110 protein-coding genes, 1 pseudogene and 4 riboswitches (1 of these 115 running past the window's edge) are annotated in these 115,343 nt (G+C 52.5%); of the genes and pseudogenes, 84 read left to right on the top strand and 27 right to left on the bottom strand.

Features of this window, described 5'->3' with window-relative positions; translation table 11 throughout:
- Positions 1-48: 48 nt before the first annotated feature.
- Entirely contained in the window at positions 49-1,674 is a 1,626-nt protein-coding gene (locus C6I21_RS05860) for an alpha-keto acid decarboxylase family protein (protein ID WP_105958521.1), read from the top strand.
- Positions 1,675-1,732: 58 nt separating this feature from the next.
- On the opposite strand, the gene C6I21_RS05855 is transcribed toward C6I21_RS05860, so the two are convergent.
- The 4 genes and pseudogenes from C6I21_RS05855 to C6I21_RS05840 form a co-directional block, all read right to left on the bottom strand.
- Entirely contained in the window at positions 1,733-2,359 is a 627-nt protein-coding gene (locus C6I21_RS05855; RefSeq protein ID WP_105958520.1) for a class I SAM-dependent methyltransferase, read from the bottom strand.
- 15 nt (positions 2,360-2,374) lie between these two features.
- Positions 2,375-2,614 carry a hypothetical protein gene (locus C6I21_RS05850; protein ID WP_105958519.1) on the bottom strand — a complete coding sequence of 80 codons (240 nt, stop codon included), beginning with the start codon at positions 2,612-2,614 and terminating at the stop codon, positions 2,375-2,377.
- 14 nt (positions 2,615-2,628) lie between these two features.
- Positions 2,629-2,898, bottom strand: a complete 270-nt coding sequence (gene rpsN / locus C6I21_RS05845) for a 30S ribosomal protein S14 (protein WP_105958518.1) — start codon at positions 2,896-2,898, stop codon at positions 2,629-2,631.
- Positions 2,873-4,039: pseudogene (locus C6I21_RS05840) on the bottom strand (GTP-binding protein). The gene rpsN and the pseudogene C6I21_RS05840 overlap by 26 nt, the downstream one beginning before the upstream one ends.
- A 228-nt stretch (positions 4,040-4,267) precedes the next feature.
- On the opposite strand from C6I21_RS05840, the gene C6I21_RS16415 reads away from it, so the two are divergent.
- On the top strand, positions 4,268-4,435 hold the full coding sequence (locus C6I21_RS16415) for a hypothetical protein (protein WP_181186122.1): 168 nt from the start codon (positions 4,268-4,270) through the stop codon (positions 4,433-4,435).
- On the opposite strand, the gene C6I21_RS05835 is transcribed toward C6I21_RS16415, so the two are convergent.
- Positions 4,417-5,364: a DMT family transporter gene (locus C6I21_RS05835; RefSeq protein WP_245411548.1), complete on the bottom strand. Its 948-nt coding sequence runs from the start codon at positions 5,362-5,364 to the stop codon at positions 4,417-4,419. The genes C6I21_RS16415 and C6I21_RS05835 overlap by 19 nt on opposite strands.
- Positions 5,365-5,574: 210 nt before the next feature.
- Here C6I21_RS05835 and C6I21_RS16410 point away from each other — a divergent pair, with 210 nt between their 5' ends.
- Entirely contained in the window at positions 5,575-5,751 is a 177-nt protein-coding gene (locus C6I21_RS16410; protein WP_181186121.1) for a hypothetical protein, read from the top strand.
- Between the two features lie 44 nt (positions 5,752-5,795).
- Here the strand turns inward: C6I21_RS16410 and C6I21_RS05825 are convergent, their stop codons facing one another.
- Together C6I21_RS05825 and C6I21_RS05820 are read right to left on the bottom strand one after the other, a co-directional pair.
- On the bottom strand, positions 5,796-6,305 hold the full coding sequence (locus C6I21_RS05825; RefSeq protein WP_105958515.1) for a tetratricopeptide repeat protein: 510 nt from the start codon (positions 6,303-6,305) through the stop codon (positions 5,796-5,798).
- A 12-nt stretch (positions 6,306-6,317) separates the two neighbouring features.
- Positions 6,318-7,064, bottom strand: a complete 747-nt coding sequence (locus C6I21_RS05820; RefSeq protein WP_105958514.1) for a sugar phosphate isomerase/epimerase family protein — start codon at positions 7,062-7,064, stop codon at positions 6,318-6,320.
- A 143-nt stretch (positions 7,065-7,207) separates the two neighbouring features.
- Here C6I21_RS05820 and C6I21_RS05815 point away from each other — a divergent pair, with 143 nt between their 5' ends.
- Complete coding sequence (locus C6I21_RS05815; protein ID WP_105958513.1) at positions 7,208-7,762, top strand: RNA polymerase sigma factor; 555 nt, start codon at positions 7,208-7,210, stop codon at positions 7,760-7,762.
- Entirely contained in the window at positions 7,759-9,108 is a 1,350-nt protein-coding gene (locus C6I21_RS05810) for a hypothetical protein (protein WP_105958512.1), read from the top strand. Before C6I21_RS05815 ends, C6I21_RS05810 begins: the two co-directional genes overlap by 4 nt.
- Positions 9,109-9,391: 283 nt before the next feature.
- On the opposite strand, the gene C6I21_RS05805 is transcribed toward C6I21_RS05810, so the two are convergent.
- The 4 genes from C6I21_RS05805 to C6I21_RS05790 all read right to left on the bottom strand — a co-directional run bounded on the left by C6I21_RS05805 (position 9,392) and on the right by C6I21_RS05790 (position 13,477).
- A complete protein-coding gene (locus C6I21_RS05805) occupies positions 9,392-9,991 on the bottom strand; it encodes a response regulator transcription factor (protein ID WP_105958511.1) in 600 nt (199 codons plus the stop codon).
- Positions 9,988-11,127 carry a sensor histidine kinase gene (locus C6I21_RS05800; protein WP_105958510.1) on the bottom strand — a complete coding sequence of 380 codons (1,140 nt, stop codon included), beginning with the start codon at positions 11,125-11,127 and terminating at the stop codon, positions 9,988-9,990. The genes C6I21_RS05805 and C6I21_RS05800 overlap by 4 nt, the downstream gene beginning before the upstream one ends.
- Positions 11,128-11,234: 107 nt before the next feature.
- Positions 11,235-12,266, bottom strand: coding sequence for a Delta(5) desaturase DesA (gene desA, locus C6I21_RS05795; protein WP_105958509.1), 1,032 nt, complete (start codon positions 12,264-12,266; stop codon positions 11,235-11,237).
- Between the two features lie 335 nt (positions 12,267-12,601).
- Positions 12,602-13,477: an SMP-30/gluconolactonase/LRE family protein gene (locus C6I21_RS05790; protein WP_105958508.1), complete on the bottom strand. Its 876-nt coding sequence runs from the start codon at positions 13,475-13,477 to the stop codon at positions 12,602-12,604.
- A 107-nt stretch (positions 13,478-13,584) separates the two neighbouring features.
- Here C6I21_RS05790 and C6I21_RS05785 point away from each other — a divergent pair, with 107 nt between their 5' ends.
- The 12 genes from C6I21_RS05785 (at position 13,585) to C6I21_RS16405 (ending at position 24,980) form a co-directional block, all read left to right on the top strand.
- Positions 13,585-14,376 carry an SDR family oxidoreductase gene (locus C6I21_RS05785; RefSeq protein WP_105958507.1) on the top strand — a complete coding sequence of 264 codons (792 nt, stop codon included), beginning with the start codon at positions 13,585-13,587 and terminating at the stop codon, positions 14,374-14,376.
- A 182-nt stretch (positions 14,377-14,558) separates the two neighbouring features.
- Entirely contained in the window at positions 14,559-16,166 is a 1,608-nt protein-coding gene (locus C6I21_RS05780; RefSeq protein WP_245411547.1) for a glutathione ABC transporter substrate-binding protein, read from the top strand.
- A gap of 66 nt (positions 16,167-16,232) precedes the next feature.
- Complete coding sequence (locus tag C6I21_RS05775; protein ID WP_105958505.1) at positions 16,233-16,781, top strand: flavin reductase family protein; 549 nt, start codon at positions 16,233-16,235, stop codon at positions 16,779-16,781.
- A gap of 157 nt (positions 16,782-16,938) precedes the next feature.
- Positions 16,939-18,552 carry a long-chain fatty acid--CoA ligase gene (locus tag C6I21_RS05770; RefSeq protein ID WP_105958504.1) on the top strand — a complete coding sequence of 538 codons (1,614 nt, stop codon included), beginning with the start codon at positions 16,939-16,941 and terminating at the stop codon, positions 18,550-18,552.
- Between the two features lie 473 nt (positions 18,553-19,025).
- Positions 19,026-19,724, top strand: a complete 699-nt coding sequence (locus C6I21_RS05765; RefSeq protein WP_210200632.1) for an ABC transporter ATP-binding protein — start codon at positions 19,026-19,028, stop codon at positions 19,722-19,724.
- Positions 19,721-20,932 (top strand): ABC transporter permease, encoded by a 1,212-nt coding sequence (locus tag C6I21_RS05760; RefSeq protein WP_105958502.1) that lies wholly within the window; start codon positions 19,721-19,723, stop codon positions 20,930-20,932. The genes C6I21_RS05765 and C6I21_RS05760 overlap by 4 nt, the downstream gene beginning before the upstream one ends.
- Positions 20,933-20,973: 41 nt before the next feature.
- Positions 20,974-21,156 carry a hypothetical protein gene (locus tag C6I21_RS05755; protein WP_142393218.1) on the top strand — a complete coding sequence of 61 codons (183 nt, stop codon included), beginning with the start codon at positions 20,974-20,976 and terminating at the stop codon, positions 21,154-21,156.
- A gap of 15 nt (positions 21,157-21,171) precedes the next feature.
- Positions 21,172-21,930: an IclR family transcriptional regulator gene (locus C6I21_RS05750; protein WP_105958500.1), complete on the top strand. Its 759-nt coding sequence runs from the start codon at positions 21,172-21,174 to the stop codon at positions 21,928-21,930.
- A gap of 111 nt (positions 21,931-22,041) precedes the next feature.
- Entirely contained in the window at positions 22,042-22,977 is a 936-nt protein-coding gene (locus tag C6I21_RS05745; protein WP_105958499.1) for a sugar kinase, read from the top strand.
- 1 nt (position 22,978) lies between these two features.
- A complete protein-coding gene (locus tag C6I21_RS05740) occupies positions 22,979-23,632 on the top strand; it encodes a bifunctional 4-hydroxy-2-oxoglutarate aldolase/2-dehydro-3-deoxy-phosphogluconate aldolase (protein ID WP_105958498.1) in 654 nt (217 codons plus the stop codon).
- Positions 23,629-24,777: a galactonate dehydratase gene (gene dgoD / locus C6I21_RS05735; RefSeq protein WP_105958497.1), complete on the top strand. Its 1,149-nt coding sequence runs from the start codon at positions 23,629-23,631 to the stop codon at positions 24,775-24,777. The genes C6I21_RS05740 and dgoD overlap by 4 nt, the downstream gene beginning before the upstream one ends.
- Positions 24,778-24,830: 53 nt before the next feature.
- Complete coding sequence (locus C6I21_RS16405; RefSeq protein WP_181186120.1) at positions 24,831-24,980, top strand: hypothetical protein; 150 nt, start codon at positions 24,831-24,833, stop codon at positions 24,978-24,980.
- A gap of 245 nt (positions 24,981-25,225) precedes the next feature.
- Here the strand turns inward: C6I21_RS16405 and C6I21_RS05730 are convergent, their stop codons facing one another.
- Entirely contained in the window at positions 25,226-26,731 is a 1,506-nt protein-coding gene (locus C6I21_RS05730) for a gluconokinase (protein ID WP_105958496.1), read from the bottom strand.
- 16 nt (positions 26,732-26,747) lie between these two features.
- A complete protein-coding gene (locus C6I21_RS05725; RefSeq protein ID WP_105958495.1) occupies positions 26,748-27,605 on the bottom strand; it encodes a MurR/RpiR family transcriptional regulator in 858 nt (285 codons plus the stop codon).
- Positions 27,606-27,780: 175 nt separating this feature from the next.
- Here C6I21_RS05725 and gnd point away from each other — a divergent pair, with 175 nt between their 5' ends.
- The 7 genes from gnd (at position 27,781) to C6I21_RS05690 (ending at position 34,106) form a co-directional block, all read left to right on the top strand.
- Positions 27,781-28,677 (top strand): phosphogluconate dehydrogenase (NAD(+)-dependent, decarboxylating), encoded by an 897-nt coding sequence (gnd, locus tag C6I21_RS05720; RefSeq protein ID WP_105958494.1) that lies wholly within the window; start codon positions 27,781-27,783, stop codon positions 28,675-28,677.
- Positions 28,678-28,710: 33 nt separating this feature from the next.
- Positions 28,711-29,904, top strand: a complete 1,194-nt coding sequence (locus C6I21_RS05715) for a TRAP transporter substrate-binding protein (RefSeq protein ID WP_105958493.1) — start codon at positions 28,711-28,713, stop codon at positions 29,902-29,904.
- Positions 29,905-30,009: 105 nt separating this feature from the next.
- Positions 30,010-30,579 (top strand): TRAP transporter small permease, encoded by a 570-nt coding sequence (locus tag C6I21_RS05710; protein ID WP_105958492.1) that lies wholly within the window; start codon positions 30,010-30,012, stop codon positions 30,577-30,579.
- Positions 30,580-30,597: 18 nt separating this feature from the next.
- Positions 30,598-31,872: a TRAP transporter large permease gene (locus tag C6I21_RS05705; RefSeq protein ID WP_105958491.1), complete on the top strand. Its 1,275-nt coding sequence runs from the start codon at positions 30,598-30,600 to the stop codon at positions 31,870-31,872.
- Positions 31,873-31,953: 81 nt separating this feature from the next.
- Complete coding sequence (locus C6I21_RS05700; protein ID WP_105958490.1) at positions 31,954-32,214, top strand: HPr family phosphocarrier protein; 261 nt, start codon at positions 31,954-31,956, stop codon at positions 32,212-32,214.
- A 94-nt stretch (positions 32,215-32,308) separates the two neighbouring features.
- The gene (locus C6I21_RS05695) at positions 32,309-33,409 is read left to right on the top strand and encodes a molybdopterin-dependent oxidoreductase (RefSeq protein WP_105958489.1); all 1,101 of its coding nucleotides are present in this window, start codon (positions 32,309-32,311) and stop codon (positions 33,407-33,409) included.
- Entirely contained in the window at positions 33,396-34,106 is a 711-nt protein-coding gene (locus C6I21_RS05690) for a hypothetical protein (RefSeq protein WP_105958488.1), read from the top strand. Before C6I21_RS05695 ends, C6I21_RS05690 begins: the two co-directional genes overlap by 14 nt.
- A gap of 81 nt (positions 34,107-34,187) precedes the next feature.
- On the opposite strand, the gene C6I21_RS16760 is transcribed toward C6I21_RS05690, so the two are convergent.
- From C6I21_RS16760 to C6I21_RS05675, 4 genes are read right to left on the bottom strand one after another with little or no spacing between them, the layout of a single operon-like run.
- Positions 34,188-34,322 (bottom strand): hypothetical protein, encoded by a 135-nt coding sequence (locus C6I21_RS16760; RefSeq protein ID WP_280953441.1) that lies wholly within the window; start codon positions 34,320-34,322, stop codon positions 34,188-34,190.
- On the bottom strand, positions 34,303-35,325 hold the full coding sequence (locus C6I21_RS05685; protein WP_105958487.1) for an aliphatic sulfonate ABC transporter substrate-binding protein: 1,023 nt from the start codon (positions 35,323-35,325) through the stop codon (positions 34,303-34,305). Before C6I21_RS05685 ends, C6I21_RS16760 begins: the two co-directional genes overlap by 20 nt.
- A 19-nt stretch (positions 35,326-35,344) precedes the next feature.
- Positions 35,345-36,103 (bottom strand): ABC transporter permease, encoded by a 759-nt coding sequence (locus tag C6I21_RS05680; protein ID WP_105958486.1) that lies wholly within the window; start codon positions 36,101-36,103, stop codon positions 35,345-35,347.
- Complete coding sequence (locus C6I21_RS05675) at positions 36,036-36,881, bottom strand: ABC transporter ATP-binding protein (protein WP_105958485.1); 846 nt, start codon at positions 36,879-36,881, stop codon at positions 36,036-36,038. The genes C6I21_RS05680 and C6I21_RS05675 overlap by 68 nt, the downstream gene beginning before the upstream one ends.
- Positions 36,882-37,172: 291 nt before the next feature.
- On the opposite strand from C6I21_RS05675, the gene ppdK reads away from it, so the two are divergent.
- The 6 genes from ppdK (at position 37,173) to C6I21_RS05640 (ending at position 45,759) form a co-directional block, all read left to right on the top strand.
- Positions 37,173-39,821, top strand: coding sequence for a pyruvate, phosphate dikinase (gene ppdK, locus C6I21_RS05670; RefSeq protein WP_105958484.1), 2,649 nt, complete (start codon positions 37,173-37,175; stop codon positions 39,819-39,821).
- Positions 39,822-40,004: 183 nt separating this feature from the next.
- Positions 40,005-40,871: a DegV family protein gene (locus tag C6I21_RS05665; protein ID WP_105958483.1), complete on the top strand. Its 867-nt coding sequence runs from the start codon at positions 40,005-40,007 to the stop codon at positions 40,869-40,871.
- A gap of 513 nt (positions 40,872-41,384) precedes the next feature.
- Entirely contained in the window at positions 41,385-42,227 is an 843-nt protein-coding gene (locus C6I21_RS05660; RefSeq protein ID WP_105958482.1) for an NlpC/P60 family protein, read from the top strand.
- A 1,141-nt stretch (positions 42,228-43,368) separates the two neighbouring features.
- Positions 43,369-44,229 (top strand): NlpC/P60 family protein, encoded by an 861-nt coding sequence (locus C6I21_RS05650; protein WP_105958480.1) that lies wholly within the window; start codon positions 43,369-43,371, stop codon positions 44,227-44,229.
- Positions 44,230-44,434: 205 nt separating this feature from the next.
- Complete coding sequence (locus C6I21_RS05645; protein ID WP_105958479.1) at positions 44,435-45,076, top strand: MOSC domain-containing protein; 642 nt, start codon at positions 44,435-44,437, stop codon at positions 45,074-45,076.
- The gene (locus tag C6I21_RS05640; protein WP_105958478.1) at positions 45,073-45,759 is read left to right on the top strand and encodes an RluA family pseudouridine synthase; all 687 of its coding nucleotides are present in this window, start codon (positions 45,073-45,075) and stop codon (positions 45,757-45,759) included. The genes C6I21_RS05645 and C6I21_RS05640 overlap by 4 nt, the downstream gene beginning before the upstream one ends.
- Positions 45,760-45,811: 52 nt before the next feature.
- On the opposite strand, the gene C6I21_RS05635 is transcribed toward C6I21_RS05640, so the two are convergent.
- Positions 45,812-46,642 carry a squalene/phytoene synthase family protein gene (locus C6I21_RS05635; RefSeq protein WP_425352475.1) on the bottom strand — a complete coding sequence of 277 codons (831 nt, stop codon included), beginning with the start codon at positions 46,640-46,642 and terminating at the stop codon, positions 45,812-45,814.
- 134 nt (positions 46,643-46,776) lie between these two features.
- Positions 46,777-47,088, bottom strand: coding sequence for a thioredoxin family protein (locus tag C6I21_RS05630; RefSeq protein WP_105958476.1), 312 nt, complete (start codon positions 47,086-47,088; stop codon positions 46,777-46,779).
- 133 nt (positions 47,089-47,221) lie between these two features.
- Here C6I21_RS05630 and C6I21_RS05625 point away from each other — a divergent pair, with 133 nt between their 5' ends.
- On the top strand, positions 47,222-47,461 hold the full coding sequence (locus tag C6I21_RS05625) for a ferredoxin family protein (protein WP_105958475.1): 240 nt from the start codon (positions 47,222-47,224) through the stop codon (positions 47,459-47,461).
- A gap of 27 nt (positions 47,462-47,488) precedes the next feature.
- Positions 47,489-47,797, top strand: a complete 309-nt coding sequence (locus C6I21_RS05620; RefSeq protein WP_105958474.1) for a HesB/YadR/YfhF family protein — start codon at positions 47,489-47,491, stop codon at positions 47,795-47,797.
- Positions 47,798-47,918: 121 nt separating this feature from the next.
- Here the strand turns inward: C6I21_RS05620 and C6I21_RS05615 are convergent, their stop codons facing one another.
- On the bottom strand, positions 47,919-48,800 hold the full coding sequence (locus C6I21_RS05615) for an SDR family oxidoreductase (RefSeq protein WP_105958473.1): 882 nt from the start codon (positions 48,798-48,800) through the stop codon (positions 47,919-47,921).
- Positions 48,801-48,993: 193 nt separating this feature from the next.
- Between C6I21_RS05615 and C6I21_RS05610 the strand changes: the two genes are divergently transcribed.
- Together C6I21_RS05610 and C6I21_RS05605 are read left to right on the top strand one after the other, a co-directional pair.
- Positions 48,994-49,194 (top strand): DUF2188 domain-containing protein, encoded by a 201-nt coding sequence (locus C6I21_RS05610; protein WP_105958472.1) that lies wholly within the window; start codon positions 48,994-48,996, stop codon positions 49,192-49,194.
- A gap of 119 nt (positions 49,195-49,313) precedes the next feature.
- Positions 49,314-49,973, top strand: coding sequence for an adenine nucleotide alpha hydrolase family protein (locus C6I21_RS05605; RefSeq protein WP_105958471.1), 660 nt, complete (start codon positions 49,314-49,316; stop codon positions 49,971-49,973).
- On the opposite strand, the gene nei is transcribed toward C6I21_RS05605, so the two are convergent.
- Positions 49,961-50,782 (bottom strand): endonuclease VIII, encoded by an 822-nt coding sequence (gene nei, locus C6I21_RS05600; RefSeq protein ID WP_105958470.1) that lies wholly within the window; start codon positions 50,780-50,782, stop codon positions 49,961-49,963. The two genes, C6I21_RS05605 and nei, sit on opposite strands and share 13 nt — an antisense overlap.
- Positions 50,783-50,815: 33 nt before the next feature.
- A complete protein-coding gene (locus C6I21_RS05595) occupies positions 50,816-51,559 on the bottom strand; it encodes a sulfite exporter TauE/SafE family protein (RefSeq protein ID WP_105958469.1) in 744 nt (247 codons plus the stop codon).
- 172 nt (positions 51,560-51,731) lie between these two features.
- Between C6I21_RS05595 and C6I21_RS05590 the strand changes: the two genes are divergently transcribed.
- Positions 51,732-52,550 (top strand): alpha/beta fold hydrolase, encoded by an 819-nt coding sequence (locus tag C6I21_RS05590; protein ID WP_105958468.1) that lies wholly within the window; start codon positions 51,732-51,734, stop codon positions 52,548-52,550.
- Positions 52,551-52,560: 10 nt separating this feature from the next.
- Complete coding sequence (locus tag C6I21_RS05585; protein WP_105958467.1) at positions 52,561-53,517, top strand: sensor domain-containing diguanylate cyclase; 957 nt, start codon at positions 52,561-52,563, stop codon at positions 53,515-53,517.
- Positions 53,518-53,614: 97 nt separating this feature from the next.
- Here the strand turns inward: C6I21_RS05585 and C6I21_RS05580 are convergent, their stop codons facing one another.
- Positions 53,615-54,175 carry a sugar O-acetyltransferase gene (locus C6I21_RS05580; RefSeq protein WP_105958466.1) on the bottom strand — a complete coding sequence of 187 codons (561 nt, stop codon included), beginning with the start codon at positions 54,173-54,175 and terminating at the stop codon, positions 53,615-53,617.
- Between the two features lie 83 nt (positions 54,176-54,258).
- On the opposite strand from C6I21_RS05580, the gene C6I21_RS05575 reads away from it, so the two are divergent.
- Together C6I21_RS05575 and C6I21_RS05570 are read left to right on the top strand one after the other, a co-directional pair.
- Positions 54,259-55,413, top strand: a complete 1,155-nt coding sequence (locus C6I21_RS05575; protein ID WP_105958465.1) for an acyl-CoA dehydrogenase family protein — start codon at positions 54,259-54,261, stop codon at positions 55,411-55,413.
- Positions 55,410-56,051 (top strand): hypothetical protein, encoded by a 642-nt coding sequence (locus C6I21_RS05570; protein WP_181186118.1) that lies wholly within the window; start codon positions 55,410-55,412, stop codon positions 56,049-56,051. Before C6I21_RS05575 ends, C6I21_RS05570 begins: the two co-directional genes overlap by 4 nt.
- A gap of 55 nt (positions 56,052-56,106) precedes the next feature.
- Here C6I21_RS05570 and C6I21_RS05565 read toward each other — a convergent pair whose 3' ends face one another.
- Positions 56,107-57,273, bottom strand: a complete 1,167-nt coding sequence (locus C6I21_RS05565; protein WP_105958463.1) for a TraB/GumN family protein — start codon at positions 57,271-57,273, stop codon at positions 56,107-56,109.
- Positions 57,274-57,471: 198 nt separating this feature from the next.
- On the opposite strand from C6I21_RS05565, the gene C6I21_RS05560 reads away from it, so the two are divergent.
- The 6 genes from C6I21_RS05560 to C6I21_RS16400 all read left to right on the top strand — a co-directional run bounded on the left by C6I21_RS05560 (position 57,472) and on the right by C6I21_RS16400 (position 64,324).
- Positions 57,472-58,068, top strand: coding sequence for a YpjP family protein (locus C6I21_RS05560; RefSeq protein ID WP_105958462.1), 597 nt, complete (start codon positions 57,472-57,474; stop codon positions 58,066-58,068).
- 167 nt (positions 58,069-58,235) lie between these two features.
- Positions 58,236-59,951, top strand: coding sequence for a thiol reductant ABC exporter subunit CydD (gene cydD, locus C6I21_RS05555; RefSeq protein ID WP_105958569.1), 1,716 nt, complete (start codon positions 58,236-58,238; stop codon positions 59,949-59,951).
- Positions 59,948-61,657 carry a thiol reductant ABC exporter subunit CydC gene (gene cydC, locus C6I21_RS05550; protein ID WP_105958461.1) on the top strand — a complete coding sequence of 570 codons (1,710 nt, stop codon included), beginning with the start codon at positions 59,948-59,950 and terminating at the stop codon, positions 61,655-61,657. Before cydD ends, cydC begins: the two co-directional genes overlap by 4 nt.
- Positions 61,658-61,731: 74 nt before the next feature.
- Entirely contained in the window at positions 61,732-62,292 is a 561-nt protein-coding gene (locus C6I21_RS05545; RefSeq protein ID WP_105958460.1) for an RNA polymerase sigma factor, read from the top strand.
- Complete coding sequence (locus C6I21_RS05540) at positions 62,289-63,152, top strand: anti-sigma factor (protein WP_142393216.1); 864 nt, start codon at positions 62,289-62,291, stop codon at positions 63,150-63,152. Before C6I21_RS05545 ends, C6I21_RS05540 begins: the two co-directional genes overlap by 4 nt.
- Before the next feature lie 707 nt (positions 63,153-63,859).
- On the top strand, positions 63,860-64,324 hold the full coding sequence (locus C6I21_RS16400; protein WP_181186117.1) for a hypothetical protein: 465 nt from the start codon (positions 63,860-63,862) through the stop codon (positions 64,322-64,324).
- Positions 64,325-64,487: 163 nt separating this feature from the next.
- On the opposite strand, the gene C6I21_RS05530 is transcribed toward C6I21_RS16400, so the two are convergent.
- Positions 64,488-65,744, bottom strand: coding sequence for a YeeE/YedE family protein (locus C6I21_RS05530; RefSeq protein WP_105958457.1), 1,257 nt, complete (start codon positions 65,742-65,744; stop codon positions 64,488-64,490).
- A 306-nt stretch (positions 65,745-66,050) separates the two neighbouring features.
- Between C6I21_RS05530 and C6I21_RS05525 the strand changes: the two genes are divergently transcribed.
- From C6I21_RS05525 to C6I21_RS05410, 24 genes are all read left to right on the top strand, one after another.
- Entirely contained in the window at positions 66,051-66,491 is a 441-nt protein-coding gene (locus C6I21_RS05525) for an AhpC/TSA family protein (RefSeq protein ID WP_181186116.1), read from the top strand.
- A gap of 14 nt (positions 66,492-66,505) precedes the next feature.
- Positions 66,506-66,796, top strand: a complete 291-nt coding sequence (locus C6I21_RS05520) for a hypothetical protein (RefSeq protein ID WP_105958455.1) — start codon at positions 66,506-66,508, stop codon at positions 66,794-66,796.
- A gap of 167 nt (positions 66,797-66,963) precedes the next feature.
- A complete protein-coding gene (locus C6I21_RS05515) occupies positions 66,964-67,941 on the top strand; it encodes an AAA family ATPase (RefSeq protein WP_105958454.1) in 978 nt (325 codons plus the stop codon).
- Entirely contained in the window at positions 67,938-69,173 is a 1,236-nt protein-coding gene (locus C6I21_RS05510; protein WP_105958453.1) for a DUF58 domain-containing protein, read from the top strand. Before C6I21_RS05515 ends, C6I21_RS05510 begins: the two co-directional genes overlap by 4 nt.
- On the top strand, positions 69,174-71,444 hold the full coding sequence (locus C6I21_RS05505) for a transglutaminase TgpA family protein (protein WP_105958452.1): 2,271 nt from the start codon (positions 69,174-69,176) through the stop codon (positions 71,442-71,444).
- A gap of 32 nt (positions 71,445-71,476) precedes the next feature.
- A riboswitch (purine riboswitch) is annotated at positions 71,477-71,578 on the top strand.
- 121 nt (positions 71,579-71,699) lie between these two features.
- Entirely contained in the window at positions 71,700-73,238 is a 1,539-nt protein-coding gene (gene guaA, locus C6I21_RS05500; RefSeq protein ID WP_105958568.1) for a glutamine-hydrolyzing GMP synthase, read from the top strand.
- Positions 73,239-73,319: 81 nt separating this feature from the next.
- Positions 73,320-73,421: riboswitch (purine riboswitch) on the top strand.
- Between the two features lie 181 nt (positions 73,422-73,602).
- Positions 73,603-74,916, top strand: a complete 1,314-nt coding sequence (locus C6I21_RS05495; protein ID WP_105958451.1) for an NCS2 family permease — start codon at positions 73,603-73,605, stop codon at positions 74,914-74,916.
- Positions 74,917-76,486: 1,570 nt separating this feature from the next.
- Positions 76,487-76,660 (top strand): NETI motif-containing protein, encoded by a 174-nt coding sequence (locus tag C6I21_RS05490; protein ID WP_105958450.1) that lies wholly within the window; start codon positions 76,487-76,489, stop codon positions 76,658-76,660.
- 106 nt (positions 76,661-76,766) lie between these two features.
- Positions 76,767-76,868, top strand: a riboswitch (purine riboswitch).
- A gap of 143 nt (positions 76,869-77,011) precedes the next feature.
- Positions 77,012-77,497, top strand: a complete 486-nt coding sequence (purE, locus tag C6I21_RS05485) for a 5-(carboxyamino)imidazole ribonucleotide mutase (protein WP_105958449.1) — start codon at positions 77,012-77,014, stop codon at positions 77,495-77,497.
- A complete protein-coding gene (gene purK / locus C6I21_RS05480; RefSeq protein WP_105958448.1) occupies positions 77,494-78,639 on the top strand; it encodes a 5-(carboxyamino)imidazole ribonucleotide synthase in 1,146 nt (381 codons plus the stop codon). The genes purE and purK overlap by 4 nt, the downstream gene beginning before the upstream one ends.
- On the top strand, positions 78,636-79,937 hold the full coding sequence (gene purB / locus C6I21_RS05475) for an adenylosuccinate lyase (RefSeq protein ID WP_105958447.1): 1,302 nt from the start codon (positions 78,636-78,638) through the stop codon (positions 79,935-79,937). The genes purK and purB overlap by 4 nt, the downstream gene beginning before the upstream one ends.
- 143 nt (positions 79,938-80,080) lie before the next feature.
- Complete coding sequence (gene purC, locus C6I21_RS05470; protein WP_425352476.1) at positions 80,081-80,785, top strand: phosphoribosylaminoimidazolesuccinocarboxamide synthase; 705 nt, start codon at positions 80,081-80,083, stop codon at positions 80,783-80,785.
- 69 nt (positions 80,786-80,854) lie between these two features.
- On the top strand, positions 80,855-81,115 hold the full coding sequence (gene purS / locus C6I21_RS05465) for a phosphoribosylformylglycinamidine synthase subunit PurS (RefSeq protein ID WP_105958445.1): 261 nt from the start codon (positions 80,855-80,857) through the stop codon (positions 81,113-81,115).
- Positions 81,112-81,795, top strand: a complete 684-nt coding sequence (gene purQ / locus C6I21_RS05460; RefSeq protein WP_105958444.1) for a phosphoribosylformylglycinamidine synthase subunit PurQ — start codon at positions 81,112-81,114, stop codon at positions 81,793-81,795. The genes purS and purQ overlap by 4 nt, the downstream gene beginning before the upstream one ends.
- On the top strand, positions 81,779-84,007 hold the full coding sequence (purL, locus tag C6I21_RS05455) for a phosphoribosylformylglycinamidine synthase subunit PurL (RefSeq protein WP_105958443.1): 2,229 nt from the start codon (positions 81,779-81,781) through the stop codon (positions 84,005-84,007). The genes purQ and purL overlap by 17 nt, the downstream gene beginning before the upstream one ends.
- Positions 83,983-85,407: an amidophosphoribosyltransferase gene (purF, locus tag C6I21_RS05450; RefSeq protein WP_105958442.1), complete on the top strand. Its 1,425-nt coding sequence runs from the start codon at positions 83,983-83,985 to the stop codon at positions 85,405-85,407. The genes purL and purF overlap by 25 nt, the downstream gene beginning before the upstream one ends.
- 1 nt (position 85,408) lies before the next feature.
- The gene (purM, locus tag C6I21_RS05445) at positions 85,409-86,446 is read left to right on the top strand and encodes a phosphoribosylformylglycinamidine cyclo-ligase (RefSeq protein WP_105958441.1); all 1,038 of its coding nucleotides are present in this window, start codon (positions 85,409-85,411) and stop codon (positions 86,444-86,446) included.
- Positions 86,443-87,039: a phosphoribosylglycinamide formyltransferase gene (purN, locus tag C6I21_RS05440; protein WP_105958440.1), complete on the top strand. Its 597-nt coding sequence runs from the start codon at positions 86,443-86,445 to the stop codon at positions 87,037-87,039. The genes purM and purN overlap by 4 nt, the downstream gene beginning before the upstream one ends.
- A complete protein-coding gene (gene purH / locus C6I21_RS05435) occupies positions 87,021-88,556 on the top strand; it encodes a bifunctional phosphoribosylaminoimidazolecarboxamide formyltransferase/IMP cyclohydrolase (protein WP_105958439.1) in 1,536 nt (511 codons plus the stop codon). Before purN ends, purH begins: the two co-directional genes overlap by 19 nt.
- Positions 88,557-88,639: 83 nt before the next feature.
- On the top strand, positions 88,640-89,917 hold the full coding sequence (gene purD / locus C6I21_RS05430) for a phosphoribosylamine--glycine ligase (protein WP_105958438.1): 1,278 nt from the start codon (positions 88,640-88,642) through the stop codon (positions 89,915-89,917).
- A gap of 581 nt (positions 89,918-90,498) precedes the next feature.
- Complete coding sequence (locus C6I21_RS05425) at positions 90,499-90,924, top strand: DMT family transporter (protein WP_105958437.1); 426 nt, start codon at positions 90,499-90,501, stop codon at positions 90,922-90,924.
- Positions 90,925-90,937: 13 nt separating this feature from the next.
- Positions 90,938-91,612: a Crp/Fnr family transcriptional regulator gene (locus tag C6I21_RS05420; RefSeq protein WP_105958436.1), complete on the top strand. Its 675-nt coding sequence runs from the start codon at positions 90,938-90,940 to the stop codon at positions 91,610-91,612.
- Positions 91,612-92,127, top strand: a complete 516-nt coding sequence (locus C6I21_RS05415) for a DMT family transporter (RefSeq protein ID WP_105958435.1) — start codon at positions 91,612-91,614, stop codon at positions 92,125-92,127. The genes C6I21_RS05420 and C6I21_RS05415 overlap by 1 nt, the downstream gene beginning before the upstream one ends.
- Positions 92,124-92,336: a hypothetical protein gene (locus tag C6I21_RS05410; RefSeq protein ID WP_105958434.1), complete on the top strand. Its 213-nt coding sequence runs from the start codon at positions 92,124-92,126 to the stop codon at positions 92,334-92,336. The genes C6I21_RS05415 and C6I21_RS05410 overlap by 4 nt, the downstream gene beginning before the upstream one ends.
- A 114-nt stretch (positions 92,337-92,450) precedes the next feature.
- Here C6I21_RS05410 and fdhA read toward each other — a convergent pair whose 3' ends face one another.
- Entirely contained in the window at positions 92,451-93,668 is a 1,218-nt protein-coding gene (fdhA, locus tag C6I21_RS05405; RefSeq protein WP_105958433.1) for a formaldehyde dehydrogenase, glutathione-independent, read from the bottom strand.
- 217 nt (positions 93,669-93,885) lie between these two features.
- On the opposite strand from fdhA, the gene C6I21_RS05400 reads away from it, so the two are divergent.
- From C6I21_RS05400 to C6I21_RS05365, 8 genes are all read left to right on the top strand, one after another.
- The gene (locus C6I21_RS05400) at positions 93,886-95,550 is read left to right on the top strand and encodes a sigma-54-dependent Fis family transcriptional regulator (protein WP_105958432.1); all 1,665 of its coding nucleotides are present in this window, start codon (positions 93,886-93,888) and stop codon (positions 95,548-95,550) included.
- A gap of 218 nt (positions 95,551-95,768) precedes the next feature.
- The gene (locus C6I21_RS05395; protein ID WP_245411546.1) at positions 95,769-97,382 is read left to right on the top strand and encodes a gamma-glutamyltransferase family protein; all 1,614 of its coding nucleotides are present in this window, start codon (positions 95,769-95,771) and stop codon (positions 97,380-97,382) included.
- Positions 97,383-97,397: 15 nt separating this feature from the next.
- Positions 97,398-99,551: a M20/M25/M40 family metallo-hydrolase gene (locus C6I21_RS05390; protein WP_105958431.1), complete on the top strand. Its 2,154-nt coding sequence runs from the start codon at positions 97,398-97,400 to the stop codon at positions 99,549-99,551.
- On the top strand, positions 99,548-100,384 hold the full coding sequence (locus tag C6I21_RS05385; protein WP_245411545.1) for an N-formylglutamate amidohydrolase: 837 nt from the start codon (positions 99,548-99,550) through the stop codon (positions 100,382-100,384). Before C6I21_RS05390 ends, C6I21_RS05385 begins: the two co-directional genes overlap by 4 nt.
- Before the next feature lie 65 nt (positions 100,385-100,449).
- Positions 100,450-100,556: riboswitch (TPP riboswitch) on the top strand.
- Between the two features lie 134 nt (positions 100,557-100,690).
- On the top strand, positions 100,691-101,296 hold the full coding sequence (locus C6I21_RS05380; protein WP_105958430.1) for a YkoF family thiamine/hydroxymethylpyrimidine-binding protein: 606 nt from the start codon (positions 100,691-100,693) through the stop codon (positions 101,294-101,296).
- Positions 101,293-101,895 (top strand): ECF transporter S component, encoded by a 603-nt coding sequence (locus C6I21_RS05375; RefSeq protein ID WP_105958429.1) that lies wholly within the window; start codon positions 101,293-101,295, stop codon positions 101,893-101,895. The genes C6I21_RS05380 and C6I21_RS05375 overlap by 4 nt, the downstream gene beginning before the upstream one ends.
- On the top strand, positions 101,885-103,393 hold the full coding sequence (locus C6I21_RS05370; protein WP_181186115.1) for an ABC transporter ATP-binding protein: 1,509 nt from the start codon (positions 101,885-101,887) through the stop codon (positions 103,391-103,393). Before C6I21_RS05375 ends, C6I21_RS05370 begins: the two co-directional genes overlap by 11 nt.
- The gene (locus C6I21_RS05365; protein ID WP_105958427.1) at positions 103,378-104,169 is read left to right on the top strand and encodes an energy-coupling factor transporter transmembrane component T family protein; all 792 of its coding nucleotides are present in this window, start codon (positions 103,378-103,380) and stop codon (positions 104,167-104,169) included. The genes C6I21_RS05370 and C6I21_RS05365 overlap by 16 nt, the downstream gene beginning before the upstream one ends.
- A 133-nt stretch (positions 104,170-104,302) precedes the next feature.
- Here C6I21_RS05365 and C6I21_RS05360 read toward each other — a convergent pair whose 3' ends face one another.
- Complete coding sequence (locus tag C6I21_RS05360; RefSeq protein ID WP_105958426.1) at positions 104,303-104,884, bottom strand: LOG family protein; 582 nt, start codon at positions 104,882-104,884, stop codon at positions 104,303-104,305.
- A gap of 288 nt (positions 104,885-105,172) precedes the next feature.
- Here C6I21_RS05360 and C6I21_RS05355 point away from each other — a divergent pair, with 288 nt between their 5' ends.
- The 8 genes from C6I21_RS05355 to C6I21_RS05320 form a co-directional block, all read left to right on the top strand.
- On the top strand, positions 105,173-106,921 hold the full coding sequence (locus C6I21_RS05355) for an adenine deaminase C-terminal domain-containing protein (protein ID WP_105958425.1): 1,749 nt from the start codon (positions 105,173-105,175) through the stop codon (positions 106,919-106,921).
- A 35-nt stretch (positions 106,922-106,956) separates the two neighbouring features.
- Complete coding sequence (locus C6I21_RS05350; protein ID WP_105958424.1) at positions 106,957-108,003, top strand: DUF3048 domain-containing protein; 1,047 nt, start codon at positions 106,957-106,959, stop codon at positions 108,001-108,003.
- A 45-nt stretch (positions 108,004-108,048) separates the two neighbouring features.
- Positions 108,049-108,360, top strand: a complete 312-nt coding sequence (locus C6I21_RS05345; protein WP_105958423.1) for a YerC/YecD family TrpR-related protein — start codon at positions 108,049-108,051, stop codon at positions 108,358-108,360.
- Between the two features lie 161 nt (positions 108,361-108,521).
- On the top strand, positions 108,522-108,929 hold the full coding sequence (locus C6I21_RS05340; protein WP_181186114.1) for a hypothetical protein: 408 nt from the start codon (positions 108,522-108,524) through the stop codon (positions 108,927-108,929).
- 186 nt (positions 108,930-109,115) lie between these two features.
- Entirely contained in the window at positions 109,116-109,820 is a 705-nt protein-coding gene (pcrB, locus tag C6I21_RS05335; RefSeq protein ID WP_105958421.1) for a heptaprenylglyceryl phosphate synthase, read from the top strand.
- Between the two features lie 33 nt (positions 109,821-109,853).
- Positions 109,854-112,067, top strand: a complete 2,214-nt coding sequence (gene pcrA / locus C6I21_RS05330) for a DNA helicase PcrA (RefSeq protein ID WP_105958420.1) — start codon at positions 109,854-109,856, stop codon at positions 112,065-112,067.
- Positions 112,068-112,077: 10 nt separating this feature from the next.
- Positions 112,078-114,078, top strand: coding sequence for an NAD-dependent DNA ligase LigA (ligA, locus tag C6I21_RS05325; protein ID WP_105958419.1), 2,001 nt, complete (start codon positions 112,078-112,080; stop codon positions 114,076-114,078).
- A 157-nt stretch (positions 114,079-114,235) separates the two neighbouring features.
- Positions 114,236-115,343: the 5' portion of a CamS family sex pheromone protein gene (locus C6I21_RS05320; protein WP_105958418.1), read on the top strand. The gene runs 95 nt beyond the window's last position; the window shows 1,108 of its 1,203 coding nt (coding positions 1-1,108); it begins with the start codon at positions 114,236-114,238; the stop codon falls past the right edge of the window.

Genomic DNA, 115,343 nt, shown 5'->3' with positions numbered 1-115,343 from the left:
TTCAGGAAGAAAGAGGGAAAGGGGAATGCAAAGAAAGGTGTGTTCAGCATGAAAACGACAACTGTTAAAGCGTGGCTGTTTGACTGTATCCGGGATGCCGGTATTAAGATCGTCTTCGGTCTTCCGGGAGACTATAATTTCGGTTTGTGTGATGAAATTGAAACGCGGGAAGACCTGCGCATGATGCATATGAGAAATGAATTAAATGCAGGCTACGCAGCGGATGGGTATGCGAGGGCCACCGGCGCAGCAGCGATGATTACGACGTATGGTGTCGGCGATTTAAGTGCGGTGAATGCGACCGCCGGTGCCTTCAGCGAATCCGTGCCGCTGATTCATGTGGTTGGATCGCCGGACAGTGACGTGCTGGAGGATGGAAAACTCGTCCACCACTCTTTAATGAACGGGGACACAGACGCCTACCTGCGTATGCACGAACCGATTACAGCGGCTGCTGAGCGGATCACCGCAGAGACGGCTGCGGAAACGATTCCCCGTCTCATTGATCTCGCACTCACAGAGCGGAAGCCGGTATACATCGAAGTGCCGCAGGATACGGCTGATGCGGAGATCACCCTGACCGGACCGGAAGAGAAGCAGGAAGTGGAAAATGTGGACAGCTGGTGGGCAGCGGACGCTGTACATAAAGCGGTGGAGGAGGCGGAGCGCCCCGTCCTGCTCGTCGATGTCGGCGTTTCCCGCTTTCTGCAGGAAGAGGCAGTGCTTCAGTTCAGCCGCGTATATCAGCTCCCCACCTACCAGACCATGCAGGGGAAAAGTGCCTTTCCGGAGGACGAACCACAGTATGGCGGAGTCTACGGAGCCGCCTTCGGTCCGGAATATATCCGGAAGCAGGTGGAGGAAGCGGACGTTATTGTAACGGCCGGTCTTCTGCTGTCTGATTTCAATACGTCCAAGTTTCAGGCAGAGCTTGATGAGAACAAGCGGATCGATCTGCAGCCGGATCATACGATGCTTTTTGGCGAGCGGATTGATCAGGCGCTGATGACAGACGTGCTCCGTGAACTCGGGAAGCGGGAATCAGCCCGCGGGAAAGTAGAGCTGGAAACACCAAAGCTGGTGAAGCACAGCGCGAAAAACCAGCGCCTTTCCAGCACGGTGTATTACCCGATTTTAGAGGAGGCTCTTCCAAAAGGAGGCATCCTCACTGTCGATACCGGAAGCTTCTCCTATGGCATGCCGTACGTCAAGCTGCCGGAGGGATGCCGGATGTTTTCGCAGGGGTCGTGGCAGAGTATCGGCTATGCGCTTCCTGCCGCAGTCGGTGCAGCCGCTGCGGAGCCGGAGACGCCGGTCTGGTGCATGATCGGAGACGGGGCGCTGCAGCTGACCGTGCAGGAATTGAGTACGATGCACGTAGAGAAGATGGCGGTAAAAATATTCATCCTGAATAACCTCGGCTACGCCGTGGAGCGCCGTCTTCATCCGGGGCGGCCGCATGCTGATTATAACGACATTCCACTGTGGGATTACGCAGCGGTTACTGCAGCGTTTGCTCCGGGGGCTGTCGTGGACCGCGCGGAAACGGCCGGGGAACTGGAAGACGTGCTGGCAAAACAGGTGGACGGACTGCATGTGATTGAGCTTGTCGTCGATGATGAAATGGATGTTCCGTTTCATCTGCAGAACTTAAGTGAATCGATCGAAGAATAACGAACGAAATCCCTCCCGGCAGATGACGTCCGCCTGGAGGGATTTTTTTGCTGTTTATTCACGTTTTCCAGGCGGTGATGTGCCAGTAGGGAAATGGTGCTTTTTCCGGATGTTCTTTATTTGGCTCGAGCATCATGGAAATATCCAGCTGCGCAGCCTCAGAAAATAATGGGCGCAGTCGTTCTTCGGTGTAAAAATAAAGCGGTACACCGGGGGAGGCTTCGTAATAATGATCGGCGAGCTTTGTTCCTCTGCCGAACATCGGAGCTTCCGGTGTGATGGTTGTGTGTACCATGCAGCCGCCGGGATTCAGACGCTGGAAACAGTGGCGGACGAACGCTTCATGCGTTCCCGGCGGCAGTAAGTGCAGCAGCGCGTGGGAATAAATCCCGTCGAACGTGCCTGTCAGGCTGGGCAGTTCAGAAATATCCCCCTGCATCATCGTCATCGAAAACGGCTGCTTTCCTGCCAGATCGACGGCTGTTTCGGAGAGTTCCAGTCCGGTGACGTCCATGCCCCGGTCGACAAACGGCCGTGCGTTCCGGCCGTACCCTGCGCCGGGCACTAGAACTGTACGGAATCCATGACTGGAAAACAACGCTGCCGTTTGCACGGCAGAATCAGCGGGTGCGTGTCCCCACAGGTACGGAATTTTTTGGAACGTTTCTTCCCAGATCGATGTCATGACACCCAGCTCCTTTTACGAATTGGCCTGCACATACAGTATAGCAAGGCGGCAGAGATAGCTGTGCAGCAGTTCCGGATCGTCTTTCACCGGTTCCAGGAATAACAGCAGTTCTTCCTGATCTTCGGCCGGGCTGTCGATTAATTCCTGGATAAGAAAGGCGCTGTCCATCCAGTGAAGCACGCCGTCCAGATGAAAGGAGTAGCTGCGGTCATCTGCAATATGGTCGTTCAGAATGGTATGCAGCAGCGGCATCGTTGGTTCCTCCTTTACCAGCTGGCTTTTTTGACTCCGGGAATCTGGCCTTTGTGTGCAAGTTCCCGGAAGGCGATGCGGGACATGCGGAATTGATTCATATAGCCGCGCGGACGTCCGGTTAATTCACAGCGGCTTTTCAGTCGTGTCGGAGAAGAATCCCGCGGTAGTCTGCGGAGCGCTTCATAGTCTCCTTTTTCTTTCAGTTCTTTTCGTATTTCTGCGTAGCGGGCTACCATTTCCTCCCGCTGCTTCTGCTTAGCGACTTTTGATTTCTTTGCCATGTGGTCGGCTCCTTTCAATGGTTGTCAGACAGTCATCCAGGGAACGGCAGATCGCTTCTTCGTCCATGTCGACGCCGATAAAAACGATCTCCGTTTTCCGGTCGCCTTCAGGATGACGATCAAGCTCGCGTTGAAGATCAGGATCCTCCTGCATGAGCTCCTGCTGAGCGTCCTCCTCAAGGGAAGCGGCCCACTGGGCGACCGCGTTCAGCGAGCCGGAGGTTCCGGCCTGGGAAAGAAGAAACGCGAGGTCCGGATATTCCGACAGCCAAGTAATGCCTTTGGCACGGGCAATGGACTAAGGGATTTCTTCAAACCAGGCTTCCAGCTTCCGGCTGTCGAACGGAGCCCGGCGCCGGTAAACGAAGGATGAGATCCCGTACTCTTCGGTTTCCGGGATATGCTCTTCAGCTTCCAGCTCTTTGATCCAGCCGGCGGACATGCTCGCTTTATCAAAGGAGAATTTTCCGGTGTTGACCACCTTATCGAGCGGAACACGTGCATAGGCGGCATCGATAATTTCTGCTTCCGGCTGCAGCTTCTGCAGGAAGGATCGCAGCTTTTGACGCTCGGATTCCGGAACGAGGTCCGTTTTGTTTAGAATCAAAACATCACAGAATTCGATCTGATCAACGAGAAGATCGACGATGCTGCGCTCGTCTTCCTCGTCCAGTCCCTGGCGGCGGTCAAGCAGCGTATCGCCGGAGCCGTAATCGTTCCAGAACCTGTTTGCATCGACGACGGTGACCATCGTATCAAGGCGGCAGGAGCTGGTGACATCCACGCCGAGCTCTTCATCGATGTAACTGAACGTCTGCGCGACCGGCACGGGTTCACTGATGCCGGAGGATTCAATGACGATGCGGTCTATGCCGCCTTTCTCCGCCAGGTCCTGCACTTCCAGCAGCAGATCTTCCCGGAGCGTGCAGCAGATGCACCCGTTCGACAGCTCGACCAGCTTTTCCTCCCGCCGGCGGAATCCGCCCTGCTTCATGACTGCCGCATCGACATTCACCTCACTCATATCATTGACGATGACGGCCGTCCGTGACGGACCCTCTTCTAAAATGTGCTGCAACAGCGACGTTTTCCCCGCACCGAGGAAACCGCTGAGCACCGTTACTGGAATGCGTGTATCCACAACATGACCTCCCTGGCTCTGTCTCTTCTTTTTGTCGTAATCATTACGATTAACAATTTGCAGTATATCGTAATCATTACGATTTGTAAAGCTGGTCATGCTTTTTAAGAAGGGACCTTTTCGCAGGATGAAGGTTTTTACCGCAGAATAAGAGAGCAGCAGCTTCAGGCATTTCGTAACGTTTTAATCGGGAAATTAGCAGCGGCTCTGAAATGAAGTGAAACGTATATGTCATCTAAAGAGCTGATAGAGAGAGTTCGATCTGCCGAGGAGAAAGCAGGGGAGCACGTTTTTGAGGTGTACGGAGAGGAAGTGCCGGCACCTAAAGAGACGGATGACGCGCAGGATACCGGCCGCTTTCGATTCCTCTACTTTTTCTATCCTTCGTTCGTGTAGCTGTATTCCTTTCCCGGGTATTTGCGCTCGACGCGGCGGCGGAAGGAAACGACCGTCAGCATAATGGAAGTGATGACGAGAACGAAACCGACTGCCTGCCAGAATGTTACTATTTCATTCAGCACAAATACGCTGAGAAGCACGGAGACAACGAGCTCAGTGGAAGACAAAATGGCAGCCCGGCTCGATTCCACGTAGGCAAGACCGAGAGTAAACAGCAGGTAGGCAGCGATCGTGGCGATAAATGTAAGCGCAAGCATCGGCAGAAGCACATCGATCTGCAGGACGGTGCTTGTCTGCTGCCAGATGGCGCTTGTCGGTACGGAAATGACGCTGCCTGCAGTGAACCCGTAAAACGTAATCGTGAGCGGATGGTAGCGTCCGCTTACGTATTTACCGATCAGGCTGTAGGAGGCACAGAACAGTCCGGCCATCAGTCCAAGAAAGACGGTTAATAGATCAATCGGCTCGGATCCACCGAGCGGAATGAAGCCGATCGCCATCGCACAGCCGATAATGGTGAGAACGATGGCCATGTTTTTCTGGAGCGACAGCTGTTCACCGAATGCGAATTTTGCAATAAGAGAGGCAAATATCGGCGAAGTGTAGACGAACACGACAGCGATGGCGAGAGAGGCGCGGTCCATCACTGCAAAGTAGAAGCCGTTGAATAAGGACATGCCGCACAATCCTAAAAGGATGAGGTACGGCAGATCCCGGCGGTCGATGCGGAGGTGCTCCCGTTCAAACAAAATCAAGACGAGAAACAGGACGAAGGCAGAGGAGGACATCCGTGCAGCGACGACCTGCCACGGGGTGAAGCCCGCCTGATAGAGTTGATCGACGAACAGGCCTGTAAGTCCCCAACAGGCAGCGCCTGCAATGACAAGTATGTAGCCGAATGACTGGCGGAATAATTCCTTCATCATGAATCCCTCCTCTGCGGTTACGCTCAACGTATCGTAGTTACGCGGAGAAAACAAGCGGATATATCCTAATATATGGTAAAATTGAAAAACTTTTTTCATATAGTTTTATATTGGCTCCTTCCACTGTTTACACAGGTACTGTATTCTGTAAACCTCTATTTCCTGAAAGCACCCCGTGCTATACTGGCGGAAGAGGAAAGGAGCGGAATCATGAACTGGATACGGACGTTGTTATGGATTAACTTTCTCGGCAGTATCGGTGCCATTATCGTCTATGCGGTGACGAGAAACATGCTCAGCTACCGGGAGGATTTTCTTTTATTCGCCGGCCTGTTTGCTGCAGTGAGCGGTGTAGGTTTACTGCTGGAACGCAGCATAGAACGTTAAAAAACGCGCGTCCGCCATGGACACGCGTTTTTTCAGTCTTGCAGTTACCGGCTGCGCCGTTTTTCCATGAGCCGCTCTTTCCGTGCGGCAAAGCCGCCGGGAGTTCCGTCTCGGATCCCGAGCTTTTCCGCCTCCGCGGCGACGTCAATGGCGCCGTCGATGTTGCCTTCTTCTTCATAAATTTCAGCAAGCCGGTGGAAGGCAGGAATATCCGGCGGGATAAAATCAAGCAGGGACTCTTTGTGATACTCTTTTTTGAATGCCTCAATAATTTCCGGTGCCGCTTCAATGTGGGAGCGGCTGACGTTTTTTAGTTTCTCATGGGACGATGCATCTCTTCTTGATGCATAAAACTCCCCGGCAGCCATATGCCAGTCGTGTTTTTCAGGTACAGACGAAATAGCTTTGCCGGCGTCTGCAAGTGCAGCTTCCGCTTCCATCGGATTTTTTTTGCGCTCTTCATCAAACCTGCGGAGTGCTTCCTCAAACGCTTCTGAGCGCTTCGCGGAGGCGTGTTCTTTCTTTGAGGAATGGAAAAACGAAAATAAACGCATGGTCGATCCCTCCTAGCTGAGGTAGGTTTCTTTTAAATAGTTCATGCTTTTTTCCGCACTGTTCAAGGCGCCGATGCGGGAAACGTCCTGTTCAACGACGAGCCACTCCGTCCCGATCTCTTCGGCTTTTTGAATGACAGCCTGCACATCAATGCCGCCGCTGCCGAGCTCCGCAAAGTCCTCGGTGCCATCGTTCGTCATATCTTTCAGGTGAACGAGCGGCGTTTTGTCGTGGAACCGTTCCATCCATTCGACTGGATTTTCTCCGGCGCGCGTCAGCCAGTAGACGTCCAGTTCCGCATGAATCTGTGGATGATGAAGGAGCAGTGGAAGTGGAACGGTTCCTCCCTGCGGCTGCAGTTCAAAGTCGTGATTATGGTAGCTGAAGATGAAACCGGCACGGCTGCAAGCCTCTGCGATCGGCTTTAGTCTTGCGGCGACATCTTCATATGCTGCTCTGGAGCTGCGGTCGTTCTCCTCCAGAAATGGGCAGATGATGTGCCGGTTGCCGAGCACTTTGTGGTAATCAAGGACATTTTCCAGGTCGGATTCCAATTCGGCAAGCGGAACGTGGGCGCCGGAGACCCGGAGGCCGAGTTCATGAAGCAGCTCCCGCAGTTCTTCCGCTTTCATGCCGCCGTACCCCGCAAATTCCACACCGTCGTAGCCGAGCGATGCCACCTTCTCGAGTGTGCCTTTAAAATCGGCCGCGGTTTCCTCCCGCAGGCTGTATAACTGAATGGAGATCGGTAACGTCATGGAATCGCTCCTTTAACTGAAATGGGTTTCTTTCTCTTATACCCCATTCGACAGAAAGAAAAAAACTCCTTTTTAAAAAAAGGGAGCATCTTTTGGAAAAATTATGCTTCCTACGGACAGACAGGCAGAAAAGGAGGGATACGATGCAGGACGACGAACTGGTCGGGCGGATCCAGTCAGGTGATGATCGTGCCGTAGCAGAGCTTCACGGCCGATACGTGGATGCGGTGTTCCGCTACCTGCTTACCCAGACGAGCAGCTACCACGATGCAGAAGAACTGCTGCAGGATGTCTTTTTCCGCGCAGCATCAAAAATACATTCCTTCCGGGGAGAGGCGTCGGTGAAAACATGGCTCTTTTCCATAGCAAAAAACGCCGTGAAAGACTATTACCGCCGCCGTGCGAAGCACGACATGGTGAAAACAATGGAAGAAAAGGACCTGGAGCAATCGTCGTTTTCCAAGGATAACGCGGAAAAGCAGATGATGCGCCATATACATATGAATGAGCTGGAGCAGTGCATGAAGGAGCTCCCACTGGAGTACAGGCAGGTGCTGCATTTGAGGTTCCTGGAGGATATGAGCATTAAGGAAACGTCGCAGGTGCTGGAGAAGTCGCAGTTATCCGTGAAGGCGCTCCAGTGGCGGGCGCGGAAAAAGCTGAAGGAATGCATGGGAATGGAGGTGTTTGCGGAATGACCCATCGTGATGTCGAAGAAGCCAAGTCGCGCCGGCCATCCAGAGCAGCAGCCGACAGAAGTCTTGCTGCGTTTTATGACGGGCTCCAATCCGCCGAACCCCCTCCCAAGCGGAAGCCGCCGAAACTGTTTATCGGAGGAGCAGCCGCAGCCTGCGCTATTCTCGGAGCGCTGATCATCGTGCCCGGAGATTTCAACCTGCCGCAGCCGGGGGAAAATGACGAACCCGAAGACGTGGAAGAGATTGAAGAGGATGAAAATGACGTAGAGGAAAACGAGCAGGATCCGGAGATGGAGTATAGTGAGACGGAAGATATAGAATTAGACAGGGCGTATAACCCTCATAATAAATCCTTCGGTAATGTTGGCAGTAGCTTTCAAGAATGGCAGAATTATTTAATACCTTTAAGCTGGGATGACGCTGGATCAATGCAAAATGAATTTACGGTCATAAATAGATATGAGAACAATGATAATTGGATGGAAATTCAATTATTTAGTAAAGAAGCAGATCAAGAGGTATTTGATGAGTATTTATCCGAAGTGTTAGAAAGAGTAAATGGAAATGAAGAGCTTTTAGTGAATGGTGAACAGGTTTTAGATCAAATTATTACACACGAAGCCAATTTATTCGATAACAATTCAGAAATAGCGAAACAACATAAAGATAGACTAAAGAAAAGTGATATTCAAGGATTAGAGGTATATACTTTCAAAGATCCCGATAATAATAAGTTTTTAGAAGTTTATACTGGGTCCATTTATCACACGCCGTTTATCCTCAGTTCATCTTTTGAGCTGGATAGATCTGAAAACTGGCAGAACTCCTGGATTACTCTCTCCTCACTGGCTAAACATGAAGATTATGCTGCGGTACCATTAATCAATGATACTAACTACACTACGAACTTTGATAGATTAGAAGAAGCAGTGATAAATTTTAATGGGTATAACGCAGACTTCTCGCCGGAAGTTAAGTTGCATTACTTTGATGAACTGGATATGCACACATATATACCTGCTGATGCAAAAGTTCATAAAGAAGAGTATGATCATTCGATTATCTGGTATATCAACTATGTTTATAATGGTGAAGAAGAAGAGATATTTCATGGTACTTTTAAGAAGGGATCTACATTTGATGAGATTAAAGACGAATTAAATGAAGTGCTCCCTGATGTAAAAGGAAGTGAGGACAATTTTCAAACTGTAGGTAAGGGGGCTGTAAAAAGGGAGTACAGTCTCGTAAGAGAAGCTAAAGAGGAATTGAGCGAACCACGGTTTCTAAATATTCTGCTTCAGATGCGTGAATATGAGGAGATGAAAGCTGACGAGGTTCCTAAATAAAGCCATAGCTTTTTAGTGTAGTCTTATAATGACATGAATGTAAAACTACTTGTATACTCCTCAAAGTGAAAGATGGCGACTCCCGGAGGATCAGCGCAGTCTGAAGATCCACTTCTGCGGAAGTATTTCCGCAGAAGTTAGCTGAAGACAAGCCCTCGGGAAAGCGTCCATCTGAAACGGTGAGTGTACTGAAAAGTCATTATAAGCACTAATTCCCTTCAAACGAAAAATCGCCAAAACCACCCCTGCAGTTCTCAAAACGAGAGACTGGGGGTGGTTTTCATTATCGAATCCACCCGCGCTCCCGGCAGAGGGAAATGGCTTCGATCCGGTTTTTGACTTCGAGTTTATCGAGAAGCGTCGAGACATAGTTCCGGACAGTGCCGTTCGTCAGGAACAGCTCGCCGGCAATCTGTTTCGTCGTATGTCCGTCTGCGATCAGCTGCATGATCTCCATTTCCCGTGCTGTCAGAGGGTTCGGATTGTCGTAGAGCTGATCGATCAGCTCCGGAGCGTACACACGCCGGCCTTCCATGACCGTATACACCGCGTCCGCCAGCTCTTCACTCGGACTGTCTTTTAACAGGTAGCCGTCCACGCCGGCGCGGCGCGCATGTTCAAAGTAGCCTCCGCGCGCAAACGTCGTCAAAATAATAATGCGGCACGAATGATCTTTTAATTTCTCTGCAGCCTCCAGTCCCGTCAGACCGGGCATTTCAATATCCATAATGCAGATATCGGGATTCAGCCGCTCGACCATCTCCACGGCTTTTTCCCCGTCCGGTGCCATGCCGACGACCTCCATATCCTCCCGGAGGTCAAGAAGCGATCCGAGCGCCCCCAAAAGCATCTGCTGATCTTCTGCAAGTACAATCCGTATCACGTTCCAGCCTCCTCCGTATCGGAAGGACGGACATTTGTCGGCACGAACATCGTTAATGTCGTGCCTGCATTTCCATCCACCGTCAATGTTCCGTTCACAAACTCGAGACGTTCTTTCATTCCCTTCAATCCGCTTTTTTTCCGGGCAAATGGCACATCCGCTAGCCCTGCGCCGTCATCCGACACCCGGACCCGCACGCCCTGGTCTTCCTGCGTTACCGTAATTTCGCACACTTCCGCATAGCTGTGCTTCACCACGTTCGTCACCGCTTCCTTCAGACACATGCTGAGCGTGTTTTCGACAAGGAGCGGTACATCCCGGATCTCTTCCTCCCCGTGAAAACGACATTCGATCTGGGCTGCCTGAAGCAGTTCCCGTACATGAACCATCTCATCTCTCAGGCGGATGCCCCGCATGTCGGACACCATGTCCCGGACTTCTTTCAGTGCCAATCTCGCTGTCTGATGAATATCATCGACTTCTTTTTTCGCTTTCTCCGGTTTTTTATCGATCAGCTGGCCGGCGAGTTCACTTTTCAGACCGATCAGCGACAATTTCTGACCGAGCGTATCATGCAGGTCACGGGCGATACGCTGCCGCTCCTCGACGACAACCAGTTCAGAAATGCGCGCGTTTGCCAGTTCAAGCTGGGAGCGGAGCTGTTCCTGCCGGTTTCGTGAAGCGATCACCGGAGGCAGAAGAATCATGCCGATGACACTGATGAAAATAAAGGGAAGCTGCATCATGTACATTTCCTGCTGCAGGAAAAAACCGGCGGTCACGACGCCGAGGGACAGGACGAGATGGACAACATACAAAGAAATAAACCCCGGTCTGCTCCGGACGTTACCGATAAAGAAAGCAAGAAACAGGAAGAAGTAAACGTAGCCGAAGTACAGCGTCATCCCTGCGCTGATCACCATCTGCAGGCTGACAGACACATAGAGCGGCCAGCCGTGCCGTATAAACGTCAATGTATACACCGTGAAGAAAAGGACGATCATCACAATGCCGAGACCGACTTCCGCTACCGTGGAAAAGCGGATAATAAAATAGAAAGGCAGCAGGCAGAAAATCAACCAGGCGTACAGGCTGAGCCCCGTGCTTTTTGGAAATAAATGAAACCAGTTATGCATGGCCGACCATCCTCCGTTCGCTCGTTTCAGTGTAGCACAGAACGTGTGAAAAAAGGAGGCATCCCGACCGGCGGGAGTGCCTCCTTGATAGGTGCTGTTTCGTTCCATCAGCCGGTCATCCGCTTACGGTTATCCGGACGGACGGGCGTCTGTTTTTTCTCTGCTTCCTTGAACGTAACGAACTGTTTGGCGTCCTCATCGAACAGGCGGAACCGGATCGATTCGAAGCTCGACCAGAGCGTTACGGTGGTTACCTTTTGAAGCGGCGTCGTTTTCTCATGAGTTTCTTCCAGGTTGTAGTTCGGTACCTTCGGGCTCAGGTGGTGCACGTGATGGTAGCCGATGTTGCCGGAAAGCCACTGCAGTACTTTCGGAAGCTTGTAATAGGAGCTGCCGTCCACCGCTGCTTTGACGAAATCCCAGTTCTCTTCGTGCTCGAAGTAGGCATCTTCAAACTGGTGCTGCACGTAGAAGAGCCAGATGCCGAGTACACCGGAGACGAACAGAGTCGAAAGCTGAATAGCGAGAAATGCCCATCCGAGCGTTAAAATACCTGTCGTGTAAAGAACGACGAGACTTGCATTGATCAAGTGGGTGTTCCACCGTTCGCGGCCTTTTGCGCCTTTGCGGTTCAGGCGGTTGTCGTATAAAAAGAGCATCCACGGACCGAGCCCGAACATGACGAGCGGGTGACGGTACAGTCTGTACTGCAGGCGTTCCATTTTAGAAGCCTGCTTCCACTCTTCGACGGTCATAATCCAGATGTCGCCGATGCCGCGCTTGTCGAGGTTGCCGCTCGTAGCGTGGTGAATGGCGTGGCTCCGCTTCCACTTTTCAAATGCGAAGTGTGTGAATATGCCGGTGATTGTTCCCATGATGCGGTTCGCTTTCTGGTTTTTAAAGAAAGATCCGTGAGTGCAGTCATGGAAAATAATGAACATCCGCACGACGAAGCCTGCGGCAAGAACAATAAATGGAACGGCAAGCCATACAGAAACTTCCAGGCTCTGATAGGCAAGAAACCAAAGAAGGAAAAACGGTGGAATCGTATTTATAATCTGCCAGATACTTTTCTTTGTGTCCGAGGTGGTAAATGGCTGTACGCTTTTTTTCAGTTCGCGCTGCTGTTCTTTACTCATTGTGTCGCCCTCCGTTCTCTTTAACTATCTTCAGTATACTGGATCTGGCACCAGCTCATAAGACATAGCTGTCAGGAAAACGAAATGACAAATGTCATATTGTGTCGAGAACTGTCCGCACACAAAAAATCCCGGCAGAAAACCTGCCGGGAAATGCTGAAAAAGTTGTTATAAAAAGTAGGAAAGAAGCAGCGCGATGCCGTACATTGGAGCAGCGACGACGATCGTGCCGATGACGAGCTGCCAGAGCCCTTGAAAAAACCGTTTCATGGATGGTGCACCTCCGGAATTAATCTCTATGGAAAGTGTACCACAGGCAGGAACGGGCGGGAAGGCTACGTCTGTGGTGAGTCGAGGTAGCGGTGGGATTTCGCGCCGCTTACGGGAAGGTCTATGGCAAACAGGCCGCCGGACTTCGGTTCGTCCTCTTCTTTTCCGGTCGTAATGTACAGCGTCGACCAGTCACGGCCGCCGAAGCAGCACGATGTGACATTAGAAGCCTCGACCTCGATCGTTTCAAGAACCGTGCCGTTTTCCGGATCAAAGCGGCGCACACAGCCGCCGCCGAAAAATGCGACCCAGAGCTTTCCTTCATTATCGATCGTCATCCCGTCCGGATGGCCTTCAAGTTCTGTCGTCTGAAAGGCTGTCGTTTCATTGGTAATCGCCCCGGATTCGGGATCGAAGTCATAGCGGTAAATCGTCTCCGACGGGGTGTCGATGTAATACATCCACAGATTAGCTTCATCCCACGCCATACCGTTGGAAACAGTGACGCCGGTTTTCTGTACGGTGAGCGACTGATCGTGCTCCATCCGGTACAGGGAGGCACCGCCGTCGTTTCCTTCGAGTACCATCGTTCCCGCCCAGAAGCGCCCCTGAGGATCGCATTTGCCATCATTGAACCGGTTGCCGGGCTTGTCCGTTTCGGGATCGGTCAGCTGGGTCTGCTCCCCGGTTTCCAGGCTGTTTCGGTACAGACCGTGGTCCATGCCGGTGTAAAGCAGTCCGGATGTGCCGAGAACAGCGCATCCGACGCGCTGTCCCATGGCGTAGGAGCGGTTTTTACCGGTTTCCGGATCGTAAAAATGTACACGGCCGCCGTCAATATCGACCCAGAGAAGCTGATTGGATTTCTCATCCCAGAACGGGCCTTCAGCAAGTTTTGCTTTCGCATCATAAATAAATTCTGCTGCTGTCACATGAATCACCTCAGCGTACTATAACCTTTTTTGCGGTTCATTAACCTTCTCCTATGCGTTTCACTCTCTCTTTGACAGGGTAAAGAAGTTGGAAAATTCAAGTAGGAGGGACTGCGATGAATACGTACGATTCATTAAAAGGACGCCACGCTGTCATCACCGGAGGAGGCTCCGGAATGGGGGAGACAGCTGCCAAGCAGCTGGCTGCCCAGGGGACCCGCGTGACGCTGTTGGATATAGAAGCAGCCGAAGCCGAAAAAACGGCCCAGGCGATTAAAGAAGAGGGTGGAGAAGCCGAACCGTTTGCCTGTGATACATCCGATGCCCGGGCGGTGGAAGACGCGTTTCAGAAAGCCGTCGACCGGTTCGGTCCGGTGGATATTGTGTTTGCAAATGCCGGGATTAACGGCACCGTCTCCCCGATCGAAGATATGGAACCGGACGAGTGGGGGAAAACGACGAGCATTAACTTGAACGGTACATTTCACACCGTGAAATACGCCATTCCTCACATGAAAGAAAACGGCGGCAGTATTATTCTGACGAGTTCGGTTAACGGCACACGCGTGTTTTCCAACTTCGGTATGTCCGCCTACAGCAGTACAAAGGCAGGTCAGCTCGCATTCGGAAAGATGGCAGCGCTCGAGCTGAGCAATTACCGCATCCGCGTCAATGTCATCTGCCCGGGCTTTATCAAGACCGACATCGGCAGTAAAACGTACCCGAAAGAAGAGGAGCTGGAGAAAATCGAAATTCCGGTGGAGCACCCGGAAGGCGATCAGCCGCTGAAAGGAGACGGGGGAGATCCGGAGGAAGTCGCCGATCTCGTATCCTTCCTCGCCTCGGACGCCTCAAAACATATTACCGGGACAGAGCTCTTTATTGACGGAGGCTCCTCTCTATTGTAAAAAAAACGGTATGCAGAAGGACTGTCCGCTGTGATTTACAGCGGCAGTTTTTTTGCTGAATGGCGTCATTTTCCCCCGGAAATAGGTCGTAAGCGGATTCATTTATTAATCCCGATCAAACCGCTTGAATTAATCAGTAATCCGCGCTATTCTTTAGTCTGCAGATCAGACGAGGGGGAATAATGATGAAGAAACGAATCACGGTACTAAGCCTTCTGCCGCTGCTCGCAGCATGTGCCGCAGAGCCGGATAACAGCGGGGAAACCGAAGCACCGCAGAATAACGAAGAGAATAACAATGCAGAGGAAGCCGCCGACCCGGATGCGCTGAACGTGGCGATGCAGGCGGATGTTAATTCGCTCGATCCGCACTTTGGCAATGATCATCCGTCATTGAACGTCAAGCGGACGATTTTCGATACATTAGTGAAAACAGATGAGAATTTAGATCTCTCGATGAGTCTCGCAGAATCCTTTGAACAGGTGGAGCCTGAAGTGTGGGAAATTCAGCTGAAAGAAGGGATTCAGTTTCACGACGGGAATGAGCTGACAGCGGACGTCGTCAAAATGAACGTGGACCGGATGCTGAACCCGGACGTGGCGTCGACGATGGCGTTTATGTTCGACATGATTACAGATGTGGAAGTCGTTGATAACTACACGGTCCGGCTGACGACGGAATATCCTTTTGCACCGCTCCGGCAGCATTTTGCCCACCCGGCCGGTCAGATGGTCAGTCCGGATGTGCTGCAGGAGGATCTGGCGGCGATGGAAAACGGCGAACAGCCAGGCTCTGTGATTAATGAAAACCCAGTAGGCACCGGCCCGTATCAGTTCGTCTCCCAGGAACCGGGCGAGCGGATCGAGCTGGAAGCGAACCCGGATTACTTTGCCGACGGCCCCGGGGCAGAGACGCTGACGTTTACGATCGTGCCGGAGGATCTGACACGCGTCGGGGAGCTGGAGACAGAAAGTTCCCAGATTATCGGTCATTTAAATCCGGATGATATCGAACGGGTGGAAGAGAATGAGGAAACCGACGTGGCCCGCTATGACAGTGCGTCGCTTGCCTACTTCGGATTTAATACGGAGAAAGCGCCGTTCGATGATCCCGACGTCCGCCGTGCCGTTGCGATGGCGGTCAACAAAGAAGAAATTGTCGAGGGAGCAGCTGCCGGCGCAGCGATCCCGGCAGAAGGGCCGCTTGCGCCGCCGGTATTCGGCTCCGCAGAAGAGCTGGATCCGATTCCGTATGATCCGGAGGGAGCACAGGAACTGCTGCAGGAAGCGGGCTATGAAGATGGTTTTTCCGTTGAGCTCTGGAGCGATGACTCTAGAACTCGCCTCGATACAGCAGAGCTTCTCCAGGGCCAGCTGTCCGCCGTCGGAATCGACGTTGACATTGAATCGATGGAAGCGGGCGTGCACCGTGAACGCGTATCGGAAGGAGAGCATGAAATGTTTCTCGGCTCCTGGGGGACGGTCACCGGAGATGCGGATTATGGACTGTACCCGGTATTTCATTCCGACAGCTTCGGCATGACCGGCAACCGGACGTTCTTTGCCAATGATGAAGTGGATCAGCTGCTGGAGGCAGGCCGGCGTGAAATGGACGAAGCAGCTCGTCTCGAACTGTATGAAGAAGCGCAGCAGATCATTGTGGACGAAGCGCCGCTCGTGCCACTCTACCACACGGAGCATCTGGCCGGCCTCCGTTCGGATCTGCAGAACTTCTATATCCACCCGAGCAGCCTGTACGAACTGACGGAAACGACGCGCACGATGGACTGACGGTTTCAAATGACGCCGGCCGGGAAGTAGTAGAGGAGTACCACGGAACGATAAGGAGGATGCAGAATGGATTCGAAACAGGGAAAAGATCCGTACAGTACGATCTATGATCTCCGCTCCCGAGGCGTGTTTATGGTCTCGACTGCAGACGAAGAAAAAGCCCATTTTCATTTCGGATGCTGGACGACGCAGGCGTCACATAACCCGCCGCGGATGATTACGTGTTTTCCAAAAGAATTCGAAGGCACAGAGATTGTCCAGAAATCCGGCGTCTGGGCGCTCAGTATGGCTGCTGCGGACCAGGAGGAACTGCACGATCAGTTCTTTTCCGGCAGTCAGTCGGTCGATGCGCTCGGCGCAGAAAAATTTATGTACCGGGAAACCGGCTGCCCGATTTTGAAGGATGCCGTCGCCTACTTTGAATGCCGCGTCCATCAGATTATCGACAGCGGCGATTTCATCATCGCCATCGGAGATATCGTAGGCGGGGAGGCGCTTCATCCGGACAAAAAGACGCTCAACGTTGAGTACCTGTCGGCTGAACGGGATCACAACTACATGACCGGTCCGCTGACGCTTCCGTTTGAAGGGTTTGCCCATACGAAACCGGAATAGATGAAAAGCTGAGGATGCCCTGCATTCCTCGGCTTTTTTCTTTCAGACAGCTGTCCTGCTTCTGTTTTTGACGATGAAAGAAACAAAAAATGAACAACCATTCATTGTAAGCGGTTTCAATATATGCTACATTGAATGAAAAGGAGGCTGATTGGCTATGATGAAAGGGGATCTATTAATTCCGTCGATGCTCGAGCGGGCGGAGCGTTTTTTTCCAAAGAAAGAGGTTGTTTCGCGAACCGGCGGCGGGGTGCAGCGGCTCACGTACAAAGAGATCGGCAGGCGGACGAGACAGCTTGCGGACCGGCTGCAGCAGGCGGGGATCGGTCACGGGGATAAAATCGGGACGCTTGCCTGGAACCACCACCGCCATCTGGAGCTGTACTTTGGGGTGCCGGGGATCGGGGCGGTCGTACATACCATTAATATCCGTCTGTCGCCGGAACATGTAGTTTATATTATTAATCACGCCGAAGACCGGATTCTGTTCGTGGACGATGATGTTCTCCCGCTCGTCGAAGCAGTGTACGATCAGCTGACGACGGTGGAAGCGGTCGTCGTGATGACCGATAAGGACGTGCCGGAGACGAAAATGAAGCATGTGTACTCGTATGAGGAGTGGATTGCGTCCGGGGATCCGGCGTTCGTTTTCCCGGAGGACCTGACGGAGGAGATGCCGGCGGGAATGTGCTTTACGTCGGCGACGACAGGAAATCCGAAGGGCGTGGTGTATACGCACCGGTCGACGGTGCTGCACAGCATGAGTCTGTCGCTTGCGGATTCGGCGGCGGTGTCGGAGTCGGATACGGTGATGGCGGTCGTGCCGATGTTCCATGTGAATGCGTGGGGTATTCCGTATGCGTCGGTATGGATGGGCTCCACGCAGGTGATGCCGGGGCCTCGGTTTACGCCGGACCTTCTGGCGTCGCTTCTGTCGGAGGAGAAAGTGACGGTGACTGCAGGGGTGCCGACGATCTGGCTGGCGCTGCTCCGGGAATTGGAGCAGGGAGACTATGATCTGTCACGGCTGCGGGCGGTGATCTGCGGCGGTTCGGCTGCGCCGCGCGGAATGATTGAGACGTTTGAGGAGAAGTACGGCGTACCGTTTCTCCATGCATACGGCATGACGGAGACAAGTCCGCTTGCGACCGTGTCGCGGCTGAAGAGCTATCAGGAAAAACTTTCCAAGGAAGAAAAACTGGATATCCGGTCGAAGCAGGGACTGCTCGTGCCGGGGCTGGAAATGAAAGTCGTCGGCGGCAGCGGTGAAGTCGCCTGGGATGATGAAGAGATGGGTGAACTGCTTCTCCGCGGGCCGTGGATTGCAGATGAATACGACCGGGATGAGCGGACGGAGGATACGTTCCGGGATGGCTGGCTCCACACGGGAGACGTCTGTACGGTCGATGAAGAGGGCGTCATCAAGATCGTGGACCGGACGAAGGATCTGATTAAAAGCGGCGGCGAATGGATTTCGTCAGTGGATCTGGAAAATGCCCTTATGGCGCACGAAGCAGTGTTTGAGGCGTCCGTTGTTGCCGTGCCGGATCCGGAGTGGCAGGAGCGCCCGGTTGCCTGCGTCGTGCTTCATGAAGGAAAACAGGCGGATCAGCAGGAGCTGCTTGATTTTCTCGCACCACGCTTTGCCAAGTGGTGGCTTCCGGATGATGTTATTTTCATGGATGAAATTCCGAAAACATCTGTCGGGAAGTTTTTGAAGCGGGCACTCCGGGACCAGGTACAGGCGCATTATGAAAATCAGCAGAGCTGATAAGGTGTAAGTACAGACGCCGGCTGTTCGTGTGTCGAGGACCAGGAGCTATAATAGAAGGAACGGGTGCTGTCCTGAAGTGGAAGCACCCGTTTTTTTGTTTCGCCGCAGTGCAGCGGGAGTTTTCTAATCCGTTCGGTATCGTTGCGGTCTTCGTGCGGCGTGTGGCGGTGTGGAGGTAACGTGTGGCGATCTTCGACGCTGTTATGGCGGTCTGATGGCGTAGTGTGGCGATCCACTTGCGGTATGGCGGTCTTTCCGGCTCATGTGGCGGTCTGAAAAGATGGCGTTGCGGTCTCAACCTCTGCCATGGCGGTCCGTTCTGAATCCAGTCGGCTGATCATAACTGCAGCGGCATTGCAGCTGAACCTATTAACTAAACCCGAAGCCTCAAAAAGCCGCAGACGCGCTGGTTTCGACCGGTATATTCTGCTACACTGAATGTATACTGGGATAAAAAGGAAGTGGCAGAGGTGCTGAAACTGGAGAAGGTGAGCGGGGGCTATACGAAAAGCGAAACGATTATCCACGACGTTACTTTTTCCGTGGAGCCGGGTGAGTGGGTCGGGCTCCTCGGTCCGAATGGCGCCGGCAAGAGCACGATCATGAACGTGCTTCTCGGTCAGCTGGCGTACATAGAAGGGGAAGTCGTCCTGCCGGCTCCGGAGAAATTAGCGTTCATTCCGGAACATCCGCTGTTCTTCGACGATCTCACTCTCCATGAGCACATTGAATTTTTAAAAGCGGTCACCGGTTTGGAAGGAACAGCGGTCGACGTGGAGACGGACCGGCTGCTTTCCCTGTTCCGCCTTTCGGAAAAACGGCATCACTACCCGGCGTCGTTTTCCAAGGGGATGCAGCAGAAGCTTATGATCCTTCTTGCGCTGCTGATGAGGCCGGATCTGTACATTATTGATGAACCGTTTATCGGACTGGATCCGAAGGCGATGAAGGACCTTCTCCGTGAATTGGAAACGAGACGGCAGGAAGGGGCGGGCATTCTCATGTCCACGCACGTGCTGGATACAGCGGAGAAAATCTGCGGCCGCTTCCTGCTTCTGAATGAAGGGCGCCTGATTGCAGAGGGGCCGCTTGTGGACATTCAAAAGAAAAGCGGGCTGGACGGGAGCCTGCTGGACTGTTTTGAGCAGCTGATGGAGCACGGCCGGTGAAAACGGGTAAAAGGCGTATCGTGCAGGAATGGGCGTATCACCTGTCTGTGTGGCGGCTGGTGATTGACTGGACGGTGGCACTCTACCTCGTCGTGCCGGCTGCGGTCATCGGCGGCTGGCATTACTGGCAGTTTGTGGAGGGGCAGATGTCTCACTGGTTTTCGGTGCTTCCGCCGGAGCGGGCGGTGTTTTTATGGATAGCCGTCATTCATTCCGGTACGTTCCGCTGGCTGGTGATGGACGCAGATCTTCTGTTTCACCGGCGTTTTGATGAACCGTGGGAGGCGCTTCAGAAAACAGGCATCCGCTACAGTCTGTTTTTGTCCGTGACAGCCGTTCTTTCAGCGGCGGCAGTAATCGTACCGGCACTTACCGTATATGCGGGAGAGCCGCTGTATGCAGTGCTGCTATTTCTTCCGGCGGTTCTTGTTCTGCGGATGACAGGCCAGCTCGTCCAGCAGAAAATCGACATCCGCTTCGAACGCTGGCGGCGGACGGCTGTGGCCATATTCTGCCGTGCCGGATTAACCGTGCCAATTCTAGCTGCTGTTTTCTTCGGCAGTTACGGCGCGGCACTCCTTTTTCTCACGTTTCTACCGGTGTTATGGTGGCTTCTTAAAAGCCGGCGGAAGGAGGCATGGGCCTTCCCGCAGGACTGCCAGAGGGAGGCGGAACAGCGGATGAAATATTCCTCCTTTCTGCTGCAGCTTTCCGGCTTCCACACGAAGCAGAAAAAAGAGCCGCGCAGAAAGCCGCTGCTGCTGTTTACGCAGTCCGGCTCCCTTTTCCGGGACATGAATCAGGAACTGCGTCTGTTTGAATGGTTGTTGAAGCGGTGGCTGCGGAGCAGGGCCCATGTTTTCCTGTATCTGCAGCTGACCGTTGTGTTTTCCATTGCGCTCGCTGCTGCGCCGGGATGGGTCAAATGGGTGCTTCTGCCTGTCTGTTCACTCATCGTCGTCCATACGACGTATCAAGTGCTTGGAGAGGCAAAAAACCACCCGTTTTTCCAGCTGATCTGCCGGGATGCATCCTCGCTTCCAGTCCGTCCATTCCGCCGGGCGGTCGGTCTGATTACGACGCCTGCCGTGTTTTTATTCGGATTTATTACCGGAGCCGTCGTGTTTCAGCCGCTGGCAGGACTCCTTCTGGGAGCAGCTGCTGCGCTGCTGCTTTATCTGTTTTACACGTCCAGCCTGCTGGCTTAAAACAGTCACTTTTTTCTGTACATCTCGAATCGGGGAGGGGTATGATGGAGATAATGAATGCGTTGTTTCAACTGGCCTCCGTGTTCGTCCTTCTTTTCGTTATCGGCGGAACGGCGGGGTTGATTGTCATGATGCGCCGGATGAAGAAGCAGTCCAGCGACACGAAAGCGCAGCTTGCACGTATGGAGGAGAAAATCGAGCAGCTGCAGAAGTCCAGAAGATAAAGAGGAGGAACGGCCATGGTTCAGTCTGTCCATCGGGCACTGCAGCTGTTAAAGTGTCTCGAATTGTACCCGAAAGGCGCCGGGGTCACGGCGCTCTCGGAAGAGCTGGCGCTTCCGAAAAGTACGGTCCACCGTCTGCTCCGGTCGCTCGAGGAAGAAGGAATGGTCCGCCGCACCGCCGATCAGGAGCACTATCTCCTCGGTCTGCATCTGCTCCAGCTTGCCTCGGCGGTGCAGGAGTCGCTTGATCTTCGGAGTGCTGCGCAGGAGCATCTCGAAGCACTTGCGGAACAGACTGGGGAAGTTGTCCACCTGTGCGTGCAGGAAGGAACCGAAGTCGTCTACATCGATAAAGTGGAGAGCCGTCACACCCTCCGCATGTATTCCCGTATCGGAAAGCGTGCTCCGATGCACTGCACCGGTGTCGGAAAAGCGCTCCTCGCAGCGGGGGACGCGGAGGTCGTGGATCGAGTGATCAAGAACGGACTAACGTCGTTTACACCGGCTACGATCACGACAGGCGAAAGCTTCCGGCAGGAGCTTAAGCAAATTGCCGGCGAAGGTGTTTCTTTCGACCGGGAGGAACATGAAGAAGGCATTCAGTGCGCAGCAGCCGTCATTGAAGATGCCGAAGGCCGTCCGCTTGGAGCAGTCAGCGTTTCCGGTCCGGTTTCGCGCGTCACTACCGAACGGCTGGAAAATGAACTTGCTCCGCTGATACGACAGACGGCGGCCGGAATTAGTGCGTCTCTTGGAAAAACGACGTTTGGTTAAATGGACGCTTGATTCCGGAGACGTTTTCCGCTACGCTTTTTGTAATCGCTTTTATTTTTTGTTTCAATAATGAAACGACGTTCCACAATACGGAACAATGGAGGGTGACAGATGGATGTTGTAACGATGGGAGAGTCGATGGCGCTGTTCACACCGGAAAAGTCCGGGCAGCTCCGTTACGTACAGAATTACAGCCGGTCCTTCGGCGGAGCGGAATCGAATGTCGCTGCCGGGCTGGCCAAGCTTGGACATCAGGCACGCTGGATCAGCCGTGTTGGCGAGGACGAATTCGGTGAAGCACTGCTCCGCTTTCTGCGGGGAGAGGGTGTGGATACGTCTTTTGTGGAGCGGGATCCGGAGGCGCCGACAGGCATTTATTTTAAAGAATACCGGAAGGCCGGCTCCATGAGCGTCCAGTATTACCGCCACGGTTCCGCTGCAAGCAGGATGGCGCCGGGCATCGTTTCCGAAAAAGCGCTGAAAGGAGCGTCGTTTTTCCACATGACCGGGATAACGCCAGCCTTGAGTGTCTCCTGCAGGGAGGCGGTGCTGGACGCGGTGAAGACCGCTTCCCGGATGGGTGTCCGTGTAGTGATGGATCCGAACCTTCGTCTGAAGCTGTGGAAGAAGGAAGAGGCGGTGCCGGTGTTGAAGGAGCTGCTCGGCTATACGGATATCGCGCTTCCAGGCGTGGATGACGGCGAGGTGCTGTTCGGCACACGTGATCCCGAGGAAATCGGCAGGGCGTGTCTGGCGCTCGGCTGTCACCTGGCGGTAGTCAAGACCGGGGCGGGAGCGCTTCTCGTGACGGAAACAGATGTGGAGCAGGTGGAAGGCAGCGAAGTGGAGGTTGTGGATCCCGTCGGTGCAGGGGATGCGTTCTGTGCCGGCTTTCTGTCGGGGCTTCTCGATGGCATGACGCCGGCAGAAGCAGCAGCGCGCGGACATCAGACGGCCTCGTTTGTTGTGCAGGTAAAGGGTGATGTAGAAGGGCTTCCGGATCGACGGGAGCTTGCGGAGTCAGATTCTAGAGATGTGAGGCGATAACATGGATAAGCAGCAGGTTCTGGAGCATGTATTGGAGACGAAGCTCGTTGCGGTCATCCGCGGCCACCGTCCGGACACGATCGGCCGGGTCGTAGAGGCGCTTGCGGACGGCGGTGTCACGACGATGGAAATTACCGCTGATTCCCCGGATGCCGCGGGAATGGTACGGGAAGCTGTCGAACGTGTGGGAGACCGTGCCGTTGTCGGCGCCGGCACCGTTCTTGACGGAGCGCAGGCGGACGCGATGGTGGATGCCGGCGCACAGTTTATTTTTTCCCCGGATACGTGGGAGGAGACGATCAAAACGGCGGTGAGCCGCGGCGTTGTTTCGATCCCGGGTGCCATTACGCCGACAGAAATTACAACCGCGCTTCGTGCAGGGGCGGATATTATTAAAGTATTCCCGGCAGATCAGGTTGGCACGAGCTTTTTTAAAGCGATGCAGGGGCCGCTCCCGCATGTGAAGCTGATGCCGACCGGCGGCGTCAGGCTCTCCAATATGACAGAATTTCTTGATGCCGGCGCGTGTGCGGTCGGTCTTGGCACGAGCCTTATCCGCGGAGCGGACAAAGACGATCCGGAGACAATCCGTCAGGAAGCGGCACGGTACCGTCAGGCAGTAGATGACTGGATGAAAGCGGGGGAAATTAAATGAAAATAACCAATGTGGAATGTTTTCTCGTGCCGCCGCGGTGGTGCTTTGTCAAAATCGAAACGGATGAAGGCATTTCCGGCTGGGGTGAACCGGTGATCGAAGGACGTGCGGCAACGGTAAAAGCGGCGGTGGAGGAAATGGCGGAGTATTTGATCGGAAAAGATCCGCTTCCAATAGAAGATCACTGGAACGTTCTTTACCGCGGCGGTTTTTACCGGGGCGGACCGATTCTGATGAGTGCCATTTCCGGCATCGATCAGGCACTGTGGGATATTAAAGGAAAGTATTTCGACGCGCCTGTCTACGAGCTTCTCGGCGGTGCAGTCCGAGAAAATATCCGGGTCTACTCCTGGATCGGCGGTGACCGCCCGCAGGACGTCGGGAAACAGGCGGCCGCCCTTCAGGAAGAAGGATTTACCGCGGTGAAAATGAACGCCACCGAAGAAATGCAGTACCTCGATTCCTACGCTAAAATTGATGAAGCCGCTGCGAGAATTGCTTCGATACGGGAACATGCCGGCTGGGAGATCGGTGTCGGGATCGACTTTCACGGACGCGTGCATAAACCGATGGTGCCTGCGCTCATCAAGGAGCTGGAGCCATACCGGCCGATGTTTATCGAAGAACCGGTGCTTCCGGAACATAACGAAGCGATCCCCGGTATCGCCCAGGCAACGACCGTACCGATTGCAACAGGGGAGAGGATGTATTCGCGCTGGGATATGAAACCGCTCCTGGAGCGGGGTGGTGTGTCCGTGCTGCAGCCGGATGTGAGCCATGCCGGCGGCATTACAGAGTGCCGCAAGATTGCTACGATGGCGGAAGCGTATGACGTGTCGATTGCGCTGCACTGCCCGCTCGGGCCGATAGCCCTCGCCTCGTGCCTGCAGGTGGATGCCGTCTCCTACAATGCGTTTATTCAGGAGCAGAGTATGGGGATTCATTACAACAAAGGCAACGACGTGAAGGATTACCTGTTGAATCCCGACGTTTTCTCGTTTACCAATGGCCGGGCTTCGCTGCCGGATAAACCCGGGCTCGGCGTGGAAATCGACGAAGCAAAAGTGCGGGAGAAAGCTGCTTCGCCACATGCCTGGAAAAATCCAGTGTGGCGTCATGCAGACGGTACAGTGGCTGAATGGTAAGACTTCTATTAATGAGAAAAGTCTGTTCACCGCGGTGGACAGGCTTTTTTTGTATGGAAAGGGGAGCACAAAATACTTTTCCGGAGAAGGAGCAGGCAGGGAAAGACGGTTTTTCGCAGGGGGTGACGCTGTTTTATAAAAATGCGGACCAGGGTTGGAGGCTGCTGGACCAGGATGAAGCTGCCGCGGACCACGACAGCTGAGTATCGGAACAAGATCGGCTCTCACCGGACCAACCGCCTCCTAGCGGACCAACTTTAATGAAAATCGGAACAGGTTCTGCCCCAAACCGGAACACAAAACGGGCCTGCCGGACCACCGGCCGCAGCAGACCACAGCGGCCCCTCTGCTTCAGATGAAAGGACCAGGCGGAAACCGCCGGGGAGCAAAAGAGGAAAACAAAAGCGGGCACTCCATAGTCAGAGTGCCCGCACCGGTTCTGCGCTGTTTATTGATTTCGAAAGGCGTGCAGTTCATGGAAAGCTGGCTTTAACGCGTCATACAGATGTTTGTATGTATGAAACAGCTGCCGGTAGACCGCAGATGAAGCGGCATCCGGATGAACGGGGGTTCCCATCGGAATGGAGCCGGCCACCGCATCGAGGCCGTCGGTTTCACCAGAGGCGGTCAGGCTCGTCCATGCTGCGCCCCAGGCGGAACTCTGATGGGATTCGGGCAGATGCACCGTCTCCTCGAAAATATCGGCCAGCAGCTGCACCCAGAAAGGCGAGCGGGCAAAGCCGCCGCTTGCGTACAATACTGCATTTTCACCTGTCAGACGGGACAGTGCCTCCCCGACATGGTAGATGCTGAAAAGCGTTCCTTCGAGTCCGGCACGCAGCATGTGATGCCGCTCGTGATCTGCGGCGAGACCGACGTACGCTCCACGGGCGGCGGCGTCCCAGTGCGGGGCACGTTCGCCGTTCAGATGCGGCAGAAACAGCAGACCGTCGGAACCGGCAGGTGCTTTTTCTGCTTCCTTTAAAATACCGCTGACATCCGAATGGTTTCCGTAAATACCCTGGAGCCACTGGAGCACGTTGCCGCCGTTGTTTGTCGGGCCGCCGAGAATCCAGCGGTCCTCGCTGAAGGCGTAGCAGAATACTTCCTGCTTCTCGTCTGTCTGTGGTGCGGCGCTCATCTGCCGGATCGCACCGCTCGTGCCGATCGTAACCGCTGTGCTTCCGGGAGTGACTGCGCCGATGCCGAGGTTGGCAAGCGGTCCGTCGCTGCCGCCGGCGGTAAACGGGGTGTCCCGGGACAGACCGAGCTTTTCTGCGGCATCTGCATGGAGCGGTGAAAATTGATACAGCGGAGACACCGGAGGGGATAGCTGCTCTTCGGAAATGCCGCAGGCAGCCAGCGCAGGTGCATGCCATGTTTTCCGCCGTATATCAAACATGCCGGTTGCTGAAGCGATGGAATAATCCACTGCATGAATTCCGAACCAGCGGGCGGTCAAAAATTCCTTTACTGATAAGAAACGCTCCGCTTTCCGGTACGGTTCATAGCCGGTGTCTTTCATCCAGATCAGTTTCAACAGCGGGGACATTGGATGAATCGGTGTACCGGTTGCAAGATACATTGCCCGGCCTTCCGGAGACGCTTTCCACGATTCGGCCTGGCTCCGGCTCCGGCCGTCGGCCCAGATGATGACCGGCGACAGCGGTTCCGTCTTTTCGTCCACACAGATCAGCGCATGCATGGCAGCAGAAAGGCCGACCGAATGAACAGCCTCCGCGGGAATGCGTTTTTTCTCCAGTGATTCGCGGACGGCCCGGAAGGCTGCCTGCTCTATTTCAAGTGGGTCCTGCTCCGCCCAGCCGGGATGCGGGTGGGTGACGGGGTAGCCCGCCTCCGCTTCCGAGATGACTTCGCCGCTTTTTGTAAAAACGACGGATTTGGCGCTGGTGGTGCCGATATCCAGGCCGATTACATAGGATGCTTTCTTCACACGACATCTTCCTTTCCTACATTCGTTTTCTTGAGATCGCCCGCCGCATTTCCGTGAGCGACTGCTGCATTAATTCTTTTCTACCGATACTGACGTTGACGTAGAGCGCATCGATCAAGCTGAGCTGTGCGAGTCGGGAAGCGAGTGCCTCCGAGCGGTACTCCGTTTCTGTCGATACGGTATATAAAGGAACGTCGACCCGTTCACTTAACGGTGATTTCGCAAGCGTCGAGATGCCGATCGTTTTCACGCCGTGCTCGGCACAGACCTCCTGCGCCTGAAGAATATCCCGGTTGGCGCCGGAATGGGAGATGAGCACGACGACGTCTTCCGGTGTCAGCTGTGAAGCGGACATAACCTGAAAGTGCGAATCACTGTAGGCAATCGTCGGGATACCGGTCCGGATGAATTTATGGTGGGCATCCATTGCGATGACCCCTGAACCGCCGTTGCCGTAAAATTCGATGCGGCGCGCCGTCAGCAGCAGCTGCACGGCCTGCTGAAACGAATCGGTATCGAGTACGGCCAGCGTGTCTTCGAGCGTGCGGATGTTTGATTTGAATACTTTTTCGGCTACTTCCTTTTCGGTATCATCTTCCAGAATGGTTTCGTGAATATCCTTCATCCCAGTGACGATTTCCGAAGCAAGGGCTATTTTCATCGCCTGGTATCCTTTGAAACCGATCCGTTTACAGAAGCGGAACACCGTCGCTTCCGCCACTTCCAGATTCTCTGCCACCTGGCTGATCGTGGAGTGGACGATTTCCTGCGGATTCTCCAATATATAGTCAGCTATTTTTTTCTCTTTGACACGGAAGCTGTCGTAGGATGCACGGATCCGGTGCAGACAGTGTCCGGTTTCAGCTGGAGACATTACACATTCCTCCTTTATATACAGCGCCTGGTTTCTGCGGGCTGTAACTCCATTATACGTGGAAACGCTTAATAAAAAAATATTTTTTCTTAAATTAGGGGTTGTAAAAGAAATTTTTTATCATATAATAGGGTCATAGCGAAAATAAATTTCATTTTTTGAAGGGGGTGACGGAATGAAGCTGGGCATGATTGGCCTTGGAAAGATGGGCTACAATCTTACATTGAACCTATTGGATCATCAGCATGAAGTGGCAGCAGCAGACGTCAATCACGATACGGTCAAACAAATCGCAGAAGAAGGCGCAGAACCTGCGTATTCATTAAAGGAACTGGTTGAGAAGCTGGAATCACCACGAACGATCTGGCTGATGGTGCCGGCAGGTGAAGTAACAGAATCCGTGCTGGACGAGTTAACACCACTCCTCGGAGCAGGAGATGTCGTCATTGACGGCGGAAATTCCAATTACAAAGATTCCCTGCGGCGGGCAGAAAAGCTTGGGGAACAGCAGATTCATTTCGTAGATGCGGGAACGAGCGGCGGCGTAGAAGGCGCCCGCCACGGAGCGTGCATGATGGTCGGGGGAGACGATGATGTCATCGCACGGATCGAATCCATTTTTGAAGACACGACGGTGGAAAACGGCTACCTGCATACAGGACGCACCGGGAGCGGTCACTTTTTGAAAATGATCCACAACGGCATTGAGTACGGCATGATGCAGGCGATCGCAGAAGGCTTTGACATTCTTGAGAAAAGCCCGTTTGATTACGATTACGAGAAAGTATCGAACGTATTCAACCACGGCTCGGTCATCCGTTCATGGCTCATGGAACTGACGGAAAACGCGTTCAAAAAGGATGCGAAGCTCGACAACATCCGCGGTGTTATGAATTCCTCCGGGGAAGGCAAATGGACGGTGGAAACGGCGCTGGATCTGGAAACACCGGCACCGGTTATCGCACTGTCACTTATGATGCGCCATCGTTCACTGGAAGATGACACGTTTACCGGCAAAGTAGTAGCAGCACTCCGCAACGAGTTCGGCGGGCATGACGTAGTAAGAAAATAATTTTCATTACTTAACTTAAAGGGGAGAATACACATGAAAAAGAGCCTTTACCTGACAGCTGCACTGGCAGCAACAACATTCCTCGCTGCGTGCGGCGGGGGAGACAACGGGGGAAATGAAGCAGATCCGGCCAATAATGAAAGCGGTGCCAACAACGCGGAGAACACCGAAGAAACACCGGAAGAAAACGCAGGTAACGAAGGTGGAGAGAACGAAAACGCCGGAGAAGAAGAGAACGGCGGAAACGAAGCAGACGCTGATGGAGAAGACGGCGGCGGAGAATACGCGCAGGAAGATGCATCCCACACGATCCGCGGCGGTATCGGCCTGAACAGCGACCACCCACAGTATCAGGGGCTGCTTGAGTTTAAAGAAATCGTTGAATCCGAAACGGACGGCGATATTTTCGTCGAAACGTATCACAGCGGCCAGCTGGGTGACGACCGTTCCATGATGGAAGCGCTGCAGCTCGGCTCTCAGGAAGTAACGATTCCATCCACAGCACCGATCGCAAACTTTGTAAACGAATTCTCGGTATTTGACTTCCCGTTCCTGTTCCCGGACAGCGAAACAGCGGACCAGGTACTTGACGGTGAAGTCGGCCAGGAGCTTCTCGACATGCTCGATGATCAGAACATGGTCGGACTGGCATACTGGGAGAACGGTTTCCGTGATCTGACGAACAGTGAGCGTGAAGTTGCTTCAATGGAAGACTTTGATGGTCTCACCATCCGTACAATGGAAAACGACCTCCACCTGGACGCATTCCGTGAGCTTGGAGCGAACCCGACGCCGATGGCATTTACAGAACTGTTTACAGCGATGCAGCAGGGTACGGTGGATGGACAGGAAAATCCATACGCGACGATTTACCTCGAAGGCTTCTATGAAGTACAGGACTATGTGTCCGACACGCACCATATTTACAGCCCGTTCGTCTTCCTGGTGAGCAAGCAGTTCTATGACGGCCTGCCGGAAGACTACCAGCAGATCGTTTCGGATGCAGCTGTAGAAGCAGGGGAGTTCCAGCGTGAAGCGAACCGTGAAGCAAATGATCAGTACCTTCAGGATCTTCAGGATGAAGGCATGACATTTACTGAAATCTCCGACGAAGCCCGTCAGGAAATGCAGGATGCGGTCCAGCCGGTCATCGATGAATACTCCGGTGAAATCGGTCAGGATCTCGTAGACCGTGTGTATCAGGCAATCGAAGACGCGCAGCAGTAAAACTACCGGAAGGATGTCCCGCAGGACGGGGCATCTCTTCTTCCAAAGGGGCTGTCTCACTGACGGCCTTTCTGGAAGAAGAGTGCAGAAAAAGGGGGAAGGAACATGAAGCTGCTCCACTGGCTTGATGAACATTTTGAAGAAACGCTGTTAATTATCTTTTCCATGATTATGGTCACTGTCATTACGCTGCAGGTATTTATGCGCCACGTAATGGGAGCCTCGCTCTCCTGGTCGGAAGAGCTTGCGAGGTATTTGTTTATCTGGCTCGTCTATGTCGGCATCAGTTATGGTGTCAAAAAACAGCGTCACATTAAGGTGGACGTGCTGCTCGTACTATTAAAAGAGCGGGGGAAAATTATTTTAACGCTGATTGCCAACGTCTTTTTTCTGGCATTTGCGGTTTTTGTCATTATTTATGGTACGCGGATTACCGGTCAGCTGATGGGATTCGGACAGACTTCACCGGCTCTGAGTCTCCCGATGTGGATCGTATACGCCGCCACACCGGTCGGCATGGCGCTCACATCCATCCGCATTATTCAGCAGATGATCAAACAGGTTGCTGCACTGCGCGGCGGTGGCGACTTTACGGTGAAGTCCGAACAGGATGCCATACTGGAAAAAGAAGGCGATCAGCCGAACGTTCCCGACCCGGAACGCGGCCGGTCCTAGGAAGGGAGGTCTCGCAGGATGACTACTGCTGTCTTATTTATCAGTTTTGCTGTTTTTATGCTATTAAGTATTCCTATCGGTATCGCACTCGGCCTGGCTACGCTGGTGACCATCGTGTATTCCGGAGCGGTTCCGCTCGAATTTCTCGGACAGGGGCTTGTGACATCCGTTGATTCTTTCCCGCTCATGGCCGTGCCGTTCTTCATTCTGGCCGGTGAAATTATGAGTAAGGGCGGCGTCTCGGACCGCTTGTTTAATGTAGCAAATAAAATCGTCGGAAACCGGACAGGCGGATTTGCTATAGCGACGATCGTCACGTGTATGTTTTTTGCTGCCGTTTCCGGCTCTGCTCCGGCAACAGTGGCAGCTATCGGCGGTATCATGATCCCGGCGATGGTCCGCATGGGCTACGATAAACGGTTTGCTACAGCGACGGTCGCTGCTGCCGGTGCGCTCGGGGTTATTATTCCACCGAGTATTCCGATGGTTATTTATGGCGTGGTCGGTTCCGGCGCGAATATCGGAGACGTTTTCATTGCCGGTATTATTCCCGGCGTGCTCGTTGCGTTCGGTCTGATCGTGTATGCCTACTTATATTCGAGAAAACATGGATACAGCGGCAGTGGGGAGCCTTTCTCCTTCGTCGCATTAGGAAAAGCGATGTGGGATGCCAAATGGGCGCTCATGGTGCCATTTATCATCCTCGGTGGTATTTACGGCGGAATTTTCACGCCGACCGAAGCCTCTGTTGTGGCCGTCGTGTTCGGCCTGCTCGCCGGGCTCGTTCTCTACCGTGAACTTCGTATTAAAGACCTGCCGAAAGTATTCGGGGATGCGGCGCTCACAACGGCGACAGTACTTATCATCGTCGGTACAGCTACGGCATTCGGCCGTCTGTTAACAGTCGAGCAGATTCCAAACCAGGTCGCAGAAGCGATTCTTGGTATTTCGGAAAATCAGATTGTCATCATTTTACTGATTACACTGCTTCTCCTGCTCGTCGGCTGTTTTATGGATACGCTGGCAGCTATTATTATTCTGACGCCGATTCTGCTTCCGATTGCCGTGAATCTGGGCTACGATCCGGTTCACTTCGGTATTATCATGATCGTCAACCTGGCGATCGGCTTTATTACACCGCCGCTCGGCGTAAACTTATTTGTGGCATCGGGGATTTCGGGACTATCGATTGAAGCGATTGCCCGCGCCGTGCTGCCTTACTTTGTCGCCATGCTGATCACGCTGCTGATCATTGTCTTTATCCCGCAGGTCTCCATGGTTTTCATTCAGTAGCATTGCGGGACATACCAGCAGGACAGGAAGTCCCCCTTCTTTCTGTCCTGCTGATTTTGTATTCAAAGGAGCTGTTTATTGATGAAACGAGCTGCACAGGAAGTAACGGTAAACATCCGCGAAGATCAGACGATTACAGAGCTCAGCGCTTCGCTTCAGCCTTACAGGGCAGATGTCTACATTGAGAAGATGTCGAGAGGAAGCCACATGAAAGTGAACGTCAAAAGTTTTCTTGGACTTGTTACCATTCATTTGGAAAACGGCGATACAATTACCGTATCGGCAGAAGGTGAAGATGCTGATCAGGCACTTGAAGAAGCGGTCCGCTTTTTCGCATCGTAATGACAGCTGAGCTCCCGGCAGAGTCTGATTGATTCCCCGGGAGCTCTTCTTCTGATACGATGAAAGCGGATACAATAACGAGGGGGGGCAGACGATGATCCGACTCACGACACTGCACCATCTTCACGGCATTTTGTTTGTCTTTCTATTTTTATCGGGCATTGCCCTTTACACCGCACCGCTCCGCACCTGGTTTAACGAAATACAGTTTCCGCTCGTGTCTTTTCATATTGCCTCTGCGCTGGTGTATTTACTCCTCGTACTTCTTCAGCTGAAACGGCTGTACGTGTATACGAAAAGGAAACCGCCGAAAAAAACATTTAATCTGATGCTGAATCTGAGCGCCTTCTTTCTCTGGAGCACGACGGGGGCAGTTATGTATTTTCAGGCAGCGCTGCCGCAGATGCTGACAAATCCTTCTGTCTGGATTCACGGCATGCTGACGTTCGTTTACTTCCCGTGGGCGGTATTTCACAGCCTGACGCATGCGTTTCACATTCAGGTTCCGTGGCCGGTCTGGTGGAAAAGCAGGAAAGAACCGCCTGCTCATGTGAAGGAGAATATCCCTGGACGGAGAGACTTCATTAAATTGACAGCTCTCGGCACCGCGTTTCTTTTTGCCGGGGGATTAGTAAAGTGGTTTCAGCCGGTACTTACTGCGGCCGGAGATGAAACGAGGATGCGCGGGTACTTCCGGATTTACAACGTAACGAATGACTATCCGAGATACACAGAACGGGAATGGGAGCTGACAATCGATGGGCTCGTCAGCAGTCCTGTTACCATCAGCCGTCAGGAGCTGCGGGCGCTTCCGGAAACGGCCGTCGTCACTGATTTTTACTGCGTGACAGGCTGGAGCGTCCGCAACGTCGAAATGCGAGGTGTCCTCGTCCGCGACGTGCTCTCCAATTTTTCTATTACACCGGAAGGAACGAGCGTAACGGCGTATTCCGGAGACGGTCTGTACTACGATACATTTACGGTGTCCCAGCTCGTGGACGAAGATGCCATGCTCGTGTTTTCTCTCAATGATGATGAATTGATCCATGCACAGGGCTATCCGTGCCGTCTGTTCCACCCGGAGATGTACGGATACAAATCTGTTAAGTGGCTCGAACGGCTCGAGTTCACGGAAGAACGGCAGCAGGGGTACTGGCAGGTGAATGGAGATTATGATCTTAATGGCTACCTTTAAAAAACGACGCCCGGTTAAAGCATACTTAATTCCTATGATTGCAGCTTTTGCCGGAATTACCGCTGGATGGCTGCTGTTTCCCACGCAGCAGGATTACCGCTACGGGGAACTGCGCTCGATGCTGGAGGACATGGAAGAGGAATCGTTTGATGTGGAAGCCTCTTACGTCATGGAAGAAGAAACCGCACTGCAGGCTTCGGGAGCCTATGGGCCGGAGCGGAGCATGTACTCCATTTCCACCCCGGTATCCAATGATTCCACGTTTGAATTTACGATTCACGTGGAAGAAGAAGCATTTTTTGTGGAGAGCGGAGGAGACTGGAGCAGAGGACAGCGGCCGAACCCAATTATCCAGGAGATGAGTCCGCTGGATGATCCGTTTACCTGGATGAAGACAATTCTGCCGGAAGCGGATTCGCTGGAAACCGGGGACAATTGGACAAGGCTTCACTACGACGTACTGGATGATGTCGATTTTCAAGGCTATTCTCTTCAGGAGCAGGAAGAGACATCGCTTCTGGTGGAGCGTTCCGGAGAAGAAACGACCGTCACTTTTACCGTTCATCCGGTCCGGCCGGAAGATGTTCCGACGTTGAACCGCTATCCGGAATCGATGGAATATACGATCCGCTTCCTGCCGCGGGAACGTCCGGTGGAACCACCACCTCCGGAAGCGGAGGAAGGGGAACCGCTGTAACTGCTGTTTTCCCTATATGGATAATCAAAAAGCACCGCCCTGCAGGAACGTATCCTGAGGGGCGGTGCTTTCTGTATATGCTTAATGACAAAAATCAATAAACGCTTCGAGGTTCAATTCTTCCTCATACGTGGATCCGCTCTGCGGAGCGAGGAAGGCAGCGGCAATACATAGTGTCAAAATCAGCTTCATCGGATTACTCCGCTGTAATGTCATCGAGAATGGATGTATCAACAAATCCTTCCAGATCCGGCTCATTGTCCATAAACTGCAGCTCATAGGAAGCATCTGCCCATCCCTGCAGTGCATCCGCGTGCAGTTCGCTTGTGACTACCATACGCTGCCATGCGTTCTCAAGCACGGTTTCCGGCAGACGTGTCTGAGTCAGGTCATAGATCAGGTCATTCACTGTTTCAAGTGTTTCCGCTTCATTTTCAGCTGTGAAGTCGACAGCACGGTCATGCGCGCGCAGTGCTTCCTCCACGGTTTCTGGATTCTCTTCGAGGAATTCAGGCGTTGTAGCAATAACTACACTGGCAAGTTCTTCCCCGAGGAACACGTCGTCCCATTCCACAACGACATTTGCATCATGCTCTTCTACAAGAAGGGTTCCCCATGGCTCTGGAGCGGCAGCGGCATCAATCTGGCCCTGTTCAAACATGGCAACCATGCTGGCAGGGTTGACGCGGGACTGGTGCTCTACTTCACCGCCGAGGCGGTTCGATTCCAGGCCGAGGTCTTTCAGCATGATCTCCAGCTGTACATTGTGCGTGCAGCCATTACCCGGCGTGCAGAAAGAGGAGCCGGCCATGTCTTCCAGTGACGTAATCCCCGAGTCCTCCCGGGAGACGATCAGCGTCGCGCCGTTTGCAGCTGCACCGACAAGAACGATGTCACCGCTGGAAAGATAATAATTTATTGCAGGACCAGGCCCGACATATCCTAGGTCAATCACACCGGTATCGAGCGCCTCAATAAAATCATTTCCATTCGGAAAGTTCGTAAATTCCACCGGCTGCGAGACTTCCTCTTCGAAATAGCCCTTTTCTTTACCGACAATGGCAGCAGCGTGGTCCAGATTCGGGAAGTAGCCGATATCAAATGTTTCTTCGCTTCCTCCGTTATTTCCACTTGCCTGCGCTTCCTCGTTTTCTTCTTCTGCTGTACCGCATGCGCTCAAAAGCGCGGCAGATGCAGCCAGTGCGAACCATTTTTTCATGTTCCATTCCTCCATAAAGTTAGTTTGTATTCAGACCCCAGCGTGAGAGCACGCGGCGTTCGATTTTACTGAAGATAAAGTATTCAAAAATCAGGCCGATCGCGGCAATAATAACCATAATTGCTACAACCAAATCCATATTGAAAAAATCACGGGCGTCCATCAATGTTCGACCGAGGCCGCCGCGGCCGATTAATTCGGCTGCCATCAGGGCACGCCAGCCGAAGGCCCAGGCGAGCCGGGCGCCGGTAAGTAAGTTCGGTATCGCAGCGGGGATCATCACTTTCCAGACAAGCTCGCCGCCGCTGTACCCCATCGTTTTCGCTGCCCGGAGCAGTATGGGCTGGACGTTTTTCATTCCCATCCTCATGTTCATCGTCATCGGCCAGGTGGCACCCAATACGACGACAAACAATATGGCCAGCGGACTCCCTTGAAACAGGATCAGTGCGATCGGCAGCCAGACGATACTCGGTACCGACTGCAGGGCAATAACGAGAGAACCGAGCGTTTCATCCGCAAGTTTGGAGATACCTAGAAGGACGCCGAGAAAACCGCCGATCAGTAACGCAATAATAAAGCCGACCAGGATGCGCTGCATGCTTTCCATCAGCGCGACCCGGAGGATGCCGGTGTCGAATAACCCGATATAGAGCTGTTCCAGCGTTCCGGAAGGAGAGGGGAACAGTTCTGTCTGCTGTGAATAAATTCTATATATGATCTCCCATATTCCGATTACTAGAATAAAGAAGACCAGCCTTCTTATTGCGGAAGTCATCCCCCATCTCCTCTCTCATCACTTTTTCTATTTCTTTTTCCAGTACATTCATGATGTCTTTCTCCAGATCGGCGAACCCCTGTGATGCCGGGTCCCTCGGCCGCGGTAGATCGACGTCAAAGATCGTCCGTATCCCGCCGGGGCGTGTTCCCATTAAGACGATCCGGTCGGACAGTAGAATCGATTCGCGTATATTGTGGGTGACAAACAGAATCGTTTTATTCGTCTCCTCCCATATGTACTGCACTTCTTTATGAAGCATCGTCCGCGTCTGTTCATCGAGCGCACCGAACGGTTCATCCATCAGGAGAACTTCCGGGTCCATCGAGAGTGCTCTCGCAATCGACACCCGCTGCTTCATTCCGCCGGATAACTCATGCGGATAGGATTTCATAAATTTACTCAGATGCACGAGCTTTAAATAATATTCCGCTTTCTCTCTGGATTCTGCTTTTCCGTGCTGCTTGCGGAGAGCGAACTCGACGTTTTCCCTGACAGACATCCACGGCATTAATGCAGCCTCCTGGAAAACGACGCCGCGGTCGGGACCGGGGGACTGAATCGTTTTTTCCTTCACCTGGACGGTGCCCGCAGTAGCTTTATCGAGGCCGGCGACGATGTTTAACAGCGTCGATTTCCCACAGCCGGAAGGGCCGAGAAGGGAAACGAATTCACCCGGAGCGACCTGCAGGTCAATGTCTTTAAATACGGTAAATGGCTCGGTGTTTTTCGAGCCGGGAAACGTTTTCTCCACATGATTAATTTTTACGTGGCTCAATGCGTGCACCTCCGTTTCTATATAAAGTTGATAAACTTAGTGGGGATTAATAATCGTTAGTATACGGTGTAATTCCCACAAAGTCAATCGGGATTGGAGAATTTTCTCACAATGCGGAAAAAACGTGATAAAAAACGATAACCGCAGCAAAAACGTCAATGTAATCATTAATAGAAAAAGGCAGATCGTGGACGAAAAAAGGGTTGTTATTCTTTTTAATGTGTTATACTATTTAATTATTAGAATGACACATTAAATTGAATGTGCCACACTTTTAAGGAGGTCCTGTTCATGACAAAATTTGTGTACGCTTTTTCAGAAGGTTCCCGTGATATGAAAAAACTGCTCGGCGGTAAAGGAAGCAATTTAGCAGAAATGGTAAAGATCGGTCTGCCGGTGCCGCCTGGATTTACGGTTTCCACCGAAGCGTGCCGGACGTATGATGAGCAGGGTCAGAAGCTGACAGAAGAGATTAAGACAGAACTCGCGGAAGCAGTACGGAGGCTGGAAAAAGATACGGGAAAACGGATTGGGGATACAAAGTCGCCGTTGTTTGTCTCGGTCCGTTCCGGGGCCGTCTTTTCGATGCCGGGTATGATGGACACGGTGCTGAACCTGGGTATGAATGATGATACTGCCCGGGCGCTCGCAGAGCAGACCGGCGAGCCGAGGTTCGCGCTCGATTCCTACCGCCGGTTTCTACAGATGTTCGGCGATGTCGTACTAGGTGTAGAAACGGAACGCTTTGAGCGGGAACTGGAACGATTCCGGGCCCAGCGGGGGTATACATCAGATCCTGAGCTGACTGCCGACGATTGGAAAACAGTTATTTCTGTATATAAGAAACTAATTGAACATCATACCGGCAGTCCATTCCCGCAGGATCCAAATGTCCAGCTGCAGCTTTCAGTGGAAGCCGTTTTCCAGTCCTGGAATAACGAACGTGCGGCTGTCTACCGGAGAATGCATGGCATTCCGCATTCGCTGGGAACGGCCGTCACGGTACAGAGTATGGTTTTCGGCAATCTCGGGGATACGTCCGGAACCGGTGTGGCGTTCACAAGGAACCCTTCCAATGGAAAGAAAGAGCTGTACGGGGAGTACTTAATCAACGCCCAGGGGGAGGATGTTGTGGCAGGTATCCGTACGCCGCAGCCGATCCGTACGCTGCATGAGGCAATGCCGGATGTCTATGATTCCTTCGTCCGGGTGACGGATAAACTGGAGCATCATTACCGGGATATGCAGGACATTGAATTTACGATTGAAGACGGGACGCTTTACATCCTGCAGACGAGAAATGGTAAGCGGACCTCTCAGGCTGCGCTGCAGATTGCGGTGGACATGGTGGAAGAAGGAGTGCTCACAAAGGAAGAGGCGCTTCTCCGCGTCGACGCCGATCAGCTCCATCAGCTGCTGCACCGCCGCATTTCCGGAGACAATAACCTGCAGGCACTCGCGAAAGGGCTGCCGGCATCTCCAGGCGCTGCAAGCGGCAGAATGGTCTTTTCAGCAGATGAAGCAGAGTCCTGGGCAGAAGCCGGGGAGAAAGTGATTCTCGTCCGTCCGGAAACGACGCCGGATGATATTCACGGCATAATTTCCGCAGAAGCGGTCCTCACCACCCGGGGCGGAATGACAAGTCATGCCGCCGTTGTAGCCCGCGGTATGGGGAAAACGTGTATCTGCGGCTGCGAAGCGGCAGACGTGGATATCAAAGCAGAGACAATGACGATCGATGGCACGATGCTGAAAAAAGGAGATGTCCTGACGCTTGATGGCGGGACAGGCGAAGTGTTTTCCGGGTCACTCCAGATGGAAGAGCCGGAAATGTCGCCGACGTTCCAGCTCCTTCTCGGATGGGCGGACAGTACCCGCCGGATGAACGTAAGGGCTAATGCGGATAACGGAGCAGATGCAGCAAAAGCAGTAGAATTCGGCGCGGAAGGGATCGGTCTCTGCCGTACGGAGCACATGTTTATGGACCCGGCCCGGATTCCTGTCGTGCGCCGCATGATTCTTGCGGATTCGAAGCGGAAACGGGAAGAGGCACTGGCCGAACTGCTCCCGATGCAGCGGCAGGATTTTGAAGAGATATTTGAAGCAATGGAGGGACGTCCTGTCACGATCCGTCTGCTGGATCCACCGCTTCACGAATTTCTCCCGGATAAAGAAGAGCTTCTTATTGAAGTAACAACACTGGAACTAACGGGAGATGCCCCGGAAAAGCTTGCTGAAAAAAAGCAGCTTCTGGATGCAGTCAAGCACTTGGAAGAAGCCAATCCGATGCTCGGTCACCGTGGCTGCCGCCTCGGTATGACGCACCCGGAAATTTACGCGATGCAGGCGGAGGCCATTTTCCTTGCAGCCGGTCAGGTCCATGCCAAGCCGGAAATTATGGTGCCGCTCGTCAGCCATGTAAATGAGCTGAAGGCCGTCAAAGCAGTGATCGAGCGCGAAGCAGAGCGGGTGCAGAGAGAAACGGGGGTTCACGTGGATTACACGATCGGTACGATGATCGAAGTACCGCGTGCAGCCCTTACAGCGGCAGCCATCGCGGAAGAAGCAGATTTCTTCTCCTTCGGGACCAATGACCTGACACAGACAACGTTCGGATTCAGCCGTGATGATGCAGAGGGCAAATTTCTCCGGCAGTACGTCGATCAGGAGACGCTTGAATACAATCCGTTCGTCCGCCTAGATGAAGAGGGAGTCGGGCGTCTGGTGGAAATCGGCGCACACGACGGACGCTCGGTGAAGCCGGAATTGAAACTAGGTATCTGCGGGGAGCACGGCGGAAACGCAAAGTCGATCCACTTCTGCGAAACAAAGCAGCTTGATTATGTCAGCTGCTCGCCGTTCCGTGTGCCGGCTGCGAGACTTGCAGCTGCACAGGCAGCCATTATGCATCAAGCAGAAAAAGAAGTGCAGCCATCCTGACTATTTAACCGGTAACGCGGGAGTTCCTCCTTGAGGAGCTCCTGCTTTTCTGCCTATCCAGATTAAACGGAGGGAGCCGGTTTCCGAACTTTTTGTGAAATCGGTGCAGGATGTTACAAATGTCAATGGTATTAGAGCGCGGGAACGGTTACACTGGAGGGAAATGCAGGAGAGGATGACATCATGACAAAAGTCGCTTGGGTTACAGACAGTACAGCATATCTGCCGGAGGACCTGATCAAACATCCGGATGTTTATGTGCTTCCACTCGGTATAACGTTCGGCACCGAGGTGCTCGAAGACGGAATCGATATTACGACCACACAGCTCTATACAAGGCTCAAGGAATCCAAAGAAGTGCCTAAAACGTCCCAGCCGCCGGCAGGAGCATTTGCTTCTCTTTACGAAGAACTGAAAAAAAACTATGATTCCGCCATCGCCGTGCATATTTCCGGCAACCTGAGCGGAACGCTGGAAAGCTCGAGACAGGGAGCGGATATCGCTGCATTTCCTGTCCGTTTTATTGATTCGCGTTCGATGTCGTACGCGATGACGACACTGATCTACCAGGGAATGCAGCTTCTTGAAACGGGCGCTGAACTGGATGAAGTAGAGCAGAAGCTGAATGAAAATGCGGCCCGCTCGGAAAGCTATATTCTGCTCGGAAGTCTGGAGCAGTTCTACAAAGGCGGACGGATGTCCGGCGCTCAGTATTTAATCGGCAATCTGTTAAAAATTAAACCGATTATTACGATCGATTCTGCCGGTACCTTCCAGCTGTTTCAAAAAGTACGTTCGGAGAAAAAAGCACTCCGCCGCATGATGGACCTTCTGGCGGAAGCTTATGAAGATGGCAGAATGAAAAGCATGCAGGTGCTTCACGGAAACATTCCGCAGAAAGCAGCTGAAGTCAAGCAGATGATCCACGAACGCTATCCGGATCTTCACGTAACAATGGGAGAAATCAGTTCAACCATCGCTGTCCATGCCGGGGAAGGAACGCTTGCGTTTCTCTGGCAGAACAAGAGCGGCAGCAAGTCCACGGGGTGAATAACAGCCCATCATGTGTTCCGGGTGCCTGCGCAGAAGCGCAGGCACTTTTTCTGTCTGCAGCAGTCTCCAGGCTTCACGCTCACTCAGGTGGTGCTCGACCTGGAGAAAAGCAGCTGTCTGGCTGATATACATATCGATGTCTTTACGCATGAAAGCCTCTCCTTTTTATATTGACTGGAACTAAAGCGCGGAATAGAACAGTGAAACGGTGGTAACTTTCTTATTATTCAGGAAAAGTATTATGCAAAAATTCAATATTTCACCAGCATTTTAACAAGTGTGCAATAAAGATAACAGCTCGAAAAAACGTTGATTTATCAACCGTTTCGAAAGGGTCTATCCACAATCTCAAAGAATTTGAAAGAAAATTTGTAACAACGTGTTATGTGAATAACATCATATTGTTATCGTACTGTAATCATTTTTCCGTCTCATCCATGCTACACTAATCCTCGTTGAGAAAAATATAGGGGCAGTTACAAAAATTCTTTGTGGTGGAGGATCATACATATGTTAAAAAAATGGGGCATTTTCTGTCTCGCGTTTGTCCTTGCGGTCGTACCGTTTTTACAAACCGAGGAAGCAGCAGCATCAAGTACAGCAGATCAGGTTATTTCAGCAGGGAAATCACAGCTTGGAACACCGTACCGCTGGGGCGGAACGACAACGAGCGGCTTTGACTGCTCTGGGTTTACCGGCTATGCATTCGCAAAAGCAGGCATCGACCTGCCGAGAACAGCCGCGCAGCAGTATCAGGTAGGAACACCGGTAAGCAGATCCAACCTTCAGCCGGGAGATCTTGTCTTTTTTAACACTAGAGGCGGAATCTCCCATAACGGAATCTACATTGGCGGGAACAAATTTATTCACTCTTCTTCTTCCAAAGGCGTATCCATTGCAAGCCTCGGAAACGTCTACTGGTCTCCGCGTTACGTTGGGGCGAAGCGTGTGATTCAGGATCAGTCCAGTGAAGTTGCATCTGTGCAGAGCTCAGCGCCAACGTATGAAACAGCAAATGTTGTCGTAAACGGCGATACACTGAACACAGATCAGGACGCAGTTACAAAAGACGGACGTACACTCGTACCGATGCGTGCGATCTTTGAAGAAATGGGAGCCGTCGTGCAGTGGGATTCTTCTTCCAAGCGTGTTACCGGCCATCTGGACGGAAAGAAAGTAGCGCTCACGATTGGTAATAAGCGGGCGACAGCACAGGGATCCACGGTTACACTGGATCAGCCGGCAGAGCTTGTAAACGGACGTACCATGGTGCCGCTCCGTTTTGTCGGAGAGTCTCTCGGAGCCGTCGTTCACTGGGAAAACAGCAGCAAAACAGCGAAGATTTATCAGTAATCTTTTCAATGGGCAGGAGCACAGCGCTTCTGCTCTTTTTTATAGGGTAAGAATGTATAAAATTCAAAGCCTCATTCAAGCAGTTATGCCAAGGGCGGCAGCATTTCAGTGTTCTGTGACATTTACCGTTTGTTTCTGTTGATAGAGCTTCTCCGCTTTTCGGCAGAAGCTTGCCGTGGGCTTGTCTTCCAGCCGGACGCTATTAGCACGGCTGCATCGCATGAGTGGAGCCGGCCTTTGGTTTGAGCCGCAGGGCAGCGAACTTCTGCCATGCGGCGCGGCCGCGCGGAGCCATGCTTCTTCAATCGAAGCATTGTCCAGCTCCAGCGCCCACTCGCTCGAGGTTCCTTCACCCCTGCCGAAGAAAGCAAATAGCAGCTTTCGTCGGCAGGGCTTCCAGGACTGGTCGCTCGTAACCAGGGCGCTTCCGCTTTTCGGGCGACTGCGCTTGATCCCACCGGCGTCTCTGCCGAACGCTCCGAAGCGTATTAGAATTAGGAAGAAGAACAGATGATCCGTAGCAGGGTCGATGTCTATAAGGCAATACCGTTTCTTTTTTGCCTGCCGAAACCGGAAGCCGTCGACTCCGGGAGGATCCGAACGAGGCGAAAATCCATGCCGCGGTCAGCGGCTGAGAGCGCGAGCGGAGCCGGCCTTTGGTTTAAGCCGCAGGACAGCGGTTTTCTGTCCTGCGGCGCGGCCGCGCGAAGCCGTGCTTCTTATAAATAAAAGGAAGCAAGCTATAGCAGTTTGACTTCCCTCCGGAACGCGTACGGTTGCAGGTGCAGGCAGAAAGCGGGTACCTATTCAACAAACGTCTCTTAGCTTTTAAGACCAGGCGGTTTCTGCCTGGTTTATTTTAATTTACATAAGACTGCAGGTTCTGTTCAAGGAATGCATCGAAACCATCCTGCAACAAAAGACCCTGCATTATATAAGTCAAATGTTGTGTGATTAAATGCAGACGAAGTTTTATTCCCGATTGTTACTAAATAAAACGTCCTGTAACCGAATGTTAAGGTTTTAACATCGTATTGTTACATAACTGTAATCTTTCTGGCAGTTTCTCATGGTACACTGATTCCTGTGAGAAATTGTAGAGAACGTTAAAAAACTTTAATTTGCTGGGGGAGTCATTGGGATGAAACGAAGTATTGGGATTCTATTAATTGTGGTAATGACGTTTTTAGGAGCATTTGCACCATCTGCAGGAGCCTCTTCGACTGCGGACGAAATCATCGCTGCCGGTGAGCGGCACATGGGAACACCGTACCGCTGGGGCGGCACAACCCCAGCTGGATTTGACTGCTCTGGATTCACGGGCTATGCATATAAGCAGGCGGGAATCGACCTTCCGCGGTCTGCGGCACAGCAGTATCAGGTAGGAACACCGGTTGCTAAGTCAGACCTCCGCCGCGGCGATCTCGTTTTCTTTGATACACGAGGCGGCCCGACACATAACGGTATTTACATAGGCAACAACAAGATGATTCACTCTTCGTCTTCAAAAGGTGTATCCATCGCGAGTCTTGACAATGTCTACTGGAAGCCGCGCTACATTGGTGCCCGCCGCATCATTGAAGAACAGCGCAGCGAAGTCGCTTCTGTTGCTTCAGAATCAAAAGCACCACAGGCAGCTTCCTCCGGACTGAAACCAATTGACGTTTCAATTAACGGAGCAGCACTTCAGAGCAGCCAGACATCTCTGAAGACGCCGGCAGGACGCACGCTCGTACCGATGCGCTCCATCTTTGAGCAGCTAGGTGCTACCGTAACATGGGATGGCGCTACGAAACAGGTAACCGGCGTTCTCGGTGATCAGACAGTGGAACTGATGATCGGAAGTGCGGATGCAAAAGCTTCCGGTAAGCCGGTCCGTCTGGATCAGGCAGCAGAACTTATCAATGGAAACACGATGGTACCACTCCGCTTCGTCAGCGAATCACTCGGTGCGAAAGTGGACTGGGACAGCGTCAACAATGAAGTCGTCATCACCCGGTAAACATATATGAACCCTCTGTCCGGACTCCCCCGGCAGAGGGTTTTCGTTGTTTTTGGAGAATGACGTGCGGTAGAAGTGTATGCTGCATGAGCGTTTCCTGTGATATCTCGGATAGAAAGGCTGCCTGGAAGCGTCGTTTTTCCCGTGGTATGTTAAACTAAAGCGGAGCATATATAATAGAAGAAACAGGACAGGGAGGAAGCCGATGAAACTGCGTTATGTACAGGTGGGAAAGCCTCAGGAAGTGGTGTGGGACGGCAGACCGCTTTATACCGCCATGGAAAAATACCGTGTGAATGGGAAGGTGTATTTAAGAAAACATCAGCTGGAAGGGGATAAGCAGGCAGACGATGTCAATCACGGAGGCCGGGACAAAGCTGTCTGTCTCTACCCGGTGGAGCATGTGCCGTACTGGGAAGAAGTACTTCACCGCAAGCTTCCGGAAGCGCCGTTCGGGGAAAATTTTACGATGGAAGGCATGCTGGAAGAGGAGGTCAATATCGGTGCGCAGTACCGGGTCGGGGAAGCGCTGATCGAGATTACACAGCCGCGGATGCCGTGCCATAAACTGGCGTCCAGATATGAAGCGCCTTCGCTCGTGAAGCAGGTGATGGACACCGGATATTCCGGATTTTATGCGAAAGTGCTTGAAGAAGGTGCGGTGGAAGCCGGTGATGCCGTCACATTCGTTCAATCCGGAGAGCAGGGAGTGACTGTTGCAGAGGTAAACCGTGCAAAGCATGATCCGGATGCAGAAGCGGCACTCATCGCGCATGTGCTTTCGGAGAAGGCGCTCGCAGCCGTATGGCGGGCACCGCTGGAAGCGAAACTGGAGAAGCGCCGATGAAAATTCTATATGAAGACAATCATTTAATTGCTGTGGAAAAACCGGTAAATATTCCGGTGCAGGAAGACGCCTCCGGAGATAAAGATTTATTTACGATGGTAAAGGAAGACATTAAGGAGCGGTACCAGAAGCCGGGGAATGTGTACTTGGGATTGATCCACCGGCTGGACCGGCCGGTAGGAGGTGTGATCGTTTTTGCGAAAACGTCGAAAGCGGCTTCCCGTATGTCTGACCTTATCCGCAGACAGGACCTGGAGAAACATTATACTGCGGTCGTGCGCGGTGTGCCGGAGCCGCCGCAGGGACGGAAAACGGATTATCTTTACAAGGATCGTCAGAAAAACCAGGTCTACGCCGTGGATAAATCGCATGAGGAAGCAAAAAAAGCTGTACTCGATTACCGTCTTGCAGGAACCAGCGGCGGACTGAGTCTCGTGCAGATTCAGCTGGAAACCGGGAGATCCCATCAGATCCGCGTGCAGATGGCAGAGCTCGGTGTACCGCTTTACGGTGATCAGAAGTACGGCAGCCGGGTGAATAAACCGGGGGAGCAGATTGCTTTGTGGTCGACGGAAATGGGCTTTACACACCCAGTGAAAAAAGAATGGGTGTCCATTACGTCACGGCCGCCTGATGAAGATCCGTGGAATATTTTTTATGACGCCGGGATGCTGCACCGGTAATACAAAAACAGGCGGAAGCATCCGGATGCTTCCGCCTGTTACGTTTACACAGCTATTTTGAATCACTGGTGATCTGGGCGACGGTATCTTCTACTTCTGCGCGGGACATTTTCTCCCGTCCGTCGCGGAGTGCATTTAACGTCTTCCGGGCAAGGGCCAGTGGAATCCGGCAGAACAAAAGAATAGATTTCGTATCGATATCCTTCATATACTCGAGACCGTCATCCAGGTTCTTCTGCGCATAGTCAAAGGCTTCGTCCGTTGACATGGAATCTGGAAGAAAGGAAACGCCGCGCTCACGGTCTTCTTCCACGTTGCGGAGAATGTTGACCATCTGCAGCCCCCGGCCGTAGCCGACAGCGAGATCGCGGTCTGTTTTTGTTCCGTTGTGCCATTCCCAGATGTCTGAAAGCATCACGCCGACGAGACCGGCTACGTAATACGTATAGTCGTCGAGATCTTCAACGGTTTCTACGTTCCAGTTTTTTGACGCCCATTTACTCATGCCTCCGGCCATTTCTGCAGTGAACGCTTTTACTTTGTCTGTGTAGCCGGCCGGACAGGTATCAAGCCAGTCACCGAGACGCAGCGCTACTTCCGGCAGGTCTTTTGCTACAGGAGCAAGCAGCGCGTCGTATTCTTTCTGCGCGAACGGGCCCGGGGATTCCAGCAGCTTTTCGGTTTCTTTTAAAAGCAGAGCTTTCGTCTCGGATGCGAGGACCGGGCTGTCTTCAATTTCATCGATGGCGCGCATGCACAAATAGGCTGAAGCGACCGTCTTTTTTAACTCCGGGTTCAGCATCGTAATCGGTATATAAAACGTCCTGCTCGTATCCTTCAGCATTTTCATGGCTTCTTTCTGCTGTTGCTTCTCCGTCTGCACGGTGGACATCCTCCTTTGGCATGATGCCTGTTACAGGCCCGGCACACATGCACACTTGTCCTTACAGTATAGCGAAAAAAAGCCGTTATATCTATTCCTGTAACAGAATTGTTGCCGGATCACGGAAGAAATTTCTACTCTTTCCACTGATCAAGAACATGCTCGAGCTCATCCATCCGAATGAAACGGGCTCCACGCCATTTTTCCCTTCCATGATAAAAGAAGAGTACGACCGGTACGGTGAGTATTTCAAGCCGTGCAGCAAGCTCTGGATAGGTATCTGCAGAGAGTTCGCGAAATGAAGTTTCAGGATACACTTCACTCAAGTCTTCCACTTTCGGCCGGAGCGAGTGACATACGGAACAGCCGTGGCTGCTGACATAGAGCAGTACACGTGCTTGTTCCTGGATTTCCGTGTCGAGTTCCTCCAGTGTGATCTGTTTCATTATTATATGCCTCCTTTATACGTACGGCAGATTTCTTTTATTTTCCACCGTATTCGAAGTGGAAGTCAATGTTTTAATACTGATGAAGAAAGGGAATAGATCAGGTACCAGATCATAAAGGAGGATGCACACCATGGCGTTTGTAATCACCAGCCCATGTGAGGGTGAAAAAGCAGGAGAGTGCGTCGATGTCTGTCCGGTTGACTGCATAGAAGAAGGAAAAGATCAGTATTACATTGACCCGGATATCTGCATAGACTGCGGCGCGTGTGTCGTTGTCTGTCCGGTGGATGCCATCGTTGACGAGCATGAGATGCCGCCCGGCGAAGAGCAGTATTTGACGAAAGCAGAAGAATTCTTCCAGAATAAATAATGAAGAAAGCATAGAGGGAGGCCCGTCGTGAAACTGACCATTACCGAAGAAGCAGCATCCTGGTTTAAAGATCAAGTGGAACTGGACGAAGGAGATACGATAAAGTTTTACGCTAAATACGGCGGTTCCAGCCCGATACAGAGTGGCTTTTCGCTCGCGTTCACACCGTTTGAAACGCCGGATAATCCGGGTGTAAAAACAGAGACATCAGGCATTACTTTTTTCGTCGAGGAAACCGACATGTGGTACTTTGACGGCCATGACCTGACGATAAGGTATAATGAAGACAAAGAAGAAATTGACTATGATTATGAGGATCCTGAGAAAGATTCCTGATCCTAAAAAGAAGTCCGCTGCAGTTCAGCGGGCTTCTTTTTACGACTGCCGGATTTCTTCTGGAATAGCTGCGGCTGGTACGTTCCCCTGCCGCAGCTTTACGAAAGTCTAAAATGCAGGATCAGCCGTTGACGACGGTACCGCCGTTTACATGGATGACCTGACCCGACACGTAGGAAGAGTCATCAGAGGCAAGGTAGATGTAACTTGGTGCCAGTTCTGCCGGCTGTCCGGGGCGCCCCATCGGACTCGTTGTACCGAACTCCTCAACGGTATCCTGTGGAAAAGAAGCGGGAATGAGCGGTGTCCAGATCGGTCCCGGAGCTACACCGTTGACACGAATGCCTTTGGAAACGAGATTCTCTGACAGAGAGCGAGTCAAGGCAACGAGGGCTCCTTTTGTTGCTGCATAATCCATGAGTACCGGCATGCCTTTGTACGCAACGATCGACACCGAGTTAACGATGGTGCTTCCCGGCTCCAGATAATCAAGTGCTGCTTTTGTCATATGGAATGTGCCGAAAACATTCGTCTGAAACGTCTGCTCCAGCTGTTCCGTGGAAATATCCCGGAGGTCTTCGGCAAAATGCTGTTCTGCAGCGTTGTTGATCAGGGAGTGAAGGCCGCCGAACGTATCCACCGTTTGTTTGACGGCATTACGGCAGTGGGCTTCATCACCGATGTCCCCATCCATGATGAGGCAGGAGGCTCCTTTATCTTCCACTAGTTTTTTCGTCGTTTCCGCATCTTCATGCTCGTTTTTATACGTGAAGGCAACATTGGCTTCTTCCTTCGCACAGGCGATGGCTACGGCGCGTCCTATGCCGCTGTCACCGCCGGTAATAAGTACCGTCCGGCCTTTCAATTTTCCGCTGCCGTGGTAATCCGGATCATCAAAAACCGGCATTGGATCCATTTCCTGATCTTCGAGTCCCGGCTGCTGGCGCTGTTTCTGCTGAGGCTGTCCTTCTGTCTGCAGTTTTTTTACTTCTTCATAGCGCATGTTCGATCTGCCTCCTTCTATTTCGTTGATATAATGAAGGTATTGCCAATTTCATGCAGAATTAAACGGAACGTATATAGATGAGGGAATTATTCCTAGAAAACAGAACAATGCCTGTTCCTTAAAAAAAGCTGTTTGAGAGAATTTCATTCAGGTAATAGAGAAACTATACCCAACAAAAGGAGATGAAAGCATGCGCGAATATTCCGTACGACCAAACAAAGATGCAAGCTCATGGATGGTGAAGGTGGAAGACGTAGCACCGGAAACCTCTTTCGATCAAAAAGATGAAGCAATCGAGCATGCAGAGCAGATGGCAAAAGAAAAAAGCCCGAGCCGCCTGCTGATTTATAACAACAAGCAGGAACTGGAAGACACAAGAGATTATAAATAAAAAGAAGCTCCGTGCAGGCAGTCCGTCTGCCGGAGCTTTTTTACAGTCAACGACGCTGAACTTTGTCAGGTTCAGAGGAAGACGTTTTTCATTATGGAGGAATCAAGGGGGAAGAATCAGTGAAAAATGAGAACGTGCTTGTCTGCGTATCCAATCATCATAACGCTGCACCGCTGATCGCACGCGGCATGCAGGAAAAGAAGGCTTTTCAAGGAGAATGCTATGTGCTGCATGTGTATGAACCGGATGAAGGTGACAATCTGGAGAGTGTCCAGCAGCGGGATCATATACAGGCAGCGGCCGATGATGCAGGTGCCGTCATGATTTTTCAGCCGCGTAAAAAGGGATGCCGGATTTCGGAAATGATCGGAGAAACGGCGCGGCGTAATGAAATAGAGCATCTTATTATCGGTCAGACAGTTAAAAGCCGCTGGGATTTAATGATCCATGGCTCGCTCGTCAATGAATTGTTCCACGAGCTCGATGACGTGGACGTGACGATCTATAAAGTGAAACGCACCTCTGCAGAAACAGAGGCGCAGCATGACAAAGGTGTGCCGGGGTATTTATACAAAGATGGAAATACGTATAAAGTAGCTCTTTCTGATAAGCCTTTTTCGACATGGGAAGGGACGTTTTATCAAAACCTGCATACGGACTTCCGTACCGGTACATTTAAAGGAAAAGTCGGGGAAGAACCCGTTGTGCTTCATGTCATTCAGGGTGAAGTGGCTGAACAGCACCACGACCGCCTCACGCGGATCATTCAGGAAGACTGACAATAGGGACAGTAATACAGGCGGCGTGATGCTGCCTGTATTTTTTCAATCGGCGAGCCGCATTCCCGGCATGAAAGAGAGGCGCGCGCAAACACATAGTGCCGGTACTGCTGTCGTGTCTGTCCCTGACGCTTCAGTTCTTCTGCGAGCTGCAGATTATTGGTAATGCCGCCGCTTTGATACGCCTGTTCAGTGAGGCGGATCATTTCTTCCGCTGCTTTAAAAAGTTTTTCATCCGGTGTGTCGGCAGGCCGCCATTCCGGGGAAAGCCCTGATGTGAACATGATTTCGCTGCGGAGGTAATTGCCTGTCCCGCATACAAAGGACTGATCGAGCAGCAGCGAGCTCCATTTCCGCCGGTAAAAGGAAGCGGACTGTATTCGTTCATACAAAAGCTCCGCCGTGACGGGATCACTGAGTAAATCAGGTCCTGCCTTCTGGAGAAATGGATGATCGGAAAGCTCCTCTTCCTGCATAACAGAAATATCGGATGCGCTGTACAAAAGAGCCGATTTTTTCTCATTATGCAGAGCCAGACGCAGCTGGCGGTTTGTTTTCGGATAATTGTATGCATTGCGGATCATCCATTTCCCGTAAAGCTGGTTGTGGGAATAGATGACCCAGCCATGATCAAAGCGGGTGAGCATGGCTTTCCCTTTCGTATCTACGTTCGTCACCTGAGCCCCCTGCAGGATGGATTCATAACCCTGGAGACGGTCCAGTCCGAAGCTGACATCCAGCATAGTCCGGTGCTGAAGTGCTTTTTCCACCTGATCTGCGGCCCATCTGATTTCCGGTCCTTCCGGCATCTGCACTCATCCTTTCTACATATGTACTGTTTTTCAGGTCCCGAGAAGAAGCCGGAGCCCGCCGATGACAGCGAAAACAAGAATAATCCGCTGGAACCACAGCTGTGGAAGTTTTTCAACAAATCGAATACCGAGAAACGTACCTGCAAGAATGACCGGAACCATCCAGGCATTAAGGGCAAGTGATGCGCCGGTTATCAGTCCAAGCGAAGTGTAAAGCGGTATTTTAATGAGATTCACCGTGAGGAAAAACCACGCTCCGGTTCCGATGAATGCCTGCTTTTGAAGACCTGCAGCGAGAAGAAAGATAGCCATAACCGGTCCTGCAGCATTTCCGATCATTGTCGTAAATCCTGCAAGGGTTCCGAGAAGAGCGACAGCAGGGAGAGGAGCACCGTCCCGGCCCGGAGCCCCGCGGCGGGCATTCACAACCTGTAGAAGCGCCATGAGAACAACGATAATACCGAGGACGATTTCAATCGGACGGCTTACATTAACGAAAAATAAAAACAGGAAACCGATAAGCAGTCCACCGCTCACCCACGGAAGCAGCCGCCAGAGTGTTTTCCAATCCGCGCTGCGCCGGTAATAGGTAACTGCTACAATGTCAGCCGTTATCAGCATCGGCAGGACGATGCCGATGGATTCTCTTGCTGGAAAAACAGAAGCCATTACGGCTACAACGAAAATTCCTAGTGTCGGCAGGCCGGTCTTTGAAATGCCGATCAACAGAGCACATCCTGCAACGATGAGCCAGCCGGCAGCATCCAGTTCCATCGTTTCTCCACCTCCTGTCGGTGTAATCGTTCTTCAGCTTATCATACTTCAGCCACTGTTTCAGAAAGCATGCCTGCCTAAGCTGAATGCGCTTTTAGAAGAGTGTTTCCTACGGCGTTGGACCCAGTAATTATGCTATACTTAAACTAAAGTAGAAAAAAGAGGTGGGCGTATGGCTCCGTACACATTTAAACAGCGTAATAACGCACAAATTGAAGGGGGAGGGGGACAGAAACTCGTCCTTGCACATGGGTTCGGAACGGACCAGCAGGTCTGGTTTCAGATTGTTCCGGAGCTTGCTTCATCCTTTGAAATTATGACATTTGATTATACCGGAGCCGGACATTCCCGTCTGGATGCTTATGATGAAAAGCGTTATGCCGAATTGGAAGGGTATGCCGATGACATCATAGAGCTTCTGGATGAAGCAGGCTGGGATAACGTTTTCTTTGTCGGCCATTCGATCAGTTCGATGATTGGTGCAGAAGCGGCCATTAAACGGCCGGATCTGTTCTCCCACCTGGTGATGATCAGCCCCTCGGCTCACTATTTGAACGACGGGGACTACCGGGGCGGATTTGACGAGCAGGAAATCGATGAGCTGATGACGTTTATGGAACGTAACTACCGCGAGTGGTCGAAAACAATTGGGACGGTGGCTGCCGGAAATGAGGACCGTCCGGAAGTGGCGGAAGATTTCATCGGTCGTCTGAGAAGAAATGACGAAACGATCACGAGGCAGTTTGCGAACGTGACATTCCGTATTGATATGCGGGAACGTGTCAAAGAGCTCACTGTCCCTGCAAGTATTCTGCAGACGAGCGAAGATACGATCGCACCGGTGGATGCAGGGAAATACCTGGAGGAAGTTATTCCGGATGCCTCGATGCATATTATGGAAGCGAACGGACATAACCCGCATTTAAGTGATCCAGAAGAAACGATAAAATGGATCAGGAAGCTGCTTTTAAAGGATTCTATGGAAGAATAGAGGGACGACAATGGATTTTACGTACGATGAGGTGCCCTGCGGCCTGCTGACGTTATCAACGAAAGGAATTATTACCGATGTGAATAATACCTTTGCGGCAATGGTCGGGTTTTCGAGGGAGAAGATTATTGGTAGAAGCATGAGGGAGTTCCTTACCCGCCCTTCCCATATCTACTTCCAGACATTTTTTGCGCCGATGGTATCTATTTATGAGAAAGTAGAAGAGTTTCATCTGACGCTGCTGTCGAAAAGTGAAAGAAGAATACCTGTACTGGTTAACGCTGCGGCGGGGCGGTCGGGTGTCCGGTGCGCAGTTCTTCAGATGAGCTCCCGCGAAGCATATGAAACGGAAATTCTCCATGCAAAGCAGGATGCGGAAAAAATACTCCGTGATAAAGACGCCGCTTTCGTTCAGCTGCAGCAGGTTATGGTGGAGTTTGAACAGAAAAGGCGTGAGCTGACAGCGCTGAATGCGGAACTGCAGGAAATGACGGTTACCGATCCGCTTACCGGTATCCGGAACCGCCGCTTTGCCGAGCAGCGGCTCCGCAGGCTGCTTCAGGCCGCAGAGGAGAGTGGTGTGCCTTTTTCTGTGCTGCTTCTGGATATCGATCACTTCAAGCTCGTGAACGATCAGTTCGGTCATCAGACCGGGGACGATGTATTAAAAGAGCTGGGTCAGTTTTTGACAGAGACTGTACGTGGAGAAGACGTCGTGGCCAGACTAGGCGGCGAAGAATTCCTCATCCTGCTCGGCTCTGCAGAAGGAGAATCAGCACTTGCGGCAGCACAGCGTATTGTGGGGCAGGCAGCTGCGCGCCGATGGAAGACCGTCGCTGTAACGATCAGCGCGGGAGTAGCCTCTTTCCAGAAAGGTGATACGATTAAAAACATTTTCTCCAGGGCAGACGAAGCATTGTATCAGGCGAAAGCAAACGGCAGAAACCGGGCCGAAGCTTCTTTTTAAGGCATGCCTGGAATCTAAATAAAGGAGAGCGCCGACTGAGGCGCTCTCCTTTTCTATAGAAGGCATCAACGATATTAGGGCATGGCCTTAAAGACCACTAGTCATTCGCCATCGTACGGATGACTTCTGCAGGAACACCGGCTGCAAGCGTGTCCGGCGGAATATCTTTTGTCACGACAGCGCCGGACGCGATAACCGCTCCGTCTCCAATCGTCACGCCGGGGTTGATGACCGCCCCGCCGCCGATCCATACATCACTGCCGACAGTAACCGGAAGCGCTGTTTCCAGACCGGTGCGGCGTTCATGCTTATTGAGAGGGTGTGATGCCGTATAAATATGTACACCTGGAGCAAGCATCACATCATTTCCGAATCGGATCGGTGCAGCATCAAGGAGGACGCAGTCGAAATTGGCATAAAAACGATCGCCTGCATGGACGTTATAGCCATAGTCCACCTGGAAGCGGTTCTCTACATAGATGGACTCTCCGCAGGATCCGAGAATTTCTCTGAGCAGTTCCTCTCTGGATAACGTATGTTCCTCATTCATCTCATGCAGCTGGCGGCTCATCCGTCTTGCGATAAACCGGTCCCGGCTGAGTTCGTCACAGGCCGGGTTATACTGCATACCGGCAAGCATCTTCTCTTTTTCTGTCATCGCCATTCACCCCTTTTAAGCAGTCATTTTTCTAGCTTATCATGAACACCTGCGTTAAGATACGAGTAACGAGGTGATCACTGATGACGCAATTTCTGCATACCTGGCTGGAACAGCATGAAGAAGAGCTGAAGCAGCAGGGATTTGCACATGATAAAGAAGGAACATTTCCCGAAGCATCTGTCCGGCGCCTTCAGGAGGCGGGCTATCCGGCGGTGACGATTCCAGCATCTATCGGCGGGGGTGGAGCCGGGTTGACGGAGTGGCTGAAGCTGCAGCAGCGTCTGGCCTCGATCGATGGAGCCCTTGCTCTGTCGCTCGGCTGGCATACAGGAATGATGTTTCATGTCCAGGCTTACGGCCTCTGGGAGGGAGCTCTTTATGAACAGCTTGCCTCCGAGGTGGTCAACACCGGTGCGCTGTTTAATGTAGCTGCGACAGAGCGGGGCTCCGGAAGCCCGACCCGCGGAGCCCTGCCGGAAACAAAAGCAGTGGATACCGGGACCGGCTGGAAGCTGACAGGGAGAAAAGCGTTTACGACAATGCTTCCTGTCCTGGATTATGCTGCCGTTACAGCTGAAGTTGGAGACACTGGGGCGCAGGCGCAGTTTCTGGTGCCGATGGACGCTCCCGGCGTGACGATGGAAGAGGCTTGGAATATGATGTCCATGCGGGGAACCGGGAGTCATGATCTTGTCCTAAACGGCGTGGAGATTCCGCAGGAAAACAAAATTACGCTTTCGCATCAGGAATATGAGCCCGTGACGGCGTGGCTGCTTCATATCCCGGCCTGTTATACAGGTATTGCCGAAGCAGCGCTGAATGAAGCGTGCCGGTTCGCCTCTGAGTATTCCCCGGGCAGTCTGGATACGACGATTTCTGAACTCAGCCACATCCGTGACAAAATTGGTACGATGGAGTTGAAGTTAAAAGAAGCCGAAGCGGCTGTATATTATGCTGCTCATTTATGGGAGCAGGCAGCGGATCATGAACGTCCGCACTTGAAAAATCACCTCGCCCAGGCGAAACATACTGCGACCAACCGCGCCCAGGAAATCGTCGATCTGGCGATGCGTGTCGGAGGAGCAGGAAGTCTGTCGGCAGACAGTGCCATGCAGCGCTACTACAGAGATGTCCGGGCAGGACTGCATAACCCGCCGATGGACGACGCCGTTATTGCACAATTAGCAGAAACATCCTTACACCAGAGAGGCAAAAAAACCGCAAAGAAGGGATGACAATGTTTTTTGACGATGTCCTCCGCCATGGCAGCCCACCGCTGGAATCCATTCACCGGTTCCGCCGTTATACAGAACTTGATCTTCGGCGGCTCGCATCCAGCGGCGCAGTTGAAAAAGATTACCGCGGGTACTACATGTTTGAAGTAGAAAAATCGGCACATAAGGAGCCGGTACGGACGGAAAGAGTTTACTTCGAGGAAACGTTCCAGTGGATGGAGCAGGAAATGAGAAAACGTTTTGATGCAGCTGCATCTGTTTATACGTCTATACAAGGAGACCCTGTGCAGCGGCGCAGAGTGGAAAAATTTAAAGAGCTGATGCGGCTTGACTATGAACTGCTCATCCTTTTAAATATCTACAGCGGACGATTCGGCTACCCGTTTTATTCGGTCCGTCAGATACGGGAACTGATTCAGGACAAGCTGTCACTGGGTATTGCCGCACATGCGTTAAAGCGGTATGAAGAAACACCGCTGAATACGATGATGCGTATGGATCCAATCCTCGGCAGACGGTATTCGCCGGAAGAGCTTGCCGGGAGTACGCCGGGATTCAAGCAGAAAAAACCGGAAGAGGAAGTATTCCTATATACGATGCCTTATGGTCAGAACCGGGAAAAACGCCCAAAGAAATAGCTGAATATATGTCAGGGCCGGAGCGCTATGCTCCGGCCCTGACCTGCGTATCCTGTTAAAAATTCTGAAAGAACGTCCGCAGTACGTCTGCGCCACCGATGAACGTGCCGAGTGTGCTTCCGATATTCGTCAAAATGACGACGAGAAGTATGCGGGTGACTTTGTTATCCCAGAATCCTTTCATCGTCTGGACGTCATCAGAGATGGATTCCAGGTCCCCTACATTCGGCTTCCGCACATACGCCTGCACGAGACCGGAAAACCATCCGGCTGCCATCAGTGGATTTAGTGAACTGAATGGAGCGACGAGGAAGGCTGTCAGCACGGCGAACGGATGGCCGAAGGCAACAGCTGCACCAACAGCGGACATGCCGCCGTTCCATAAAAGCCAGCTGATCGTCTGATCCCATCCTGCAGAAGGGTTGTTCATGAACGTAAAAAGAATGACAGATAAAATGGCGATCGGTATCGCCCAGCCGATAATTTTCGGCAGTGGCGATTTTTTTGGCCGGGTCGAGAGTTCCTCGAGGTCCTGTTCTTCGTAAATGTGATTTTTTATCCCCGGCACGTGCGCAGCCCCTAACACGGCGATAACTTTTTCTCCCGGTGCTTCACGGATTTTCTGGGCCAGGTATTGATCCCGCTCATCAATGAGAGGCGTCTTTAACTCCGGAAACGCTTCGGAAAATTCATGCATCGCCGCATTGAGCGTGTCCTGCTGTTTCATTTTTTCAAGCTCGGCCTCGGAAATGTTCTCCTGAACGAGGATACTTCCGAAAACAGAAGTCATGAGTTTCCCTTTTCCAAAAAAACCGAGGTTGCCCCAGATGCGGGCAAATGTTGTCTGAATATCCCGGTCGGCCAGAACGAGTTCGGCGCCTGCAGCTTCCGCAGATTGAATTCCCTGAATCATCTCCTGACCGGGTTTAATTCCAAACTGCTTAGCCATCCGGTTCTGGAACGAGGAAATAGCCAGGTTCATAAACAGAAGGGTCGCTTTTTTCTCCCGGAGCACTTTGAATATATCCATCTGCCGCCAGCGGTCACTGTTCATGACGGACTCATACCGCTGTGCATCCAGTTCCACACAGACGCTGTCCGGCTGCTCCTGTTCGATCACCTGCTTTACTTCAGCGGCACTTTCTTTTGATACGTGTGCCGTTCCAATCAGAATAATTTCCCGGCCGTCAAGCGTCAGCCGTGTTATTGTATCTTCACTCATCCAATCTGCCCTCATTTCAGAAAACTGTCTGTTTCATATATTGAACGAATCCGCCGGTTTTTTCAACTGCAGAGCGTCGGCAATTTTGTGAATACAGGGAAGAAAACGATTTCATCAATGGACGAAACACCCATGCGCAGGCTGCTGATCCGTGGTACACTACGTATAACGTCAATGACAGAAAGGAACGTTTTGGACATGAAGCTTTGGATGCGGCGCCTGACGATCGTGATGATGTCCGTATTGACTCTCGGAGCCTACATACCTCCGCTGGACTGGGACGATAAAGAAAACGCGGACGAAACAAACCCGGAGAAAAAAGATGCGGACCTTGCGTTCAGTGAAGTGGAGGACAGCTCCGCTGAACTGGAAGAAGAGCTCTGGTCACTGGAGGAATACCTCGATGATGTGACGGAGCAGGCAAGAGAGCAGACGATATCCAAGCTCGGTCCAAAGATTTATAACAAAGTTGAAGGGGACGTCATGGAAGAGATTCTGCCGCAGATCGAGGGGGTTATTTCCTCGCTCTATGAGTCAGAGGATCAGGAAACGGTGTCATCCTGGACGATTACTGAACATCCGTCATCCGGATATGGAGAGAAAATTTTCCATATCTATGATGAGCAGGAGGAAACCGATGTCCTCCGTTTTCATGTCCGCCGTGATATGAAGCCGAAGCAGGGATATTATTTCAATTTCCATTACCACGTAAAAGATGATGGATTTGAAGCGCATCATACGCTCGGTGATGTATACTGGGATAAAAATACTCCGCCGAAATGGATGTCCCATTAATGATGAATTGATCCGGAGACGCCGTGACCGTCTCTGGATTTTTTTCGTTCTGAACAAGTCTTTGCAATCGCGGAGCCTGCTTATTCTGCTGTATAATAGCAGGTTAGAAGCAGTTGTAAAAAGTGCAGCTGCAGGAGAAAAGATCGGAAGGAAAGGAGCCGTGGGGAATGACGGCAAAAGAAAGGCTCAAAATGCTTTCAAAAGAAGATAAACGCTCGAGACAGCTGCTCATGCTGATCTCGTCCCTGATCGGGCTCACGACGATCGCCCAGGCATACTTTATTGTATCGGTGGCAGACCAGATCTTCCTCGGCGGCGCGGCACTGCGTGAGGCGGTTCCGGCGCTTTCGGGAGTGCTCGTCTCGCTCCTGGTGAGGGCTGTGCTTCAATATGTGAACAATCTCACAGGAGAGCGTCTGGCACTGAAAATGAAAAAACGATTCCGCAGGGAACTTGTACGCTCCTTTAAACATCATCCGATGGATGGAGACAACACGAGAACTGGGGGTAAAATCAGCCTTCTGCTGGATGCCGTAGATGAAATGGATGCTTATTTTTCCCATTACTATGTCGTCATGATGCAGTCGTCGCTCGTGCCGCTCTTTCTGCTCGGAGCCATCTTTTATGCGAACTGGATTTCCGGGCTGATTCTGCTTGTGACCGCTCCGTTCGTACCGATCGTCATGGCAGTGATCGGCCGGAGCACACAGCGCCGGTCGGAAGAGCAGATGGAAAAGTTAAACCGGTTCTCCTCTACGTTTTTAGATATCGTGCAGGGGCTGACGACGCTGAAGCTGTTCGGGCGTTCCAAACAGCAGCAGGCTGCTGTGGAACGGGACAGTCTCCGCTACCGGGATGCGACGATGGACGTATTGAAAATCGCGTTTTTGTCCGCGCTGATGATGGAATTCATTTCGATGCTGAGTATATCGCTCGTCGCGCTCGAAGTCGGGCTGCGCCTCGTTTTATTTGACCAGCTCACCTTTGCGACCGCCTTTTTCGTCCTCATTTTAGCGCCTGAATTTTACGCTTCCTTAAAGGAAATGGGCGGCGCGTTTCATGCAGGCAGAGGAAGTATGGCTGCGGCGGAACGTGTTTTCGAAGAAATCGATAAAGAGGAGCCGGAGTCCTGGGGAACCAGACCACTGCCGGAGCGGTTTACGATGTCATTTAAAAACTGGCATTATACGTATGAAGACGGTCGTTTTCAGCTGGGGCCTGTCGATCTGCACTGCCCGGAAGGTTCCGACACGGCGCTGATCGGACCGAGCGGATCGGGGAAATCAACGCTTCTTCATGCAGCTGCAGGACTGCTGAAGACGGATGGTATTTATGTAAATGAGGAGCCGCTCCGGACGTACCGGGAGGAAGACTGGTACAGAGCTCTTGCCTACGTAACACAGCATCCGTATATATTTGCCGGAACGCTCCGGGAAAACATTCTTCTCGGACTGAAGGAAGCCGGGGAGGCAGATGTAGAGGAAGCGGTCGAAAAAGCCGGACTGAAAGAAACGGCAGAAAGTCTTCCCGACGGTCTTGATACCGTTGTCGGAGAAGGCGGGAGAGGTCTTTCCGGCGGAGAAAAACAGCGCGTGGCACTTGCGCGTGCTTTTTTAAAAAAGCCGGCAGTAATACTATATGATGAACCGACAACGGGACTTGATATCCGGACAGAGCGTATTCTGAAAGAGTCGATGGAGGAACTGGGCCGCCGCGCCGTGGTCATTACCTCCGCCCACCGTCTTCACACCGTGCGGAGTGCGGATCAGATTGTGCTCCTGCGCGGAGGGTCTGTAGAATCGACCGGCACCCACGAGTCACTCCGGGATACGGATCCGGTCTATCAGGAAATGCTTCACGTACAGCAGGGAGGGAGAGCATGAACGTTATCCGGGGCTTTTTATTAAAAGAGAAAAAAGATCTGGCATTGTCCATTCTTTTTGGATTTCTCGCCGGAACCGGTGCCGTGGCCCTTTTTGCGAACAGCGGCTATTTGATTTCCAAAGCCGCAGTCACGCCGCCGCTTGCCGTGTTGACGGTGACGATTGCTCTCCTCAAGCTGTTCAGTCTGACGCGCGGTCTCAGCCGGTACGGCGAGCGTCTCTATTCCCACCGGGCGACGTTCTCGATGCTTGCTTCCGTCCGCGGACACTTTTTCCGCAGACTGGAGCCGCTCGCACCAAGGCTGTTCCACCGTTATCAGAGCGGGGAACTCCTGTCGCGGATTGTCGGGGATGTCGAAACGATGCAGAATTACTTTCTGCGCGTCTACTATCCGCCGGTCGTTATGACAATCATCTTTCTTGCGACGATTGCATTTACGCTTTATTTTTCCTGGCTCACCGCACTCATTTTAACCATCGGCGTTTTATTGACCGGCTGGCTTCTTCCGGCTCTCTACCGATCCCTTGAACAGGACCGGGCGGCACTTGTCAGAAGCGGTCGTGGAAAAGCGGCATCTGCAGCTGGGGAATTTCTGCGCGGATACCGTGAACTGCAGCTGTACCAGAAGCTGCAGGAAAAAGAGACAGAATTAGTAGAGCGTCTGGAAGCTTATGATGAAGAAAATGCCCGTGCCTCCCGGCGCAGGCTCTCACTTACAAGCGTCAATCAGACGGTGGCGTTTGTTGTATCCTGGTCGGTGCTTGCAGCGGCAGCCTGGAGTGTTTCTTCCGGAGCGCTCGATGGTGTTTTTCTTGCCATGCTTGTAATGATCAGCCTGACCGTCTTTGAGAACACCGTGCCGATGGCGGTTTACCCTTCGTACGCTCAGGAGACAAAAGCTGCGGCGGACCGGCTGGATGATGTGATGGAGGATTCCTCGCTTATGCTTCCGGAAGGGGAAAGCAGGGAGGTGCAGTGGGACCAGGCGCCGGCCGTACGTTTTCGCGACGTGACATTTACGTATCCGGGTGAACCGAGGCCGATGCTCCGGAACATCTACGCCGAACTTCCTGCCGGATCAAAAACGGCCGTTGTAGGCGCGAGCGGATCCGGGAAATCGACACTCGTTCAGCTTCTGCTCCGGTTTTATCTGCCGGATTCCGGCAGTGCGGCCATCGATCAGGTGGAAACGACGGTTTTAAATGATGCATCGATCTGGGAACAGACGAATGTCGTGACCCAGGAACAGCATTTTTTTTATGGCACGCTCAGATCCAACCTGAGTCTCGCAGATCCGGAAGCAGAAGAGGAAGAAATTCAAGAAGTACTTCAGCGTGTCCACCTTCATTACTTGGACCCGGGCATGCTGCTTGAAGAAGGCGCGGAGAACCTTTCCGGCGGGGAACGCCAGCGGCTGTCGCTTGCCAGGGTGCTTCTCCGCAAAAAGAAGCTGTGGCTTCTCGATGAGCCGACTTCTTCGCTGGATGCTGTGACCGAAGCTTCTGTCCTTCAGGAACTTCTGGATGCTGCCGGAGATGCGACCGTACTGTATATCAGCCACCGCCTGCAGGATCTCGATCGGTTTGACCAGATACTGGTAATGGATAACGGCGTGATTGCCGAACAGGGAACAGAGAAAGAGCTGCTTCGAAAGAATGGACTCTATGCGCAGATGAAACAGATTGAATCTATGATGATCGGTTGACGAAAAAAGTGATCCATTTCACGATATGAAACGTATTCTATGTAGGAGCAGTATCCTGCAGTGAGGAGGGTTCTATGGCGGGACAAGAGGATCTGCACTTGTACGAACGCATCGTCCGGCAGGACGCAGATGCGCTCGAAGCATTGTATGATAAATATGAAAAGCTGCTTTATTCGTTTGCGTGGAAACTTACCGGAGATGCCGGTACCGCAGAGGAAGTGGTCCAGGAAGTGATGATGAAGTTATGGAAAGGAACCGCAGGGTATCAGGCGGATAAAGGCAAATTCTCCTCATGGCTTCTCACCATGACCAGAAATGCCGCGATCGATCTTCTACGTAAGAAAAAACGCCGTGATGAACAGACGGTGCATCAGGAGACAGAACCATCGTCTGACTCGCCGGCTGTTGAAGATCTGGTGGAATGGAAAGAGAAACGAGAAGAGATAAAAGGAGCGATGATGAAGCTGAAAGAAGAGCAGCGGATGGTCATTCAGCTCATTTACTTTGAAGGCTTGTCCCAGCAGCGGACAGCCGAGCAGATCGGGATACCGCTCGGTACCGTAAAAGGAAGAGTGCGGCTTGCACTGAAACATCTAAGAGAAGAACTGGCATCAGAAAGGGGGGAGTGGCAGTGAACGAGCATCTTTGTGACCGTGTGATCGATTATTTCAACAACCAGATGACAGATGAGGAAAAACAAGCATTTGAAGAGCACCTTCATCAATGCGAAGCATGCAGGGAAGAGTTGAAAGAGCTTCGTGAACTGACCGGAGAACTCCCGTTTATGAGTGAACCGGTGGAGCCGCCGGAAGGCATGAAAGCACGAATTCTGGAAAATGTCACAGAATCAACAGAAGAGGAAAAAACGAACGGAACAGAGCCTCGAACGGAATCAGCGGTAACGGATATCCGCCCAGAGCCGAAAAAGCGGAGACGGGGTGTCCCTGTGTGGGCATTCGGTGCGGCTGCCGCTGTCCTGCTTTTCTCCATAATCGGAAATGCCGTTTTGTTCACAAATCAGCAGCAGCTGCTTTCCGAACAGGAGTCGCTGGAGGAGCGGAATGAAGAACTCGTCTTTGAAAGAGACCTTCTCGAATCGGATTATCAGGCACTTCTGGAAGAATCCGATGAGGATGATCCCCGCGGTGTATCGGACGTGCTGCTGGCCTCCAACCTGAATGCAGCCGGCCAGGAATTCCAGGGAGAGGGGTCCGCAACCATTATCTCTGAGAACGGCCACGTAGACCTCGTCATTTCCGTCCGGAACATGCCGGATCTGGAAGGAGAGCAGGCATTTCAGGCGTGGCTGATCGAAGGAGAAGTTCCCGTTTCCGCCGGAAGCTTCACGATTGATGAAAACGGGAATGGAGCGGTAACGTACCGTCTCAGCGGAGAAGAAAGCGGTCCGGATCAGATTGATCAGATTGCGGTAACGCTGGAGCCGCAGCCGAACAATGAACAGCCGCAGGGGGACATTATTCTGGCCAGTCAGTAGATCGAGGAGGGATACAGTGACGACGCTTCTTTTGTCCGGTGTCATGACCGTACTTCTTGCAGGAGTCATCTTTCTCCTCTACAGAGACCGGCTCAACCGGCGGTAGCTGAATAAGGTAAAATAGGATAATACGAAAAACGGACCGCCTGCCTGTAAATTGTTACGGGCAGGCGGTTTTACTTAGAGTACAAGAAAGTATAAAATTCGAAGCCTCTTCCGAGCAGGGATGCCAAGGGTTTTGGCATTTTAAAGCTTTGTTAAATTAACTATTTGCTTCTGTTGGTAGAGCTTCTCCGCGTCTCGGCAGAAGCTTGCCGTGGGCTTGTCTTCCAGCCGGGCGGTATTTGCGCGGCTGGAGAGCATGAGTGGAGCCGGCCTATGGTTTGAGCCGCAGGGCAGCGATCTTCTGCCATGCGGCGCGGCCGCGCGGAGCCATGCTTCTTAAAACGAAGCGTTGTCCAGCTGCAGCACCCACTCGCTCGAGGTTCCTTCACCCCTGCCGAAGAAAGCGAAAAGCGGCTTTCGTCGGCAGGGCTTCCAGGACTAGTCGCTCGTGACCAGGGCGCTTCCGCTTTTCGGGACGACTGCGCTTGATCCCACCGGCGTCTCTGCCGAACGCTCCGAAGCGTAGTAAAATAGAGCTGAAATACCAATGATCCATAGCAGGACCGGTGTCTATAAGGCAAAGATGACCTCGTACAATTCGATTGGATTACCGTATTCACTGTGCAAAAGGGACCTCTTCGATCAAGCGTTTTCTTCCAACCTGCCGAAACCGGAGGCCGTCGACTCCGGGAGGATCCGAACGAGGCGAAAATCCACGCCGCGTCAAGCGGTTGAAAGCACGAGCGGAGCCGGCCTTTGGTTTAAGCCGCAGGGCAGCGGTCTTCTGCCATGCGGCGCGGCCGCGCGAAGCCATGCTTCTTGTAATTGAAGTATTGTCCAGCTGCAGCACCCACTCGCTCGAGGTTCCTTCACCCCTGCCGAAGAAAGCGAAGATCAGCTTTCGTCGGCAGGGCTTCCAGGACTGGTCGCTCGTGACCAGGGCGCTTCCGCTTTTCGGATTCCCTCCGGAACGCGTACGGCTGCAGGTGCAGGCAGAAAGCGGGTACCTGTTCAACAAACGTCTCTTAGCTTTTAAGATCAGGCGGTTTCTGCCTGGTTTATTTTAAAGATCTCGAATCAGCCTGCGGTGTAACTCTTCACCGTCTTTCTATAGTCCAGAAACTTATCGTTCTTCATACCAAAAGCTGCGGCTGGTCTTCTCATAGACCGCCGCAGGTTTTCTCTCGATCGTTGTAACAGCAGTGCTGAAAGAGGTTTTCCCCCTCTGAGTCAGCAGAAACTGTCTTTTGATTTTGGTACGCTCAACCCGAACAGCGGGCGCAGGTAAAGAGCGAAGAACGTTCCGAGTAGTGCCATGACGGCCCAGATATAACCGTGCACACTGAACGAAGCGATTCCGCCGAAGTAGGCACCGATGTTACAGCCGAAAGCAAGGCGTGCACCGTATCCCATGAACAGGCCGCCGATGACTGCTGCAGCAACGTTTCCGCCGGTGATCCCGGAAAAGCGGAACAGGCCGCCCATCGCGGATGCCATAAAAGCACCGAGAATGACGCCGAAATTTAAGATTGTGGTTGTGTCAGAGAAGATAGAAGCCTGAAGCATCTGGGCATTGTCTCCCTGCCAGTACCCCCAGGAGGCAACATCCATACCGAATGTGTCTGCCACTTTCGAGCCCCAGAGAGCGAAAGCGGAGGTGATGCCCCATGGCTGGCCCCGTGTCATTAATGTCAAAGCATTCAGGACGGCAAGCACGATTGCTGCGGCAAAAAGCGGCCAGGAACCACGCAGGATCCGCTTGAAACCTTTTTCAGAAGGAACCGGCGCCATCGGCGGAGCTTTCCGCTTCCGCTCAACGACGAGCGTAATCCATGCGATCAGTCCGAACAGCAGAATGGAAACGAGCCATGCGCCGCCGTATCCAAGCCCTGTAGATGTAGCGAGCGACACTGGCTCTGTGCTTGGCATCTGATCTGTCCAGAACGGCAGATGCGCGGCTCCGATTACAGAGCCGACAATAAAGAATAGCAATGTAATGAACATAACGGTTCTTCCGGCTCCGACTGCGTAGAGCGTACCGGAAGCACATCCGCCGCCGAGCTGCATGCCGATTCCGAATAGAAAGGAACCTACAATGACGGAAACGCCGATAGGAAATACATATCCGCTCACTTCCACATCGAAAAAGGAAATGCCGAATGCAAGAATGGGAGCAAACAACGTCACGGCGGCACCGAGCATGACCATGTGGGAACGGATGGCTTTACCGTTACCGACAGAGGCAAACCGGCGGAAGGCAGACGTAAAGCCAAACCGTGCATGAAACAGTGTATAGCCTAATAGAAGGCCGATCAGAAGCAGAACCGGCATCATCGGCTCCTGAGTAATGAAAAGAAATACACCGAGAATGGCAGTTACAATTAATGCACCTGTCACTAAGTTCATCTGCGGCGCTGCCAGGTCTTTAGAGGAACGTTTTTCCGTATCTTCCTGGGCACCTGTGCCCTGTACAATGGTTTCTGACATGATCGAAACCCTCCTTTTCTGAGTTATATTATCGGGATTTACGAGCTTATTTTACGGGGAGGCTGTTCTGCTGTCAACTAAATGATTCCGTGTACAGAAAGTCCGGATTGTTTAAAGGGGGCGGGAGTGGGGAAACGAATGGAAAAGAGATAGAAAGAAGGAGGGAGAAACATGGAATTCCCATACAAACTGGAAACGATGAATAAAGAGAAGCTGCGGATGGATGCTCTCATTCAGGAGAAACCGCACGCCTTCGTATTTGTGCGTCACCTCGGTTGACCGATCTGCAGGAAATTTCTCGCGCAGTTGCGTGAGTTTCACCATATTTTTACAGAGAATGGAGCAGAGCTTTCTGTTATTGCTCCTTCCAGCGGCAGTGTCATAAAAGAATTTAACCGTTCGTTTGGGCCATATCCTTTTTCTCTTTACGGAGATCCAAAACACGAGGCCTACTACGATCTCGGCCATATCCGGATGCCTAAGTGGAAAATGGCAGGGATGCTTGCAGGCGGCGCTGCCACGAAGCGGCTGCCATCTTTCTTCCCATCGGAAAAGCGGCAGAAGCAGTTTGTCACAAAATCGATGCGGACACAGGATGTGTACCTGCAGGGCGGGGCATGGATCGTCGATAAAGACGGAGAACTTCTATACTCCCATATTGATAAAAATCCAATGGACCATGCGCCCATCGATGATATGTACCGGGTATTGACCAATCACCGGTTGTTCCATATGCAGAAGAATTGAATGGAGGTGAGGATATGGACCGCCAGGTAGTCGCAGTACTGCAGTCAAAAGCGCAGCAGAAACAGGTGCTGAGAGAACTGGAAATAAAAGATATTCCCGAAGACCGGATCCAGATTATCGGAAAAGAGGATGAAGATGCGTCTTCTTTTGAACCCTACTTTGAACAGGGGGACTGGGTCGTCGTTGCAGAAGTAGAGAAAGAGATCGGCCGCATCCCCGTGGAGGACATCGATTCAACGGAGGAACACCGGACACCGAAAGGGCATCACCATATGCCGCATCATCAGATGAAACAGGGACTATAGCCAGGGAGGAGCCGCTGTGCAGTTCAGACAGCGGCTTTTTGCTGTGCTTTTCTCCGGTTGTCACGTCTGCGTGAATCAAGAGGAACCCCGCCTCTCTTATCAAGCGATTTTCCGGACAGTTCATGCTAAAATGGACAAAGAGTATGTTCGAGGAGGACTGGTTATAGATGAGAAAAAATGAAACAGAGCAGGAGACGGTGATCCGCCCGCAGCTCCGTGCTCTTGTGGATAATGTAGAGAAAGTAGTTGTCGGCAAGCGCCGTGAAGTGGAGCTGAGTCTCATCGCCATTTTAAGCGGTGGTCATGTGCTGCTTGAAGACGTTCCGGGTGTCGGCAAAACCATGATGGTCCGTGCTATTGCAAAGTCTCTCGGTGCTGAATTTAAGCGGATTCAATTTACGCCGGATCTTCTTCCTTCCGATGTCACCGGTGTTTCGATATATAATCAGAAAACGATGGAATTTGAGTTCCGCAGAGGTCCGGTAATGGCCAATATTGTTCTCGCCGACGAGATTAACCGCACCTCCCCGAAAACCCAGGCAGCTCTTCTGGAGGCACTGGAAGAGGGAAGTGTCACGACAGACGGGGAGACGCGTCCGCTTGATAAACCATTTTTTGTCATGGCGACACAGAACCCGATCGAATATGGCGGCACCTACCCGCTGCCGGAAGCGCAGCTCGACCGGTTCCTTTTTAAATTCCGGATCGGGTATCCGACGAAAGCAGAAGAACTGGATGTGCTCCGCCGGGTGGAAAAACAGCACCCGATCGAATCCCTCGCACCGGTTATGGCTCTTGAGGAACTGCTGCGCATGCAGGAGGAAGTAAAAGATGTGCATGTTGCAGACAATGTGAAACAGTATATCATCAGCATCGTCAATGCTACACGTCAGCATCATCACGTATACCTTGGAGGCAGTCCGCGTGCTTCCATTGCGCTGATGAAAGCAGGCCAGGCCTATGCATACATGCAGGAGCGGAGCTACGTTATTCCGGATGACATCAAATACCTGGCATCGTTTGTGCTGCAGCACCGGATTCTGCTTAATTCAGAAGCGAAACTTTCCGAAATGGAGAGCAGCCGGATTATCTTTGATATTTTAGAGCAGGTTCATATACCTGCGGAGAACGACAAAGCCCAATGAAGCAGATTGGAAAATGGCTGACCCGGCTCCTAAAACTGCTTATTATTCTGGCTGCAGCCGGAGGACTGTTCAGTTATGCGATGTTCCAGGGGAATTTCGTCAGCTGGTTTTTGTTTTACAGCGTTGCGGTTCTGCTGCTGCTGATGTTTTTGTATGCACTCCTTCCGCTGGGAAAAATAACCGTGGACCGGAACGGGCTGAACGGCGCGCAGCAGTCCGGAAGTCCATGTACGGTGACGATCCGCATCCGGCGCAGTCTTTTGTTTCCGTTTCTCTACTTGGCCGTAGAGGATATCGTGGACGAGGAACTTCAGCGCCAGCTGCCGGGCGGAGCATTGAAAAAAATATTTTACAGTACCGCTTCGCGCGAGCTGATGTATACCTACCATGTTCCGGAATTAAAGCGCGGCCGTTATAGAGGGTATGGCATCCGCCTGCAGACAAGCGACATGTTCGGTGTCTTTACCAAAAGCCGTTTTCTTCCGCTCGCAGATGAACTGCTCGTGTATCCGAAGCACCATGAGATTCAGGGCTGGGATGTGTACGAGCGCAGTGAGACGGAAACCAAGCAGTCGCTTCAGGATATGGTGGAGGACCGGACCGCGATCGCAGGAGCTAGAGAGTATGAACCCGGCGACCGGCTGACAAGTCTCGACTGGAAAGCTTCCGCCCGGGCAGGGAAACTGATGACGAAAGAGTTTGAAGAATTTATCGGGCGCCAGTTTCTCGTCGTCTGGGATAACCGTCTGGAAAGTGACGCATTTGCAGGGCAGGATGCGTATGAAAAAGGAATCGAGCTGGCGGCTTCCATCATCATGTATGCGTACCGGGAACATCTGCAGGTGGGAATGTGGGCTGTCGGCTCCAGTGTTGTCCAGTATCCCGTCGGCTTTTCCGAAGAACAGCGCAGGCGGATGATGGCATGGCTTGCACAGGCACGTCCATCTCCGGAATCGTCGTTCGTTAAAGCGGTCCAGCCGCTGGAACAGGAAATACCCGATGGCGTGACACTCGTCTACATTACTGCCCGTCTGGATGACAGCGTTGTTGAACAGCTCCGGCGTCTTGCCGGAAGACAAGTAAGAATGGTGTGCGCCCTGATGGATAAGCAGCAGGAGAATGAAGCCTGGGAAACGCGGCGGCTCGAGCAGGTCCGGTCGTTCGGTATTCAGACGTATCTGCTGCAGCGGGGAAGTCTGCATCAGGAATCCGGAGAAAGCAGGAGGAATTAAATGAATGTGAAGCAGCGGACGCCTGCTGCGTCCTTAACGCACTTAATCATATATCTGCTAGCCTTCCTGCTGTTGTGGGAATGGCTGCGGCCGATTCCGGTCATTACATCGACTGGTCAGATCGGTATCTTTGTTCTGTTCACGTTTGCGGCCTCCATCTGCGTGTATCTGCACCTGCCTGTCTGGGCAGGGATTCCGCTGTTGTTTGCCGGAAGCATGTACAGCCTCCATCAGCTCTTTTATGCGGAATCCTTTTTTTCTGCGGCCGGCTTTATGGAAACACTGCGCCGCTTCACGAATGAAATCGGCGTGAATACCGCTATGATTGCAGGAGGAAATTTTGCAGGACTGACCGATTATTTCCGTTCGTTTCTGCTTCTGCTACTCCTTGCGCTGATCAGCTACCTTCTCTATTACTGGATTCTGCATACGCGGCGTGTGTTTTTCTTTTTATTCTGTACGATTGTCTACATCACCGTGCTGGATACATTTACGCTGGTGGACGCCTCTCAGGCGGTCGTCCGTATCGTTGTCATCGGGTTTTTCCTGCTGACGCTTCTGCATATGCTGCGCGTTCAGGATGAAGATCGGCGTACGTCCGGAAGAACGGTGTTTTCGCCGGCATGGATGTATACGCTCCTTGTGATGGTGACGATTGCGGTCGCTGTGGCATGGGCAGCGCCGAAGCCGGAGCCGCAGTGGGCCGATCCTGTTCCTGCGTTCCGAAGCTTTGCCGGACTGGAGAGTTCCGGTGGAGGGGGCGGAACTGTGCAGCGGATCGGGTACGGTGAAAACGACGAGCAGCTCGGCGGTGGTTTCGTTCAGGATGACGGCCCGGTGCTGGAGGCGGTCGTCGACGAGCCCGGCTACTGGCGCGGAGAATCGAAAGACATTTACACCGGCTCCGGCTGGGAGGCAGAACGTGATTACGTTCCAGCAGAAACAGTGAATGAAGGTGGAGAAGAAGCAGTAGATTTCCGTCTGTTCAATGAGTCTGCCTCCGGCGGACGAGGAACGGCGGAAATTACAATGGCGGAGGAGACCGATTTTAATCTTCTTTTCTATCAGGGAAGTCTCGTGGATGTGCCCGAAGCGTCCGCTGCAGATGATGCGGCGGACTGGGGAAGAGAAGATCTTCAGTTTTATACCGATGTGATCGGTGGGCGGACGGTCGTGGAATCACCGGAAGGAGAGTCGGTCCGGCTCACGGATTACCGTTTTGAGTATGATACCCCTGCGTATCCCGAAGATGTTCTCCGAAATGCAGGTGCGGAAGATCCCGAATCTGTCACTGACCGCTATCTTCAGCTGCCGGATGATCTTCCGGAACGTGTCGTCGAGCTTGCTGAAGAAATTACGGCAGAGACAGATAACCGCTATGATGCCGCAAAAGAAATTGAGCAGTATTTCTCTGCGAATGGGTTTGAATATGAAACGTCTGATGTACCGGTGCCGGAAGAGGGAGAAGACTACGTGGACCAGTTTCTATTTGAAACTCAGGTCGGCTACTGCGATAACTATTCCACTTCCATGGCAGTCATGCTCCGTGCGCTGGATATTCCGACGCGCTGGGTAAAAGGATTTACGGCCGGTGAAGAAGTGGACCAGACAGACGATGGGCGGTCCGTTTACGAAGTGAGAAACAGCAATGCCCACTCCTGGGTGGAAGTCTATTTTCCGGAGGTCGGCTGGGTGACGTTTGAACCGACACAGGGATTTACAAACTATGCTGAATTTGAGTCGGAAACCGAAACACCGGACGTTGATACGGATTCACCAGATATTGAACCGGAAATGCCGGATGTACCGGAAGGAGACGACGTAAACGATCAGCTTCAGGAAGGCACAGAAGAAGAATCAGAGGACGGATTGTTCGGAAGCGGCTCCGGAAGCGGAGGCGGAATGACACCTTGGCAGCTTTTCCTTATTTCCATTCCCCCTGTGCTGCTGCTTATCTACCTGTACCGCAGTCAGAAAAGGCTGCAGATTACGTGGTATCTGACCGCCTATCAGCGCGGCTGGCTGAAACCGACGTTTTCCCAGGGGTACCGGCGTCTGGAATGGATGCTTCAAAAAGAAGGCCTTCAGCGCAGAAACGGAGAAACGATCCGTGAGTTTGGAGAACGCGTCGACAGGGAGCTTCATACGAGCGCGATGAAAGACTTGTCTGCAGCATATGAGAAAGAAGTGTACGGCGGCAGCAGGGAAGGTGTTTCCTGGTCAACGTATCAAACCCAGTGGGAAAAAATCATTCGTTCACTGCTCGCTTGACCAGCGTGACACCGCCTGATACAATGATGCAGTCTAAAAACGGAAACAAGCCTCATATATCCTTGAGAATACGGCTCGAGAGTCTCTACCGGATCACCGTAAATGATCTGACTATGAAGGCAGAACCTTTAACGGAATTCTGCCTTCGTGTATTCTCAGCGAAGGCAGAATTCCGTTTTTGTATGCATGGAAACAGCACTCCGGCCGGATTTCCGTCTGCCGGAGGCGCCAGCTTTTGAAGGAGAGAGGAGTTCGATGATGGAGATAAACGAAAAGGTAGTGGTGCTTGATTTCGGAGGTCAGTACAACCAGCTGATCGCAAGAAGAATCCGGGATCTGGGCGTGTTCAGTGAACTAATTTCAAATAAGATTACAGCAGCTGAGCTGAAGGAGATGGCACCGAAAGGAATTATTTTTTCCGGCGGACCGGGAAGCGTGTATGCCGATGGTGCCCCGCAGTGCGATCCGGAGATCTTTGACCTGGATATTCCTGTGCTGGGTATCTGCTACGGGATGCAGCTGATGACACATCATTTTCACGGAAATGTGGAAGCAGCCAATCACCGGGAATACGGAAAAGCGGTCATTAACGTGCAGTCTGACAGCCTTCTCTTTAAAAATCTTCCCCGCGAGCAGTCTGTGTGGATGAGCCATGGAGATCTCGTGAAAGCACCACCGGAAGGGTTTCAGACGGATGCAGTCAATGTCTCCTGTCCTGTAGCGGCAATGTCCGACGAGAACAGAAAGCTCTACGGCGTGCAGTTTCACCCGGAAGTGCAGAATACAGAGTACGGCAATGACATGCTCCACAATTTTATTTATGACGTATGCGGCTGTGACGGAGAATGGTCGATGGAAAACTACATTGACATGGAAGTGGAGAAAATCCGCGAGAACGTCGGCTCGAAAAAGGTACTCTGTGCATTGAGCGGCGGGGTGGACTCTTCCGTTGTAGCAGCACTTGTGCATAAAGCGATCGGGGATCAGCTTATCTGCATGTTTATCGATCACGGCCTGCTCCGCAAAGGGGAAGCCGACAGTGTTATGAAAACATTCGGAGAAGGATTCGATATGAATCTCGTAAAAATCGATGCCCAGGACCGTTTTCTCGGAAAACTTGCCGGGGTGAGTGATCCGGAAGAGAAGCGGAAAATCATCGGCAACGAATTTATCTATGTATTTGAAGAGGAAGCGGGCAAGCTGGAAAACGTCGATTTCCTGGCTCAGGGCACGCTCTACACAGATATTATTGAAAGCGGAACGGATACCGCGCAGACGATCAAGTCTCATCACAATGTCGGTGGACTTCCGGAGGACATGAAGTTTGATTTGATCGAACCGCTCAATACGCTTTTCAAAGACGAAGTGCGCAAAGTCGGTTCAGAGCTCGGCCTGCCGGATGAAATCGTCTGGCGCCAGCCGTTCCCGGGGCCGGGACTCGGTATACGCGTTCTCGGTGAGATTACGGATGAAAAGCTGGAAATCGTCCGGGAATCAGATCAGATTCTCCGGGATGAGATCAAGCGTGCGGGTCTGGATAAGCACATCTGGCAGTATTTCACGGCTCTTCCGGATATGCGCAGCGTCGGTGTCATGGGAGATGAGAGAACGTATGACTATACCGTCGGTGTCCGTGCGGTAACGTCTATCGATGGTATGACTTCCGACTGGGCACGGATCCCTTACGATGTGCTCGAAATTATCTCCACACGGATCGTAAACGAAGTGAAAAACGTCAACCGCGTTGTGTACGATGTCACGTCCAAGCCACCGAGCACGATCGAGTGGGAATAAACGAACGGTGCAACTTAAAATTAAATAATTATTCGTGTTTTCGTTGACTAGACGGATTTGGACTGCTATTATTACGAATGTGATAAATAAAAATCGAATGTTCGTATATGTCGGGGAATCGGCCCCGTACGTTTCTACCAGTCTACCGTAAATAGACGGACTACGAATAATTGCTGCACAGCGTCTTTTTGTCTGTGCCGGCTGTTATTGTCCCGGAGGTAGTTTTCTGCTTCCGGGATTTTTTCGTTTGAAATGACTGTATTTTCTTTAGAGGCGCATGGCGGCCGAACATTCCGCCCGCATCGCAGGCGCAGCGGGGCCGGACGAATATTCAACACATTGCTGATGGAGGGTGTTTGGGACAATGAAAGGATATTTTCAGTTTCAGGAGCTGGGTACGTCGTACACGAAAGAAACGATGGGTGGTATTACGACGTTTCTGGCAATGGCCTACATTTTATTTGTAAATCCGTCTGTTCTTGGTCCGGCAGGCATGGATGAAGGAGCTGTTTATACAGCAACAGCGCTGGCAGCGGCAATTGGTACTATTATTATGGGTGTTATCGCACGGTATCCGATTGCACTCGCACCGGGGATGGGATTGAACGCATTCTTTACATACTCGGTCGTGATCGGCATGGGCATACCCTGGGAAACGGCGCTTCTCGGTGTGTTTGTGTCCGGGATTATTTTTATCCTCATTACGGTAGTCGGCATCCGGGAATTTATTATTAATGCGATTCCTGCTGAGCTGAAATTTGCGGCCGGAGCGGGTATCGGACTTTTTATCGCCTTTATCGGTCTGCAGAATGCGCAGATCGTTGTGATGTCGGAAGCAACGCTGGTGGAAATCGGTCAGCTTGGAAATCCGGCTACGCTGCTTTCCATTTTTGGAATTGTGCTTACCGTCATCCTGATGAGCCTTGGTTTAAAAGGCGGTATTTTCTACGGGATGCTGCTGACAGCTGCAGCAGGGGTATTGACCGGCGTCATCCCGGTTCCGGGAGCTATTGTTGGAAGTGTGCCGAGTCTTGCACCGACATTCGGCGCAGCATTTGAACCGTTTGGTACAACAGCTCTTGGTGATATTTTCACGATTGAGCTGATGATCGTTATTCTGACGTTTTTGTTCGTCGATTTTTTCGATACGGCAGGGACGCTTTATGCGGTGGCAAATCAGGCAGGGTTTGTAAAAGACAACAAACTGCCGCGCGCGCAGCGGGCACTGCTTGCAGATTCTTCGGCGACATCGATCGGTGCTGTTCTTGGAACGTCGACCACGACGGCGTATATTGAGTCCACGTCCGGTATTGCGGCTGGAGCCCGTACAGGCTTCGCTTCTCTCGTTACGGGCGCGTTGTTTCTCGTAGCGTTGTTGTTCTCGCCTCTTCTGGCTGTGGTAACAGAATCCGTTACTGCACCGGCGCTTATCGTCGTCGGGGTGCTGATGGCAGGATCGCTTTCCAATATTGACTGGAAACGATTTGAGATAGCCGTGCCGGCGTTCTTTACTGTCGTGACAATGCCGCTGACATACAGCATTGCAACAGGCATTGCCCTCGGCTTTATCATGTACCCGATCACGATGCTGTGCAAAGGCCGTGGACGGGAGATTCATCCGATTATGTACGTACTGCTCGTCGTCTTTGTCCTCTATTTTGTCTATCTCGGAGAATAATGGAACATCGGCCGCCTTCCGTGTCACGGAGGGCGGTTTTTGTACACTAATAAGAATGTATAAAATCCAAAGCCTCTTCCAAGCAGGTATGCCAAGGGCTGCAGCATTTCAAACCGTTGTTACATCCATCGTTACTTTCTGTTGAAGGAGCTTCTCCGCTGCCCGGCAGAAGCTTGCCGTGGGCTTGTCTTCAGCTCTTTCTCATTGGCTGCGCCCTGAGAAAGGATCTTCAGACTGCGCTTGATCCCACTGGCGTCTCTGCCGAACGCTCCGAAGCGCAGTAAAATAGAGATGAAGTTCAAAGGGTTCATAGCAGGAACGAAATGTATAAAGCACTAATGACCCTTACTACGCAACTGGATGGCAGCAATTTCTATACAGATGGGGGCGCTTCTATCAAGTGTTTTCTTCCTATCTGCCGAAACCGGAAGCCGTCGACTCCGGGAGGATCCGAACGAGGCGAAAATCCATTCCTTCTGACGAACGGAAGAAGGAATTAGTTGAGCCCGTTCCCTCCGGAACGCGTAGGGCTGCAGGTGCAGGCAGGAAGCGGGAACCTATTCAACAAACGTCTCTTTGCTTTTAAGACCAGGCGGTTTCTGCCTGGTTTATTTTAGACTAATAAGAATGTATAAAATCCAAAGCCTCTTCCAAGCAGGCATGCCAAGGGCTGCAGCATTTCAACGTTTTGCTGCATTTACCGTTTGTTTCTGTTGGTAGAGCTTCTCCGCTACTCGGCAGAAGCTTGCCGTGGGCTTGTCTTCAGCTATTTCTCATGGCCTGCGCCCTGAGAAAGGATCTTCAGACTGCGCTTGATCCCACCGGCGTCTCTGCCGAACGCTTCGAAGCGTAGTATGATGTTAGAAAGACAGAAGCTTCGATCTGAAGAATAGCTGGATAAACTGGATAGCGTATAGTAAATAAGCAAACGAAGAAATGCTTTTACTGTATAAGAAACACCCTGCTAGTCGAAGCACTTCTATTATCTGCCGAAACCGGAGGCCGTCGACTCCGGGAGGATCCGAACGAGGCGAAAATCCACGCCGCGTCAAGCGGCTGAAAGCGCGAGCGGAGCAGGCCTATGGTTTAAGGCGCAGGGAAGTGATCTTCTGCCATGCGGCGCGGCCGCGCGGAGCCGTGCTACTTGTAATAAAAGCGTTGTACGGCTGCAGGTGCAGGCAGAAAGCGGGAACCTATTCAATAAACCTCCCTTTTCTTTTAAGACCAGGCGGGTTCTGCCTGGTTTATTTAAGGCTTCGCTCGTGCTTTCAGCCGCCTGCCGTGGCATGGAGAAGTTGGACTTTACCGATGCGCTGCGGGATTACCAGGCGGAGAAGTTAAACAATGACAGGAAAATGAGAATGGCCGCCTCGTTGTTAGACTGGAAGGGGTAGTTGTGAGAGCGGCAGTGTCTGTTGTAAGACAAACCCGCTCTGAAGCTGGACTTTGACGCCGCTGCTCAGCTTCCACGCTTCGGCGTCCGCCTGTCTTATTAGTGCTTTTTGGAAAACGGCTGTTCACACATCGCATCATTTCGTATAATAAAAAGCAGGAGACAGGGGGTAAAAGGATGCCGAAAAAGAAATTTTATGTTGAGGAAAACGAAACGATCGATCAGTGCCTTTCCCGGATGGCAGAGGAAGGCTATGCGCCGGTGCGGAGAATGGAAGAGCCAGTGCTGCGCGAAACGAAGGATGGTGTGGAGACAGCATATCAGCGGATTGTGTTCGAAGGGCGCAGCTGAAGCTGGCAAAAGCAGACGTCTGACTTTAAATCCGAACATTATAATGAATTATTCGATTAAATGTTCGAAAAAAGTTGACCGCATACGGAAATAATTGATATGATGAACGCAGATAAAGACGAAACCTCATATAATACCGGGGATACGGCCCGGAAGTTTCTACCTGCAGACCGTAAATCAGCAGACTATGAGGGATCAGATAAGCATGAATCAGAATCAGGTGCTCCGGTACCTGGACGGCCGTATGCCATTTTTGGCGTGTCGGGTTTTCTGACGAAGTCATGTGTCTTATCGTTCCCTCAGACGCAGGCGGATGATAAGGCTTTTTTTATGGCTGAAAGGAGTTTATCGATGGCAGCAAAAGTAGGAGTAATTATGGGGTCGACATCAGACTGGGAGACGATGAAACATACGGTGGAAACGCTCGATGAGCTCGGTGTGCCGAACGAGGCCAAAGTCATTTCCGCGCACCGCACACCGGACAGGATGTTTTCCTACGCGGAAGAAGCAAAAGCACGCGGGATTGAGGTCATTATTGCAGGTGCAGGCGGAGCTGCCCATCTGCCGGGAATGGTTGCTGCAAAGACGCCGCTTCCTGTGATCGGCGTACCGGTGCAGTCCAAAGCACTGAACGGACTCGATTCGCTGCTTTCAATCGTGCAGATGCCTGCCGGCGTGCCGGTGGCGACGGTTGCGATCGGCCGTGCCGGTGCTGTCAATGCAGCGCTTCTTGCAGCAAAGCAGATCGGTGTCCATGATGACAGCGTGCATCAGGCACTGGAGGAAAGACGGATGTTAAAAGAAAAAGAAGTGCAGGAGCAGGAGGATTTAACATGATGTGGATTGCACCGGGGAAAACGATCGGCATTTTAGGCGGAGGGCAGCTTGGCAGAATGATGGCCTTATCCGCAAGAGAAATGGGCTACCGGATTGCCGTTCTTGATCCAGGGGAGGATTCGCCGTGCGGCATGGTTTCCGATAAACAGGTAACTGCGTCTTACGATGACCGGAGCGGCGCGGAAATTCTCGCTTCCGAATGCGATGTGCTCACCTACGAATTTGAGAATGTCACAGCAGAAACAGCCACTTTTCTGGAAGAGACGATGTATCTTCCGCAGGGAAGCAGACTTCTGCAGGTAAGTCAGGACCGTTTGAAAGAAAAAGAAATGGCGGCTGACTTCGGCATTCCGGTCGTGCCTTACAAGGCAGTCTACACATTCAGCGGTCTGCAGGAAGCGGTGCAGGAACTCGGTCTGCCGGCGGTTCTGAAAACGACCCGCGGCGGCTACGATGGTAAAGGACAGCTCATCCTGCGGGACAGCGGAGAATTGTATTCCGCATGGGAGGAGCTCGGCTCCAAAGGTCCGCTTGTACTGGAAAAGATGCTCGCATTCGATAAAGAAGTATCCGTCATTGTCACCAGAAGCGTACACGGCGAAATGACGACGTTTCCGACAGCGGAAAATGAACATCGCCACGGTATTTTACACCGGACGATCGTGCCGGCCCGTATTTCCAGTGAAATCGAAGAAAAAGCACAATCGCTCGCGGAACGTCTCGCAGAATCGCTCGAAATGGTAGGAACGCTTGCGGTGGAAATGTTCGTGGATGGATCGGACGTGTACATGAATGAAATTGCGCCGCGCCCCCACAATTCCGGCCACTTCACGATAAACGCCTGTGATACATCCCAGTTCGAGCAGCATATCCGTGCTGTATGCGGATGGCCGCTCGGCTCAACAAAGCTGTTGTCGCCGGTCGTTATGGTCAACCTGCTCGGGCAGCACGTCGAACCTTACCTGCGCAGTCATTCCATGCTGCCGCCGGCACACATTCATCTATATGGAAAAAAAGAAGCTAAACATAACCGGAAAATGGGGCATGTGACGTTTCTTTCCGAAGATCCTGAGGCTCTTCTGGAAGAGATCGATGCTTCCCCTGTCTGGAACGAATCTGTACTTCAGGAGGATCCTTCATGATTGAACGCTATACCCGCCCGGAAATGGGCCGTATCTGGAAAGACGAAAACCGCTACCAGGCCTGGCTGGAAGTAGAAATTCTCGCCTGTGAAGCCTGGGCGGAGATCGGTGATATTCCAAAGGAGGATGCATCCCGTATCCGGGAGAACGCTTCTTTTGATGTAAACCGCATTCTGGAAATTGAAGAAGAAACCCGTCACGATGTCGTTGCTTTTACACGGGCGGTTTCAGAAACACTTGGGGACGAACGGAAATGGGTCCACTATGGATTGACCTCAACAGACGTCGTGGATACGGCCCTGTCGTATTTATTGAAACAGGCGAATGACATTATCGAAGCAGATATCATCCGTTTTCTCGAGGTTCTGAAGAAAAAAGCCGTGGAGCATAAATATACGGTAATGATGGGGCGTACACACGGTGTACATGCAGAGCCTACAACATTCGGTCTGAAACTCGCCCTCTGGTATGAGGAAATGAAGCGGAATCTGGAACGTTTCCGTCAGGCCGCGGAAGGCGTGCGTGTCGGTAAACTTTCCGGAGCCGTCGGCACATATGCGAACATTGATCCGTTTGTGGAAGAGTTCGTCTGCGGCGGACTCGGTCTGGAACGCGCGCCGATTTCGACACAAACATTGCAGCGGGACCGCCACGCCCACTATATTGCTTCACTCTCCCTGATCGGAGCGTCGATTGAAAAAATGGCTGTGGAAATCCGCGGTCTGCAGAAGAGTGAAACGAGAGAAGTCGAGGAGTTTTTCGCTAAAGGGCAGAAGGGTTCGTCAGCCATGCCGCACAAACGGAATCCGATCGGCTCCGAGAACATGACAGGTCTTGCACGGATTCTCCGCGGTCACGTCGTCACAGCCTACGAGAATGTAGCGCTCTGGCATGAGCGGGATATTTCCCACTCCTCCGCTGAGCGGATCATGCTTCCGGATGCAACGACGGCGGTCAACTATATGCTGAACCGCTTTACGACCATCGTTGATAAATTGACGGTGTTCCCGGAAAACATGAAGCGGAACATGAATGCCACCTACGGGCTCATCTATTCCCAGCGGGTGCTGCTCTCGCTCATCGATAAAGGCATGGCCCGCGAGGAAGCATATGATCTCGTCCAGCCGAAGGCAATGCAGGCATGGGAGGAGGCACGTCCGTTTAAAGAACTGGTGGAAGCGGATGAGCGCATCGCAGCGAAGCTTTCTGCCGAGGAGATCGAGGACTGCTTCCAGCCCGACCACCATATGAAACAGGTCGATATGATCTTTCAGCGGCTCGGCCTTCACGACGCATAACAATCGAAAAATGAAGCTGCGGCCCCGACTCGCCCGCGGTTCCTTCACTCATGGCGAAGAAAGCAAAGATCGACTTTCGTCGCCATGAGTTCCAGGACTGGTCGCTCGTGAGCGCGGGGCCTCCGCTTTTCTTATAAGGAGTGATTTGTATGTCGGTGATGCTGTATGAGGGGAAAGCGAAACGGATTTATGAGACGGATGAGCCCGGGGTGCTCCGGGTGGTATACAAAGATGATGCGACGGCATTTAACGGCGAAAAGAAAGAAGTGCTTCAGGGAAAGGGGAAGCTGAATAATGAGATCAGCTCCCGTTTGTTTCAGCAGCTGAAGGCTCATGGTGTGGACAGTCATTTTGTTTCTCAGGTGTCTGAACTGGAGCAGCTTGTCCGCTCTGTGGACATTATTCCGCTGGAAGTCGTGGTCCGTAATATTGCCTGCGGCAGTCTCGTAAAGCGGACAGGCATGGAACGCGGTACGAAGCTTGCCGCCCCGATTGTGGAATTCTATTACAAAGACGATGCGCTCGGAGATCCGCTTGTGAACCGTTCCCATATCCAGGCAATGCATCTCGCAGAGGAAGCGGAAGTAAATCAGCTGCAGGAGAAGGCGCTCCGTGTAAACGAAGTGCTCGTTCCTTATTTCGCAGAGCGCGGCGTGGACCTCGTCGATTTTAAACTGGAATTCGGACGTACCGCAGAAGGAACGATTCTGCTGGCGGATGAAATTTCTCCCGACACGTGCCGATTCTGGGATCAGGCGAGCGGAGAGTCCCTTGATAAAGATTTGTTCCGGTTTTCCTCCGGCAATCTGCAGGAAGGCTACGCACAGCTCCTCGAACGGCTGACGTAACAGGGACGGTGCAGCTGAAAATGACATAATCTTCAGGAAATCATCGATTTTACGAAAGGGCGGATCGAAATGACAGTCGAAGGTACGGTGTATGTAACTTGGAAAAACGGAGTGCTGGACCCTCAGGGAAGCGCAGTAACCGGCTCCCTTCATCAGCTGGGTTATGACAATGTGGAGGAAGTGACAATCAGCCGCATGCTGAAAGTGACGCTTGAAGCGGACAGTCTGTCTGCAGCGGAAGAGCAGTTGAAGCAGATGAGTGAACAGCTTCTTGCCAATCCGGTTATCGAGGATTATACCATTCACGTGGAGGAGGTTGTTTCCGGGTGAAGTTCGCTGTCATTATTTTTCCAGGTTCCAACTGTGACGTAGACATGTACCACGCGATTAAAGATGCGCTTCAGGAAGAGGTGGAATACATCCGCCACACCGAGACGTCGCTGAATGGAGCAGACGCTGTGCTGCTGCCTGGAGGCTTCTCCTACGGGGATTATCTGCGGGCCGGTGCGATGGCGCACGTGTCGCCGATTATGCAGGCAGTGAAGGAGGCCGCCGAAGAAGGAAAGCCGGTTCTCGGCGTCTGCAACGGATTTCAGGTACTTCTGGAAAGCCGCCTTCTCCCAGGTGCTATGCTCCGCAACAAAGATCTTCACTTCGTCTGCCGGACGGTGCCGCTCACTGTGGAAAACGAGAAGACGATGTTTACCCGCCACTATGAAAAAGGAGAGACGATTCAGATTCCTGTGGCGCACGGGGAAGGCAATTATTTCTGCAGTCCGGAGGATTTACAGGAATTGAAGGAAAACGATCAGATTCTGTTTACGTACAAACAGCCGTTCAACGGCTCCACCGCAGATATCGCCGGTATTATGAATAAAGAGGGAAATGTGCTCGGCATGATGCCGCACCCGGAACGAGCGGTGGAATCACTTCTCGGTTCGGAAGATGGGCTGCGCCTGTTTACATCTATTCTCAGCTATTGGAGGGAACACCATGCTGTTACGTCATGAACCGTCACCTGAAATGATCCGGGACGAGCATCTATATAAAGAAATGGGTGTGTCGGAAGAAGAATTTGAGCTGATGCAGTCGGAAATGGGGCGGCTTCCGAATTACACGGAGCTGGGTCTGTTTTCGGTCATGTGGTCGGAGCACTGCAGCTATAAAAACTCCAAAGTACTGCTGAAGAAATTTCCCGTTGACGGTCCGCGCGTCCTGCAGGGGCCCGGGGAAGGAGCCGGTGTCATCGATATCGACGATGAGCAGGCTGTCGTTTTCAAAATCGAAAGCCACAACCACCCCTCGGCAGTGGAACCGTATGAAGGAGCCGCGACAGGTGTCGGCGGCATTATCCGCGACGTGTTTTCCATGGGGGCCCGCCCGGTTGCGCTCTTAAATTCTCTCCGTTTCGGAGAGTTGAAAAATCCGCGCGTCAATTATTTATTCGAAGGTGTCACCGCTGGGATTGCAGGCTACGGAAACTGTATCGGTATCCCGACAGTCGGCGGTGAAATACAGTTTGACCCGTGCTACGAAGGAAACCCGCTCGTCAACGCGATGTGTGTCGGTCTCATCGATCACAAAGATATTCAAAAAGGACAGGCGAAAGGAACAGGAAATCCAGTCCTCTATGTCGGTGCCAGCACCGGACGGGACGGCATTCATGGTGCGACGTTTGCGTCGGAAGAATTAAGCGAGGATTCCGAGGCAAAACGTCCAGCTGTGCAGGTCGGCGATCCGTTCATGGAAAAGCTGCTGATCGAAGCGTGTCTGGAAGCAGTCAAGCATCCAAAACTGGTCGGGATTCAGGATATGGGTGCAGCAGGGCTGACGTCATCTTCCGCGGAAATGGCAAGTAAAGCAGGCGCCGGAATCCACATGAATCTGGACCTGGTACCGCAGCGGGAAAAAGGAATGACTCCTTACGAAATGATGCTTTCCGAATCTCAGGAGCGGATGCTTCTTGTTGTGGAGGATGGAAGTGAACAGGAGTTTATCGACCTGTTTGAAGAGTGGGGGCTGCATGCCGTTGTTATTGGAGAAGTAACCGATACGAAGCGGCTTGTTCTGGAGCACGACGGTCGTGTGGCGGCAGATGTGCCGGTGGATGCTCTTGCGGAGGAAGCTCCGGTGTATCACAAGCCGTCGCAGGTACCAGCCTATTACACGCAGTTCCAGCAGGAAGCGCCGTGGAGCATGGAGATCAACGACGCTGGAAGCACCCTGAAGGAACTTCTCAGTCAATATACGATTGCAAGCAAAGAATGGGTGTACGATCAGTATGATTATATGGTCCGCACGAATACCGTTGTTGCACCCGGATCTGATGCTGCGGTACTCCGTATCCGCGGAACGGAGAAAGCGCTCGCTATGACGACCGACTGCAACTCCCGTTTTATTTACCTTGATCCGTATGAAGGTGGGAAAATGGCTGTCGCTGAAGCGGTGCGGAATCTGACAGCTTCCGGAGCGGAAGCGCTCGGGGTGACAGACTGTCTGAATTACGGTAGTCCGGATAATCCGGAAATCTTCTGGCAGCTGGAGCAGTCGACTGACGGCTTAAGCGAAGCGTGCCGGGCACTGCAAACGCCGGTCGTCGGCGGAAATGTGTCGCTGTACAATGAAACGTCTAAAGGAGCCGTTTATCCGACGCCGGTTGTCGGCATGGTCGGACTGATTCAGAACATTGATCACATTACCACCCAGGCGGTAAAACAGCCGGGAGACCGCGTTTTTCTTGTCTCCGGTGGAGCGCCGCAGCTGAACGGCACGGAACTGCAGAAGCTGTATAAAGGATCGATCTCCGGAAAAATGAATCCACTCGATCTGGATCTGGAACAACGCCTCGCCGGGCAGGTTCTGAACGGCATCCGGGAAGGCCTGATCCAGTCAGCCCACGATGTAAGTGAAGGCGGACTTCTCTGTGCCCTGACCGAAAAACTCTTTGGCACCGGTATGGGTATGGAAGTGCACGGAATAGAACATTCAGCAGCAGCGCTGTTCGGCGAAGGGTATCCTGCATACATCGTCACTGTTCCAGAAGCCTTCGTCCAAAAAGCAGAAAGTCTTTTGAAAGATGCAGTTGAAATCGGCACAGTGACAGAAACGGCCACTTTTTCAGTGAAGAACCAAAACGGAGAAACGATTGTGAACGAACCGGTGGACACGCTGGAAACAGCGTGGAGAGGAGCGATTGCATGCGCGCTGAAATCAAAGGTCTAAATGAAGAGTGCGGCGTATTCGGTGTCTGGGGACATGAGGATGCAGCAGCGATAACTTACTATGGTCTGCACAGTCTGCAGCACCGCGGGCAGGAAGGAGCAGGCATTGTCGTTTCTGATAAGGAGAAGTTGAAAATTCAAAAGGGAATGGGACTCGTCAACGATGTGTTCAGTGAAGAAAAGCTGAGCCGCATGAATGGTTCCGCTGCTATTGGCCACGTCCGCTATACGACGGCCGGGGACAGCGACTTTATTAACTGTCAGCCTCTTTTATTCAATTCACAGACGAGCAGCCTGGCCCTCGCCCATAACGGAAACATCGTGAATGCGACAGCGCTCAAACGGCAGCTCGAGCATCAGGGGAGTATTTTCCAGACGACATCCGATACAGAAGTCATTGCCCACTTAATCAAACGGAGCGGCTACCCGAATCTGACCGACTCCATTAAAAATGCGCTGACAATGGTCAAAGGCGCCTACGCGCTTGCGTGTCTCGTAGAGGATGCGATGATTGTGGCGCTCGATCCAAACGGCCTCCGTCCGCTTGCGATCGGAAAACTCGGCGACGCCTATGTCGTCAGTTCGGAAACGTGTGCATTCGATATTATCGGCGCCGAATTCGTCCGCGACGTTCAGCCCGGTGAGCTGATTACAATCAACGATGAAGGAATGCATATTGACCGCTTTTCCCTTACGACAAACCGCTCTCTCTGCTCGATGGAATACGTGTATTTTGCCCGCCCCGACAGCAACGTGGACGGCATCAACATACACATGGCCCGTAAAAACCTCGGCCGTGTGCTCGCAAAAGAAGCACCGGTGGAAGCAGATGTCGTGACCGGTGTTCCGGACTCGAGTATTTCTGCGGCAATCGGCTTTGCCGAAGAAACCGGCATTCCCTACGAGCTTGGCCTTATTAAAAACCGCTACGTCGGCAGGACGTTTATCCAGCCGTCCCAGGCCCTCCGGGAGCAGGGGGTTAAAATGAAGCTCTCTGCGGTGCGCGGGGTCGTTGAAGGAAAGCGTGTCGTCATGGTGGATGATTCCATCGTCCGCGGCACGACCGCCCGCCGTATCGTAAAAATGCTGAAAGAGGCAGGTGCGAAAGAGGTGCACGTGCGCATCAGTTCGCCGCCGATCGTCAACCCCTGCTATTACGGAATCGATACGTCCACCAAAGGAGAACTGATCGCATCCACTAAATCGACAGAAGCTATTCTGGAGGAACTTGGAGCGGATTCTCTCTCCTACTTGAGTGTGGATGGACTCATGGAAGGAATCGGCAGAGACGATTCCTCGCCGAACTGCGGCCAGTGTCTTGCCTGCTTTACCGGAAGCTACCCGACAGAAATTTTCCCGGAAGCAGATCACCCTTACGACAAAGTCATGGGAGGAAAATAACGTGTCCAACGCGTACAAAAAAGCAGGTGTCGATGTCGAAGCCGGCTACGAAGGCGTCCGCCGGATCAAAAAACACGTGCAGAAAACGATGCGTCCGGAAGTAATCGGTTCTCTCGGTGGCTTCGGCGGTATGTTTGATATGTCACAGCTTGGGCTGAAAGAGCCCGTTCTCATCTCCGGAACCGACGGTGTCGGCACAAAGCTGATGATTGCCCAGAGCGCATCCGTCCATGATACGATCGGCATTGATGCCGTCGCCATGTGTGTCAATGACATTGCAGCACAGGGAGCGGAGCCGCTCTTTTTTCTCGACTACCTCGCTCTCGGGAAAAACGATCCATCCGTCGTAGAATCTGTCGTAAAAGGCATTGCAGATGGGTGTGAACTGGCAGGCTGCGCTCTTGTAGGCGGAGAAACAGCAGAAATGCCCGGCCTGTACGATGCGGATGAGTATGACGTAGCGGGCTTTGCTGTCGGCGCTGCAGAAAAACAGGCAGTGTGGACGAAAGCGGAGCCGGGCGATGTTCTGATCGGCCTTCCTTCTTCAGGTCTTCACAGCAACGGTTTCTCTCTCGTACGAAAGATCGTGGAGAAAGCCGGTTTGTCATGGGAGGATCATGCGCCTTTTGCAGAAAACGAACGGCTTGCAGATGCTCTGTTAACACCGACGCGCATTTACGTAAAGGAATTAAAAGCGCTTTTCGGAACGACCCACGTCCACGGTGCCGCTCACATCACCGGCGGCGGTCTCGTGGAAAACCTTCCCCGCATGCTTCCGGACGGGTACGGCGCGGAAGTGGACCTTGACCATGCCCCCTCCCTCCCGGTTTTTGACTGGCTTGAAAAAGAAGGCGGACTGACACCGGATGACATGAAGGAAACGTTTAATCTTGGTGTCGGTTTCGTTCTGGCTGTGCCGGAGGCTTCCGTCCAGTCTGTATTGGACATCGTTCAGGCAGCCGGTGGCCGTCCATTTGAGTTCGGCCGCGTGACGGAAACCGAAGCGCTTGTGATTCATGAAAGGGGACGTTTCGGATGAGGCTTGCTGTATTCGCTTCCGGAAACGGGTCCAACGCGCAGGCTGTCATCGACGCCTGCAGAGATGGTATGCTGGATGCAGAAACAGTGCTTGTCGTCTCGGATAAGCCGGATGCCCGGGTGACTGAGCGCGCGTACGAAGCGGGAATTGACTGCTTTGCCGCTTCACCAAAAAGCTTTGACTCCAAAGCATCGTTTGAAGAAGCTGTCCACAAGGAACTGTCTTCGAGAAATGTGGATGCGCTTGTGCTTGCAGGATACATGAGACTGATCGGGAGCGTCCTTTTAAGCAGGTGGGCAGGAAGAATCGTTAATATTCATCCATCTCTTCTGCCGTCCTTCCCGGGACTCGATGCGATCGGTCAGGCAGTGGAGGCAGGAGTTCGTGTAACCGGTGTTACGATTCATCTCGTGGATGAAGGAATGGATACCGGACCGATTTTAGCGCAGAAACCTGTTACAATAGAACGTGGAGAAACGAAACAAGAGGTGGAAGCAGCTGTCCGCGCCGTGGAGCATGAACTATATGTTGATACGCTGCGCTGGTGGCTTGCTGAACTCAAGGAGGAATCGCTGTGTCAAAGAGAGCATTAGTCAGTGTGTCGGATAAAGAAGGGATTGTCCCATTTGTACAGGGACTTCATGATCATGGAGTGGAAATCATCTCCACCGGCGGCACAAAAGCGAAATTGGAAGAAGCAGGAGTTCCGGTTATCGGAATTGAAGAGGTGACCGGGTTTCCGGAAATGATGGACGGCCGCGTAAAAACACTCCACCCGGCGATTCACGGCGGACTTCTCGGCGTGCGTTCCAACGGGGAACATATGCAGGCTTTGAAGCAGGAGGATATCGGACTCATCGATTACGTCATCGTGAACTTGTATCCGTTCCAGCAGACGATTGAGAATCCGGATTCCACGTTTGCAGACGCGGTGGAAAATATCGATATCGGCGGGCCGTCGATGATCCGCTCCGCGGCAAAAAATCATCAGGATGTCACGATCGTCGTGGATGCATCCGACTACCGGACGATTCTCAGTGAACTGCAGGAATACGGAGAGGTGCCGGCTTCCCGCAGGCAGCGTCTTGCGGCGAAGGCATTCCGCCATACGGCGGCCTATGATGCACTGATTGCAGAATACATGACAAAATACGTCGGCGAAGATGCACCGGAGAAGCTGACGAAAACGTATAACCTAAAGCAGACGCTCCGCTACGGGGAAAATCCTCATCAGAATGCATCATTCTATGAGCGTCCGATTGCAGCAGAGGCGACGGTGGCGAAAGCGGAACAGCTTCACGGCAAAGAGCTTTCCTACAACAATATAAACGATGCCGATGCAGCGATCGCGGTGATCCGTGACTTCCGCGAACCGGCTGTCGCTGCAGTGAAGCATATGAACCCGTGCGGTGTCGGTATCGGCGGAGATATTGCCCAGGCGTACGAAAAAGCATACGAGGCAGACTCTACGTCGATTTTCGGCGGTATCATCGCGTGCAACCGGGAAGTGGATGAAGAGACGGCAGACATGATGAAAGACATTTTCCTGGAAATCATTATCGCCCCGTCCTTTTCTAAAAAAGCATTAAAAATTCTCACGCAGAAAAAGAACCTCCGGCTGCTTCAGATTAATCTCGATAAGCATTACGCCGGAGAGAGCCGGGTCACAACCGTATCCGGCGGGGCGCTGATCCAGGAGACAGACACACTCTCCTATGAAGATGTGGAGACGACGATTCCAACGGACCGGAAGCCGTCCGACCGGGAGCTTGAACAGATGAAAATGGCGTGGAAAGTCGTTAAGCACGTGAAGTCGAATGCTATCGTGCTGGCGAAAGAAGACTGTACGATCGGTATCGGCGCGGGTCAGATGAACCGTGTCGGAGCTGCGAATATTGCGATTGAGCAGGCGGGAGAAAAAGCGGATGGCTCCGTTATGGCTTCCGATGCTTTCTTCCCGATGGGAGACACGGTCGAAGCGGCAGCCAAAGCGGGTGTTCGTGCCATCATTCAGCCGGGCGGTTCCAAGCGCGACCAGGAATCGATCGACAAAGCCAATGAATACGGGATTGCCATGGTCTTTACCGGCGTCCGTCATTTTAAGCATTAAACCAGAAAGCAGTACGCTCCCGGAAAAAAGAGCGAAGCGCCATTTTCCGGGGGCGTTTGCGTGCGTTTAAAGGAGAGATAGCGATGAACATTTTAGTAATAGGAAGCGGTGGCAGAGAGCATGCGCTGGCATGGAAACTCGCCCAGTCGGATAAAATTGAGGAAATTCTGATCGCTCCGGGAAGCGACGCGATGGCACAGATGTTTGACTGCCGCACACTGGATATCGCAGAGTCGGATCATGACGCACTTCTGCAGGCTGCAGAAGATGAAGACGTGGAGCTGGTCATTATCGGACCGGAAGCACCGCTCGTCGAAGGTCTTGCCGACCGTTTTCAGGAGGCGGGCATTCCTGTTTTCGGGCCTTCCAAGGACGCAGCACGCCTTGAGGGCAGCAAACAGTTTGCAAAAGATATTATGAAAAAATACGGTATTCCAACAGCTGCCTACGAAACATTTACCGATACCAAATCGGCTGCGGCCTATATCCGCAGCCAGGGAGCTCCGATTGTCGTGAAAGCGGATGGACTTGCTGCAGGCAAAGGGGTAACCGTAGCACAGACGGTGGAGGAAGCAGTCGCTGCCGTCGAAGCGGCGCTGGAGGGCGGCGCATTTGGTGATGCCGGCCGCCGTGTGGTTGTGGAGGAATACCTCGAAGGAGAAGAACTTTCGCTGATGGCGCTCGTCCATGGGCGTACAGTGGTGCCGCTTGACACAGCCCAGGATCATAAGCGGGCTTACGAAGGAGATACCGGTCCGAATACAGGCGGCATGGGTGCCTACTCGCCGGTGCCGCACCTGGACGGGGATTGGACAGCCCGCGCGGTCGAGGATATTTTAGAACCGACAGCGGAGGCGCTGGCATCAGAAGGGATATTATTTACCGGAGTCCTCTATGCAGGACTGATGATCACCGAAGCTGGACCGAAAGTAATTGAATACAACGTCCGCTTCGGAGACCCGGAAGCGCAGGTGGTTCTGCCGAGACTAAAAACCGATCTCGTCGAGCTGATCCAGAGTGTCATGGCAGATGAACCGGTTGAACCAGAATGGTCCGACATGGCCTGTGCCGGAGTCGTGCTCGCCTCCGAAGGCTACCCGGGGCCTTATCAAAAAGGGACACCATTCACGATGCCGATGACACGGTCGGATGACGTCCAGCAGTTTTTCCATGCAGGCACAAAAGTGAACAGCGAATCGGTCGGGTGGAAAACGGACGGCGGCAGAGTGCTCCTGCTTTCCTCTCAGGCCCCGTCGCTTGAGGAAGCATTCCAGATGACTTACGATGTGCTGGATCAAAAGGAATGGAACGGCCTGTTTTACCGGAAGGATATAGGAAGACACCTTCATTCCCGGCAGTAGCCGGCTGGGTGCTTCCACATAACAGAGCGATGATCAGCTGCCGGGAGATTGATTCCCGGCAGTTTTTTCCTGCGGGCGCCGCTGGATGTTCCTTAAAGTAGATCCGTGGCCGTCACTTCTTACGGCTTGGTCCGCTGAGGTCATTTTTTGTTCCGGTAAGAGGTGGAACCTGTTCCGATTTCCGGCGGAGGTGGTCCGATATAGAGGGCTTGGTCCGGTGGACGTCGATCTTGTTTCGATATGCCGCTGTTCTGGTCCGCGGATTGTTCATCCTGTTCCGAAAACGGCCGGGGATGGTCCGCGTTTTTCGTTACGTTTGTTCGTTAAATGAAATTTCCACTTTACGGCTTCCCGCCGAGAAGCTTACGGCTGCAGGAAACAGTAAACTGTAGAAAGAAACCTGTACATTTTCCAGGATAAGCCGGATCATACCGGATTCATTACACATAAAACAGGGGGAGATGTCGTTTTGTACGATACTTATATGTACTGTCAAAAAATAAATTCCCTCAAAAAGGACACAGGTCCTTTTACCGGCAGGGCGTTCCACGTACGATAGATATAGAAAGAAGGTGAGCGGATTGAAAGGAATTATTTTTGCCCTCGGCGCGGGGATGTTTATCACGCTGCAGGGGGTGGCGAACGCATTTATCGGCACAGACATCGGCACGTGGAATGCTGCCTTTATTACACAGGCCGGCGGGTTTGCCGCGGCAATGATCATACTGATTCTGCTTCGGGATACCGGCTGGAAGCAGCTTCTGAAGGCGAAGCCTCTGTATCTCGCAAGCGGTGCTTTTGCTGCGGTGATATTGTTTGGGAACATGGAAGCTATTTATCAGCTCGGTGCTACAGTGACGGTCGCTGTCATTTTGATCGCCCAGCTGGCACTGACGTTTGCAGCAGATGCCCGGGGCTGGTTTGAAATCGAGAAAAAAGAGATCCAGCTTCCGCAGATCCTCGGCTGTCTTCTGATGGCCGGCGGCGTTATTATGCTGCAGCTGTAGAAAGGAGCTTTAGATGAACCAAACATGGGAAACAGATCCCGAACAGTTATTTCCCGACCGCGTTCGGCCGTATGTGAAAGAAACGTCCTTCCGGCAGGGCAGTACGATCTTGCGGCAGGGAGAGCCGGCAGAAGAACTGCTCGTCCTCATCAAAGGAAAAATCAAGATTTATACGACATCCAGTGAGGGAATGACCGTTGTGCTCGCATTTAAAACGCCGGTTGACTTAATCGGAGACGTCGAGTATGTGCAGCAGATTCCGCTTATTAACACGGTTGAAGCGGTATCCGATGTCACGTTTCTCGCCGTCCGTCACAGCATCCTGCGGGAATTGGCATCCGAAGATCCGGTTCTCCTGCAGGCGCTGCTCACAAGTATCACTCAGAAATTCCATACAAAATCCCTCGCAGCGAGCGTCAATCAGCTGTATCCAGTCCCTGTCCGTCTGGCAGCATACCTCCTCTCCATGCTCTCGGCGGAAAACGACGTTCTGCAGGCATCTGAACTTCCGGATACTGCCTCGCTGATCGGTACGACGTACCGCCACATCAACCGGGTACTGAAGCAGTTCGAGCAGAGGGAAATGATCGGGCGGAACCGGAAAGGGATCTGGATTGCCGACCGGGAAGCGGTTCAGAAAGAGGCGGGGGAAGTGACGTACGAAGTAATGGAAAGGGGTGAAAGCTGATGGTCATCGGCATGGCGCTCGCTGTCGCAGCGGGACTTCTCGTCGGTCTGCAGAATATATTTAACAGCCGTGTTCAGACAGCAGCAGGGCAGCCGGCAACAACGGCACTTGTGCTCGGTCTCGGGGCACTCGCCTCCTTTTTACTCGGGCTGCTGTTCACAGGAGGAAGCATGTTTTCCTGGGACGCACTCGAGTGGTGGCACCCGCTCTTAGGTTTTGCAGGAGTAGGCGTCGTCATCTGCGTCGTTCAGGCCGTGAAGCGGCTCGGACCTACGGTGGCCGTTTCTATAATTATGGTTTCCCAGCTCGGCTTTGCTGTGCTGTGGGATGCACTCGGTGTGTTCGGGCTGGAACAGTCGCCGCCCTCCTGGAACCAGGCGGCTGGCCTTCTGATGATTGCGGGCGGCATCCTTGTGTTTAAAATTTCACCTAAAAAGGGTATAACTTCATCAAAGCAGCCCGGGCGGATGTCGTGGCAGCATGACAGCGCCGAGGAAAGGAGAAAAAAAGCATGAAAATGATCTATTCGTTTGAAGATGGCACAAAATTTGTATCCAGGTTTGACGTAGAACAGGAAGTAACCGGAGATGAGCGCATTATCGAAGCACTGCGTGAAGCCCGGAAAAACAATCACCGCCTCACGCTTCATACAAGTGACGGCGAAGTGCAGGGGAAGCGGTTTGAAGAGGTTACCTCTCTTGAAATCAAATGGAATGAAAACTGAATGAACCGAACATAGAAAAACCCGACCAGCTGGAGGAGCCGGTCGGGTTTTTTCGCATTTTTTGGACGAAAAAGGTTTCAATATACAGATGGTACTTTTCTCCCAGAAATGGTGTTATTTACGAAGCATGCCGTGCGGGTCGATAACGAATTTCTTCGATGCACCTCCGTCGAATTCCTTGTAGCCCTGAGGTGCCTGATCGAGCGAAATAACTTGTGCGTTCACCGCATCTGCAATTTTCGCTCTGCCGCTCAGAATGGCGTTCATGAGCTCACGGTGATACATCATGACCGGCGTCTGACCGGTGACGAATGTGTGCGCTTTTGCCCAGCCCAGGCCGAGGCGGATTTTGAGCGTTCCTTCTTTTGCATCTTCATCCACACCCCCGGGATCGCCTGTAACGTAAAGACCAGGAATACCGAGTTTTCCGCCTGCACGTGTCAGCTGCATGATGGAGTTGAGGACCGTAGCCGGCGCTTCCTGCGTATTTGCTCCGTGAGCCGACGCTTCAAAACCGACCGCATCGACGGCACAGTCCACTTCCGGCACGCCGAGAATCTGCTCGATCTGCTCTCCGATATCGTCATGTTCACGGAGGTTGATCGTTTCACAGCCGAAACTCTTCGCCTGGTCGAGCCGCTCCTGGATTAAGTCACCGACGATAACGACAGAGGCTCCGAGAAGCTGAGCGGAGTGGGCAGCTGCAAGGCCGACTGGTCCAGCGCCGGCCACATAGACGGATTTACCCGGGCCGACGCCGGCGCTGTAAGCCCCGTGGAAGCCTGTCGGGAAAATATCCGAAAGCATCGTCAGATCCCTGATTTTATCCATTGCCTGATCTTTATCCGGAAATTTCAGCAGCTGAAAGTCTGCGTACGGAATCATCACGTATTCCGACTGACCGCCGACCCAGCCGCCCATATCCACATACCCGTAGGCGGACCCCGGACGTTCCGGATTGACGTTGAGACAGATATGCGTATCGCGCTCTTTACAGTTTCTGCAGCGTCCGCAGGCAATGTTAAATGGAACAGATACGATATCGCCGACTTTCATGAATTCCACATCGCGGCCGCATTCGATAATTTCCCCGGTTATTTCGTGTCCGAGAATAAGGCCTTCCGGTGCTGTCGTTCTTCCACGTACCATGTGCTGATCACTGCCGCAGATATTCGTTGTAATGACTTTCAGAATAACCCCGTGTTCGCATTTGCGCCCGACATTAAGCGGGTTGACGCCAGGACCATCCCGCAGCACCAAATCCGGATAATCGATCGTCTGTACCTCCACCTGTCCTTTTCCCATGTAAGCTACACCGCGGTTTCCTGCCATTGTGTCTGCCTCCTTTAATAAATAGTGAAATCAGCCGTACACCTTCCTAACTATGCAAAAAGGATGCCAACCGGCAGACAGTCAGTTTATTCCCGGCAGAGAAGGAAAACAATGTTCCGTTTATCGTAAGCGCTTTCAAAAAGTGTATAAAAATAGTACACGAAACTGGTGAAATTTAGTACACTGAAAGTATTCTTACGCAGGAGCGTGATGTATTGTGGATTCTGTTCGGATCGCCGATTCATGGAAGCGCTGTCAGGATTTTGGGCTCTCGCCGTTTTTTCAAACACCGGCGGCAAAATTACCTTCTTGTGAGCTGGAAAAACATCTGAAGCAGAACGAGAAGCTGATACAAAAATGCCGGCAGCTGTTTTCCATGCTCGGGCGTTTCTTTCAGGAAGGTACATTTACGGCGGTACTGGTCGACAAAGAAGGTATCGTGCTGGAGCGTGCAGGCAGTCTGCGCCGGGCAGCGCTGGATGAGGCGCTTGCACCCGGGACCAACTGGTCGGAGCAGGCGCAGGGAACGAACGCTATGGGCATTGTGCTGTCAGAAAAAAAGCCGGCTGTCGTTCACGGGGAACACCACTTTTACATCGGGCATCGTATGCTTACATGCGCTGCTGCTCCTGTCTTTTCAGGTGAAACGTTTCTTGGCGCGGTAAATATAAGCACGCGGAAAGAAAACTATCATCCCCTTCTATTAAGCATGGCTGTTCTGATAGCAGAATCCGTGAAGGAAAGCGCGGAACAGGAAGAAATGGACAGGGAGATCCGGATGCTCGTTAAAATGATCGATTTTCCATTGGCAGCATTGGAAGGTAGAGAGATTGTTCATGTGACACCGTCAGCTGGAAGGCAGAGACATCTGCTTCAAAGAGAGAAGCTGGAAGCAGAGTGGATGAAAGCCGGTGCGAACAGCCGGCGCATATGGTACCGTCAGGAGTACTCAGAAGCGCCGGATCTATACAGACCGGAAGATTTTACAGGATCGGACCCGCGTATCCAGCAGCTGCGCCGGCTTGTCGAGCGTGCCTCAGAGGTTGTTCATCCTGTCCTCCTTTACGGAGAAAGCGGAACGGGGAAAGAAATCATTGCTCAGTCCATTCATTCGGCAGGTATCCGCTCGGGAGGGCCGTTTCAGGCGGTCAACTGCAGTGCGGTACCGGAATCACTGATCGAAAGTGAATGGTTCGGCTATGAAAAGGGGGCGTTCACAGGTGCGCTGCAGCACGGACGCCCCGGTAAGTTTGAGCTGGCGGATAAAGGGACGATTTTTCTGGATGAGGCAGCGGAGCTTTCACCTAAAGCGCAGGCGGTGCTTCTCCGCATCCTTCAGGATCAGCAGGTCCAGCGCATCGGCAGTGTAAAGCCGAAACAAATCGATGTGCGCGTAGTTGCTGCTACAAATAAAGACTTACAGAACGAAGTGATGGAAGGAAGATTCCGGGAGGATCTGTACTACCGGCTGCGAGGGATTACCCTTACCATTCCTCCACTCAGGGAGCGCTCAGATATTCTTGAACTGAAAGCTGTGCTGGAAAAGCGGTACGGACTGACATCCGTATGGACAGCGGAGGCAGAAAGAAAACTTCTCCGGTGGCATTTCCCGGGAAATGTCAGAGAACTCGCGGCCCTGCTGATTGAAGCGGACTTTTTCGCAGAGGGAGGAGACGTTCTTCCCGACCATGTCTCCCTTGATGTACCGGCACAGGCATCGGGAAGCCGCCTCAAAGATGTGGAGAAAACGGCGGTTGCAGAAGCGCTCCGGGAGAGCGGCTTCAATATCAGCTCCGCTGCTTCCAGACTTGCAATCAGCCGGAGTACGCTGTATGCCAAAATGAAAAAATTCGGTCTTCATGACAGTTATCCGGAACAGTAGGAATCGGGCGTATGCAGAAGAAAAAAGAAGCATTCTCTTTTAATCGAGAAATAATGACTGCGGAGCAGGGGAAATCGTTGAATTTATCCATCTTTCGACATATACTTAAATAAGCTTATATAAAAAGTATGGAATAGAAGAGGAACGGCAGGCCGTTTCCATCTTCTTTCTTTTTCTCATTAATTGTAAATTTATGTAAAAAGATCGGAGTGAATGTGTTGGAGCCATTACGCACAGCAGTAACTGGAACATCTTCTGAAGGAATGGTATCGACAGCATCCGGTCCTGCGACACGTGCCGGTGTGGAAATGCTCGAAAAAGGTGGTAATGCCATAGATGCAGCGGTGGCAGCAGCATTCTGTCTTGGTGTTTCTGAACCTCAGGCATCAGGTCTCGGCGGCCAGTCGATGGCTCTCGTTCATCTTCACGAAGAAGGACGGACATTCGCACTGGACGGATCATCGCGGGCACCGTACGTTTTGTCCCCACAGAAAAACCCGCAGAAACCGATAAAGTTCGGGCTCCGTTCCTCCACCGTTCCGTCGACGCCCGCAGCGCTCGGCTACCTGCATGAAAATTACGGCAGACTTTCATTTGAGGAAGTCTTGGCACCCTCGATCCGGGCAGCCCGTGACGGCGTAGAGATCACCGCTCTCATCCACCGGATGATCAAAAAGGAAGCGGAGCATCTGCGGAAAGACCCGCTTGCTGCAAAGCGCTATCTCGACAGCAGAAAAAGGCCGTTGAAAGAAGGGGATCTGCTCGTTCAGCCGGAGTTATCCGCGCTGTTTTCCAGGCTGGCAGAAGAAGGCTGGCGTGATTTTTACACCGGCGGTACCGGGAGAAAAATTGCGGAGGATATGAAACGCCGCGGCGGACTGCTTACCAATGTCGATCTGGAACAAATTCCGATCCCTGTGGAACGGGATGTGCTGGAATCCACTTACCGGGATGTGGATATCGTCACTTATCCGCCGCCGGGGGCCGGGCGGGTGCTCGTTCAGATATTAAACACACTGGAAGGGTTTGATCCGCAGAGTCTGAAGGCGGACGAACCGACCGGGGCCGTCATCCAGGCGCTTGCTTTCCGATTTGCACTTAACTACCGCCAGCGCATGCCGATGCATCCGGATCATTACTCCCAGTCCATGACGCAGATGATGGTCGATAAAAGCTACGCCGAAGAAATTACGCGCCGGATTAACGAAATATACAATCAGGCACTCTCCGACACATTTGTGCCACCTCCGACTTCCGGGGAGACAACGCATTTGTCTGTTGTCGATAAAGATGGTAACGCAGTCGGCATCACCCAGTCCATTGAGCTCGTTTTCGGCAGTAAAACGATGGCAGACGGTCTCGGTTTCTTTTATAACAATTACATGAGTGCGTTTGAATATAAAGACCGGACCCACCCCTATTACCTGCTGCCGGGGGGAAGACCGTGGTCGAGTGTCGCTCCGGTGCTTCTGATGAAACGCGGCCGGCCGCTGTATCTGCTTGGAAGTCCCGGAAGCAGCCGAATTTCCACAGCACTTGCACAGGTCATTACGAGACTGGTCGATCAGGACGAGACGCTTGCAGAAGCGATTGCCGCTCCGCGGTTTCATTCGAGCGATGACGGAGATCTGCTGATCGAAGCGGACCGTTTTCCAAAAGAAGTAATCGATGCACTGAAACTCTCAAGTTTTCAGCTGAAAAGGAGAGGCGCTTACAGCTTTTACCTCGGTTGTGTCCAGGGAGTGCAGATGCCCCGGGGCTGGCGCGGACGATTTGAAGGGGTGGCAGACCCAAGAAGAGACGGAACGGCGGAAGGACCCGGCGTTCATTAATCAGGAGGAGATTACGTGAAAATAGCGGTCGTATACAATCGGGAAAGTCAGGCAGTCATTAATTTATTCGGAACGCAGAACAGGGAAAAATACGGACTGGAGACGATCCGGAAAATCCGGGAAGGACTCCGTCGGGGCGGTCATGAAGTGCGCACGTTTGAAGGAGATAAAAACCTCATTTCGAATCTGGAGGACTTTATGCCTTCGGTCATTTCCGGCGAACGTCCGGGCCTTGTCTTTAACCTGAGCTACGGCATTCAGGGAAGAGGCCGCTACATGCACGTTCCCGGCATGCTGGAAATGCTCGGCATCCCATACGTCGGGTCCGGTCCGGAGACGCACGCGCTGGCACTCGATAAAGTCGTGACGAAAATTATGCTGATGCAGCGCGGTCTGCCGACACCGAAGTTTGCTGTGCTGGATAAGCCGGACAGCCCGCTTCAGGAAGATCTCCGCTACCCACTGATCGTAAAACCGAAAGATGAAGCCGTTTCGTTCGGACTCCGCATCGTTCACAATGAGGACGAACTGCGGGAAGGCGTGCAGGTTATTTATGATACGTATCATGCGCCTACGCTCGTAGAGGAATATATTGAAGGCCGGGAAGTAAACGTTGCGCTGCTCGGTAACAATCCTGTAGAGGCGCTGCCTCCGGTGGAACTCGTTTTTGGAGAGGGTCCGCAGATCTTCACGTATGAAGATAAGAAAAATGAAAGCGGGCGCCGTGTCGAGAAAGTCTGCCCGGCTCCGCTGACAGAGGAAGAAACTGCTCGTGTTCAGGAGCTGGCCGTTTCTACATTCAAGGTGCTGAACTGCTATGACAGCGCGAGGGTCGATTTCCGCATTGATCAGGACGGCAATCCGTACATTCTGGAAGTTAACTCGATGGCGAGCCTCGGAGGGGACGGGTCCCTGGTGTTTGCGGCAGATAAAATCGGTATGGACTATCCGGCACTCGTCAACCGCCTCATCGATATTACGTGTGAGCGCTACTTCGGCCGGGACTTTTTTGATGAAGAAAGCCATCAGGAAAAAACACCGGCAGACAAGCTGTTTCAGCGGCTGACAACCCGCCGCAGCAAGATTGAAGAAGATCTGCAGGTGTGGACGAATCTTTCCAGCCGGACAGAGGATGCGGCAGGGATCAGTGCTGTCCGTAAAAAGTTCGAGGACCGCCTCGGAAAGCTCGGGCTTAAACAGAAGGAAGAGTGGACGAACGGCCGCTCGGCATGGACGTGGGAGACGAAGGCAGGACTTAAAGACGGAACGCTTCTCGTCGTTCCGATTGATGTTCCCGGTGCCAGAACCGGTTATCCGATTCCGTTCCGCCGGGAGCAGGAATGGATCTACGGCGAAGGTGTGGCAAGCAGCCGGGGTGGGATGACGGTGATTTTATCGGCGCTTCAGGCGCTGAAAGAGGAAAAGCTTCTCTCAAAAACGAACGTTGGTGTTTTCTTCTATGCTGATGAAGGCAGAGGCATGCGCTACAGCACTCCGATGCTGAAAAAAGCAGCGGCGGAGGCAGCGGAAGTCATCGTGCTGCAGCCGGGATTCGTTGAAGGCAAAGTGGTCGATCAGCGGAGAGGAACGAGGCAGTACCACGTTATTCTGGAAGGGGACCCGGAGCGTGTCGGCCGCCGTACGGAAACGCACGATGTGCTGAGCTGGTTTCTGGAGCAGACGCCGAAGCTTAAGGAGCTGAACAGCAGGCGCAATAAAATCGCTGTTGCCGTACAGGATGTCCGCTCCGAGCGGTACAGTGTCCTCATGCCGCACCGGATTACTGCCCAGGTCGCGATTACGTATATCGATGAAGCGCTCGCTGACAAAACGGAAAAGGCGATTTATGATATTTTAACGCCGAAACAGAAAGGGATGAAAAGCTATATGGAACTGCTCACGTCCCGTCCGCCGCTTCTTCGGGGAAGTGCCGCCGGCCTGCTGGAGAAACTGGAGGAGACCGCCCGTTCCGCGCGGCTTCCGTTCGGTACCGAGTCCAGTCTATTGTCCACCGCATCCGGAGCCGTCCCTGAAGGCGTTCCTGCCGTGTGCGGCGCTGCTCCGGCAAGCAGGAATCAATTTACGCCGAATGAAGCACTTCACCGAAGCGAACTTGTCCAGCGGTCCCTCCTTCTGGCACTGTTTCTGGAAAAAGGAGCATCCCGGTGAGTGCGCGGCTGCCGATGCTCCTCTCGGTGCCGCACGGCGGGGAGGTGATTCCGGATCCGTTAAAAGAAAGGCTTCTTCTGAGTCCGCTGGAGACGGCGCTTGATGGCGATACGTGGACACGGACGCTGTTCGATTTTTCCGAAGAGGCAGCGGCGTTTCTATCGATGGAGACCGCCCGGATTGTGATCGACCTGAACCGCGACCCGACCGATCTGCCGCCGGAAAATCCGGACGGGGTCGTCAAAACGAAAACGGTGGACGGAAAATCCGTCTGGAAAAAAGAGCTGACACCAGAGGAGACGACCGGCCTGATCGAAGCGTTTTACGAACCGTATCACACCGCATTAATGGAAATGACGCAGCGCCCGGAAGTGACGATCATCGTAGACTGCCACTCGATGCTTGAAACCGGCCCGTCCAAAAAAGGACCGGAATGGGAGAAGCGGCCGCTGTTCTGCATTAGTAACGGCGGTCATTCCGACGGGACGGTGCCGGAAGAGGGGATCACTGCTCCTCCGGACGTCATGGCTCGTTTTTCCGCGCTGCTTGAAGAGGTTTTTTCCGACTATGCTGTTCCGGATGTGCCGCTTGTGACGGTCAATGATCCGTTCCGCGGCGGCTATATTACGCGCTCGCACGGGCGCCGGACGGAAAAGCCGTGGATCCAGCTGGAAATTAACCGGCGCCTGTATCTTCCGGAAGTTCCGGACGTTGAGCCGGACGCGGAAGACCTTGCGCGCCTGGAAGCACTCCGCCTGAAATTTCTTGACGTGTTTGACGCACTGAGCCGTCCCGCAGATTTGCCGGTGGAGGATGAAAAAACGATTTCCTGACCGAAAAGCCGCTTTACAATACGCGCACTCTTCCGTACAATAAGAATCAGCCAACTGGATACGCAATACCGCACTAGGGGTGCATGATGCTGAGAGACAGCTTATATCAAGCTGTTAACCCTTTGAACCCGAACCGGGTAATACCGGCGTGGGGAAGTGCAGGTAGGATACGTTTACCTGCACCTTCAACGATGATGAAGGTGCTTTTTATATCCAATCTGCATGCTCAGTCTGAAGCACTCCTGTTACAGGGGTGCTTTTTTGTTCAGCGTATTCAGGGGACAAACACATGTGGAGGGATAACGAATGGAAATGAATCAATGTGGAACGAGCAGAATTACAGGCGTGCGCTTTGCTGTCTATCCAATGACAGATCGCTTTGTCGACGTCATCAAAGGAGCACTTCAGGAAACAGATACATCCAAAGTATGGATGGAGACGGATGACGTCACGACGTGTATCCGGGGAAAAACGGTTCACGTATTTGATGCCGCAAAAGCTGTCTTCCTGCATGCAGCGAAAACCGGAGAGCACGTCGTATTTAACGGGACGTTTTCCATCGGGTGCCCGGGAGATAATGATGCCGATGTATACCTGGCAGAAAACGATACACCGGCAAATGAAGAATCGCTTCAGGCAGTCTATCAGGAAACGGCCTCCCACTTTGCCCTTTATCCGATGGGCAGAGACGACTACATGCAGGTCATTGCCGACGCGTGCAGCACCGCAGAAGACCTCGGCGTATTCTCGGGAGGCGTTCATTACGCATCACGCCTGGATGGTGACGGGAAGGATGTTTTCACCGCGCTGGAGCGGATTTTCACGGACGCCTCCAAAGAAGACGGCGCCCACGTCACGATGACTGCAGCCATCTCCGCCAACAGCCCTTCGAAAAAAGGAGGAGGAAAATGAAAAGCTGGAAGCTGAAAGAAGTCGTTCTCATGTCGAGTCTCGGCGTCGTATTCGCCTTCGTCTACCTCGCCTTCTTTCTTTTCGGTCAGGGGCTTCGAAATCTGCTTCTGCCGATCGGACTCGCGCCGTTTGCCTATGAAATCATCTTCGGCATCTGGTTTATCGTCTCTATTATTGCCGCCTACATCATCCGCCGGCCGGGAGCTGCCTTTTTCTCTGAACTCATTGCCGGCATTGTCCAGGTACTCGTCGGAAGTCCCGCTGGACCGATGCTCATCCTCACCGCCGCGATTCAGGGACTCGGCGCAGAAGCCGTATTTGCCGCGTTCCGCTGGCGTGTTTATACGCTGCCGGTCCTCATGGCCGCAGGGGCCGGCGCTGCAGTTGTAAGCTACGCCTACCACCTGTTCGCGAGCGGTTATATCGCACTTGGACCCGGCCTCATTATCTCGATGTTTATCGTCCGCGTCCTGAGCGGCATCCTTCTCGCAGGGCTGCTCGGCAAATGGCTGTCGGACCGGCTTGAAGCAACAGGCGTCCTCCGTGGCTACGCCATACACCATGCCCGCACACAGAGGAGCAGCCGGCATGCATCCTGATACCATCGCCTTAAAAAACATAAGCGCGTATATCGAAGACACGACCATCCTTCAAAACCTCGATCTGCACCTGGAACCCGGAACGGTCCACTTATTATCCGGACCGAGCGGATGCGGGAAATCGACGCTGTTACAGGCTCTCGCCCGTCTGTTTCCGGAAGACGGCAGTGAAAAGGTGGAGGGCAGCTGGCATATCCCGGATCACCTGCGTACCGGCATGGTGTTTCAGGATCCGGAAAGCCAGTTCTGCATGATGCGTGTCGAAGAGGAGATGGCTTTCGTGCTGGAAAATCTCGGTACTCCGCCGGAACGAATGGAAGAAGAGATTACCGGTGTATTAGCAGAGACCGGGCTGACGCCGCTCCGTCACCGGCTTATCCATGAACTGTCCGGAGGGGAGAAGCAGAAAACGGCGCTGGCCTCCGTACTGCTGTTAAAGCCGCATCTGCTGCTGTTGGACGAAGCGCTTGCGAACCTGGACCCGGCGGCACAGCAGACACTTGCGGCTCTCGTGATGAACATTCAAAAAAAGCGTAAGTGTACCGTTGTCATCGTTGATCATCAGCCTGAGAACTGGCTCTCTTTTATCGACCGTGTCCACCTGATGTCGGGGGAAGGAACGATTACGGCTTCCGGCACACCGGAGGAGACGTTCATCGGATCGGGAGCAGAGACATGCCGGGAAGAAGGCATTTATATTCCGTTTCCCTACCGGAAAAAGGCCACTGCCAGCCGGAGGAGACGATCCGGCAAAGAAGATCCGGTCCTTGAAATGAGCGCTCTTACGCCGGCGCGCGGGGATGCATGCCGTGTTCAGCTTTCCCTCCGGCCGGGAGAAATTACGGCGCTTGCAGGAAGCAATGGAAGAGGGAAAACGTCGCTTCTGCAGACTGCTGCCGGTCTGCAGAAACCCCGTTCCGGCGAAGTATTTTTAAAAGGAAAACCGTTGTCTTCGTGGAGTGAAAGAGAGCTCCGCCGCCGGACGGGATACGTTTTCCAGCAGCCGGAGCATCAGTTTATCGCAGAGTCGGTAAAGGAGGAGCTCGCTTTCGGGCCAAGGCTTTCAAGTGCAGCAGATGCCGAAAAGAAAGCGCTGGAAAAGATGAAGCAGTTCCGGCTGGCGCACCGGGCGGACGTCCATCCTTTCTCCCTGAGCGGCGGCCAGAAACGGCGCCTTAGTACGGCCGTCATGCTGGAAGCGGATACGGAAGTACTTTTCCTCGATGAGCCGACTTTCGGTCAGGATGCTGCGTCGATCCGCTCTCTGACCGATTTACTCCATCGGCTCCGGCTGAAGGGGACAGCGGTGCTCCTTGTCACGCACGACATGAATCTCGTTCATGAACTGTGCGACCGGGTTGTCGTACTTTTAAAAGAGAAACACTGGATCGGCGAACCGGAAGCGCTCTGGGCGGATGAGGCATTGATGGAAAAATCTGGACTTCTACTGCCGGCTGGACGAATGCAGAAGGAGGAATTTGCGTGCTCCAGCAGTTAAACCCGTCCGTTAAGGCCGGCGCCGTTCTAGTGCCGTCGATCCTGTTAAGTTTCAGCTACGACGTATTTACGCCGCTCGTGTTTCTGTTTCTGCTGCTGGTATTTACATGGACGTGGAGCGGGATGCCGAAGAAAAAATGGCTGATGCTCTTTTCGCCGTTTTTCATCGGTGCCGCAGGATTTGCCTGGATGACGATGCTGTATGCCGGCGATGGCTATCAAAGTGGAGAAGTTCTATTTTCAGTCTGGCATTTTGAGGTCACCGAAGGAGGGATGGAGGCGGGGATCAGTCTCGGGCTCCGCTCGCTCTGCTTTATTGCTCTGTCGCTTCTGTTTGTTCTGACGACAGACGTGACCCAGATGATGCACAGCTTTATGCAGCAGCTGAAACTCCCGCCGAAACTGGTTTACGGTATCATGGCCGGCTTCCGCTTTCTGCCGTTGTTCCGTCACGAGTATACTGTGATCAGGCAGGCTCACCGCGTGCGTGGGGTGGAGGCGGAACGGACAGTTTCCGGCAGACTCCGGCACTTCCGGCGTTTTGCTGTCCCCATGCTTGCCGGGGCTGTCCGCCGTGCAGAGAGAACGGCGCTCGCCATGACAGCAAAAGGGTTTACCGGGGATAAAAACCGGACATGGTACAAAAGAGAAAGAGTGGAGGCCAAAGACTGGGTTTTTGCTGCCTCATTGAACGGAGCGCTGCTGCTGGTACTCGCTGCATCCTGGTATTTTGGGTATCTTTCCATTTTTCACTGGGATGCCGGCCGGAGCCAGTGATCCCTATAGAAAGATGCCGGATGTCAGGGAGGTCGTTCCGTCATGAGGATAGTTCGTCCTACAGAAAAGAAAAAGGCTTCCGATCGTCCCGAAACGGATGATCAGAGGCCTTTTTACGTTTATTATTCTTCTGTCATTCGTCAGGTTCATTGACATAACGCTGAATGGAAGGGGCGTCGTACTGCTGCATCGTGTCAATCAGTTTACCGGAATCGCGGCCGATCTGAATCATCGACAAGTAGCTTTCATGAAGAAAGCCTTCCTGAATCATGTGGTCAAACATCGACAGCAGCGGATCGTAATACCCATCCACATTTAAAATGCCGATCGGTTTTTTATGAATGCCCAGCTGTGCCCAGGTGAACATTTCAAAAAACTCTTCCATCGTCCCGGCACCGCCGGGGAGAATCAGGAAGCCGTCTGCAAGGTCAGCCATCTGTGCTTTGCGGTCATGCATAGAATCTACGATGAGGAGTTCCGTCAGCATCGGGTGGGCAACCTCCCGTTCAGACAGCATTCTCGGCATGACGCCGGTAACGCGGCCGCCGGCGTTTAATACTGCATTCGCTGTTACGCCCATCATCCCGACAGCTCCGCCGCCGTAAACAAGCTCGATCTCTCTTTCAGCCAGGGCTTCCCCAAGCTTTTTCGATTCTCTTTCGTAGAGCGACGAGTTACCTGTGCTGGATCCGCAGTAGACGGTCATCCGCTTCATGCCGCGACTCCCCCTTCGTGTGAATAGTCTGACTATATTCCTTATCATAACATTTTTTACTCACGTTGACGCTTTTTTTGCTAAATTCTTGTGCAGGGTGAACAAAAAAAGAAGCTTAACAGAATTGTCACATGAAAGCGCTGTATCCCCTGTGATAGAATTATGAAAACGGTTTCTTTTGCACTTACAGGATTCAGAGGGAAAGTGCTGTGGGCAGCAGCACGTTTCTTTTCCCCCGCTTTGTGAAATAGAAAACAAACAGCTTAGAGAATGCGCAGGTGATGGACAATGACGAAAGGATTTTCTCATTTCTGGACAAAAAAACAATTAAAAGAACACGTCCGCGTCGTGCGCGGAGAGATAAAGCCGACGGTGATTCTGGAGCAGATTACGTATTTAAACAGCCTGCGCCGGACATGGGTTACGGCGAATATATGGATATACGAAGACCGCATCGTCTATATCGGTCAGGCAATGCCGGAGGATGTGAGCGGTATTGAGATTATCGATGGCAGGGGCAGGTATGCTGTACCTGGATATATTGAACACCACGCTCATCCGTTTCAACTTTACAATCCGATGACGTTTGCAGCCTATGCTGCAGAACGCGGAACGACGACGATTATTGGTGACAATCTGCCGCTTTTCCTCCACCAGCCGCGGGAGAAAGCACTGGCTCTTCTCGATGAACTGCAGAAGTCCCCTGCCTCCCTTTTATGGTCGGTCCGCTACGACAGCCAGACAGAGCTGAAAGAGGGAGACAGCGTGTTCAGCTACGCCAATATCCGGGCCTGGCTGCACCACCCGTATGTCGTCCAGGGGGGCGAATTAACAGGCTGGCCGGCGCTGTTAAACGGGGATGAGCAGATGCTGCACAGCCTTGTGGAAACAAAGGATTTAAGAAAGCCGGTGGAAGGCCACTTTCCGGGAGCTGGTGAAAAAACGCTGACGCAGATGGCGCTTCTCGGTGTGAACGGCGATCATGAATCGATGACAGGGGAGGAAGTCATCCGCCGTCTGGATGCAGGCCTTCATGCTTCGCTCCGCTATTCCACGATCCGTCCGGACCTGCCGAATCTCGTCCGGGAGCTGCACGAGCTCGGACTTGATCATTATGAGGGTCTTATGATGACGACAGACGGATCTCCTCCGCACGGTGTACAGGAAGGCATGATGGAACATTTGATCCAGATGGCTGTCGATGAAGGAGTGCCATTCATTGATGCGGTTCATATGGTAACACTGAATCCGGCCCGTCATTTTTACATGGACGATGTGCTCGGCATTCTTGCTCCCGGCCGGATCGCCAATATCAATATTCTTTCCTCAAAAGAAGATCCTGTCCCGGTGGATGTGCTTGCAAAAGGAACGTGGGTACGCCGCAGCGGGCGTGGATGTTTTCCGGATACAAAGGTCGACTGGGCTGCTTTCGGTCTCCCGCCGCTTGATATTGACTGGGAGCTGACAGATGAAGATTTTCATTTCTCCATGCCGCTCGGGCTGTCGATGGAAAATGACGTGCTGCTGAAGCCGTACCAGATCGGACGGGAACTGCTTACTGATGAACTTCCGGAAGGATGCGGAGAGAATTTCATGATCATGATCGACCGCAACGGAAAGTGGAATGTGTCTACCTTGTTAAAAGGGTTTGCGGACAATCTGTACGGGTTTGCGAGTTCCTTCTCCACGTCAGGTGATATTATGCTGATCGGAAGCAGCAAAGAAGGGATGAAGCAGGCGTTTGCCCGCTTGAAGGAAATAGGGGGAGGGATCGTCCTGCTCCACCGGAACGGACAGACGACGGAAATCCCTCTTGAAGCAGGCGGTCTGTTCTCAACGATCGGCATGAAAGAAGGGCTTCTTTCCCAGGAAGCGGCACTGAGGGAGGAGCTCCGCCGATGCGGTTATCCATTCGGTGATCCGGTCTACAGCCTGCTTTTCTTTTCGGCGACGCATCTTCCTTACGTACGGATTACACAAAAAGGGATCGTCGATGTGAAAAAGAAAAGGGTACTCTTTCCTGCGCTTATGCGTTAAACTAGAAAAGTACAGGACGTAGTTGGAGGGACATCATGAGAAAAACAGCAGGAGGACTCCTGCTTCTCCTTGCCGCATGCAGCGGCGCGGAGGAAGAGGAGTCACAGGAGGATGCACAGGAGCAGAATCAGCCGCAGAATGAGGACGTAGAAACGAATCCGGAGCAGGAGACATTTGATTATACTGCTCCATTAACCGGGCTTGGCACGAATACGGATCCGGAGATGCGGCCTGTAGCCGTCATGGTGGAAAATTCACCGCAGTCCCGGCCGCAGTCCGGTTTAGCCCGGGCTGATATTGTTTTGGAAGCGCTCGTAGAGGGCAGTGTCACGAGGCAGCTTGCCTGGTTTCAGAGTGAAGCGCCGGAGTCGATCGGCCCTGTCCGGAGTGCACGGGACTACTTCATCTATCCGGCGGCAGATTCAGACAGTATTTTTGTTTCCGCAGGCGGCAGTCCGCAGGCGTTTGAGCTTATCCAGTCAGGAGAAGTGGATCACGTGAGCGGCCTGAGGTACGACGGCGAATACTTTACAAGGCAGGACAGCCGGGAAGCACCGCATAATTTGTATACGACGCTCTCGGACAGTACCGAAGCAGCACAGGCAGAAGGTGTAAACATCGAAGGATGGAACGATCCGGAGCTTGCCTTTACCGATGAAACAGAGCTGGACGGAGAAGAGGCAGGCGCTGTGGAGATTGACTACGGCGCTCCGAGTTCTCTCGTATCGTACGCGTTTGATGAAGGAGAGGGCGGCTATGTGCGTTCGGTAGGCGGCGAAGAACTGGTCGATCCCGAAGAGGAGATTTCGATCACACCGCGCAACCTGCTCGTCATTGAAGCGGCGCACGACGTAATCGATGAAGAAGGGCGGAGAGAAATCGACCTTCAGAGCGGAGGCAGTGCGCTGCTCATTCAGGATGGGATGGCAGTGGAAGCAGAGTGGGAGTATGAGAACGGAATGTTTCTGACCCGGAATGAAGACGGAGAGAGTCTGCCGCTTCTTCCCGGCCGGACATGGATTCATGCCATTCCGGATGAAATCGGCGGCACCGTCTCGATTTCAAGTGAACCGGAGGAGTAGACGACAGGTAGTTTCCTGAATTCCGCATAGAGAGGAGAGAGCGGCATGCAGATTGATAAACTGCGCGGCAAAGAGCTCGATCAGCTGTTCGATGCGATTTTGAGCCTGAATGACCGTGAAGAATGCTATCAGTTTTTTGATGACCTCTGTACGATGAACGAGGTGCAGTCCCTGGCCCAGCGTCTGGAAGTAGCGAGGATGCTGATGGAAGGCGACACGTATCAGCGGATTGAAAAGCAGACCGGCGCAAGTACAGCGACGATTTCCAGAGTGAAGCGCTGCATTAACTATGGAAACGACGGTTACAAATTCACGCTGGATCGTGTCCATCAGAAAGAGCACCGTGCAGACGCATAAAGAGCGGCCATACGCATAAGAAATCCATCCTCAGCGGGTAGATTTCTTATGCGTTTTTCATTATAAAACCGCTGATGCGTAACGGGCGTCAACAAAAAACGACGAAGAATGAAACAGGAAGGGAGGGGCTGCGGATGCGGAAAAGAAGGGCACTTACATGGATGACAGCACTTTTTCTCGGGGCTTCCGGATGCGGTGGCGGCTCCGGGGAGCATGCGGACACAGAGGCGTTCTGGAAAGAGCTCCATTCCTCGGATGCGCTGTATACGGATGAGGGGGCACAGGTTCTGTATTATGGACTTTCGGATGGGTATATCGAGCTTGATGTTACGCAGGCCAGGCAGGCGTATCTTCAGCAGGAAGAAGGTGCGGATGTCGTCGATATGATGATTCATACATTCTTCGTTCCGGCAGAAGAGATCGACATCGTCGACACGAAAGGCAGCACCCTTCAGGTGGAAGATCTGGAGCTCGGGGACATTCTGTATGTGGAAATGGATATGAAGACATATATCGAAGAACGTCCGGAAATAATCGAAGCCGGTACGCTTACAGCTGCTGCAGATTAAGCGTACGGTGTGCAGAATAATAAGATGCCTCAAATGATTATGCGTCCACGCCGGAGGATAGAGGCGGCGTGGGCGCTTTTTTGACATTTCCGGCAGGAAGCTTCCTGTGGAGATCGTCGTTTTCGCCGGTGAGATTTGTTATACTTAGTTCTGTTAAAACCAGTAATAGAAAGACAGGTTGATATAATGAAAGAATATGGCGAATGGCGGCACGTATTTAAACTGGATCCAGCGGAGGAGCTGGATGTGGAGAAAATCGAGGCACTCTGTGAATCCGGGACGGATGCAGTCATTATCGGCGGCACAGACGGCGTGACAGAGGATAATGTGTTAAGGCTTCTGATGGAAGTACGGCGTTTCAGTGTAGCCTGTGTGCTGGAAGTGAGTGAACTGGAGGCTGTTGTACCGGGATTTGACAGCTATCTTATCCCGAGTGTACTGAATGCCGGTGAGCCGGCCTGGATCAACGGGATCCATCATGAAGCATTGAAGCTGTACGGGCATCTTCTCGATGATGAGGAGCTTCTGGCAGAAGGCTATGTGATTTTAAATCCGGAGGCGAAAGCAGCCCGGGCAACGAAGGCGGAGACCGGACTCGATCTGGAAGATATTGAAGCCTATGCAAGAATGGCGGATCAGCTGTTCCACCTGCCGGTTTTTTACCTTGAATACAGCGGGATATACGGAGATCCGGAAGTGGTAAAAACGGCAAAATCGGTTTTGAAACATGCACGGCTGTTTTACGGCGGCGGTATTTCGACACCGGAACAGGCCCGTGAAATGGCGCTTTATGCCGATACGGTTGTCGTCGGTGATGTCATTTACGATAATTTTAAGCAGGCATTAAAAACAGTACGCGCTGTACAGGAAGCGGAAGGTCCCGTATACTAAAAAATACTAGAACAAATGTTTGGTGGTGGAATAATGTCAAATGCATTGTTAACCGGCCTGAACGAACCGCAGCAGCGTGCGGTACAGCATCAGGATGGTCCTTTATTAATTATGGCAGGTGCGGGAAGTGGTAAGACGAGAGTACTGACACACCGTATGGCGTATCTCATCGGTGAAAAAGGGGTGCCGCCATGGTCGATTCTTGCAATTACGTTTACGAATAAAGCAGCACGGGAGATGAAAGACCGTGTGGCGTCGATCGTCGGCGGTCAGGCAGAGGACATGTGGATCTCGACGTTTCACTCGATGTGTGTCCGCATTCTCCGCCGGGATATCGACCGGATCGGCACAAGCCGCAACTTTACGATCCTGGACAGCGGAGATCAGCAGACGGTGTTAAAGCGGATCGTCAAGGAAATGAATCTTGATAAGAAAAAGTTTGACCCAAGAAGCATGCTCGGCTCGATCAGCAGCGCGAAAAATGAACTGATGACCGCCGACCGGTTCGCGAAAAAAGCAGCCGGCTTTTACGAAGAGACGACGGCGGAAGTGTACAAAAAGTATGAGAAAGAACTGAAGCGGAATCAGGCGCTTGATTTTGACGACCTGATCATGCAGACGATCCAGCTGTTTGAACAGGTGCCGGAAGTGCTGGAGTATTACCAGCGCCGCTTCCGCTATATTATGGTGGACGAGTATCAGGATACGAACAGGGCGCAGTATAAGCTGGTAAATCTGATGGCGCAGCGTCATCAGAATTTATGTGTGGTCGGAGACTCCGACCAGTCCATCTACCGGTGGCGCGGGGCGGATATGAAAAACATCCTCTCGTTTGAAAAGGACTACCCTAATGCGGTTGTCGTCATGCTGGAACAGAATTACCGCTCGACAAAACGGATTCTGGAAGCGGCGAACGCCGTCATTGATAAAAATACGAACAGGAAAAAGAAAAACCTCTGGACCGAAAACCAGGAGGGGGCAAAAATTACGCTGTTTGAAGCAGACGATGAACATGCCGAGGCGCGTTATATCGTCGGAAAAATGAAAGAATACATCGATTCCGGTCAGATGAAGCCTTCCGATATCGCTGTCCTGTACCGGACGAATGCCCAGTCCCGTGTCATGGAGGAACTGCTCGTCAAATCTGATATGAATTATCAGATTGTCGGCGGGACAAAGTTCTACGACCGGAAAGAAATTAAAGATCTGCTTGCCTACCTGCGTCTGATCTCGAACCCGGATGATGACATCAGTCTCCGCCGGATTATTAACGTACCGAAAAGAGGCATCGGCCAGACAACGGTCGATAAACTTCAGGCACACGCAGATTCCCACGGTATTTCACTCTTCCGCACAATCCAGGAAGCGGACCAGGTGCAGATCAGTGCCCGCTTCCGCAAAACGCTCCAGGAGTTTGCCCGGCAGCTCGCAGGCTGGGTGGAAATGCAGGAATATCTGCCGGTCCGGGAGCTCGTGGAAGAAATGCTGGAGAAAACAGGGTACCGGGATATGCTGAAGCAGGAGAAGGAAAAAAATCTGGAAGCAGAAGCGCGTCTGGAAAATATCGACGAATTTTTATCCGTTGCGAAAGAATTTGAAGAGGTCAGTGACGACAAAACGCTGACTGCTTTTCTGACCGATCTCGCACTGATTGCTGATATCGACTCCGTCGATGACGAAGAGGAGCCTCAGGAAAAGTCTCTTTTGATGACGCTTCATTCGGCGAAGGGACTGGAATTCCCCGTCGTTTTCCTTCTTGGTCTGGAGGAGGGCGTCTTCCCGCACAGCCGCTCGCTGATGGAGGAAGAAGAAATGGAGGAGGAGCGCAGGCTCGCCTACGTCGGCATCACGCGCGCAGAGCAGCAGCTGTTCCTCTCCAGAGCCCGTATGCGGACGATCTTCGGGAAAACGAACATGAACCCACCGTCCCGTTTTTTAAAGGAGCTTCCGGAGAGCGTGCTGGAAAAAGAAGGCGGCGGCTCGGATGTTTCCGGCCGGCCGAATCCATTCTCCCGCCGTCAGGCCCCTGGAGCCCGGAGAAAACCGGTATCTGCTCCGCAGACGACAAAATCTTCCGGCGCTGCTTCCGATTGGAATGTCGGGGATAAAGCAGCCCACCCGAAATGGGGCACCGGCACGGTCGTGAGCATCCGGAAAAGCGGATCGGACCAGGAGCTTGATATTGCATTTCCAACCGTAGGTGTAAAGCGTCTCGTGGCGCAGTTTGCTCCGATTACGAAAGAATAGAGGTGTTTTCATGGCGGAAGCTTCGAAGCGGATAGAAGAATTGACAAATAAGCTCAACCGGTATGCCTACGAATATTATGTGCTTGATCAGCCGACCGTTCCGGATGAGACATACGATACGCTTCTGCGTGAACTGATCGAACTGGAGGAGGCGCATCCGGAGCTGAAGCAGGAGGACTCCCCGACACAGCGGATCGGCGGGGAGCCGCTGGAACAGTTCCGTAAAGTCCGGCATGAGGTGCCGATGATGTCGCTCGGGAATGCATTTAATGCCGAAGAGCTCCGGGATTTTGACCGGCGGGTGCAGGATGGTCTTGGTCACAAACCGTCGTATATATGCGAATTGAAAATTGACGGTCTTGCCGTGACGCTGAAATATGAGGAAGGCCGCTTTGTTTTAGGTGCGACGCGGGGGGATGGTACCACCGGTGAGGATATTACACATAACCTCCGGACCATAAACTCCATTCCGCTCCGGCTGAAAGAGCCGGTGACGATGGAAGTGCGCGGCGAAGCCTTCATGCCGAAACGTTCGTTTGAGCGCCTGAACGATAAGAAAAAAGAGCAGGAGGAGCAGCCGTTCGCCAATCCGAGAAACGCAGCTGCGGGTTCCCTCCGGCAGCTCGATCCCAAAATAGCGGCTGACCGCCATCTCGACATTTTTATTTACAGCATCGGTCAATATCCGGATGAGTCTCTGACAAGCCACAGCGGCTCCCTCCGATATGCAGAAGAGATGGGTCTGCGGACCAACCCGGAAACGAAAGCAGCGGCGGATATAGAAGAAGTCATTGAGTACTGCGAAAGCTGGCTGGAGAAACGGCACGAGCTGCAGTATGAGATCGACGGAATTGTGGTAAAAGTCGACAGCCTGGAAGACCAGGAGCAGCTCGGATTTACCGCAAAAAGTCCGCGATGGGCGACAGCGTACAAATTTCCTGCCGAAGAAGTCGTAACAACCCTTAGGAGCATTGAACTGAGTGTCGGCCGTACCGGTGTTGTAACGCCGACGGCTATTCTCGATCCGGTAAGCGTCGCCGGTACGACCGTGCAGCGGGCGTCGCTTCATAATGAGGATCTGATCCGGGAGCAGGATGTGAAAATCGGCGATCAGGTGATCATTAAAAAAGCCGGAGACATTATTCCAAAGGTTGTACGCGTGCTGGAAGAAGAGCGTACAGGAGACGAGCAGGCGTTTTCCATGCCGGAGCGGTGTCCGGAATGTGACAGCGAACTCGTACGGATCGAGGGTGAAGTGGCTCTCCGCTGTGTAAATCCGAAATGTCCCGCCCAGATACGGGAAGGTCTGATTCATTTCGTTTCGAGAAATGCAATGAACATTGACGGCCTTGGCGAGAAAGTCATCACCCAGCTGTTTGAATATAACCTGGTGGAAGATGTGGCTGATCTGTACCGCCTGGAACGTGAAGAGCTTTTAAAGCTGGAGCGAATGGGGGAGAAGTCGGTCGACAACCTCCTGAAGGCGATCGAGACATCCAAGGAAAACTCTTTGGAAAAGCTCCTGTTCGGTCTCGGTATCCGCTTTGTCGGATCTAAAGCTGCGGAAACACTGGCCGTAGAATTTGAATCGATGCATCAGCTGCAGAAAGCAGAAAAAGAAGCGCTGACCGCGATTCATGATATCGGTGAAAAAGTAGCCGATGCCGTAGTCACGTATTTTGAGCAGGAAGAAGTGCAGCACCTGCTCGAAGAACTGGAAGCGCTCGGTGTAAACATGGAATACACCGGACCGAAGCGTCAGCAGGCGGAGGCCGGGGATACGCCGTTTTCAGCCAAAACATTTGTGCTCACCGGTTCGATGGAAGCAATGACGCGCGGGGATGCGAAAAAAGAAATCGAATCCCGCGGCGGCCAGGTAACGTCCAGCGTATCAAAAAACACGGATGTCGTCGTAGCCGGAGAGAAAGCAGGCTCCAAGCGGACCAAAGCCGAAAGTTTAGGTGTGGAAATCTGGGAGGAAGAAGCGTTTCTGGAAAAACTGCGCCAATAAGATAGCGTACTGCCGTCACAAAGCAGCTTCAGGCCGTGAAAGGTCTGAAGCTGCTTTCCAGTATGCTTCGGTAAATTGTGTAAAAGGACAGGCTGGCAACCCGCCCCTGTTTGTGAGAAAATGACGAAGTAACTTTAAGTCAGGGAGCGTGCACAGCATGAGTAAAAAGTGGATGGCAGCAGGAGCTGCTTCATTTCTGTTTCTAACAGGATGCATGCCTTCGGTGGAACAGCCGGAAGAAGAGGTCATCGTTGTAGAAGAGACAGAAGAAGAGGAAGAACAGGAATACGTCATCACACCTACGATCAGCACGCCGGATAATTATTACCGGAACGTGCTTGAAGATGGTACATATGTCCGCAGTGAAGCCCGGGGGACAACGGCGGATGCCATGCAGAACCGCCGGGATATGGAAGAGTTCGAGCTCGGCATGATGGAAATTGCCAGCAGCCGGTTTGATCAGGAGAACTACTATTTTCAGGAAGGGAACTTTCTGGACGGGGAAGAAGTGAACAGCTGGCTGAGGCGGTTTCAGCCGGAGCAGGTGAATGAAGAAGGAGAAGTAACGTCAGAAGCAACCCCCGGCCTGAACCCGCAGCTGGCGGATGCTGAAGATGAGGAAGCGAGTATGAGACAGGCTCCACTCGTTCTCTCTAATGTCCAGGAGCACAATTATTTCCTGGGAAATGATGAGGAAGGCGTTCAGCTCGGCGGGGTCGTTATGGGTATCTCTGTACGGTCCGTGTATTATTTCCGGACAGAAGATGAAGACGGCGGGCTGTATTTCCATGAAGAGCCGGTTGAAGAAGAATATGCACTTGAATATGCGAGAGAACAGGCCGGTGTGATGCTGCAGCGCCTCCGCAGCCGCGAGGGTCTTGAAACCGTCCCCGTAACTTTCGCTATTTTCCGTGAAGAGCCGCGGGGCAGCGTCGTTCCCGGTACGTTTGAACAGGTTGCGCATGTTGATGAAGGAGATATGAACATTCAAGGCTGGGAAACGTTAAACGAGCAGAATTTTGTTTTTCCTTCATCCCAGGCGCGGGACGCACAGCCTGCGCTCTCCGAAGCGTACTCCCAGTTTCAGAGTGAAGTGACCGATTTCTTCGGTCAGTCCGTAAGTCTCGTTGGACGCGGACAGTATCAGGACGGAACACTTGATCAGATGACGGTGAATGTGCGAATGCAGACGCCGGGGCGCCCGGAAGTGGTTGCCATCGCTCAGTTCATCAGCGGAAGGCTGAGCTCCACGTTCCAGACGCAGG

Origin of the sequence: Alkalicoccus urumqiensis, assembly GCF_002993335.1 — a bacterium.
GTDB classification, from domain to species: domain Bacteria; phylum Bacillota; class Bacilli; order Bacillales; family Salisediminibacteriaceae; genus Alkalicoccus; species Alkalicoccus urumqiensis.
The sequence above is the reverse complement of the archived record's forward strand: the minus strand, read 5'-3'. Positions and strand labels throughout refer to the sequence as shown.

Bases quoted from the DNA above. Each gene is read 5' to 3' on its own strand.
- purS (WP_105958445.1), top strand. From the start codon at position 80,855: ATGACAGTCGAAGGTACGGTGTATGTAACTTGGAAAAACGGAGTGCTG.
- C6I21_RS05650 (WP_105958480.1), top strand. From the start codon at position 43,369: ATGAAACGAAGTATTGGGATTCTATTAATTGTGGTAATGACGTTTTTA.
- C6I21_RS05565 (WP_105958463.1), bottom strand. From the start codon at position 57,273: ATGAGTGAAGATACAATAACACGGCTGACGCTTGACGGCCGGGAAATT.
- purB (WP_105958447.1), top strand. From the start codon at position 78,636: ATGATTGAACGCTATACCCGCCCGGAAATGGGCCGTATCTGGAAAGAC.
- C6I21_RS05380 (WP_105958430.1), top strand. From the start codon at position 100,691: ATGGAAATGAATCAATGTGGAACGAGCAGAATTACAGGCGTGCGCTTT.
- desA (WP_105958509.1), bottom strand. From the start codon at position 12,266: ATGAGTAAAGAACAGCAGCGCGAACTGAAAAAAAGCGTACAGCCATTT.
- C6I21_RS05490 (WP_105958450.1), top strand. From the start codon at position 76,487: ATGCCGAAAAAGAAATTTTATGTTGAGGAAAACGAAACGATCGATCAG.
- C6I21_RS05515 (WP_105958454.1), top strand. From the start codon at position 66,964: ATGAGAAAAAATGAAACAGAGCAGGAGACGGTGATCCGCCCGCAGCTC.
- C6I21_RS05775 (WP_105958505.1), top strand. From the start codon at position 16,233: ATGGATTCGAAACAGGGAAAAGATCCGTACAGTACGATCTATGATCTC.
- C6I21_RS05820 (WP_105958514.1), bottom strand. From the start codon at position 7,064: ATGACGTTACCGATCTCCATTCAGTTATACAGCCTGCGGGAGGAAACC.
- C6I21_RS05420 (WP_105958436.1), top strand. From the start codon at position 90,938: ATGAACCAAACATGGGAAACAGATCCCGAACAGTTATTTCCCGACCGC.
- C6I21_RS16415 (WP_181186122.1), top strand. From the start codon at position 4,268: ATGTCATCTAAAGAGCTGATAGAGAGAGTTCGATCTGCCGAGGAGAAA.
- ligA (WP_105958419.1), top strand. From the start codon at position 112,078: ATGGCGGAAGCTTCGAAGCGGATAGAAGAATTGACAAATAAGCTCAAC.
- C6I21_RS05660 (WP_105958482.1), top strand. From the start codon at position 41,385: ATGTTAAAAAAATGGGGCATTTTCTGTCTCGCGTTTGTCCTTGCGGTC.
- C6I21_RS05625 (WP_105958475.1), top strand. From the start codon at position 47,222: ATGGCGTTTGTAATCACCAGCCCATGTGAGGGTGAAAAAGCAGGAGAG.
- C6I21_RS05850 (WP_105958519.1), bottom strand. From the start codon at position 2,614: ATGCCGCTGCTGCATACCATTCTGAACGACCATATTGCAGATGACCGC.
- C6I21_RS05755 (WP_142393218.1), top strand. From the start codon at position 20,974: ATGATGGAGATAATGAATGCGTTGTTTCAACTGGCCTCCGTGTTCGTC.
- C6I21_RS05680 (WP_105958486.1), bottom strand. From the start codon at position 36,103: ATGACTTCCGCAATAAGAAGGCTGGTCTTCTTTATTCTAGTAATCGGA.
- C6I21_RS05350 (WP_105958424.1), top strand. From the start codon at position 106,957: ATGAGAAAAACAGCAGGAGGACTCCTGCTTCTCCTTGCCGCATGCAGC.
- purF (WP_105958442.1), top strand. From the start codon at position 83,983: ATGCGCGCTGAAATCAAAGGTCTAAATGAAGAGTGCGGCGTATTCGGT.
- C6I21_RS05695 (WP_105958489.1), top strand. From the start codon at position 32,309: ATGATCCGACTCACGACACTGCACCATCTTCACGGCATTTTGTTTGTC.
- C6I21_RS05810 (WP_105958512.1), top strand. From the start codon at position 7,759: ATGACCCATCGTGATGTCGAAGAAGCCAAGTCGCGCCGGCCATCCAGA.
- C6I21_RS05685 (WP_105958487.1), bottom strand. From the start codon at position 35,325: ATGAAAAAATGGTTCGCACTGGCTGCATCTGCCGCGCTTTTGAGCGCA.
- C6I21_RS16410 (WP_181186121.1), top strand. From the start codon at position 5,575: ATGAACTGGATACGGACGTTGTTATGGATTAACTTTCTCGGCAGTATC.
- C6I21_RS05360 (WP_105958426.1), bottom strand. From the start codon at position 104,884: ATGAAGCGGATGACCGTCTACTGCGGATCCAGCACAGGTAACTCGTCG.
- C6I21_RS05700 (WP_105958490.1), top strand. From the start codon at position 31,954: ATGAAACGAGCTGCACAGGAAGTAACGGTAAACATCCGCGAAGATCAG.
- C6I21_RS05530 (WP_105958457.1), bottom strand. From the start codon at position 65,744: ATGTCAGAAACCATTGTACAGGGCACAGGTGCCCAGGAAGATACGGAA.
- purL (WP_105958443.1), top strand. From the start codon at position 81,779: ATGCTGTTACGTCATGAACCGTCACCTGAAATGATCCGGGACGAGCAT.
- C6I21_RS05610 (WP_105958472.1), top strand. From the start codon at position 48,994: ATGCGCGAATATTCCGTACGACCAAACAAAGATGCAAGCTCATGGATG.
- purD (WP_105958438.1), top strand. From the start codon at position 88,640: ATGAACATTTTAGTAATAGGAAGCGGTGGCAGAGAGCATGCGCTGGCA.
- C6I21_RS05825 (WP_105958515.1), bottom strand. From the start codon at position 6,305: ATGCGTTTATTTTCGTTTTTCCATTCCTCAAAGAAAGAACACGCCTCC.
- ppdK (WP_105958484.1), top strand. From the start codon at position 37,173: ATGACAAAATTTGTGTACGCTTTTTCAGAAGGTTCCCGTGATATGAAA.
- C6I21_RS05640 (WP_105958478.1), top strand. From the start codon at position 45,073: ATGAAAATTCTATATGAAGACAATCATTTAATTGCTGTGGAAAAACCG.
- C6I21_RS05520 (WP_105958455.1), top strand. From the start codon at position 66,506: ATGGACCGCCAGGTAGTCGCAGTACTGCAGTCAAAAGCGCAGCAGAAA.
- C6I21_RS05355 (WP_105958425.1), top strand. From the start codon at position 105,173: ATGACGAAAGGATTTTCTCATTTCTGGACAAAAAAACAATTAAAAGAA.
- C6I21_RS05370 (WP_181186115.1), top strand. From the start codon at position 101,885: ATGCATCCTGATACCATCGCCTTAAAAAACATAAGCGCGTATATCGAA.
- C6I21_RS05690 (WP_105958488.1), top strand. From the start codon at position 33,396: ATGGCTACCTTTAAAAAACGACGCCCGGTTAAAGCATACTTAATTCCT.
- C6I21_RS05595 (WP_105958469.1), bottom strand. From the start codon at position 51,559: ATGGAACTGGATGCTGCCGGCTGGCTCATCGTTGCAGGATGTGCTCTG.
- C6I21_RS16405 (WP_181186120.1), top strand. From the start codon at position 24,831: ATGGAAAGGGGAGCACAAAATACTTTTCCGGAGAAGGAGCAGGCAGGG.
- dgoD (WP_105958497.1), top strand. From the start codon at position 23,629: ATGAAAATAACCAATGTGGAATGTTTTCTCGTGCCGCCGCGGTGGTGC.
- C6I21_RS05645 (WP_105958479.1), top strand. From the start codon at position 44,435: ATGAAACTGCGTTATGTACAGGTGGGAAAGCCTCAGGAAGTGGTGTGG.
- rpsN (WP_105958518.1), bottom strand. From the start codon at position 2,898: ATGGCAAAGAAATCAAAAGTCGCTAAGCAGAAGCAGCGGGAGGAAATG.
- C6I21_RS05340 (WP_181186114.1), top strand. From the start codon at position 108,522: ATGACAGCACTTTTTCTCGGGGCTTCCGGATGCGGTGGCGGCTCCGGG.
- C6I21_RS05410 (WP_105958434.1), top strand. From the start codon at position 92,124: ATGAAAATGATCTATTCGTTTGAAGATGGCACAAAATTTGTATCCAGG.
- C6I21_RS05780 (WP_245411547.1), top strand. From the start codon at position 14,559: ATGATGAAGAAACGAATCACGGTACTAAGCCTTCTGCCGCTGCTCGCA.
- C6I21_RS05580 (WP_105958466.1), bottom strand. From the start codon at position 54,175: ATGACAGAAAAAGAGAAGATGCTTGCCGGTATGCAGTATAACCCGGCC.
- C6I21_RS05785 (WP_105958507.1), top strand. From the start codon at position 13,585: ATGAATACGTACGATTCATTAAAAGGACGCCACGCTGTCATCACCGGA.
- nei (WP_105958470.1), bottom strand. From the start codon at position 50,782: ATGCCGGAAGGACCGGAAATCAGATGGGCCGCAGATCAGGTGGAAAAA.
- C6I21_RS05585 (WP_105958467.1), top strand. From the start codon at position 52,561: ATGGATTTTACGTACGATGAGGTGCCCTGCGGCCTGCTGACGTTATCA.
- C6I21_RS05715 (WP_105958493.1), top strand. From the start codon at position 28,711: ATGAAAAAGAGCCTTTACCTGACAGCTGCACTGGCAGCAACAACATTC.
- fdhA (WP_105958433.1), bottom strand. From the start codon at position 93,668: ATGGCAGGAAACCGCGGTGTAGCTTACATGGGAAAAGGACAGGTGGAG.
- C6I21_RS05375 (WP_105958429.1), top strand. From the start codon at position 101,293: ATGAAAAGCTGGAAGCTGAAAGAAGTCGTTCTCATGTCGAGTCTCGGC.
- gnd (WP_105958494.1), top strand. From the start codon at position 27,781: ATGAAGCTGGGCATGATTGGCCTTGGAAAGATGGGCTACAATCTTACA.
- C6I21_RS05505 (WP_105958452.1), top strand. From the start codon at position 69,174: ATGAATGTGAAGCAGCGGACGCCTGCTGCGTCCTTAACGCACTTAATC.
- C6I21_RS05740 (WP_105958498.1), top strand. From the start codon at position 22,979: ATGGATAAGCAGCAGGTTCTGGAGCATGTATTGGAGACGAAGCTCGTT.
- guaA (WP_105958568.1), top strand. From the start codon at position 71,700: ATGATGGAGATAAACGAAAAGGTAGTGGTGCTTGATTTCGGAGGTCAG.
- pcrA (WP_105958420.1), top strand. From the start codon at position 109,854: ATGTCAAATGCATTGTTAACCGGCCTGAACGAACCGCAGCAGCGTGCG.
- purK (WP_105958448.1), top strand. From the start codon at position 77,494: ATGATGTGGATTGCACCGGGGAAAACGATCGGCATTTTAGGCGGAGGG.
- C6I21_RS05705 (WP_105958491.1), top strand. From the start codon at position 30,598: ATGACTACTGCTGTCTTATTTATCAGTTTTGCTGTTTTTATGCTATTA.
- C6I21_RS05665 (WP_105958483.1), top strand. From the start codon at position 40,005: ATGACAAAAGTCGCTTGGGTTACAGACAGTACAGCATATCTGCCGGAG.
- C6I21_RS05590 (WP_105958468.1), top strand. From the start codon at position 51,732: ATGGCTCCGTACACATTTAAACAGCGTAATAACGCACAAATTGAAGGG.
- C6I21_RS05560 (WP_105958462.1), top strand. From the start codon at position 57,472: ATGAAGCTTTGGATGCGGCGCCTGACGATCGTGATGATGTCCGTATTG.
- purN (WP_105958440.1), top strand. From the start codon at position 86,443: ATGAGGCTTGCTGTATTCGCTTCCGGAAACGGGTCCAACGCGCAGGCT.
- C6I21_RS05510 (WP_105958453.1), top strand. From the start codon at position 67,938: ATGAAGCAGATTGGAAAATGGCTGACCCGGCTCCTAAAACTGCTTATT.
- C6I21_RS05575 (WP_105958465.1), top strand. From the start codon at position 54,259: ATGACGCAATTTCTGCATACCTGGCTGGAACAGCATGAAGAAGAGCTG.
- C6I21_RS05770 (WP_105958504.1), top strand. From the start codon at position 16,939: ATGATGAAAGGGGATCTATTAATTCCGTCGATGCTCGAGCGGGCGGAG.
- C6I21_RS05415 (WP_105958435.1), top strand. From the start codon at position 91,612: ATGGTCATCGGCATGGCGCTCGCTGTCGCAGCGGGACTTCTCGTCGGT.
- purE (WP_105958449.1), top strand. From the start codon at position 77,012: ATGGCAGCAAAAGTAGGAGTAATTATGGGGTCGACATCAGACTGGGAG.
- cydD (WP_105958569.1), top strand. From the start codon at position 58,236: ATGACGGCAAAAGAAAGGCTCAAAATGCTTTCAAAAGAAGATAAACGC.
- cydC (WP_105958461.1), top strand. From the start codon at position 59,948: ATGAACGTTATCCGGGGCTTTTTATTAAAAGAGAAAAAAGATCTGGCA.
- C6I21_RS05725 (WP_105958495.1), bottom strand. From the start codon at position 27,605: ATGTCTCCAGCTGAAACCGGACACTGTCTGCACCGGATCCGTGCATCC.
- C6I21_RS05855 (WP_105958520.1), bottom strand. From the start codon at position 2,359: ATGACATCGATCTGGGAAGAAACGTTCCAAAAAATTCCGTACCTGTGG.
- C6I21_RS05630 (WP_105958476.1), bottom strand. From the start codon at position 47,088: ATGAAACAGATCACACTGGAGGAACTCGACACGGAAATCCAGGAACAA.
- C6I21_RS05745 (WP_105958499.1), top strand. From the start codon at position 22,042: ATGGATGTTGTAACGATGGGAGAGTCGATGGCGCTGTTCACACCGGAA.
- C6I21_RS05545 (WP_105958460.1), top strand. From the start codon at position 61,732: ATGGCGGGACAAGAGGATCTGCACTTGTACGAACGCATCGTCCGGCAG.
- C6I21_RS05800 (WP_105958510.1), bottom strand. From the start codon at position 11,127: ATGCATAACTGGTTTCATTTATTTCCAAAAAGCACGGGGCTCAGCCTG.
- C6I21_RS05570 (WP_181186118.1), top strand. From the start codon at position 55,410: ATGACAATGTTTTTTGACGATGTCCTCCGCCATGGCAGCCCACCGCTG.
- pcrB (WP_105958421.1), top strand. From the start codon at position 109,116: ATGAAAGAATATGGCGAATGGCGGCACGTATTTAAACTGGATCCAGCG.
- C6I21_RS05750 (WP_105958500.1), top strand. From the start codon at position 21,172: ATGGTTCAGTCTGTCCATCGGGCACTGCAGCTGTTAAAGTGTCTCGAA.
- C6I21_RS05495 (WP_105958451.1), top strand. From the start codon at position 73,603: ATGAAAGGATATTTTCAGTTTCAGGAGCTGGGTACGTCGTACACGAAA.
- C6I21_RS05615 (WP_105958473.1), bottom strand. From the start codon at position 48,800: ATGCGCTATGAAGAAGTAAAAAAACTGCAGACAGAAGGACAGCCTCAG.
- C6I21_RS05815 (WP_105958513.1), top strand. From the start codon at position 7,208: ATGCAGGACGACGAACTGGTCGGGCGGATCCAGTCAGGTGATGATCGT.
- C6I21_RS16760 (WP_280953441.1), bottom strand. From the start codon at position 34,322: ATGACATTACAGCGGAGTAATCCGATGAAGCTGATTTTGACACTATGT.
- C6I21_RS05345 (WP_105958423.1), top strand. From the start codon at position 108,049: ATGCAGATTGATAAACTGCGCGGCAAAGAGCTCGATCAGCTGTTCGAT.
- C6I21_RS05835 (WP_245411548.1), bottom strand. From the start codon at position 5,364: ATGATGAAGGAATTATTCCGCCAGTCATTCGGCTACATACTTGTCATT.
- C6I21_RS05860 (WP_105958521.1), top strand. From the start codon at position 49: ATGAAAACGACAACTGTTAAAGCGTGGCTGTTTGACTGTATCCGGGAT.
- C6I21_RS05710 (WP_105958492.1), top strand. From the start codon at position 30,010: ATGAAGCTGCTCCACTGGCTTGATGAACATTTTGAAGAAACGCTGTTA.